The sequence below is a fragment of the Streptomyces sp. NPDC093801 genome (genome assembly GCF_040701585.1).
In the GTDB taxonomy this organism is placed as follows: Bacteria; Actinomycetota; Actinomycetes; order Streptomycetales; family Streptomycetaceae; genus Streptomyces.
The window spans coordinates 56270-170019 of sequence record NZ_JBFBDP010000021.1 but is presented as its reverse complement, the minus strand read 5'-3'; the positions used below and the strand labels follow the sequence as shown (position 1 = coordinate 170019).

111 protein-coding genes and 1 riboswitch (2 of these 112 running past the window's edge) are annotated in these 113750 nt (G+C 72.4%); of the genes, 87 read left to right on the top strand and 24 right to left on the bottom strand.

Annotation, left to right across the window (positions count from 1 at the left end):
• The 4 genes from secD to AB0469_RS24775 form a co-directional block, all read left to right on the top strand.
• Positions 1-1096, top strand: the 3' portion of a protein-coding gene (secD, locus tag AB0469_RS24790; RefSeq protein WP_366453629.1) for a protein translocase subunit SecD. It extends 707 nt beyond the left edge of the window; 1096 of the gene's 1803 nt are visible here — the last part of the coding sequence; its start codon lies beyond the left edge, outside the window; the stop codon is at positions 1094-1096.
• Between the two features lies 1 nt (position 1097).
• Positions 1098-2156: a protein translocase subunit SecF gene (gene secF / locus AB0469_RS24785; RefSeq protein WP_366453628.1), complete on the top strand. Its 1059-nt coding sequence runs from the start codon at positions 1098-1100 to the stop codon at positions 2154-2156.
• The gene (locus AB0469_RS24780; protein ID WP_366453627.1) at positions 2153-2710 is read left to right on the top strand and encodes an adenine phosphoribosyltransferase; all 558 of its coding nucleotides are present in this window, start codon (positions 2153-2155) and stop codon (positions 2708-2710) included. Before secF ends, AB0469_RS24780 begins: the two co-directional genes overlap by 4 nt.
• Positions 2711-2967: 257 nt before the next feature.
• On the top strand, positions 2968-5391 hold the full coding sequence (locus AB0469_RS24775) for a bifunctional (p)ppGpp synthetase/guanosine-3',5'-bis(diphosphate) 3'-pyrophosphohydrolase (RefSeq protein ID WP_366453625.1): 2424 nt from the start codon (positions 2968-2970) through the stop codon (positions 5389-5391).
• Positions 5392-5470: 79 nt separating this feature from the next.
• On the opposite strand, the gene AB0469_RS24770 is transcribed toward AB0469_RS24775, so the two are convergent.
• From AB0469_RS24770 to AB0469_RS24760, 3 genes are all read right to left on the bottom strand, one after another.
• A complete protein-coding gene (locus AB0469_RS24770; RefSeq protein ID WP_366453624.1) occupies positions 5471-6721 on the bottom strand; it encodes a hypothetical protein in 1251 nt (416 codons plus the stop codon).
• Between the two features lie 228 nt (positions 6722-6949).
• Positions 6950-8179: a DUF349 domain-containing protein gene (locus AB0469_RS24765; RefSeq protein WP_366453623.1), complete on the bottom strand. Its 1230-nt coding sequence runs from the start codon at positions 8177-8179 to the stop codon at positions 6950-6952.
• A 189-nt stretch (positions 8180-8368) separates the two neighbouring features.
• Complete coding sequence (locus AB0469_RS24760; RefSeq protein ID WP_366453622.1) at positions 8369-9151, bottom strand: peptidylprolyl isomerase; 783 nt, start codon at positions 9149-9151, stop codon at positions 8369-8371.
• A 152-nt stretch (positions 9152-9303) separates the two neighbouring features.
• On the opposite strand from AB0469_RS24760, the gene AB0469_RS24755 reads away from it, so the two are divergent.
• The 4 genes from AB0469_RS24755 to AB0469_RS24740 all read left to right on the top strand — a co-directional run bounded on the left by AB0469_RS24755 (position 9304) and on the right by AB0469_RS24740 (position 13477).
• Positions 9304-10014, top strand: a complete 711-nt coding sequence (locus AB0469_RS24755; protein WP_042817822.1) for an MBL fold metallo-hydrolase — start codon at positions 9304-9306, stop codon at positions 10012-10014.
• Between the two features lie 8 nt (positions 10015-10022).
• Entirely contained in the window at positions 10023-11282 is a 1260-nt protein-coding gene (hisS, locus tag AB0469_RS24750; RefSeq protein WP_366453620.1) for a histidine--tRNA ligase, read from the top strand.
• Between the two features lie 177 nt (positions 11283-11459).
• On the top strand, positions 11460-12074 hold the full coding sequence (locus AB0469_RS24745; protein WP_366453619.1) for a vitamin K epoxide reductase family protein: 615 nt from the start codon (positions 11460-11462) through the stop codon (positions 12072-12074).
• Positions 12075-12127: 53 nt separating this feature from the next.
• Positions 12128-13477 (top strand): replication-associated recombination protein A, encoded by a 1350-nt coding sequence (locus AB0469_RS24740; RefSeq protein WP_366453618.1) that lies wholly within the window; start codon positions 12128-12130, stop codon positions 13475-13477.
• Positions 13478-13504: 27 nt separating this feature from the next.
• On the opposite strand, the gene AB0469_RS24735 is transcribed toward AB0469_RS24740, so the two are convergent.
• Positions 13505-14425 (bottom strand): DUF2470 domain-containing protein, encoded by a 921-nt coding sequence (locus AB0469_RS24735; RefSeq protein WP_366453617.1) that lies wholly within the window; start codon positions 14423-14425, stop codon positions 13505-13507.
• Positions 14426-14480: 55 nt separating this feature from the next.
• Here AB0469_RS24735 and rpsD point away from each other — a divergent pair, with 55 nt between their 5' ends.
• The 16 genes from rpsD to nusB all read left to right on the top strand — a co-directional run bounded on the left by rpsD (position 14481) and on the right by nusB (position 28479).
• Positions 14481-15092 carry a 30S ribosomal protein S4 gene (gene rpsD, locus AB0469_RS24730; RefSeq protein WP_007263048.1) on the top strand — a complete coding sequence of 204 codons (612 nt, stop codon included), beginning with the start codon at positions 14481-14483 and terminating at the stop codon, positions 15090-15092.
• A gap of 176 nt (positions 15093-15268) precedes the next feature.
• Positions 15269-15697 (top strand): DUF948 domain-containing protein, encoded by a 429-nt coding sequence (locus AB0469_RS24725; RefSeq protein ID WP_366453616.1) that lies wholly within the window; start codon positions 15269-15271, stop codon positions 15695-15697.
• A gap of 8 nt (positions 15698-15705) precedes the next feature.
• A complete protein-coding gene (locus AB0469_RS24720; protein WP_366453614.1) occupies positions 15706-16059 on the top strand; it encodes a DUF6167 family protein in 354 nt (117 codons plus the stop codon).
• Complete coding sequence (gene alaS, locus AB0469_RS24715) at positions 16059-18728, top strand: alanine--tRNA ligase (protein WP_366453613.1); 2670 nt, start codon at positions 16059-16061, stop codon at positions 18726-18728. The genes AB0469_RS24720 and alaS overlap by 1 nt, the downstream gene beginning before the upstream one ends.
• A 2-nt stretch (positions 18729-18730) precedes the next feature.
• Positions 18731-19201 (top strand): Holliday junction resolvase RuvX, encoded by a 471-nt coding sequence (gene ruvX, locus AB0469_RS24710; protein ID WP_366453612.1) that lies wholly within the window; start codon positions 18731-18733, stop codon positions 19199-19201.
• A 128-nt stretch (positions 19202-19329) separates the two neighbouring features.
• Positions 19330-21045 (top strand): endolytic transglycosylase MltG, encoded by a 1716-nt coding sequence (gene mltG, locus AB0469_RS24705; RefSeq protein WP_366453611.1) that lies wholly within the window; start codon positions 19330-19332, stop codon positions 21043-21045.
• Between the two features lie 6 nt (positions 21046-21051).
• The gene (locus tag AB0469_RS24700; protein ID WP_366453610.1) at positions 21052-21876 is read left to right on the top strand and encodes a shikimate dehydrogenase; all 825 of its coding nucleotides are present in this window, start codon (positions 21052-21054) and stop codon (positions 21874-21876) included.
• Positions 21877-21913: 37 nt separating this feature from the next.
• A complete protein-coding gene (locus tag AB0469_RS24695) occupies positions 21914-22105 on the top strand; it encodes a hypothetical protein (protein WP_366453609.1) in 192 nt (63 codons plus the stop codon).
• A gap of 114 nt (positions 22106-22219) precedes the next feature.
• On the top strand, positions 22220-23404 hold the full coding sequence (gene aroC, locus AB0469_RS24690) for a chorismate synthase (RefSeq protein ID WP_042812886.1): 1185 nt from the start codon (positions 22220-22222) through the stop codon (positions 23402-23404).
• Positions 23401-23919: a shikimate kinase gene (locus AB0469_RS24685; RefSeq protein ID WP_042812887.1), complete on the top strand. Its 519-nt coding sequence runs from the start codon at positions 23401-23403 to the stop codon at positions 23917-23919. Before aroC ends, AB0469_RS24685 begins: the two co-directional genes overlap by 4 nt.
• Positions 23916-25007, top strand: coding sequence for a 3-dehydroquinate synthase (gene aroB, locus AB0469_RS24680; RefSeq protein WP_366453608.1), 1092 nt, complete (start codon positions 23916-23918; stop codon positions 25005-25007). The genes AB0469_RS24685 and aroB overlap by 4 nt, the downstream gene beginning before the upstream one ends.
• Positions 25004-25444: a type II 3-dehydroquinate dehydratase gene (aroQ, locus tag AB0469_RS24675; RefSeq protein WP_042812889.1), complete on the top strand. Its 441-nt coding sequence runs from the start codon at positions 25004-25006 to the stop codon at positions 25442-25444. The genes aroB and aroQ overlap by 4 nt, the downstream gene beginning before the upstream one ends.
• A gap of 46 nt (positions 25445-25490) precedes the next feature.
• A complete protein-coding gene (locus tag AB0469_RS24670) occupies positions 25491-26225 on the top strand; it encodes an AAA family ATPase (protein WP_366453607.1) in 735 nt (244 codons plus the stop codon).
• Positions 26226-26309: 84 nt separating this feature from the next.
• A complete protein-coding gene (locus AB0469_RS24665; protein WP_366453606.1) occupies positions 26310-27416 on the top strand; it encodes an aminopeptidase P family protein in 1107 nt (368 codons plus the stop codon).
• 59 nt (positions 27417-27475) lie between these two features.
• Positions 27476-28042 carry an elongation factor P gene (gene efp / locus AB0469_RS24660; protein WP_366453605.1) on the top strand — a complete coding sequence of 189 codons (567 nt, stop codon included), beginning with the start codon at positions 27476-27478 and terminating at the stop codon, positions 28040-28042.
• 2 nt (positions 28043-28044) lie between these two features.
• On the top strand, positions 28045-28479 hold the full coding sequence (gene nusB, locus AB0469_RS24655) for a transcription antitermination factor NusB (RefSeq protein ID WP_366453604.1): 435 nt from the start codon (positions 28045-28047) through the stop codon (positions 28477-28479).
• Between the two features lie 160 nt (positions 28480-28639).
• On the opposite strand, the gene bldD is transcribed toward nusB, so the two are convergent.
• Entirely contained in the window at positions 28640-29140 is a 501-nt protein-coding gene (bldD, locus tag AB0469_RS24650; RefSeq protein WP_007263032.1) for a transcriptional regulator BldD, read from the bottom strand.
• Between the two features lie 229 nt (positions 29141-29369).
• Between bldD and pyrR the strand changes: the two genes are divergently transcribed.
• The 14 genes from pyrR to AB0469_RS24580 all read left to right on the top strand — a co-directional run bounded on the left by pyrR (position 29370) and on the right by AB0469_RS24580 (position 46015).
• The gene (gene pyrR, locus AB0469_RS24645; protein ID WP_366453603.1) at positions 29370-29957 is read left to right on the top strand and encodes a bifunctional pyr operon transcriptional regulator/uracil phosphoribosyltransferase PyrR; all 588 of its coding nucleotides are present in this window, start codon (positions 29370-29372) and stop codon (positions 29955-29957) included.
• 106 nt (positions 29958-30063) lie between these two features.
• Positions 30064-31044, top strand: a complete 981-nt coding sequence (locus tag AB0469_RS24640) for an aspartate carbamoyltransferase catalytic subunit (RefSeq protein WP_366453602.1) — start codon at positions 30064-30066, stop codon at positions 31042-31044.
• 2 nt (positions 31045-31046) lie between these two features.
• Positions 31047-32339: a dihydroorotase gene (locus AB0469_RS24635; RefSeq protein ID WP_366453601.1), complete on the top strand. Its 1293-nt coding sequence runs from the start codon at positions 31047-31049 to the stop codon at positions 32337-32339.
• Complete coding sequence (locus tag AB0469_RS24630; RefSeq protein ID WP_366453600.1) at positions 32336-32917, top strand: hypothetical protein; 582 nt, start codon at positions 32336-32338, stop codon at positions 32915-32917. The genes AB0469_RS24635 and AB0469_RS24630 overlap by 4 nt, the downstream gene beginning before the upstream one ends.
• The gene (gene carA / locus AB0469_RS24625) at positions 32914-34056 is read left to right on the top strand and encodes a glutamine-hydrolyzing carbamoyl-phosphate synthase small subunit (RefSeq protein ID WP_366453599.1); all 1143 of its coding nucleotides are present in this window, start codon (positions 32914-32916) and stop codon (positions 34054-34056) included. The genes AB0469_RS24630 and carA overlap by 4 nt, the downstream gene beginning before the upstream one ends.
• A complete protein-coding gene (gene carB, locus AB0469_RS24620; RefSeq protein ID WP_366453598.1) occupies positions 34049-37357 on the top strand; it encodes a carbamoyl-phosphate synthase large subunit in 3309 nt (1102 codons plus the stop codon). The genes carA and carB overlap by 8 nt, the downstream gene beginning before the upstream one ends.
• Before the next feature lie 100 nt (positions 37358-37457).
• Positions 37458-38567, top strand: coding sequence for a quinone-dependent dihydroorotate dehydrogenase (locus AB0469_RS24615; protein WP_366453597.1), 1110 nt, complete (start codon positions 37458-37460; stop codon positions 38565-38567).
• Entirely contained in the window at positions 38564-39415 is an 852-nt protein-coding gene (gene pyrF, locus AB0469_RS24610; RefSeq protein WP_366453596.1) for an orotidine-5'-phosphate decarboxylase, read from the top strand. The genes AB0469_RS24615 and pyrF overlap by 4 nt, the downstream gene beginning before the upstream one ends.
• A 282-nt stretch (positions 39416-39697) precedes the next feature.
• Positions 39698-40021, top strand: a complete 324-nt coding sequence (locus AB0469_RS24605; RefSeq protein WP_030234009.1) for an integration host factor — start codon at positions 39698-39700, stop codon at positions 40019-40021.
• A gap of 61 nt (positions 40022-40082) precedes the next feature.
• Positions 40083-40646 (top strand): guanylate kinase, encoded by a 564-nt coding sequence (gene gmk / locus AB0469_RS24600; RefSeq protein ID WP_042809918.1) that lies wholly within the window; start codon positions 40083-40085, stop codon positions 40644-40646.
• Positions 40647-40674: 28 nt separating this feature from the next.
• Positions 40675-40947, top strand: a complete 273-nt coding sequence (gene rpoZ, locus AB0469_RS24595) for a DNA-directed RNA polymerase subunit omega (RefSeq protein ID WP_004948662.1) — start codon at positions 40675-40677, stop codon at positions 40945-40947.
• 90 nt (positions 40948-41037) lie between these two features.
• Positions 41038-42264: a bifunctional phosphopantothenoylcysteine decarboxylase/phosphopantothenate--cysteine ligase CoaBC gene (coaBC, locus tag AB0469_RS24590; protein WP_366453595.1), complete on the top strand. Its 1227-nt coding sequence runs from the start codon at positions 41038-41040 to the stop codon at positions 42262-42264.
• A 194-nt stretch (positions 42265-42458) separates the two neighbouring features.
• Positions 42459-43667: a methionine adenosyltransferase gene (gene metK / locus AB0469_RS24585; RefSeq protein WP_362066834.1), complete on the top strand. Its 1209-nt coding sequence runs from the start codon at positions 42459-42461 to the stop codon at positions 43665-43667.
• Between the two features lie 227 nt (positions 43668-43894).
• Positions 43895-46015, top strand: coding sequence for a primosomal protein N' (locus AB0469_RS24580; RefSeq protein WP_366453594.1), 2121 nt, complete (start codon positions 43895-43897; stop codon positions 46013-46015).
• Positions 46016-46269: 254 nt separating this feature from the next.
• Here AB0469_RS24580 and AB0469_RS24575 read toward each other — a convergent pair whose 3' ends face one another.
• Complete coding sequence (locus AB0469_RS24575) at positions 46270-46794, bottom strand: hypothetical protein (protein WP_366453593.1); 525 nt, start codon at positions 46792-46794, stop codon at positions 46270-46272.
• 249 nt (positions 46795-47043) lie between these two features.
• On the opposite strand from AB0469_RS24575, the gene fmt reads away from it, so the two are divergent.
• Positions 47044-47988, top strand: coding sequence for a methionyl-tRNA formyltransferase (fmt, locus tag AB0469_RS24570; RefSeq protein ID WP_366453592.1), 945 nt, complete (start codon positions 47044-47046; stop codon positions 47986-47988).
• Between the two features lie 136 nt (positions 47989-48124).
• Positions 48125-49591 (top strand): transcription antitermination factor NusB, encoded by a 1467-nt coding sequence (locus AB0469_RS24565; protein ID WP_366453591.1) that lies wholly within the window; start codon positions 48125-48127, stop codon positions 49589-49591.
• 6 nt (positions 49592-49597) lie between these two features.
• Here the strand turns inward: AB0469_RS24565 and AB0469_RS24560 are convergent, their stop codons facing one another.
• On the bottom strand, positions 49598-50665 hold the full coding sequence (locus AB0469_RS24560; protein ID WP_366453590.1) for an amidohydrolase family protein: 1068 nt from the start codon (positions 50663-50665) through the stop codon (positions 49598-49600).
• Positions 50666-50876: 211 nt separating this feature from the next.
• Between AB0469_RS24560 and rpe the strand changes: the two genes are divergently transcribed.
• The 5 genes from rpe (at position 50877) to AB0469_RS24535 (ending at position 53875) form a co-directional block, all read left to right on the top strand.
• A complete protein-coding gene (gene rpe, locus AB0469_RS24555; protein ID WP_042809361.1) occupies positions 50877-51563 on the top strand; it encodes a ribulose-phosphate 3-epimerase in 687 nt (228 codons plus the stop codon).
• Positions 51564-51701: 138 nt separating this feature from the next.
• Positions 51702-52718 carry a sugar-binding transcriptional regulator gene (locus AB0469_RS24550; RefSeq protein ID WP_045946176.1) on the top strand — a complete coding sequence of 339 codons (1017 nt, stop codon included), beginning with the start codon at positions 51702-51704 and terminating at the stop codon, positions 52716-52718.
• A gap of 85 nt (positions 52719-52803) precedes the next feature.
• A complete protein-coding gene (locus AB0469_RS24545; RefSeq protein ID WP_366453588.1) occupies positions 52804-53025 on the top strand; it encodes a hypothetical protein in 222 nt (73 codons plus the stop codon).
• Between the two features lie 50 nt (positions 53026-53075).
• On the top strand, positions 53076-53516 hold the full coding sequence (locus tag AB0469_RS24540; RefSeq protein WP_366453587.1) for a ribonuclease domain-containing protein: 441 nt from the start codon (positions 53076-53078) through the stop codon (positions 53514-53516).
• Positions 53513-53875, top strand: coding sequence for a barstar family protein (locus AB0469_RS24535; RefSeq protein WP_366453586.1), 363 nt, complete (start codon positions 53513-53515; stop codon positions 53873-53875). Before AB0469_RS24540 ends, AB0469_RS24535 begins: the two co-directional genes overlap by 4 nt.
• Positions 53876-53935: 60 nt before the next feature.
• Here AB0469_RS24535 and AB0469_RS24530 read toward each other — a convergent pair whose 3' ends face one another.
• From AB0469_RS24530 to AB0469_RS24510, 5 genes are all read right to left on the bottom strand, one after another.
• Entirely contained in the window at positions 53936-54412 is a 477-nt protein-coding gene (locus AB0469_RS24530; RefSeq protein ID WP_366453585.1) for a group II truncated hemoglobin, read from the bottom strand.
• Complete coding sequence (locus AB0469_RS24525; RefSeq protein ID WP_365150113.1) at positions 54409-54738, bottom strand: antibiotic biosynthesis monooxygenase; 330 nt, start codon at positions 54736-54738, stop codon at positions 54409-54411. The genes AB0469_RS24530 and AB0469_RS24525 overlap by 4 nt, the downstream gene beginning before the upstream one ends.
• A 76-nt stretch (positions 54739-54814) precedes the next feature.
• A complete protein-coding gene (locus tag AB0469_RS24520) occupies positions 54815-55306 on the bottom strand; it encodes a hypothetical protein (RefSeq protein ID WP_366453584.1) in 492 nt (163 codons plus the stop codon).
• A 61-nt stretch (positions 55307-55367) separates the two neighbouring features.
• On the bottom strand, positions 55368-57098 hold the full coding sequence (locus tag AB0469_RS24515; RefSeq protein ID WP_366453583.1) for an FAD-dependent oxidoreductase: 1731 nt from the start codon (positions 57096-57098) through the stop codon (positions 55368-55370).
• Positions 57095-57367 carry a UBP-type zinc finger domain-containing protein gene (locus AB0469_RS24510; RefSeq protein ID WP_366453582.1) on the bottom strand — a complete coding sequence of 91 codons (273 nt, stop codon included), beginning with the start codon at positions 57365-57367 and terminating at the stop codon, positions 57095-57097. The genes AB0469_RS24515 and AB0469_RS24510 overlap by 4 nt, the downstream gene beginning before the upstream one ends.
• 276 nt (positions 57368-57643) lie before the next feature.
• Between AB0469_RS24510 and AB0469_RS24505 the strand changes: the two genes are divergently transcribed.
• The 28 genes from AB0469_RS24505 to AB0469_RS24370 all read left to right on the top strand — a co-directional run bounded on the left by AB0469_RS24505 (position 57644) and on the right by AB0469_RS24370 (position 86000).
• Positions 57644-58468: a type 1 glutamine amidotransferase domain-containing protein gene (locus AB0469_RS24505; RefSeq protein WP_366453581.1), complete on the top strand. Its 825-nt coding sequence runs from the start codon at positions 57644-57646 to the stop codon at positions 58466-58468.
• Between the two features lie 19 nt (positions 58469-58487).
• Positions 58488-60134 (top strand): thiamine pyrophosphate-binding protein, encoded by a 1647-nt coding sequence (locus AB0469_RS24500; RefSeq protein ID WP_366453580.1) that lies wholly within the window; start codon positions 58488-58490, stop codon positions 60132-60134.
• Positions 60135-60168: 34 nt separating this feature from the next.
• Positions 60169-60600 (top strand): nuclear transport factor 2 family protein, encoded by a 432-nt coding sequence (locus AB0469_RS24495; RefSeq protein ID WP_366453579.1) that lies wholly within the window; start codon positions 60169-60171, stop codon positions 60598-60600.
• 13 nt (positions 60601-60613) lie between these two features.
• The gene (locus AB0469_RS24490) at positions 60614-61069 is read left to right on the top strand and encodes a nuclear transport factor 2 family protein (protein WP_366453578.1); all 456 of its coding nucleotides are present in this window, start codon (positions 60614-60616) and stop codon (positions 61067-61069) included.
• A gap of 16 nt (positions 61070-61085) precedes the next feature.
• Positions 61086-61457, top strand: coding sequence for a nuclear transport factor 2 family protein (locus AB0469_RS24485; protein WP_366453577.1), 372 nt, complete (start codon positions 61086-61088; stop codon positions 61455-61457).
• Positions 61458-61469: 12 nt separating this feature from the next.
• Complete coding sequence (locus AB0469_RS24480) at positions 61470-63086, top strand: GMC oxidoreductase (RefSeq protein ID WP_366453576.1); 1617 nt, start codon at positions 61470-61472, stop codon at positions 63084-63086.
• The gene (locus AB0469_RS24475; RefSeq protein ID WP_366453575.1) at positions 63079-63690 is read left to right on the top strand and encodes a DJ-1/PfpI family protein; all 612 of its coding nucleotides are present in this window, start codon (positions 63079-63081) and stop codon (positions 63688-63690) included. Before AB0469_RS24480 ends, AB0469_RS24475 begins: the two co-directional genes overlap by 8 nt.
• Positions 63690-64136: a VOC family protein gene (locus tag AB0469_RS24470; RefSeq protein WP_366453574.1), complete on the top strand. Its 447-nt coding sequence runs from the start codon at positions 63690-63692 to the stop codon at positions 64134-64136. The genes AB0469_RS24475 and AB0469_RS24470 overlap by 1 nt, the downstream gene beginning before the upstream one ends.
• Position 64137: 1 nt before the next feature.
• On the top strand, positions 64138-65961 hold the full coding sequence (locus AB0469_RS24465; RefSeq protein ID WP_366453573.1) for an AGE family epimerase/isomerase: 1824 nt from the start codon (positions 64138-64140) through the stop codon (positions 65959-65961).
• A 40-nt stretch (positions 65962-66001) separates the two neighbouring features.
• Positions 66002-66346, top strand: coding sequence for an STAS domain-containing protein (locus AB0469_RS24460; protein WP_366453572.1), 345 nt, complete (start codon positions 66002-66004; stop codon positions 66344-66346).
• Positions 66343-68475 carry a glycogen debranching protein GlgX gene (gene glgX, locus AB0469_RS24455; RefSeq protein ID WP_366453571.1) on the top strand — a complete coding sequence of 711 codons (2133 nt, stop codon included), beginning with the start codon at positions 66343-66345 and terminating at the stop codon, positions 68473-68475. The genes AB0469_RS24460 and glgX overlap by 4 nt, the downstream gene beginning before the upstream one ends.
• A 16-nt stretch (positions 68476-68491) precedes the next feature.
• Positions 68492-68803: an STAS domain-containing protein gene (locus AB0469_RS24450; protein ID WP_366453570.1), complete on the top strand. Its 312-nt coding sequence runs from the start codon at positions 68492-68494 to the stop codon at positions 68801-68803.
• 17 nt (positions 68804-68820) lie between these two features.
• Positions 68821-69285, top strand: coding sequence for an ATP-binding protein (locus tag AB0469_RS24445; RefSeq protein ID WP_366453569.1), 465 nt, complete (start codon positions 68821-68823; stop codon positions 69283-69285).
• Positions 69267-70526 (top strand): PP2C family protein-serine/threonine phosphatase, encoded by a 1260-nt coding sequence (locus AB0469_RS24440; protein ID WP_366453568.1) that lies wholly within the window; start codon positions 69267-69269, stop codon positions 70524-70526. Before AB0469_RS24445 ends, AB0469_RS24440 begins: the two co-directional genes overlap by 19 nt.
• Positions 70526-71272, top strand: a complete 747-nt coding sequence (locus tag AB0469_RS24435) for a MinD/ParA family protein (protein ID WP_366453567.1) — start codon at positions 70526-70528, stop codon at positions 71270-71272. The genes AB0469_RS24440 and AB0469_RS24435 overlap by 1 nt, the downstream gene beginning before the upstream one ends.
• Before the next feature lie 69 nt (positions 71273-71341).
• Complete coding sequence (locus tag AB0469_RS24430; RefSeq protein ID WP_366453566.1) at positions 71342-72082, top strand: type 1 glutamine amidotransferase domain-containing protein; 741 nt, start codon at positions 71342-71344, stop codon at positions 72080-72082.
• Positions 72083-72107: 25 nt separating this feature from the next.
• A complete protein-coding gene (locus AB0469_RS24425) occupies positions 72108-73592 on the top strand; it encodes an aldehyde dehydrogenase family protein (protein ID WP_366453565.1) in 1485 nt (494 codons plus the stop codon).
• Entirely contained in the window at positions 73529-74239 is a 711-nt protein-coding gene (locus AB0469_RS24420) for an NAD(P)-binding domain-containing protein (protein WP_366453564.1), read from the top strand. Before AB0469_RS24425 ends, AB0469_RS24420 begins: the two co-directional genes overlap by 64 nt.
• A complete protein-coding gene (locus AB0469_RS24415; protein ID WP_366453563.1) occupies positions 74230-74778 on the top strand; it encodes a (2Fe-2S)-binding protein in 549 nt (182 codons plus the stop codon). Before AB0469_RS24420 ends, AB0469_RS24415 begins: the two co-directional genes overlap by 10 nt.
• 5 nt (positions 74779-74783) lie before the next feature.
• Complete coding sequence (locus AB0469_RS24410; RefSeq protein WP_366453562.1) at positions 74784-77186, top strand: xanthine dehydrogenase family protein molybdopterin-binding subunit; 2403 nt, start codon at positions 74784-74786, stop codon at positions 77184-77186.
• A complete protein-coding gene (locus AB0469_RS24405; RefSeq protein WP_366453561.1) occupies positions 77183-78010 on the top strand; it encodes an FAD binding domain-containing protein in 828 nt (275 codons plus the stop codon). The genes AB0469_RS24410 and AB0469_RS24405 overlap by 4 nt, the downstream gene beginning before the upstream one ends.
• A 40-nt stretch (positions 78011-78050) precedes the next feature.
• Positions 78051-79310, top strand: a complete 1260-nt coding sequence (locus AB0469_RS24400; protein ID WP_366453560.1) for an MFS transporter — start codon at positions 78051-78053, stop codon at positions 79308-79310.
• Positions 79307-80758 (top strand): ATP-binding protein, encoded by a 1452-nt coding sequence (locus AB0469_RS24395; protein ID WP_366453559.1) that lies wholly within the window; start codon positions 79307-79309, stop codon positions 80756-80758. Before AB0469_RS24400 ends, AB0469_RS24395 begins: the two co-directional genes overlap by 4 nt.
• An 83-nt stretch (positions 80759-80841) precedes the next feature.
• Positions 80842-81183: a nuclear transport factor 2 family protein gene (locus AB0469_RS24390; protein ID WP_042814425.1), complete on the top strand. Its 342-nt coding sequence runs from the start codon at positions 80842-80844 to the stop codon at positions 81181-81183.
• An 83-nt stretch (positions 81184-81266) separates the two neighbouring features.
• Entirely contained in the window at positions 81267-81911 is a 645-nt protein-coding gene (locus AB0469_RS24385) for a TMEM175 family protein (protein ID WP_366453558.1), read from the top strand.
• Between the two features lie 73 nt (positions 81912-81984).
• Positions 81985-83277: a transposase gene (locus AB0469_RS24380; protein ID WP_366453557.1), complete on the top strand. Its 1293-nt coding sequence runs from the start codon at positions 81985-81987 to the stop codon at positions 83275-83277.
• The gene (locus tag AB0469_RS24375) at positions 83277-84419 is read left to right on the top strand and encodes an XdhC/CoxI family protein (protein ID WP_366453556.1); all 1143 of its coding nucleotides are present in this window, start codon (positions 83277-83279) and stop codon (positions 84417-84419) included. The genes AB0469_RS24380 and AB0469_RS24375 overlap by 1 nt, the downstream gene beginning before the upstream one ends.
• A 138-nt stretch (positions 84420-84557) precedes the next feature.
• Positions 84558-86000 carry a GuaB1 family IMP dehydrogenase-related protein gene (locus tag AB0469_RS24370; protein ID WP_366453555.1) on the top strand — a complete coding sequence of 481 codons (1443 nt, stop codon included), beginning with the start codon at positions 84558-84560 and terminating at the stop codon, positions 85998-86000.
• Here AB0469_RS24370 and AB0469_RS24365 read toward each other — a convergent pair.
• The 6 genes from AB0469_RS24365 to AB0469_RS24340 form a co-directional block, all read right to left on the bottom strand.
• Positions 85997-87265: a histidine kinase gene (locus tag AB0469_RS24365; RefSeq protein ID WP_366453653.1), complete on the bottom strand. Its 1269-nt coding sequence runs from the start codon at positions 87263-87265 to the stop codon at positions 85997-85999. The genes AB0469_RS24370 and AB0469_RS24365 overlap by 4 nt on opposite strands.
• Complete coding sequence (locus AB0469_RS24360; protein ID WP_366453554.1) at positions 87262-88998, bottom strand: cation acetate symporter; 1737 nt, start codon at positions 88996-88998, stop codon at positions 87262-87264. The genes AB0469_RS24365 and AB0469_RS24360 overlap by 4 nt, the downstream gene beginning before the upstream one ends.
• Positions 88999-89099: 101 nt before the next feature.
• Positions 89100-89375, bottom strand: a complete 276-nt coding sequence (locus AB0469_RS24355; RefSeq protein ID WP_366453553.1) for a hypothetical protein — start codon at positions 89373-89375, stop codon at positions 89100-89102.
• A gap of 232 nt (positions 89376-89607) precedes the next feature.
• Positions 89608-90426 (bottom strand): LytTR family DNA-binding domain-containing protein, encoded by an 819-nt coding sequence (locus tag AB0469_RS24350; RefSeq protein WP_366453552.1) that lies wholly within the window; start codon positions 90424-90426, stop codon positions 89608-89610.
• Positions 90427-90555: 129 nt separating this feature from the next.
• Positions 90556-91503, bottom strand: coding sequence for an SCO0930 family lipoprotein (locus AB0469_RS24345; protein ID WP_366453652.1), 948 nt, complete (start codon positions 91501-91503; stop codon positions 90556-90558).
• Between the two features lie 127 nt (positions 91504-91630).
• Entirely contained in the window at positions 91631-92644 is a 1014-nt protein-coding gene (locus AB0469_RS24340; RefSeq protein WP_366453551.1) for a GDSL-type esterase/lipase family protein, read from the bottom strand.
• Positions 92645-92954: 310 nt separating this feature from the next.
• On the opposite strand from AB0469_RS24340, the gene AB0469_RS24335 reads away from it, so the two are divergent.
• The 3 genes from AB0469_RS24335 to AB0469_RS24325 all read left to right on the top strand — a co-directional run bounded on the left by AB0469_RS24335 (position 92955) and on the right by AB0469_RS24325 (position 95691).
• A complete protein-coding gene (locus tag AB0469_RS24335; RefSeq protein WP_366453550.1) occupies positions 92955-94424 on the top strand; it encodes an amino acid permease in 1470 nt (489 codons plus the stop codon).
• Between the two features lie 10 nt (positions 94425-94434).
• Entirely contained in the window at positions 94435-94890 is a 456-nt protein-coding gene (locus AB0469_RS24330) for an Lrp/AsnC family transcriptional regulator (protein WP_007262967.1), read from the top strand.
• 93 nt (positions 94891-94983) lie between these two features.
• The gene (locus AB0469_RS24325) at positions 94984-95691 is read left to right on the top strand and encodes a hypothetical protein (RefSeq protein ID WP_366453549.1); all 708 of its coding nucleotides are present in this window, start codon (positions 94984-94986) and stop codon (positions 95689-95691) included.
• 133 nt (positions 95692-95824) lie between these two features.
• Here AB0469_RS24325 and AB0469_RS24320 read toward each other — a convergent pair whose 3' ends face one another.
• Complete coding sequence (locus tag AB0469_RS24320; protein WP_366453548.1) at positions 95825-96535, bottom strand: GNAT family N-acetyltransferase; 711 nt, start codon at positions 96533-96535, stop codon at positions 95825-95827.
• Between the two features lie 295 nt (positions 96536-96830).
• Between AB0469_RS24320 and AB0469_RS24315 the strand changes: the two genes are divergently transcribed.
• Both AB0469_RS24315 and AB0469_RS24310 read left to right on the top strand, forming a co-directional pair.
• Positions 96831-97631: a carbon-nitrogen hydrolase family protein gene (locus AB0469_RS24315; protein WP_366453547.1), complete on the top strand. Its 801-nt coding sequence runs from the start codon at positions 96831-96833 to the stop codon at positions 97629-97631.
• 73 nt (positions 97632-97704) lie between these two features.
• Positions 97705-99402, top strand: coding sequence for an NAD(P)/FAD-dependent oxidoreductase (locus tag AB0469_RS24310; RefSeq protein WP_366453546.1), 1698 nt, complete (start codon positions 97705-97707; stop codon positions 99400-99402).
• Between the two features lie 77 nt (positions 99403-99479).
• On the opposite strand, the gene AB0469_RS24305 is transcribed toward AB0469_RS24310, so the two are convergent.
• The 3 genes from AB0469_RS24305 to AB0469_RS24295 all read right to left on the bottom strand — a co-directional run bounded on the left by AB0469_RS24305 (position 99480) and on the right by AB0469_RS24295 (position 102885).
• Entirely contained in the window at positions 99480-100121 is a 642-nt protein-coding gene (locus AB0469_RS24305; RefSeq protein ID WP_366453545.1) for a DUF5995 family protein, read from the bottom strand.
• Positions 100122-100197: 76 nt separating this feature from the next.
• Positions 100198-101595 (bottom strand): solute carrier family 23 protein, encoded by a 1398-nt coding sequence (locus AB0469_RS24300; RefSeq protein WP_366453651.1) that lies wholly within the window; start codon positions 101593-101595, stop codon positions 100198-100200.
• 63 nt (positions 101596-101658) lie between these two features.
• Positions 101659-102885 carry an MFS transporter gene (locus tag AB0469_RS24295; RefSeq protein ID WP_366453544.1) on the bottom strand — a complete coding sequence of 409 codons (1227 nt, stop codon included), beginning with the start codon at positions 102883-102885 and terminating at the stop codon, positions 101659-101661.
• Positions 102886-102936: 51 nt separating this feature from the next.
• Here AB0469_RS24295 and AB0469_RS24290 point away from each other — a divergent pair, with 51 nt between their 5' ends.
• Positions 102937-104109, top strand: coding sequence for an ROK family transcriptional regulator (locus AB0469_RS24290; RefSeq protein WP_366453543.1), 1173 nt, complete (start codon positions 102937-102939; stop codon positions 104107-104109).
• A 187-nt stretch (positions 104110-104296) separates the two neighbouring features.
• On the opposite strand, the gene AB0469_RS24285 is transcribed toward AB0469_RS24290, so the two are convergent.
• Both AB0469_RS24285 and AB0469_RS24280 read right to left on the bottom strand, forming a co-directional pair.
• Positions 104297-105034: an NAD(P)H-binding protein gene (locus tag AB0469_RS24285; RefSeq protein ID WP_366453542.1), complete on the bottom strand. Its 738-nt coding sequence runs from the start codon at positions 105032-105034 to the stop codon at positions 104297-104299.
• A gap of 153 nt (positions 105035-105187) precedes the next feature.
• Positions 105188-107557 carry a chitinase C-terminal domain-containing protein gene (locus AB0469_RS24280; protein WP_366453541.1) on the bottom strand — a complete coding sequence of 790 codons (2370 nt, stop codon included), beginning with the start codon at positions 107555-107557 and terminating at the stop codon, positions 105188-105190.
• Between the two features lie 296 nt (positions 107558-107853).
• A riboswitch (FMN riboswitch) is annotated at positions 107854-107983 on the top strand.
• Between the two features lie 215 nt (positions 107984-108198).
• Here AB0469_RS24280 and ribD point away from each other — a divergent pair.
• From ribD to AB0469_RS24240, 8 genes are all read left to right on the top strand, one after another.
• Positions 108199-109263, top strand: a complete 1065-nt coding sequence (gene ribD / locus AB0469_RS24275; RefSeq protein WP_366453650.1) for a bifunctional diaminohydroxyphosphoribosylaminopyrimidine deaminase/5-amino-6-(5-phosphoribosylamino)uracil reductase RibD — start codon at positions 108199-108201, stop codon at positions 109261-109263.
• Positions 109264-109887, top strand: coding sequence for a riboflavin synthase (locus AB0469_RS24270; protein ID WP_366453540.1), 624 nt, complete (start codon positions 109264-109266; stop codon positions 109885-109887).
• Positions 109884-110537 (top strand): nicotinamide mononucleotide transporter family protein, encoded by a 654-nt coding sequence (locus AB0469_RS24265; protein ID WP_366453539.1) that lies wholly within the window; start codon positions 109884-109886, stop codon positions 110535-110537. Before AB0469_RS24270 ends, AB0469_RS24265 begins: the two co-directional genes overlap by 4 nt.
• The gene (locus AB0469_RS24260; RefSeq protein ID WP_366453538.1) at positions 110534-111838 is read left to right on the top strand and encodes a bifunctional 3,4-dihydroxy-2-butanone-4-phosphate synthase/GTP cyclohydrolase II; all 1305 of its coding nucleotides are present in this window, start codon (positions 110534-110536) and stop codon (positions 111836-111838) included. Before AB0469_RS24265 ends, AB0469_RS24260 begins: the two co-directional genes overlap by 4 nt.
• A gap of 75 nt (positions 111839-111913) precedes the next feature.
• A complete protein-coding gene (gene ribH, locus AB0469_RS24255) occupies positions 111914-112399 on the top strand; it encodes a 6,7-dimethyl-8-ribityllumazine synthase (RefSeq protein ID WP_366453537.1) in 486 nt (161 codons plus the stop codon).
• Between the two features lie 58 nt (positions 112400-112457).
• On the top strand, positions 112458-112739 hold the full coding sequence (locus AB0469_RS24250; RefSeq protein ID WP_042817366.1) for a phosphoribosyl-ATP diphosphatase: 282 nt from the start codon (positions 112458-112460) through the stop codon (positions 112737-112739).
• A gap of 66 nt (positions 112740-112805) precedes the next feature.
• Positions 112806-113654 (top strand): ATP phosphoribosyltransferase, encoded by an 849-nt coding sequence (hisG, locus tag AB0469_RS24245; protein WP_042817357.1) that lies wholly within the window; start codon positions 112806-112808, stop codon positions 113652-113654.
• Positions 113655-113733: 79 nt separating this feature from the next.
• Positions 113734-113750: the 5' portion of a PH domain-containing protein gene (locus AB0469_RS24240; RefSeq protein ID WP_366453536.1), read on the top strand. Its footprint extends 448 nt past the window's final position; only the first 17 of its 465 coding nucleotides appear in the window; the start codon lies at positions 113734-113736; its stop codon lies beyond the right edge, outside the window.

The following is a 113750-nucleotide window of genomic DNA, read 5'->3' as shown; positions in this document are numbered from 1 at the left end:
GAAGTTCGCCGCGCTGGACTGCACCAAGGAGGACCAGCGCGCCGCCGCCGGCAAGGGTGCCAAGCCCGACGAGCCGACGATCGCCTGTGGCCAGCGCGGCACCACCTGGGGCAAGTGGATCCTCGGTCCGGCCCAGGTCGCCGGCACGGACGTGAAGGACGCCAAGGGCGTCATCGACCAGCAGCGCGGTCAGTGGATCGTGCAGATGCAGTTCACCGACAAGGGCGCCGACAAGTTCGCCAAGATCACCGGTGAGCTGGCCACCAAGACGCCGCCGCAGAACCAGTTCGCGATCGTCCTCGACGGCAAGGTCATCTCCGACCCGTCCGTCAGCCAGGCGCTCACGGGCGGCAACGCCGAGATCTCCGGCGGCTTCACCCAGCAGTCCGCGCAGGACCTGGGCAACATGCTCTCGTACGGCGCCCTGCCCCTGTCCTTCCAGGAGGACAGCGTCACCACCGTCACCGCCGCGCTCGGCGGGGAGCAGCTGAAGGCCGGCCTGATCGCCGGCGCCATCGGCCTGGCCCTCGTCGTGATCTACCTGCTGGTCTACTACCGCGGTCTGGCCTTCATCGCGATCGTCAGCCTCATGGTGTCCGCGATCCTCACGTACACGATCATGGCGCTGCTGGGCAAGGGCATCGGCTTCGCCCTGAACCTTCCCGCGGTCTGCGGCGCGATCGTCGCCATCGGCATCACGGCGGACTCGTTCATCGTGTACTTCGAGCGCATCCGCGACGAGATCCGCGAGGGCCGCACCCTGCGTCCGGCCGTCGAGCGGGCCTGGCCGCGCGCCCGGCGCACGATCCTGGTCTCCGACTTCGTCTCCTTCCTCGCCGCCGCGGTGCTCTTCATCGTCACCGTCGGCAAGGTGCAGGGCTTCGCCTTCACGCTGGGTCTGACCACCCTGCTCGACGTGGTCGTGGTGTTCCTCTTCACCAAGCCCGTCATGACCCTGCTGGCGCGGACGAAGTTCTTCTCCAGCGGCCACCCGTGGTCCGGGCTGGACCCGAAGCGGCTCGGCGCCAAGCCCCCGCTGCGCCGGTCCCGCCGCACCGGCCCCGTCCCCGCCCCCGTCGACGCAAAGGAGGCGTGAGATGTCGAAGCTGGGAGATCTCGGCGCCAAGCTGTACCGCGGTGAGGTCGGCTACGACTTCGTCGGCAAGCGCTTTCTCTGGTACGGCGTCTCCGTCCTGATCACCATCACGGCGATCGTGGCGCTGGCCGTCCAGGGCCTCAACATGGGCATCGAGTTCAAGGGCGGCGCGGTCTTCACCACCCCGAAGACGACCGTGTCCGTCGCACGGGCGACCGAGGCGGCGGACAAGGCCTCGGGGCACCACGCGATCGTCCAGGAGCTGGGCACCGGCGGCCTGCGCATCCAGATCTCCGGTCTGGACACCAACGCGGCCGCCTCCGTGAAGAGGCAGCTCGCCGCCGACCTCAAGGTCGACGCGGGCCAGATCAACGCGGACCTGGTCGGCCCGAGCTGGGGCGAGCAGATCGCGAACAAGGCCTGGACCGGTCTCGCGATCTTCATGGTCCTCGTGGTGATCTACCTCGCCATCGCCTTCGAGTGGCGGATGGCCGTCGCGGCCCTGATCGCCCTGGTCCACGACCTCACCATCACCGTCGGCGTGTACGCGCTCGTCGGCTTCGAGGTGACCCCGGGCACCGTGATCGGTCTGCTGACCATCCTCGGCTACTCCCTCTACGACACCGTCGTCGTCTTCGACGGTCTCAAGGAGGGCGCGAAGGACATCACCAAGCAGACCCGCTACACCTTCAGCGACGTCGCCAACCGCAGCATCAACGGCACGCTGGTCCGCTCGATCAACACCACCGTCGTGGCGCTCCTGCCGGTCGCGGCCCTGCTGTTCATCGGCGGCGGCTTCCTCGGCGCGGGCATGCTCAACGACATCTCGCTGTCGCTGTTCGTCGGTCTCGCGGCCGGTGCGTACTCGTCGATCTTCATCGCCACCCCGCTGGTCGTGGACCTGAAGGAGCGCGAGCCGGCGATGAAGGCGCTGAAGAAGCGCGTGCTCGCCAAGCGGGCCGCCGCGGCCGCCAAGGGCGAGGACCTCGACGGCGGCACCGAAGCGGACGAGGCCCCGCAGGTCGTGGCCCAGAGCGGCCAGGGGAGGCGGCGCCGGTGACCTTCGCCTCCTGCACCCCCGAGGTCCGCGAGCTGCTGCTCAGCCGGATCACGGACGTCACGGACTACCCGAAGCCGGGCGTGGTGTTCAAGGACATCACCCCGCTGCTCGCCGACCCGGCGGCCTTCGGCGCCCTGACCGACACCCTGGTGGAGCTGGCCGACCGCTACGGCGCGACGAAGATCGTCGGGCTGGAGGCGCGCGGGTTCATCCTGGCCGCCCCGGTCGCCGTCAAGGCGGGCATCGGCTTCATCCCCGTGCGCAAGGCCGGAAAGCTGCCGGGCGCCACGCTCGCGCAGGCCTACGAGCTGGAGTACGGGACGGCCGAGATCGAGGTCCACGCCGAGGACCTGTCGACGGGTGACCGGGTCATGGTCATCGACGACGTCCTGGCCACCGGCGGCACCGCCGAGGCCTCGCTGGAGCTGATCCGGCGGGCCGGGGCCGAGGTCGCGGGCGTGGCGGTCCTGATGGAGCTGTCGTTCCTTCCGGGCCGGGCCAAGCTGGCCGGGGCCCTCGCGGGGGCTCCGCTGGACGCCCTGATCGTGGTCTGACCCCTCCCTGTCGCAGCGGCGGGTTCCCGGGACGCCCCGGGGGCCCGCCGTTTCGTCGTGCCGGGGCCGGGGCCGGGGCCGGGGCCGGGATCCGGGCGCGGGCTGAGCCGGGGTGGAACGGGGCTGGGGTCCCGTCCCACCGGGCGGCCGGGGAGAACGGCGTGGCGGAACCCTCGCTACCATGGTTTATCCGGACCTGACCGGGGTCCCGGATCCTCCCCCGGACGCCCTCCGGCGGGACCCCCAGAGGAGCGCTCTTGCCAGACGAGGTCCAGCCACTCTCCGCCGCGCAGCCCGACCCCCAGGCCGATCCGGCCGCGGCGGCCGCAGCCACGCCCCCGCCGGCCCCGCCGGTCAAGCCGCTCCCGGTCAAGCCGGCCGGGTCCTCCAACCGGGTGCGCGCCCGGCTGGCCCGCCTCGGCGTGCAGCGTTCCAACCCGTACAACCCGGTACTGGAACCCCTGCTCCGTATAGTCCGCAGCAACGACCCGAAGATCGAGACGGCGACGCTGCGCCAGATCGAACAGGCCTACCAGGTCGCGGAGCGCTGGCACCGCGGCCAGAAGCGCAAGAGCGGCGACCCGTACATCACCCATCCGCTCGCGGTGACCACGATCCTCGCCGAGCTCGGGATGGACCCCGCCACCCTGATGGCGGGCCTGCTGCACGACACCGTCGAGGACACGGAGTACGGCCTCGACCAGCTCCGCCGCGACTTCGGCGACGCCGTGGCCCTCCTCGTCGACGGCGTCACCAAGCTCGACCGGGTCAAGTTCGGCGAGGCCGCCCAGGCCGAGACCGTGCGCAAGATGGTCGTCGCCATGGCCAAGGACCCCCGGGTCCTGGTCATCAAGCTCGCCGACCGCCTGCACAACATGCGCACGATGCGCTACCTCAAGCGGGAGAAGCAGGAGAAGAAGGCCCGCGAGACCCTCGAGATCTACGCGCCGCTGGCCCACCGCCTCGGCATGAACACGATCAAGTGGGAGCTGGAGGACCTCGCCTTCGCGATCCTCTACCCCAAGATGTACGACGAGATCGTGCGCCTGGTCGCCGAGCGGGCCCCCAAGCGCGACGAGTACCTGGCCATCGTCACCGACGAGGTGCAGACCGACCTCCGGGCCGCCCGGATCAAGGCCACGGTCACCGGCCGCCCCAAGCACTACTACAGCGTCTACCAGAAGATGATCGTCCGCGGCCGTGACTTCGCGGAGATCTACGACCTGGTGGGCATCCGCGTCCTCGTGGACACCGTCCGGGACTGCTACGCGGCCCTCGGCACCGTGCACGCGCGCTGGAACCCGGTCCCCGGCCGGTTCAAGGACTACATCGCGATGCCCAAGTTCAACATGTACCAGTCGCTCCACACGACGGTCATCGGGCCCAACGGCAAGCCGGTCGAACTCCAGATCCGCACCTTCGACATGCACCGCCGCGCCGAGTACGGCATCGCCGCGCACTGGAAGTACAAGCAGCAGACCGTCGCCGGCGCCTCCAAGATCCGCACGGACGTCCCGCAGGCCGCCAAGGGCAGCGCCGGCCAGGACACCGTCAACGACATGGCCTGGCTGCGCCAGCTCCTCGACTGGCAGAAGGAGACGGAGGACCCGGGCGAGTTCCTCGACTCGCTGCGCTTCGACCTCTCGCGCAACGAGGTCTTCGTCTTCACCCCCAAGGGCGACGTCATCGCCCTGCCCGCCGGGGCGACCTCCGTGGACTTCGCGTACGCGGTCCACACCGAGGTCGGCCACCGCACCATAGGGGCGCGGGTCAACGGACGGCTCGTGCCGCTCGAATCGACCCTCGACAACGGCGACCTGGTCGAGGTCTTCACCTCCAAGGCCGAGGGGGCCGGCCCGTCCCGTGACTGGCTGGGCTTCGTCAAGTCCCCGCGGGCCCGCAACAAGATCCGCGCCTGGTTCTCCAAGGAGCGCCGCGACGAGGCCATCGAGCACGGCAAGGACGCCATCGCGCGGGCCATGCGCAAGCAGAACCTGCCGATCCAGCGGATCCTGACCGGCGACTCCCTCGTCACCCTCGCGCACGAGATGCGCTACCCCGACATCTCGTCCCTCTACGCGGCGATCGGCGAGGGCCACGTGGCCGCGCAGGGCGTCGTGCAGAAGCTGGTGCAGGCCCTCGGCGGCGAGGAGGCCGCCAACGAGGACATCGAGGAGAGCGTCCCGCCGTCCCGCGCCCGCACCAAGCGGCGCGGCAACGCAGACCCGGGCGTGGTCGTCAAGGGCGTCGACGACGTGTGGGTGAAGCTGGCCCGCTGCTGCACGCCGGTGCCGGGCGACCCGATCATCGGCTTCGTCACGCGCGGCAGTGGCGTATCGGTTCACCGCGCCGACTGCGTCAACGTCGACTCCCTCTCCCAGCAGCCCGAGCGGATGCTGGAGGTGGAGTGGGCGCCGACCCAGTCCTCCGTCTTCCTGGTCGCCATCCAGGTCGAGGCGCTGGACCGCTCGCGGCTGCTGTCCGACGTCACGCGGGTCCTGTCGGACCAGCACGTCAACATCCTCTCCGCGGCCGTGCAGACCTCGCGCGACCGGGTGGCCACCTCCCGGTTCACCTTCGAGATGGGCGACCCGAAGCACCTGGGGCACGTCCTGAAGGCCGTGCGGAGCGTCGAGGGCGTCTATGACGTCTACCGCGTGACCTCGGCCCGCAGGCCGTAGCCGCGCGGCGGCACACACGACGGTGGGCGCCACCCCCGAGGGGGTGGCGCCCACCGTCACGTCCGGCGCTGCGGCCCGGTCAGGGGCAGCCCCACCAGACGAAGTTGAGGTTGCCGCCGAAGAGCGCGGACACGGCCGTCGCGGACCCGAGGATCCACACCACCGTGCTCCGCCGGGCCCGGGCCAGCGCCAGGGCGAAGGGGAAGAGCAGCGGGAACGCCGGCATGATGAAGCGCATCTTCGAGAAGTAGAAGCCCGCGCCGCCCAGCGCCACCAGCATGATCATGGCCGCGAAGATCCACACCACCATGGGGGGCCGGCGCCGGCGCGTCATCAGCACGAACAGCACCACGGAGGTGACCACCGTCAGCGAGACCACCACGTGGTTGAGGGTGGTGTGCACCTCGGTGAAGGTCTTCTTCAGCTCGTTGAGGGTGTCGAAGCCGCCGTCGTACACCGAACCCCAGCGGCGCTGGAGCTCGAAGTAGCCGTCCCAGCGCCCGAAGTGCCAGCCGACGTAGGCCACGTACCCGAACCAGCCCAGCGGGGCGATCAGCGAGGCGGCGACGATCCGCCCCACCGGGGGCCGCTGCGAGCGGCGCTTGCGCAGCCACTGCACGTACTCCCAGACCCCCGCCAGCACCACGGCCGCGACGATCGCCGAACCCGAGGGCCGGGTCGCCCCGGCGAAGAAGGCCAGCACACCGGCCGTCACCCAGGACTTCGTCATCACCGCGTACATCGCCCACACGGACAGGGCGAGGAACAGCGGCTCGGTGTACGCCATCGACTGGACGAGCGCCGCCGGCACGATCGCGAACAGGGCGCAGGTGAAGAGCGCGACCCGGCGGCCGTAGATCTTGTCGGTGACGGCGAAGATGCCCCACGCGGCGATGACCGACGCGAACATCGCCAGCCCCATCGCCACCCAGTTCATGGGCAGGTGCGTGACGTACGAGGTGTACCGCACCAGCATGGGGTAGACGGGGAAGAACGCCATCTGGCAGCTCGGCCCCGCGAACGCGCAGGGCGACGGCGTCGCCAGCGGGGTCGTCAGACCGTTCTCGGCGATGTGCAGGTAGTAGACGGCGTCCCAGCGCCCGCCCAGGATCTCCAGCGGACGCACGTCCTTGCGCTCGGCCCAGATCGCCATGACGGCGAGACCGGTCGCCCGCAGGGCGAGGTGGACCAGCAGGGCCTTGCGGGCACGCTTCAGGTTCGCGAGTACGCGCCGACCGACACCACGGAGTCCGGAGTCCTTCTTGCCGGCGAGCGGTTCGGCGACGAGAAGTGAGTCGGGGACATCAGCGCGTATCTGGGTATGCGTCACATTCGATCCTGGTCGTCGCCCGGCAGAAGGCCGCCGAGGCGGCACCGTACAACGTTACACAGGCGGAGGGTGCAACCCGCGCGCACCCTGTGTTGAAACCACGTAACGAATCGGACGCACACATACCCGCCCACAACCGGGCCCGTACCCCCGTACACGACGGACGGGCACCACCGGCCGTGACCGGTGGTGCCCGTCCGTCGTGCCCGTCCGAGGACGGCGGCCGCGTCAGCCGCCGAACTCCTCCAGGCCCTTCAGCGCCTGGTCCAGCAGGGCCTGGCGGCCCTCCAGCTCGCGGGACAGCTTGTCGGCCTTGGCGTTGTTGCCGGCCGCGCGCGCGGCGTCGATCTCACCGCGCAGCTTGTCGACGGCCGCCTGGAGCTGACCCGTCAGACCGGCGGCACGCGCCCGCGCCTCCGGGTTGGTTCGCCGCCACTCGCCCTCCTCGGCCTCCTGGATGGCCCGCTCCACGGCGTGCATCCGGCCCTCGACCTTGGGACGGGCGTCGCGCGGCACGTGGCCGATGGCCTCCCAGCGCTCGTTGACGGAGCGGAACGCGGCCCGGGCCGCCTTCAGGTCCGTCACCGGGACGAGCAGCTCCGCCTCGGCGGCCAGCTCCTCCTTCAGCTTCAGGTTCTCCACCTGCTCGGCGTCCCGCTCGGCGAAGACCTCGCCGCGCGCCGCGAAGAACACGTCCTGCGCACCGCGGAAGCGGTTCCACAGGTCGTCCTCGGCCTCGCGCTGCGCCCGGCCCGCCGCCTTCCAGCTGTCCATCAGCTCGCGGTAGCGGGCCGCCGTCGGACCCCAGTCCGTCGACTTCGACAGCGACTCGGCCTCGGCGACCAGCTTCTCCTTGGCCTTGCGGGCCTCCTCGCGCTGGGCGTCCAGCGCGGCGAAGTGCGCCTTGCGGCGCTTGGAGAAGGCGGACCGGGCGTGCGAGAAGCGGTGCCACAGCTCGTCGTCCGACTTGCGGTCGAGCCGGGGCAGGCCCTTCCAGATGTCCACCAGCGCGCGCAGCCGCTCGCCGGCGCTGCGCCACTGGTCGCTCTGCGCCAGCTGCTCGGCCTCGGTCACCAGGGCGTCCTTGGCCGCACGGGCCTCGTCCGCCTGCTTGGCCTTCTGGACCTTGCGCTCCTCGCGCCGCGAGTCCACCGTCGCCACCAGCTTGTCGAGCCGGACGCGCAGCGCGTCGAGGTCGCCGACGGCGTGGTGCTCGTCCACCTGCGTCCGCAGGTGGTCGATGGCCGTCTGGGCGTCCTTGGCGGACAGGTCGGTGGTCCGCACCCGCCGTTCGAGGAGGCCGATCTCGACCACCAGGCCCTCGTACTTGCGCTCGAAGTAGGCCAGGGCCTCCTCGGGGGTGCCCGCCTGCCACGAGCCGACGACCTGCTCGCCCTCGGAAGTACGCACGTACACGGTGCCGGTCTCGTCGACTCGGCCCCACGGGTCGCTGCTCACAGCGCCTCCTCCACCTGATGCCGCGCGGGGTGGTGTCCCCCCGGCATCGTCCACAGTTTCCTGGGGCGGGCAGCGCCCGCCCTGCACAACGCCAACATAGGCGACCGCCGGGCCGGCTGTCCGCATCCCGCACGACGGAATATCGCCGCAGGGGCCGCGGGCCGGCCGGGCCGGGGCCGCCGGCCCCCGTCAGTTCTTGGTGACGGCGGCCTTCTCGATGGTCACGGGGGTCTTCGGAGCGCCGTCCTGCGCCCCGTCGGCGGTCCCGGCCTTGGCGACCTCTTCCAGCACCTTCAGCCCGGCCGCGTCGATCTTCCCGAAGGGGGTGTACGAGGGGGCGAGCGGGCTGTCCTTGTAGACCAGGAAGAACTGGCTGCCGCCGGTGCCGGGCTGCCCCGTGTTGGCCATCGCCACCGTGCCGGCCGGGTAGACCACCTGGCCCTGCTCGTTCGGCTTGCCCAGGGAGTCCAGGTTCTCGTCCGGGATGGTGTACCCCGGTCCGCCCCGGCCGGTGCCCTCGGGGTCGCCGCACTGGAGCACGTAGATCCCGGAGGTCACCAGGCGGTGGCACTTGGTCTTGTCGAAGAAGCCCTTGTCGGCGAGCGACTTGAAGGAGTTGACCGTCTGGGGGGTCTTCGACGCGTCCATCTCGAACTTCACGTCGCCCGCGCTGGTCTTCAGGTCGAAGGTGTACTTCGCCTTGTCGTCGATCGCCATCGCCGGGGACGGCGACTTCTTCGGCTCGGGCAGCGACGGGGAGGCCGAGGGCTCGGCCGACGCGTCGTTCTCGTCCTTGCCGTCGAAGACACCGCCCGCGATCAGGCCGATCAGGGCCACGATCACGGCGGCCGAGGCGGCACCGATGATCGCCAGCCGCTGCCGCGACTTGCGGCGGGCCTCCGCGCGGCGCTTCTGCTGGCGCTCGTACTTCTCCCTGGCGAGCTGTCGCCGACGCTGATCGCTCGTGACCACCGGGTCGTCTCCTTGTGCGTCTCTGGTACCGCTGTCCGGGCTCGGTTAGGCCGTACCGTATATGGGTTCGCTGTGTAATGAGGGGCGCCGGTAGGCTCTGAGCAGCAGATTCCGAACTGCTGCCGCCCGCCGGACGACGATTGAGGACGAACGTGCTGATTGCCGGGTTCCCCGCCGGGGCCTGGGGGACCAACTGCTACCTGGTCGCCCCCGCCGCGGGTGAGGAGTGCGTCATCATCGACCCGGGCCACCAGGCCGCCCAGGGAGTCGAGGAGACGCTGAGGAAGCACCGTCTCAAGCCCGTCGCGGTCGTCCTGACCCACGGCCACATCGATCATGTGGCCTCCGTGGTCCCGGTGTGCGGAGCGCACGACGTTCCCGCCTGGATCCACCCCGAGGACCGCTACATGATGAGCGATCCGGAGAAGGCCCTCGGCCGCTCCATCGGCATGCCGCTCATGGGGGAGCTGACCGTCGGCGAGCCGGACGACGTCCGCGAGCTGACCGACGGCAGCGCCCTGAAGCTGGCCGGGATGGAGTTCTCGGTGGCGCACGCGCCCGGGCATACCAAGGGGTCGGTGACCTTCCGGATGCCCGAGCAGGCCGACGTACCGCCGGTCTTCTTCTCGGGCGACCTGCTCTTCGCCGGCTCCATCGGACGCACCGACCTGCCCGGCGGCTCCCACGCCGAGATGCTCCAGTCGCTGGCCCGCGTGTGCCTGCCGCTGGAGGACTCGACCGTGGTGCTGTCCGGCCACGGTCCCCAGACCACCATCGGCCGCGAGCGCGCGACCAACCCGTACCTGCGGGAGGTCGCCGCCGGCCTGGGAGACGGCACCGCCGCCCCACGACGAGGAATGTGACGAGTTTCGTGAGCACCTTCAAGGCCCCCAAGGGCACCTACGACCTGCTGCCGCCCCGCTCCGCCAGCTTCCTGGCGGTGCGCGAGGCGATCTCCGCACCCCTGAGGAACTCCGGCTACGGATACGTCGAGACCCCCGGGTTCGAGGACGTGAAGCTGTTCTCCCGCGGGGTCGGCGAGTCCACCGACATCGTCAGCAAGGAGATGTACACCCTCACGACGAAGGGCGGCGACGAGCTCGCCCTGCGCCCCGAGGGCACCGCCTCCGTGCTGCGCGCGGCCCTCCAGGGCAACCTGCACAAGCTGGGCAGCCTGCCCGTCAAGCTCTGGTACTCCGGCTCGTACTACCGCTACGAGCGCGCCCAGGCGGGCCGCTACCGGCACTTCTCCCAGGTCGGTGCCGAGGCCATCGGCGCCGAGGACCCCGCGCTGGACGCCGAGCTGATCATCCTCGCCGACCAGGCGTACCGCTCGCTGGGCCTGCGCGACTTCCGCATCCTGCTGAACTCGCTCGGCGACAAGGAGTGCCGCCCGGTGTACCGGGAGGCGCTGCAGGGCTTCCTGCGCGGCCTCGACCTCGACGAGGAGACCGTGCGCCGGGCCGAGATCAACCCGCTGCGGGTCCTCGACGACAAGCGGCCCGACGTGCAGAAGCAGCTGGTCGGCGCCCCCGTGCTGCGCGACTACCTGTGCGACGCGTGCAAGGCGTACCACGAGGAGGTCCGGGCGCTGGTCACGGCCGCCGGGGTCGCCTTCGAGGACGACGAGAAGCTGGTCCGCGGGCTCGACTACTACACCCGCACCACCTTCGAGTTCGTCCACGACGGCCTGGGCTCCCAGTCCGCGGTCGGCGGCGGCGGCCGCTACGACGGCCTGTCCGAGATGATCGGCGGACCGGCCCTGCCGTCGGTCGGCTGGGCGCTGGGCGTGGACCGGACCGTGCTCGCCCTGGAGGCGGAGGGCGTGGAGCTGGACATCCCGGCGGCCACGGCGGTCTTCGCGGTCGCGCTGGGCGAGGCCAAGCCGGCCGTGTTCGGCCTGGTGACCGAGCTGCGCAGGGCGGGGGTCGCGGCCGACATGTCCTACGGCGGAAAGGGCCTCAAGGGCGCCATGAAGGACGCCAACCGCAGCGGGGCGCGCTTCGCGGTCGTCGCGGGCGACCGCGACCTGGCCGAGGGCGTGGTCCAGCTCAAGGACATGGAGTCCGGCGAGCAGAGCGCCGTGGCGGTGTCCGACCTGGTCGCCGAGGTACGGGCCCGCCTGGCCTGAGGTCCGTCCGGTCCGTGACGCGGCTGCGCCGGGGGCGGGGCGGGGAGCACTCCCCGCCCCGCCCCCGGCGTCCGTTCCCGGCCGTCCTTATCCGGATCGAACGGAAGGCGGCGTCCGCCGTACGGCACAATGGCCGTGCTTGATGACCTTGCCGATGTGGGATGTGGAGCGGGCGGGATGACGACTACGGGTGCTGGCGCGGATACCGCTCCGCGGACCTACGGCGGGAGCCGGGCGCTGGCCCTGCTGCTGGTCATCACCGGAGCGGCGGCCCTGCTCGCCGCCTGGGTGATCACCATCGACAAGTTCAAGCTGCTGGAGGACCCGAACTTCACGCCGGGCTGCAGCCTGAACCCGGTCGTCTCCTGCGGCAACATCATGAAGAGCGAGCAGGCGTCGGCGTTCGGCTTCCCGAACCCGATGCTGGGCCTCGTCGCCTACGGGATCGTCGTCTGCGTCGGCATGAGCATCATCGCCGGCGCCCGCTTCCGCCCCTGGTACTGGCTGACCCTGAACGCCGGCATGCTCTTCGGCGTCGGCTTCTGCGCCTGGCTGACCTACCAGTCGCTGTACAACATCAACTCGCTGTGCCTGTGGTGCTGCCTGGCCTGGGTCTGCACGATCCTGATGTTCTGGTACGTCACCTCCTACAACGTCCGCACGGGCCTGCTGCCCGCGCCCGCCTGGCTGCGCGGCTTCCTGGACGAGTTCACCTGGGTCCTGCCCGCCCTGCACATCGGGATCATCGGGATGCTGGTCCTGACCCGCTGGTGGGACTTCTGGACCTCCTGAGCCGGCCCGGCCGTCCGGGCGGCCCTGTCGGTGGCCTCGCATAGGCTCTAGGGGTGGAACCAGACCTCTTCACCGCAGCCGCCGAGGAACGCCGGGAGAAGGATCCGGCCAGCGCCCCGCTGGCCGTCAGGATGCGCCCGCGCACCCTGGACGAGGTGGTCGGCCAGCAGCACCTGCTGAAGCCCGGCTCACCGCTGCGCCGCCTGGTGGGGGAGGGGGCCGGGGGACCGGCCGGAGCCTCGTCGGTGATCCTCTGGGGGCCGCCGGGGATCGGCAAGACCACCCTCGCCTACGTGGTCAGCCAGGCCACCCGGAAGCGGTTCGTCGAACTGTCGGCGATCACGGCGGGGGTCAAGGAGGTCCGGGCCGTCATCGAGGGCGCGAAGCGCGCCGCCGGCGGCTACGGCCAGGAGACCGTCCTCTTCCTCGACGAGATCCACCGCTTCAGCAAGGCGCAGCAGGACTCCCTGCTGCCGGCCGTGGAGAACCGCTGGGTCACCCTGATCGCGGCGACCACGGAGAACCCGTACTTCTCGATCATCTCCCCGCTGCTCTCGCGCTCGCTGCTGCTGACGCTGGAGCCGCTCACCGACGGCGACCTGAGCGGGCTGCTGCGGCGCGCGCTGGAGGAGGAGCGGGGGCTGGGCGGCGCGGTCTCGCTGCCCGCCGACGCCGAGGCGCACCTGCTGCGGATCGCCGGGGGCGACGCCCGCCGGGCGCTGACCGCGCTGGAGGCGGGGGCCGGATCGGCGATCGCCAAGGGCGAGGAGGAGATCACCCTCCAGACCCTGGAGGAGGCCGTCGACCGGGCGGCGGTCCGCTACGACCGGGACGGCGACCAGCACTACGACGTGGCGAGCGCGCTGATCAAGTCCATCCGGGGCTCCGACGTGGACGCGGCGCTGCACTACCTGGCCCGGATGATCGAGGCCGGCGAGGACCCCCGGTTCATCGCGCGGCGGTTGATGATCTCCGCGAGCGAGGACATCGGCCTGGCGGACCCCACCGCGCTGCCGCTGGCGGTGGCGGCGGCCCAGGCGGTGGCGATGATCGGCTTCCCGGAGGCCGCGCTGACCCTGTCGCACGCCACCATCGCCCTGGCGCTGGCCCCGAAGTCCAACACGGCGACCACCGCGATCGGCGCCGCGCTGGCCGACGTACGGGCCGGTCTGGCCGGTACCGTGCCGGCGCACCTGCGCGACGGGCACTACAAGGGCGCGGCCAAGCTGGGGCACGCCGTCCGATACGTCTACCCGCACGACGTCCCGGGAGCCATCGCCGCCCAGCAGTACGCCCCGGACGAGATCCACGGCAAGCGGTACTACGAACCGACCCGCTACGGGGCGGAGGCCCGGTACGCGGACGTGGTGGAGAAGGTCCGCGAGCGGCTGCGCGGGAACTGAACCCGGCCGGGGGCGCGGCGGCGCCCCTCAGCGGGCGGCCGCGGCGAACAGGGAGCGCAGGGCGCGGCGCAGACCGCAGACGTCGGCCACCGGCTCGGGGAAGTCGAAGCGGGCGTCGAAGGCGGCCCGGCCGGGCCCGCCGGTGAAGCGCACGCGCAGCCCGAGGCGGTCCAGGGCGAGGGGAACGGGGGTCAGCCCGGCCGCCTCCCGGGAGCCCAGCAGTCCGCAGAGGCCGGCGAGCCGGTCGGGGTGGACGGAGGCCAGGTGCTGCAGGAGCTCCGCCTCGTGGGCCGTCATCGGGTCCGGCTCGGCCGCCGCCAGCTCCTCCGGGTCCACCCGGGCGGCGCCCCACAGGTCGTCCACGGAGATCTCGCCGACTTCCAGGCGCAGCAGCATCCAGGCCGGACGGCCCGCGTGCGGGGCGTCGAGGGACTCGGTCAGTCCGAGCAGCCCGCCCACCGGGTGGCGCTCGGCCATGAGGGCGGCGCAGACCGCGCGGTCGGCCCCGCGCACCGGCGTCAGCCACCCGGCCAGCCGGGCGCGGCCCCGTATACGATGGGGCACGGACACCGGCGCCACGTCCGTGATCTCGATCACGGCGGGGAGGTCGTCGTCCTGGGCGTGAGCGGCGGCCCTGGCCGCCGCGGATTCCCCTGGCACAAGGAGAATCACGTCCCCGTCCGGGGCGACGGTCCGCGCGGCCGGCGTCCCTGTCCCGCACTCGTGCTGGTCACGGGTCCACACCTGGTCACGAGCACCCGGCAGAGTGAGGGATACTGAGGCGTTGGACTCTACGAGGGTTCGTACGCGTTCGGCTCCGGTGAGCTGCCGAACGCCTTCCCTGGGACGCGGCTGACCTTGCTTATCGTCGGCGCAAGCGGATTCTGTTTCGTCTGAATCCGAACTGCGTTGCGCACTGGGCAGGGGGATCCCATGCGGTCGAGACATTACGTCCTCCTCGATAAGGTAAGCCTCACCTAACTTACATGGAGGTAGGTTCCCCGTGAACCAGAAGCGACCCAAGGTCAAGAAGTCCCGCGCCCTCGGCATCGCCCTGACGCCGAAGGCCGTCAAGTACTTCGAGGCCCGCCCCTACCCGCCGGGCGAGCACGGCCGTGGCCGCAAGCAGAACTCGGACTACAAGGTCCGTCTGCTCGAGAAGCAGCGTCTGCGCGCCCAGTACGACATCTCCGAGCGCCAGATGGCCCGCGCGTACGACCGCGCGAAGAAGGCCGAGGGCAAGACGGGCGAGGCGCTGGTCGTCGAGCTCGAGCGTCGTCTGGACGCCCTGGTCCTGCGTGCCGGCATCGCCCGCACCATCTACCAGGCCCGCCAGATGGTCGTCCACGGCCACATCGAGGTCAACGGCGGCAAGGTCGACAAGCCGTCGTTCCGCGTGCGTCCCGACGACGTCATCACGGTTCGCGAGCGCAGCCGCGAGAAGCACCCCTTCCAGGTCGCCCGCGAGGGTGGCTACGCCGGTGAGGGTGAGACCCCGCGTTACCTGCAGGTCAACCTGAAGGCCCTGGCCTTCCGCCTCGACCGCGACCCGAACCGCAAGGAGATCCCGGTCATCTGCGACGAGCAGCTCGTCGTCGAGTACTACGCCCGCTGATCCAGCGGACGTAGCCGCTCACAGGCTGGTCCGGCCCGCCGTCCCCTCCGGGGGCGGCGGGCTTTGCCGTATCCGGAGGAGCACCACTGGAATCCGGTACTGCGGCGGATCTCCGGCGCGATAGGGTCGGAGCAGACTTAACCCGTAGGTTTTCCAGATTCAGGAAGCGGTGCAACGTGTCCGGTGGAGAGGTGGCCGGGATCATCGTGGCCGTCTTCTGGGCCATCCTGGTCTCCTTCCTCGCAGTGGCGCTGGCCAGGCTCGCCCAGGTGCTCAGGGCCACCACCAAGCTGGTGGCCGACGTCACCGAGCAGGCCGTCCCGCTGCTGGCGGACGCCTCCACGACCGTCCGCTCCGCGCGCACCCAGCTCGACCGGGTCGACGCCATCGCGAGCGACGTCCAGGAGGTCACCTCCAACGCCTCCGCGCTGTCCTCCACCGTCGCCTCCACCTTCGGGGGCCCGCTCGTCAAGGTCGCGGCCTTCGGGTACGGGGTGCGCAGGGCACTGGGCAGGACCGACACGGGACCCGAGCGGACCCCCCGGCGCACCGTGATCGTCGGCCGCACGGTGCCGGAGCCCCGGCGCCGCAAGCAGAAGGGCTGAGACCTCCGATGTTCCGCCGAGCCTTCTGGTTCACCGCCGGCGCCGCCGCCGGCGTCTGGGCCACCACCAAGGTCAACCGCCAGCTCAGGAAGCTGACGCCGGAGAGCCTCGCGGCCCAGGCGGCCGACAAGGCCGTGGAGGCGGGCCACCGCCTCAAGGACTTCGCCCTCGACGTCAAGGCGGGAATGACGCAGCGCGAGGACGAGCTGAACGACGCCCTGGGCCTGACCCAGGACCCCGACCGGCCCGACAACGTCACCGCCCTCCCCGGGCCGCGGCGCCTGCGGGCCATCGCGAACGACACCACCACCCACCGCCGGAACCACTCGGCGATCACGTACAACCGGAATGAGGACCACTGATGGAGTCGGCTGAAATCCGCCGCCGCTGGCTGAGCTTCTTCGAGGAGCGCGGTCACACCGTTGTCCCTTCGGCGTCGCTCATCGCGGACGACCCGACTCTGCTGCTGGTGCCCGCCGGCATGGTCCCCTTCAAGCCCTACTTCCTGGGTGAGACCAAGCCGCCCGCGCCCACGCTGACCAGCGTGCAGAAGTGCGTCCGCACCCCGGACATCGAAGAGGTCGGCAAGACCACCCGCCACGGCACGTTCTTCCAGATGTGCGGCAACTTCTCCTTCGGGGACTACTTCAAGGAAGGCGCCATCAAGTACGCCTGGGAGCTGCTGACCAGCTCCGTGGCGGACGGCGGCTACGGCCTGGAGCCCGAGAAGCTCTGGATCACGGTCTACCTCGACGACGACGAGGCCGAGGCCATCTGGCGGGACAAGATCGGCGTCCCCGCCGAGCGCATCCAGCGCCTGGGCAAGAAGGACAACTTCTGGTCCATGGGCGTCCCCGGCCCCTGCGGCCCCTGCTCCGAGATCAACTACGACCGCGGCCCCGAGTTCGGCGTCGAGGGCGGCCCGGCCGTCAACGACGAGCGGTACGTGGAGATCTGGAACCTCGTCTTCATGCAGTACGAGCGGGGCGCCGGCGACGGCAAGGAGGACTTCCCGATCCTGGGCGACCTGCCGTCGAAGAACATCGACACCGGCCTCGGCCTCGAACGCCTCGCGATGATCCTGCAGGGCGTGCGCAACATGTACGAGACCGACACCCTGCGCGTGGTCATGGACAAGGCCACCGAGCTGACCGGTGTCGCCTACGGCGCCGCCGACCACTCGGACGTCTCCCTGCGCGTGGTCGCCGACCACATCCGCACCTCGACCATGCTCATCGGCGACGGCGTCACCCCCGGCAACGAGGGCCGCGGCTACGTGCTGCGCCGCATCATGCGCCGCGCCATCCGCAACATGCGCCTCATGGGCGCCACCGGCCCCGTGGTCAAGGACCTGATCGACGTCGTCGTCGACACGATGGGCCAGCAGTACCCGGAGCTCGTCACCGACCGCAAGCGCATCGAGACCGTCGCCATCGCCGAGGAAGCCGCCTTCCTCAAGGCCATCAAGGGCGGCACCAACATCCTCGACACCGCCGTGACCGAGACCAAGGCCGCCGGCGGCACGGTCCTCTCCGGCGACAAGGCGTTCCTGCTCCACGACACCTGGGGCTTCCCGATCGACCTCACCCTGGAGATGGCCGCCGAGCAGGGCCTCTCCGTGGACGAGACCGGCTTCCGCCGCCTGATGCAGGAGCAGCGCGACCGCGCCAAGGCCGACGCCAAGGCCAAGAAGACCGGCCACGCCGACGTCTCCGCCTACCGCGAGATCGCCGACGGCTCCGGCGCCACCGAGTTCACCGGCTACGCCACCAACCAGGGCGAGGCCACCATCGTCGGCCTCCTGGTCAACGGCGTCTCCGCGCCCGCCGCCTCCGAGGGCGACGAGGTCGAGGTCGTCCTCGACCGCACCCCCTTCTACGCCGAGGGCGGCGGCCAGCTCGCCGACCAGGGCCGCATCAAGCTCGACACCGGTGCCGTCATCGAGGTCCGCGACGTCCAGCAGCCCGTCCCGGGCGTCTCCGTCCACAAGGGCTCCGTCCAGGTCGGCGAGGTCACGGTCGGCGCCTCCGCGTACGCCGCGATCGACATCAAGCGCCGCCGGGCCATCGCCCGCGCCCACTCGGCCACCCACCTGACCCACCAGGCGCTGCGCGACGCCCTCGGCCCGACGGCCGCCCAGGCCGGCTCCGAGAACAGCCCCGGCCGCTTCCGCTTCGACTTCGGCTCCCCGAACGCCGTCCCCGGCACGGTGCTCACCGACGTGGAGCAGAAGATCAACGACGTGCTCTCCCGCGAGCTCGACGTCACCGCCGAGATCATGAGCATCGACGAGGCGAAGAAGCAGGGCGCCATCGCGGAGTTCGGCGAGAAGTACGGCGAGCGCGTGCGCGTCGTGACCATCGGCGACTTCTCCAAGGAGCTCTGCGGCGGCACGCACGTCGGCAACACCGCCCAGCTGGGTCTGGTGAAGCTGCTCGGCGAGTCCTCCATCGGCTCCGGCGTGCGCCGCGTCGAGGCCCTGGTCGGCGTGGACGCGTACAACTTCCTCGCCAAGGAGCACACGGTCGTCGCCCAGCTCCAGGAGCTGGTCAAGGGCCGTCCGGAGGAGCTCCCGGAGAAGATCGCCTCCATGCTCGGCAAGCTGAAGGACGCCGAGAAGGAGATCGAGAAGTTCCGGGCGGAGAAGGTCCTCCAGGCCGCCGCCGGCCTCGCCGCCGGCGCCCAGGACATCCGCGGCGTCGCCCTCGTCGTCGGCCAGGTGCCGGACGGCACGGGCGCCGACGACCTGCGCAAGCTGGTCCTGGACGTCCGCGGCCGCATTCCCGGCGACCGCCCGGTCGTCGTCGCACTGTTCACCGTGGCGAACGACCGCCCGCTGACCGTCATCGCCACCAACGAGGCGGCCCGCGAGCGCGGCCTCAAGGCCGGCGACCTGGTCCGCACCGCCGCCAAGACCCTCGGCGGCGGCGGTGGCGGCAAGCCGGACGTGGCCCAGGGCGGCGGCCAGAACCCGGGCGCCGTGCCCGAGGCCATCGCCGCGGTCGAACGCCTCGTCGTCGAGACGGCCTGACGATGAGCCTGCGCCGCGGCCGCCGTCTGGCCATCGATGTCGGAGACGCCCGGATCGGGGTCGCCTCGTGCGACCCCGACGGGGTGCTGGCCACGCCGGTGGAGACCGTCCCGGGCCGGGACGTCCCGGCCGCCCACCGGCGGCTGCGGCAGCTCGTCGAGGAGTATGAGCCCCTCGAAGTCGTCGTCGGCCTCCCCCGCTCGCTCAGCGGGCGGGAGGGGCCGGCCGCGGCCAAGGTGCGTGCCTTCGCGAACGAACTGGCCAAGGGCGTCAAACCGGTGACGGTCCGTCTGGTGGACGAGCGGATGACCACGGTCACCGCCGCCCAGGGCCTGCGCGCCTCCGGGAGGAACGCGAAGAAGGGCAGGTCGGTCATCGACCAGGCGGCCGCCGTGGTCATCCTCCAGAACGCTCTTGAGACCGAACGGGTATCAGGCAATCCGCCCGGCGAGTGCGTCGAAGTGGTTGTCTGATCGCAATACGGTAACGTTCCGCGCGATGAGACGGCATTCGAACAGCCGTCGCCCACCACTCAAGAGGCGGAACCGGGTGCCGCGGCCGAAATGAGCCGCGGCCTACGTCTCGCGGCTCTAGGGGACCGATGACTGACTATGGCCGGGGCCACGGCTCCGAACCGTGGAACCCCCAGGACCCCCTCTACGGGGACCAGGGGTGGACCGCGCACCAGACGCAGCAGGGGCAGGTGCCCTACGGCGGTGACCCGCAGCAGCAGTACCAGCACCCTCTGGAGCCGCAGCACCAGGACCTGCAGTACCAGCAGCCCCAGTACCAGCAGGAATACCCGGCGCAGTACCCGCAGCAGCAGCCGCAGTACGCCGAGCAGCAGGCGTACGCGGCGCAGCACGCCCAGGGGCAGCAGCAGCTCCAGCAGCCGCCGTACGAGGGCCAGGGCTGGGACGGCGGCCACGAGCAGCAGTACATGGCCGCCGTCCAGACCGACCCCTACGCGGGCGCCGACCCCTACGCCCAGCAGTCGGCCGGGGCCTACCCCGGCGAGGCGCCCGACCTCTACGCGACGCCCGACGCCTTCCCGCCGCCGCAGCCCCCGAACCAGCGCCACCTGGAACCGGAACCGGCCGAGGCGGAGGAACCGGAGGAGTCCCTCCTGCCCGCGGACGGCGAGGACGACGCCGAGGAGCCCGCGCCCGGCGGCCGCCGGGCGGGCCGCGGCAAGGGCGGCAAGGCCGGCAAGAAGAAGCAGCAGAAGAAGCGCAGCGGCACCGCCTGCCTGATCGCCGCCGTGGTGATCCTCGGCGTCGTCGGCGGTGGCGGCTACTACGGCTACGGCTACCTGAAGGACCGGTTCGGCGCGACCGAGGACTTCGCGGGCGAGGGCACGGACGAGACCGTCGACGTCGAGATCCCCAAGAACGCGGGCCTCGGCCAGATGGGCCGCATCCTGAAGGAAGCCGGCGTGGTCGCCAGCGCCCAGGCCTTCGTGGACGCCGCGAACGCCAACCCCAAGGGCAAGTCGATCCAGCCCGGCATCTACCCGCTGAAGAAGAAGATGTCGGGTACGGCCGCCGTCGCGCTGATGATCGACCCCAGCAAGCTCGCGGTGATCACCGTCCCCGAGGGCATGCGCAACGCCGACGTCTACAAGGCGATCGACAAGAAGCTCGGCAAACCGGACGGCACCACCCGGGAGATCGCCCAGCGCGAGTCCAAGAACCTCGGCCTGCCGGCCTGGGCCGCGAGCAACCCCAAGGTCATGGACCCGCTCGAGGGCTTCCTGTACCCGATGCGGTACGACCTCAAGAAGGACAGCACCCCCGAGTCCCTGCTCAAGCAGATGGTCAAGAACGCCTCCGACAAGTACGCGGAGCTGGGCATCGAGGCCAAGGCCAAGGAGCTCAACCTGGAGAACCCGCTCCAGGTGGTCACCGTCGCGAGCCTCGTCAACGCAGAGGGCAAGAACCACGACGACTTCCGCAAGATGGCCGAGGTGGTCTACAACCGCCTCAAGAAGACCAACGACGTCACGAACCAGAGGCTCCAGTTCGACTCGACGTACAACTACGTCAAGGGCCAGAGCGAGATCAACTTCAACCTGAAGGAAGCCCAGGCCTTCGACCACCCGTACAACACGCACTTCGTCAAGGGCCTCCCGCCCGGCCCCATCGACAATCCCGGCCTGGACGCGCTGACCGCTACGCTCAACCCCGATCACGGCGGCTGGATGTTCTTCGTGTCGGTCGACGGCAACAAGACGACCTTCACCAAGACCTACGACGAGCACCTGAAGCTCGTCGCGGAGTTCCAGGAGCGCCAGGCGCAGAAGAAGAACGGCGGGTAGCAGGACATGTCACGGACGCGGGCCGCGGTGCTGGGTTCTCCCATCGAGCACTCCCTCTCACCGGTACTGCACCGGGCGGCCTACCGGGAGCTCGGCCTCGACGACTGGTCCTACGACCGGTTCGAGATCGACGAGGCCGCGCTCCCCGGGTTCGTGGCGGGCCTGGGGCCCGAGTGGGCCGGGTTCTCCCTGACGATGCCGCTCAAGCGGGCGGTGATCCCCCTGCTGGACGAGATCAGCGACACCGCCGCCTCGGTGGAGGCGGTCAACACCCTCGTCCTCACCGCGGACGGCCGCCGCGTCGGCGACAACACCGACATCCCCGGCATAGTCGCGGCCCTGCACGAACGCGGGGTCGACAAGGTCCCCGCCGCCGCCGTCCTCGGGGCCGGCGCCACCGCCTCCTCGGCGCTGGCCGCCCTCGCACGGATCTGCACCGGCGAGATCACCGCGTACGTCCGCTCGGCCGCCCGCGCCGACGAGATGCGCCGCTGGGGCGAGCGGCTCGGCGTGGACGTCCGCACCGCCGACTGGTCGCGGGCCGCAGAGGCCCTGTCGGCCCCTCTGGTGATCGCCACCACCCCGGCGGGCGCCACCGACGAACTCGCCGCCGCCGTACCCGCGGCCCCGGGAGCACTCTTCGACGTCCTGTACGACCCCTGGCCCACCGCCCTCGCGGCCGCCTGGTCCGGCCGCGGCGGCACCCTGCTCGGCGGCCTCGACCTCCTCGTGCACCAGGCCGTGCTCCAGTTCGAGCTGATGACCGGCCGCACCTGCGGCCCCCTGGCGGCCATGCGGGCCGCGGGAGAGCGGGCGCTCGCCGCGCGTTAGGCTTCCCACCTGCTGTTCTTCGGGGTGAGGGGGGCGCGTGGAGGCGTTCGGGCAGGGTCAGACGCTGGCGTCGAAGTGGGACGCGGCGTACGGCGTCGTGATGTTCGTGAAGGTGATGCTCGGCAGTCTGCCGGCCTGGGCGAAGTGGACCGTCGGCTCCCTCGTGGCCGTCCTGCTCGTCCTGGAGGGCTACCGGTGGTGGCGCCGGCGTGAGACGGCCGTCCGATAGCTGGACCGGAGAGCGGTGGTACCCCCGGGACGTGGGAGGATTCGGGTACCGGCGGTCGCGGTCCGCGCACCGGACACGCCGTGGCAGTGCCAGGCGCGAGCATGAGGAGCATCGTTGAGCAGGTTGCGTTGGCTGACCGCAGGAGAGTCGCACGGACCGGCCCTGGTCGCGACGCTGGAGGGCCTTCCCGCCGGCGTCCCGGTCACCACCGAGCTGGTGGCCGACCACCTGGCGCGGCGCCGCCTCGGCTATGGACGCGGTGCCCGGATGAAGTTCGAGCAGGACGAGGTCACCTTCCTCGGCGGCGTCCGCCACGGGCTGTCCCAGGGCTCCCCGGTCGCCGTGATGGTCGGCAACACCGAGTGGCCCAAGTGGGAGACGGTCATGTCGGCCGACCCCGTGGACCCCTCGCTGCTCAAGGACACCGGCCGCAACGCGCCGCTGACCCGCCCGCGCCCCGGCCACGCCGACCTCGCGGGCATGCAGAAGTACGGCTTCGACGAGGCCCGGCCGATCCTGGAGCGCGCCAGCGCCCGTGAGACCGCCGCCCGCGTCGCCCTCGGCGCCGTCGCCCGCTCCTTCCTCAAGGAGGTCGCGGGGATCGAGATCGTCTCGCACGTGGTGGAACTGGCCTCGGCCAAGGCCCCCTACGGCGTCTACCCGACCCCCGCCGACGTCGAGAAGCTCGACGCCGACCCGGTGCGCTGCCTCGACGCCGACGCGTCGAAGGCGATGGTCGCGGAGATCGACCAGGCCCACAAGGACGGCGACACCCTCGGCGGCGTCGTCGAGGTCCTCGCCTACGGCGTGCCCGTCGGCCTCGGCTCCCACGTCCACTGGGACCGCCGCCTCGACGCCCGCCTCGCCGCGGCGCTCATGGGCATCCAGGCCATCAAGGGCGTCGAGGTCGGCGACGGCTTCGAGCTGGCCCGCGTGCCCGGCTCCCAGGCCCACGACGAGATCGTGTCCACGCCCGAGGGCATCAAGCGCACCTCCGGCCGTTCCGGCGGCACCGAGGGCGGCCTGACCACCGGCGAGCTGCTGCGCGTCCGCGCCGCGATGAAGCCCATCGCGACCGTGCCGCGCGCCCTGGCGACCGTCGACGTGGCCACCGGCGAGGCGGCGGTGGCGCACCACCAGCGCTCCGACGTCTGTGCCGTGCCCGCCGCGGGCATCGTCGCCGAGGCCATGGTCGCGCTCGTGCTGGCCGACGCGGTCGTCGAGAAGTTCGGCGGCGACTCCGTCCCCGAGACCCGGCGCAACGTGCAGTCCTACCTCGACCACCTGCAGATCCGGTGACGGGCGGACCGCTCGTCGTCCTCGTCGGCCCCATGGGGTCCGGCAAGTCCACGGTGGGGACGCTGCTCGCCGAGCGGCTCGGCGTCGCCTACCGGGACACGGACGCGGACATCGTCGCCGCCCAGGGCCGCGAGATCTCCGACATCTTCGTCGACGAGGGCGAGCCGTACTTCCGTGAGCTGGAGCGGCGGGCGGTCGCCACCGCCGTCGCCGAGCACACGGGGGTCCTCGCCCTCGGCGGCGGCGCCGTCCTCGACGCGGACACCCGCGCCCTGCTGGCCGCCCTGCCCGTCGCCTACCTGTCGATGGAGGTCGAGGAGGCCGTGCGCCGCGTCGGCCTCGGCGCGGCCCGCCCGCTGCTGGCCGTCAACCCGCGCCGCCAGTGGCGCGAGCTGATGGACGCGCGGCGCCCCCTGTACACCGAAGTAGCGCGCGTCGTGGTGGCCACGGACGAGCGCACCCCCGAAGAGGTCGCCCAGGCGGTCCTCGACGCACTGGAGTTGAAGGACGTATGACAGACCAGGTGACGCGGATCCAGGTCGGCGGCGGCGCCGGACACGACGCGTACGACGTGCTGGTCGGCCGGCAGCTGCTCGGCGAGCTGGGCGGCCTCATCGGCACCAGGGCCCAGCGGGTGGCCGTGATCCACCCCGAAGCCCTCGCCGAGACCGGCGAGGCGCTGCGCGCCGACCTGGCCGAGCAGGGCTACGAGGCCATCGCCATCCAGGTGCCCAACGCCGAGGAGGCCAAGACCGTCGAGGTGGCGGCCTACTGCTGGAAGGCGCTGGGCCAGTCCCACTTCACCCGCACCGACGTGATCGTCGGCGTGGGCGGCGGCGCCACCACCGACCTGGCCGGCTTCGTCGCGGCCTCCTGGCTGCGCGGGGTGCGCTGGGTCGCGGTCCCGACCACCGTCCTGGCGATGGTGGACGCGGCCGTCGGCGGCAAGACCGGCATCAACACCGCCGAGGGCAAGAACCTCGTCGGCGCCTTCCATCCGCCGGCCGGGGTGCTGTGCGACCTCGCCGCGCTGGACTCGCTGCCGGTCAACGACTACGTCAGCGGCCTCGCCGAGATCATCAAGGCCGGCTTCATCTCCGACCCGGTGATCCTCGACCTGATCGAGGAGGACCCGCAGGCCGCGCGCACGCCCGAGGGCCCGCACACGGCCGAGCTGATCGTCCGCTCCATCCGGGTCAAGGCCGAGGTGGTCTCCAGCGACCTCAAGGAGTCGGGGCTGCGGGAGGTCCTCAACTACGGGCACACCCTCGCGCACGCCATCGAGAAGAACGAGCGCTACAAGTGGCGCCACGGCGCGGCCGTCTCCGTCGGCATGGTCTTCGCCGCCGAGCTGGGCCGCCTCGCGGGCCGCCTCGACGACGCGACGGCCGACCGGCACCGGTCCGTCCTCTCCTCCGTCGGCCTGCCGCTGACCTACCGCGGCGACCAGTGGCCCAAGCTGCTCCAGACCATGCAGGTCGACAAGAAGTCCCGCGGCAACCTGCTGCGCTTCATCGTCCTCGACGGGCTGGCCAAGCCGACCGTCCTGGAGGGGCCCGACCCGGCCCACCTGATCGCCGCGTACGGCGAGGTGTCGGCGTGAGCCGCCCCGTCCTGGTGCTGAACGGCCCGAACCTGGGCCGGCTCGGCTCCCGCGAGCCCGACGTCTACGGGGCCACCTCGTACGCCGGCCTGGTCGAGAGCTGCCGCACCCTGGGCGCCGAGCTCGGCTTCGACGTCGAGGTCCGCGAGACCAACGACGAGGGGGAGCTCGTACGCTGGCTGCACGAGGCGGCGGACGGGAAGATCCCGGTCGTGATCAACCCGGGTGCCTTCACGCACTACTCGTACGCCATGCGCGACGCGGCCGCCCAGCGCACCGCGCCGCTGATCGAGGTGCACATCTCCAACCCGTACGCCCGGGAGGAGTTCCGGCACACCTCGGTCATCGCGGCCGTGGCCACCGGTACCGTCGCCGGCTTCGGACTGGGCTCCTACCGGCTGGCGCTGCGCGCGCTGGCCGAAGAGCTCACGGCCTGAGATAACGTTCTCGCATCAGTCGCCTGAACGAGACGGAGTGGCGAGGATGCAGCACGGAGTGGGGGGCTGGGGTCCGCCGGGACATCCCCCGGCGGCACCCCCGCCACCGCCGATACCCCCCGCACAGGGCTGGCCGGCGCCCCCGGTGCCCGAGGCGACCGGGCACATCCCGCTGCCCCCCGTCGCGCCCGCACCTCCCTCTCCCCCCGCCGGGGGGACGGGCGGCGCCGTGCTCGCCGTCCTGCTCATCGGCCCGGCGGGCGCCGGCAAGACCACCGTGGCCCGGCACTGGGCGGCGACCCGCCCGGTGCCGACCGCGCACATCAGCCTGGACGACGTCCGCGAATGGGTCCGCTCGGGCTTCGCCGACCCGCAGGCCGGCTGGAACGACCACTCCGAGGCCCAGTACCGCCTCGCCCGCCGCACCTGCGGCTTCGCCGCCCGCAACTTCCTGGCCAACGGGATCTCCTGCATCCTCGACGACGCCGTCTTCCCGGACCGGCCCGTGGTCGGGCTCGGCGGCTGGAAGCGCCACGTCGGCCCCGCCCTGCTCCCGGTCGTACTGCTCCCCGGCCTGGAGATCGTCCTGGACCGCAACGCCGCCCGCTCCGGCAACCGGCGCCTGTCCGACGAGGAAGTCGCCCGCATCCACGGCCGGATGGCCGGCTGGTACGGCTCGGGGCTGCCGATCATCGACAACTCCCACCTCGACGTGGAGGCCACCGCCCGGGCCCTGGACGAGGTCCTCGCCCGGGCCCTGGCCAGCCCTCCCCGCTGGTAGGAGCCACGGGGGAGGGGGCCGCCCCGGCCCCGTCCGGACGCGCTCGCCGGGCCGGATGCGCGGGGCGCTCGTAGGCTCGAAGACATGTCAGACGTGTACGCGGCCCGCAGGGGCCTGCTCCGCGAGCGCTGCGCCGCCGCGGGCAACTCCGCCGCCCTGATCACGCGTCCGGCGAACGTCCGCTACCTCGCCGGGGCGTCCCCGCTGGGCGCCGTCCTGCTGGTCGGGCCCGCCGATGACGAGCTCTTCTGCGCCGCCGCCCCCACCGGCGAGGTCGACGAGGGGCGGCTGGACGAGGGGCTGGCGCTCAGTCTGCTGGGCGGCCCCGGCGCCGATCCGGCGGTGGCCGCGGCCGACCGCGCCGCCGCCGTGCGCGCGGACTCCCTCGCCGTCGAGGAACACCACCTCACCGTCGCCCGGCACCGTGCCGTGGGCTCCGTCGCCCCCCGGCTGCGCCTGGCCGACCTGGGCACCGCCGTGGAGCAGCAGCGGCTGGTCAAGGACGAGGAGGAGATCGCCTGCCTGCGCATCGCCGCCGAGATCGCCGACCAGGCCCTCGGCGAGCTGCTGGAGTCGATCCTGGTCGGGCGGACGGAACGCCACCTGGCCCTGGAACTGGAACGCAGGCTCGTCGACCACGGCGCCGACGGCCCGGCCTTCCCGACCTCCGTCGGCACCGGCCCGCACTCCGGCCGCTCCCGGCACCGGCCCTCGGACCGGCGGGTGGAGGAGGGCGACTTCCTGTCCGTCTGCCTCGGCGCGAACTACCGGGGCTACCGCTGCGAGATCGGCCGCACCTTCGTGATCGGCACCACTCCGGCCGACTGGCAGATCGAGCTGTACGACCTGGTCTTCGCCGCCCAGCGGGCCGGCCGGGAGTCGCTGCTGCCCGGGGCCGCGTACCGGGAAGTGGACCACGCGGCGCGGTCCGTACTGGACTCGGCGGGGCACGGCGATGCCCTCGCCGGGTGCATGGGACACGGGGTCGGCCTCGAAATCGACGAGGACCCGCAGCTTGCACCTACGGCAATGGGTAAACTGGACGCTTGCGTGCCGGTCACCGTCGAACCGGGGGTTCACCTCCCGGGCCGGGGAGGTGTCCGGATCGATGACACGCTCGTCGTGCGCCCCGAGGCGGACGGCGGTCCCGAGCTACTCACCATTACGACCAAGGAGCTGCTCGCACTGTAGTCCGCTGTGCCGGGCTGGGTGCGCCTCCCTGGTCTTCCAGTGCAGGAGATTCCGCAACCGTGGCTTCCACGAACGACCTCAAGAACGGCATGGTGCTCAAGCTCGACGGTGACCAGCTCTGGTCCGTCGTCGAGTTCCAGCACGTCAAGCCCGGCAAGGGCCCGGCCTTCGTGCGCACCAAGCTCAAGCACGTGCTCTCCGGCAAGGTCGTCGACAAGACCTTCAACGCCGGCACGAAGGTCGACACCGCCACGATCGACCGCCGTGACATGCAGTTCTCGTACATGGACGGCGACTACTTCGTCTTCATGGACATGCAGACCTACGACCAGCTGATGGTCGACCGCAAGGCCGTCGGCGACGCCGCCAACTTCCTCATCGAGGGCTTCACCGCCTCCGTGGCCCAGCACGAGGGCGAGGTGCTCTACGTCGAGCTCCCGGCCGCCGTCGAGCTGACCATCGAGCACACCGACCCGGGCGTCCAGGGCGACCGCTCCACCGGCGGCACCAAGCCCGCCAAGCTGGAGACCGGCCACGAGATCCAGGTCCCGCTCTTCGTCACCACCGGCGAGAAGATCAAGGTCGACACCCGCACCAGCGCCTACCTCGGCCGGGTGAACGGCTAACCGTGGCTGCCCGGAGCAACGCGCGCAAGCGCGCCTTCCAGATCCTCTTCGAGGCCGACCAGCGCGGCGTTCCCGTGCGCGAGGTCCTCGCGGACTGGATCCGGCACGCGAATGCGGACGTCCGGCAGCCGCCGGTCAACGCCTTCACGATGGACCTCGTCGAGGGGTACTCCGAGAAGGTGAACCGCATCGACGACCTGATCGTCACCTACGCCGTGGACTGGGAGCTCGACCGCATGCCGGTCGCCGACCGGAACATCCTGCGGCTGGGCGCCTACGAGCTGATCTGGGTCGACGAGACCCCGGACGCCGTGGCGATCGACGAGGCGGTGCAGCTGGCGAAGGAGTTCTCCACGGACGACTCGCCCGCGTTCGTCAACGGCCTGCTGGCCCGCTTCAAGGACCTGAAGCCGAGCCTGCGCCGCGGCGAGGACTGACGCGCGCACCGCGCACACACGGAAGGGCCCGCAACGTCCGCGTTGCGGGCCCTTCCGTGTGCGCGCCCCGTGCGGGACACGAAAAACCGGCGGGTGCCGGGACCCTGGGGTCCCGGCACCCGCCGGTACGTTTCTGCTGGTGGCCGGCCCCGGCCGGGGACTAGATGTCCTCGTGGGCCACGGCGCGGCGCGCGTCGGCGTCGAGGACGCCCCAGCTGATCAGCTGCTCGGTCAGGACCGAAGGGGACTGGTCGTAGATGACGGCCAGGGTGCGCAGGTCGTCCTGGCGGATCGACAGCACCTTGCCGTTGTAGTCGCCGCGCTGGCTCTGGATGGTGGCGGCGTAACGCTGGAGCGGGCCGGCCTTCTCGGCGGGCACGCCCGCCAGGCGCTCCAGGTCGAGGCGCAGCTTCGGCGGCGGCTCGGCGGCTCCGCCCGGGGTCGTGCCCGGGAGCAGCTCCTGGACCGGAACCCCGTAGAAGTCCGCCAGCTCGGCCAGGCGCTGGACGGTCACGGCGCGGTCCCCGCGCTCGTACGAACCGACCACCACGGCCTTCCAACGGCCCTGGGACTTCTCCTCGACTCCGTGGAGGGAGAGGCCCTGCTGGGTGCGGATGGCGCGGAGCTTGGCCCCGAGCTGTTTGGCGTATTCGCTGGACATAACGCTCCCGGACGCTGTGACGTGCGGCTCCGCCGCGCGGCTGGTAACTCACTGTGAGGTTACGCAGCGTTACGTGGATGCGTCAAGCCGAATGGTCGTCGACGCCCTCGTACGGGGAGGAGCGCGGGGCCCCGGTGCGCAGGTGGCCGCGGGGTCCTGGTACCGTGGACGGCGTACATCAGACGTCCTTTAAGGTCCGTCCCGTGAGGCGGAGAAGGAGGTCCTCTTCATGGACAGCCAGGTTTCCCAGGTCTCTCCCGATGAAGCGATGCGCCCCGTGCTGGAAGCGCAGGACATCGCCCGGGTCCTGACCCGTATCGCCCACGAGATCGTCGAACGCGCCAAGGGCGCCGACGACGTGGTGCTCCTCGGCATCCCCACCCGCGGTGTCCACCTCGCCCGCCGGCTGGCCGCCAAGCTCGAGGAGATCACCGGGACGAAGGTCCCGGTCGGCTCCCTCGACATCACCATGTACCGCGACGACCTGCGGATGAAGCCCGCGCGGGCCATCGGCCGCACCGAGATCCCCGGTGACGACATCGACGGCCGCCTCGTGGTCCTCGTCGACGACGTGCTCTTCTCCGGCCGCACCATCCGGGCCGCCCTCGACGCGCTCGGCGACCTCGGCCGCCCCCGCGCCGTCCAGCTCGCGGTCCTCGTCGACCGCGGCCACCGTGAACTTCCGATCCGCGCCGACTACGTGGGCAAGAACCTGCCCACGTCGCTGCGGGAGACCGTCAAGGTCCAGCTCCAGGAGGAGGACGGCCGCGACGCCGTACTGCTCGGCCAGCGGACCGTCCAGGCAGCAGCGCAGTAGCCCACCCCGGGTACGGGGCCCCGAGGCGGGGTCCGTGCCCCGGCCTGCCCTGCCCGCACCACCGTCAGCCCCGCCTGCCTGCCCTCCCGACTTACGGAGCACCCAGATGAAGCGCCACCTCATCTCGGCCGCCGACCTCACGCGCGACGACGCCGTCCTCATCCTCGACACCGCCGAGGAGATGGCCCGCGTCGCCGACCGGCCGATAAAGAAGCTGCCCACCCTGCGCGGCCGCACGATCTGCAACCTGTTCTTCGAGGACTCGACCCGTACCCGGATCTCCTTCGAAGCCGCCGAGAAGCGCCTCTCCGCCGACGTCATCAACTTCGCCGCGAAGGGCTCCAGCGTCTCCAAGGGCGAGTCCCTCAAGGACACCGCCCAGACCCTGGAGGCCATGGGCGTCGACGCGGTCGTCATCCGCCACCACGCCTCCGGCGCCCCCTACCGGCTGGCCAACTCCGGCTGGATCGACGCCCCGGTGATCAACGCCGGCGACGGCACCCACCAGCACCCCACCCAGGCCCTGCTCGACGCGTTCACCATGCGCCGCCGCCTGGTCGGCCGCGACGCCGGGCTCGGCAAGGGCCTCGACGGCCGCCGGATCACCATCGTCGGCGACGTCCTGCACAGCCGCGTGGCCCGCTCCAACGTCGACCTGCTGCACACCCTCGGCGCCGAGGTCACGCTGGTGGCCCCGCCCACCCTGGTGCCGGTCGGCGTCGAGAACTGGCCCTGCGAGGTCTCCTACAGCCTGGACGACGTGCTGCCGAAGTCCGACGCGGTCATGATGCTGCGCGTGCAGCGCGAGCGGATGAACGCCGCCTTCTTCCCCACCGAGCGCGAGTACTCCCGCCGCTACGGCCTGGACGCCGCCCGCATGGCGCGGATGCCCGAGCACGCCGTCGTGATGCACCCCGGCCCGATGGTCCGCGGTATGGAGATCACCGCCGAGGTCGCCGACTCCGACCGCTGCACGGTCGTCGAGCAGGTCGCCAACGGCGTCTCGATCCGCATGGCCGTCCTGTACCTGCTGCTCGGAGGCTCCGAGCCCGCCGTCACCACGTCCCGCACCGAGGAGAACAAGTAACCATGAGCAAGATCCTTATCCGCGGTGCGCAGGTCCTCGGCGGCGAGGCGCAGGACGTCCTGATCGACGGCGAGACCATCGCCGAGGTCGGCACCGGACTGTCCGCCGACGGCGTCGACACCGTCATCGAGGCCGCGGGGCAGATCCTCCTCCCCGGCCTCGTCGACCTCCACACCCACCTGCGCGAGCCCGGCCGCGAGGACTCCGAGACCGTCCTGACCGGCACCCGCGCCGCCGCCTCCGGCGGCTACACCGCCGTCTTCGCCATGGCCAACACCTTCCCGGTCGCCGACACCGCCGGCGTCGTCGAGCAGGTCTGGCGCCTGGGCAAGGAGTCCGGCTACTGCGACGTGCAGCCCATCGGCGCCGTCACCGTCGGCCTGGAGGGCAAGAAGCTCTCCGAGCTGGGCGCCATGCACGAGTCCGCCGCCCGCGTCACCGTCTTCTCCGACGACGGCAAGTGCGTGGACGACGCCGTGATCATGCGCCGCGCCCTGGAGTACGTGAAGGCCTTCGGCGGCGTCGTCGCCCAGCACGCCCAGGAGCCCCGCCTCACCGAGGGCGCCCAGATGAACGAGGGCACCGTCTCCGCGGAGCTGGGCCTGGGCGGCTGGCCGGCCGTCGCCGAGGAGTCGGTCATCGCCCGCGACGTCCTCCTCGCCGAGCACGTCGGCTCCCGCGTGCACATCTGCCACCTCTCCACCGCCGGCTCCGTCGAGATCGTCCGCTGGGCCAAGTCCCGCGGCATCGACGTCACCGCCGAGGTCACCCCGCACCACCTGCTCCTCACCGACGAGCTGGTGCGTTCGTACGACCCGGTCTACAAGGTCAACCCGCCGCTGCGCACCGAGCGCGACGTGATGGCCCTGCGCGAGGCGCTCGCCGACGGCACGATCGACATCGTCGCCACCGACCACGCCCCGCACCCGCACGAGGACAAGGACTGCGAGTGGGCCGCCGCCGCCATGGGCATGGTGGGCCTGGAGACCGCGCTCTCCGTCGTCCAGGAGACGATGGTGGAGACCGGCCTGCTCGACTGGGCGGGCGTCGCCGAGCGCATGTCCGTCGCCCCGGCCCGCATCGGCGGCCTGTCCCACCAGCACGGCCGGCCCGTCTCGGCAGGTGAACCCGCGAACCTGACCTTGGTCGATACCTCGTACCGTGGTGTCGTGGACCCCGCACACTTCGCCTCCCGCAGCCGCAACACGCCCTACGAGGGCCGTGAGCTGCCGGGGCGCGTCACTCACACCTTCCTGCGGGGCCGGGCAACGGTCGTGGACGGGAAACTCGCGTGACACCTGCAGTAATCCAACTGGCCGCCGAGGCCGCCGAGCGACACTCGGCGGAGGTGACCGACTGGGGCGCCCGCATCGCGTGGGTGGCCGGTCTGCTCGTCTTCGTCGCGTTCGTGTACTGGCTGATGCGGCAGGGCTGGAAATGGCGCGGCACCCTGCAGAGCGATCTGCCGGAACTGCCCGCCGCCCCCGGCGGTCTCCCCGAGCACCGGCTGGCCCTGACCGGCCGGTACCACGGGTCCACCACCGCCGGGCAGTGGCTCGACCGGATCGTCGCCCACGGTCTGGGGGTGCGCAGCCGCGTGGAGCTCACCCTCACCGACGCGGGCCTCGACGTGGTCCGTCCGGGTGCCACCGACTTCTTCGTACCGGCCTCGCAGCTGCGCGGCGCCCGCCTCGACAAGGGAATCGCGGGCAAGGTACTCACCGAGGGCGGTCTGCTCGTCGTCACCTGGGCGCACGGCGACAAGCTGATCGACTCCGGATTCCGCTCCGACCGTGCGGCCGAGCACGCCGCCTGGGTCGAGGCCATCAACTCCATGAACACATCCATCACGACGGAAGGCGCCGAACGATGACGACCTCCACCAGGGGAGCAGCCAAAGCTCCCGCCGTACTCGTCCTGGAGGACGGCCGGATCTTCCGCGGCCGCGCCTACGGCGCAGTGGGGGAGACCTTCGGCGAGGCCGTGTTCTCCACCGGCATGACCGGCTACCAGGAGACCCTCACCGACCCGTCGTACCACCGGCAGGTCGTCGTGATGACCGCCCCCCACGTGGGCAACACCGGCGTCAACGACGAGGACCCCGAGTCCTCCCGCATCTGGGTCTCCGGCTACGTCGTGCGCGACCCCGCGCGCATCCCGTCCAACTGGCGCTCGCAGCGCTCGCTGGACGAGGAGCTCGTCAAGCAGGGCGTCGTGGGCATCAGCGGCGTCGACACCCGCGCCCTGACCCGCCACCTGCGCGAGCGCGGCGCCATGCGCGTCGGCATCTTCTCCGGTGGGGCGATCGCCGACGACGCGGCCCTGCTGGCGAAGGTCCAGGCACAGCCGCAGATGAAGGGCGCCAACCTCTCCGCCGAGGTCGCCACCAAGGAGGCGTACGTCGTCCCCGCGATCGGCGAGAAGCGCTTCACCGTCGCCGCCGTCGACCTCGGCATCAAGGGCATGACCCCGCACCGGATGGCCGAGCGCGGCATCGAGGTCCACGTGCTGCCCGCCACCGCCACCGTCGAGGACGTGTACGCGGTCGACCCGGACGGCGTCTTCTTCTCCAACGGCCCGGGCGACCCGGCCACCGCCGACGGCCCCGTCGCCGTCATGCAGGGCGTCCTGGAGCGCAAGACCCCGCTCTTCGGCATCTGCTTCGGCAACCAGATCCTGGGCCGCGCGCTCGGCTTCGGCACCTACAAGCTGAAGTACGGCCACCGCGGCATCAACCAGCCGGTCCAGGACCGCACCACCGGCAAGGTCGAGGTCACCGCGCACAACCACGGCTTCGCCGTCGACGCGCCCCTCGACAAGGTGTCCGAGACCCCCTTCGGCCGCGCCGAGGTCTCCCACGTCTGCCTGAACGACAACGTCGTCGAAGGCCTCCAGCTGCTCGACCAGCCGGCCTTCAGCGTCCAGTACCACCCCGAAGCGGCCGCCGGCCCGCACGACGCCGCGTACCTCTTCGACCGCTTCGTTAGCCTGATGGAGGCCGAGCGTGCCTAAGCGCACCGATATCCAGTCCGTCCTGGTCATCGGCTCCGGCCCGATCGTCATCGGCCAGGCCGCCGAGTTCGACTACTCCGGCACCCAGGCCTGCCGCATCCTCAAGGCCGAGGGCCTGCGGGTCATCCTGGTGAACTCCAACCCCGCGACGATCATGACCGACCCGGAGATCGCCGACGCCACGTACGTCGAGCCGATCACCCCCGAGTTCGTCGAGAAGATCATCGCCAAGGAGCGCCCCGACGCGCTCCTGCCCACCCTCGGTGGCCAGACGGCCCTGAACACCGCCATCTCCATGCACGAGCAGGGCGTGCTGGAGAAGTACGGCGTCGAGCTCATCGGCGCCAACGTCGAGGCCATCAACAAGGGCGAGGACCGCGACCTCTTCAAGGGCGTCGTCGAGGCCGTCAAGGCCAAGATCGGCCACGGCGAGTCCGCCCGCTCGGTCATCTGCCACTCCATGGACGACGTCCTGGCGGGCGTGGAGACCCTCGGCGGCTACCCCGTCGTCGTGCGCCCCTCCTTCACCATGGGCGGCGCCGGCTCCGGCTTCGCCCACGACGAGGACGAGCTGCGCCGCATCGCCGGCCAGGGCCTCACGCTCTCCCCGACCACCGAGGTGCTCCTGGAGGAGTCCATCCTCGGCTGGAAGGAGTACGAGCTGGAGCTGATGCGCGACACCAAGGACAACGTGGTCGTCGTCTGCTCCATCGAGAACTTCGACCCGATGGGCGTCCACACCGGCGACTCCATCACCGTCGCCCCGGCGATGACGCTCACCGACCGCGAGTACCAGCGGCTGCGCGACATCGGCATCGCGATCATCCGCGAGGTCGGCGTCGACACCGGCGGCTGCAACATCCAGTTCGCGATCAACCCGGACGACGGCCGCGTCATCGTCATCGAGATGAACCCGCGCGTGTCCCGTTCGTCGGCGCTCGCGTCGAAGGCCACCGGCTTCCCGATCGCCAAGATCGCCGCCAAGCTGGCCATCGGCTACACGCTGGACGAGGTCCCCAACGACATCACCGAGAAGACGCCGGCCTCCTTCGAGCCGACCCTCGACTACGTCGTCGTCAAGGCCCCGCGCTTCGCCTTCGAGAAGTTCCCCGCCGCCGACGCCACCCTCACCACCACCATGAAGTCGGTGGGCGAGGCCATGGCCATCGGCCGCAACTTCACCGAGGCCCTCCAGAAGGCCCTGCGCTCCCTGGAGAAGAAGGGCTCGCAGTTCACCTTCGTCGGCGAGCCCGGCGACAAGGAGGAGCTGCTGCGCGTCGCGGTCCGCCCGACCGACGGCCGCATCAACACCGTCATGCAGGCCATCCGCGCCGGCGCCACCCAGGCGGAGGTGTTCGAGGCCACGAAGATCGACCCGTGGTTCGTCGACCAGCTCTTCCTGATCAAGGAGATCGCGGACGAGCTCGGCTCCGTCGAGAAGCTGGAGCCCGAGATCCTCGCCGAGGCCAAGCGCCACGGCTTCTCCGACGCCCAGATCGCCGAGATCCGCGGTCTGCGCGAGGACGTCGTCCGCGAGGTCCGCCACGCCCTCGGCGTCCGCCCGGTGTACAAGACGGTCGACACCTGCGCCGCCGAGTTCGCCGCGAAGACCCCGTACTTCTACTCGTCCTACGACGAGGAGTCCGAGGTCGCCCCGCGCACCAAGCCCGCGGTGATCATCCTGGGCTCCGGCCCGAACCGCATCGGCCAGGGCATCGAGTTCGACTACTCCTGCGTCCACGCCTCCTTCGCGCTCAGCGAGGCCGGCTACGAGACCGTGATGGTCAACTGCAACCCCGAGACCGTCTCGACGGACTACGACACCTCCGACCGCCTGTACTTCGAGCCGCTGACGCTCGAGGACGTGCTGGAGATCGTCCACGCCGAGTCGCTGGCCGGCCCCATCGCCGGCGTCGTCGTCCAGCTCGGCGGCCAGACCCCGCTGGGTCTCGCCCAGGCGCTCAAGGACAACGGCGTCCCGGTCGTCGGCACCTCGCCCGAGGCCATCCACGCCGCCGAGGACCGCGGTGCCTTCGGCCGGGTCCTGGCCGAGGCCGGTCTGCCCGCCCCCAAGCACGGCACCGCCACCACCTTCGCGGGCGCGAAGGCGATCGCCGACGAGATCGGCTACCCGGTCCTCGTCCGCCCGTCCTACGTGCTCGGCGGCCGCGGCATGGAGATCGTCTACGACGAGACCCGCCTGGAGTCGTACATCGCGGAGTCGACCGAGATCTCCCCGACCCGCCCCGTGCTGGTCGACCGGTTCCTCGACGACGCCATCGAGATCGACGTGGACGCCCTCTACGACGGCGAGGAGCTCTACCTCGGCGGCGTCATGGAGCACATCGAGGAAGCCGGCATCCACTCCGGCGACTCGGCCTGCGCCCTGCCCCCGATCACCCTCGGCGGCTACGACATCAAGCGCCTGCGCGCCTCCACCGAGGCCATCGCCAAGGGCGTCGGCGTCCGCGGCCTGATCAACATCCAGTTCGCGATGGCGGGCGACATCCTCTACGTCCTGGAGGCCAACCCGCGCGCCTCCCGGACCGTGCCCTTCACCTCGAAGGCCACGGCCGTCCCGCTCGCGAAGGCCGCCGCGCGCATCGGGCTCGGCGCCACCATCGCCGAGCTGCGCGCCGAGGGCATGCTCCCCAAGGAGGGCGACGGCGGCACCCTGCCGCTGGACGCGCCGATCTCCGTCAAGGAGGCCGTCATGCCGTGGTCGCGCTTCCGCGACATCCACGGCCGCGGCGTCGACACCGTCCTCGGCCCGGAGATGCGCTCCACCGGCGAGGTCATGGGCATCGACTCGGTCTTCGGCACGGCGTACGCCAAGTCGCAGGCCGGCGCCTACGGCCCGCTGCCGACCAAGGGCCGCGCCTTCATCTCGGTCGCCAACCGCGACAAGCGCTCGATGGTCTTCCCGGCCCGCGAGCTGGTCGCGCACGGCTTCGAGCTGCTGGCCACCTCCGGCACGGCCGAGGTCCTCAAGCGCAACGGCATCAACGCCACCGTCGTGCGCAAGCTCAGCGAGGGCGAGGGCCCGAACGGCGAGAAGACCGTCGTCCAGCTCATCCACGACGGCCAGGTCGACCTGATCGTCAACACCCCGTACGGCACCGGCGGCCGCCTCGACGGCTACGAGATCCGCACGGCGGCCGTGGCGCGCGGCGTCCCGTGCCTGACGACGGTCCAGGCGCTCGCCGCCGCCGTCCAGGGCATCGACGCGCTCGGCCGCGGCGAGGTCGGCGTGCGCTCCCTCCAGGAGCACGCGGAGCACCTGAACGCCTCCCGCGACTAGCAGCCCGTACGAAAGGGGGACACCGGCGACAGCGACCGGTGTCCCCCCTTTCATGAGGTCCTTCCGAGCGCACATAGGGATTCAAGGGATTAATCGGACGATGTACAAACTGTTCTTCAACCTCGTCTTCAAGCGGATGGACCCCGAGCAGGCCCACTACCTGGCCTTCCGCTGGATCCGCCTGGCCGCCCGCACCCCGGTGCTGCGCACCTTCGTCGCCGCGGCCCTGGCCCCGCGCCACGAGGGACTGCGCACGGAGGCCCTGGGCCTGCGCATGCACGGCCCCTTCGGGCTCGCGGCCGGCTTCGACAAGAACGCCGTGGCCATCGACGGCATGGCGATGCTCGGCTTCGACCACGTCGAGATCGGCACCGTCACCGGCCGGGCCCAGCCCGGCAACCCCAAGAAGCGGCTCTTCCGCCTGGTCCCCGACCGCGCGCTGATCAACCGCATGAGCTTCAACAACGAGGGCTCCGAGGCCGTCGCGGCCCGCCTGGCGGCCCGCAACCCGGTCTTCAGGACCGTGGTCGGCGTCAACATCGGCAAGACCAAGGCGGTCCCGGAGGCCGAGGCCGCCGCCGACTACGTGGTCTCCACCGAGCGCCTCGCCCGCCACGCCGACTACCTGGTCGTGAACGTCTCCTCGCCGAACACCCCGGGCCTGCGCAACCTCCAGGCCACCGAGTCCCTGCGGCCGCTGCTGACCGCCGTGCGGGAGGCCGCCGACCGCTCGGTCACCGGCCGCCGCGTCCCGCTGCTGGTCAAGATCGCCCCGGACCTCGCCGACGAGGACGTGGACGCCGTCGCCGACCTCGCCCTGGAGCTGGGCCTGGACGGCATCATCGCCACCAACACCACCATCGCCCGCGAGGGCCTGGGCCTGAAGTCGGACCCCGCCCTGGTCAAGGAGACCGGCGGACTGTCCGGCGCCCCGGTCAAGGAGCGCTCGCTGGAGGTCCTGCGGCGCCTGTACGCCCGCGTGGGCGACCGGATCACCCTGGTCGGCGTCGGCGGCATCGAGAACGCCGAGGACGCCTGGCAGCGCATCCTGGCGGGCGCCACCCTGATCCAGGGCTACAGCGCCTTCATCTACGAGGGCCCGTTCTACGCCCGCGCCATCCACAAGGGCCTGGCCGCGCGCCTGGCCGCCAGCCCGTACGCGACCCTGGCCGAGGCCGTGGGCGCCGAGACCCGAAAGGCCGCCCAGTGACCTCCCAGACCCCTGTGACCCCCTTCGGGGCCCGTCTGCGCGCCGCCATGGACGCACGCGGCCCCCTGTGCGTCGGCATCGACCCGCACGCCGCCCTGCTGGACTCCTGGGGCCTGGCCGACGACATCGCCGGGCTGGAGCGGTTCTCCCGCACCGTCGTCGAGGCGCTGGCCGACTCGGTGGCGGTCTTCAAGCCGCAGGCCGCCTTCTTCGAGCGCTTCGGCTCGCGGGGCGTGGCGGTGCTGGAGCGGACCGTGGCCGACGCGCGGGCCGCCGGGACCCTGGTCGTCATGGACGCCAAGCGGGGCGACATCGGCTCCACGATGGCCGCGTACGCCTCCGCCTTCCTGGACCCCTCGTCCCCGCTGTTCTCGGACGCCCTGACGGTCTCCCCGTACCTGGGCTACGGCTCGCTGAAGCCGGCCGTGGACCTGGCGCGCGAGTCCGGCGCCGGCCTGTTCGTCCTGGCCCTCACCTCCAACCCGGAGGGCGCCGAGGTCCAGCGGGCGGTGCGCGCGGACGGCCGCTCGATCGGGGCGACCATGCTGGCGCACCTGGCGGCCGAGAACGCCGGGGCGGAGCCGATGGGCTCCTTCGGCGCGGTGGTCGGGGCGACCCTGGGCGACCTGTCCTCCTTCGACCTGGACATCAACGGTCCGCTGCTGGCCCCCGGCATCGGCGCCCAGGGCGCGACCGCGGCCGACCTCCCGGCGGTCTTCGGCGCGGCCGTGGGCAACGTGGTCCCGAACGTCTCCCGGGGCGTCCTCAAGCACGGACCGGACACCGATGCCCTGCGGGCCTCCGCGAAGCGGTTCGCGGACGAGATCCGCGAGGCCGTCGCGGCCTGATCGGACGGGTCGCGGACCGGCGCGGAGCACGGGCTGTCGAGAATCGAACGTCTTTCGCCGGACAAAACCGGGGTAGTTTGTCCGTGATGTACGGTTCAGTGGAGGCTGACCAGGACTTTTCGTCCGTTCTCGCTGACTGGAGCGGCCTTGGCCGCTAGTCTCCGACCAGAGTGAACGCGCAGCGAACCAGTTCCACCGCTGTTCGGGAGCTCGCCCGGCGTGGTGCCCGAGGGCTCCCCGCCGGTCCGTATCCGACAGTTCGACATCCGAGGTGACGTAGGCGTGGCTCTTCCGCCCCTTACCCCTGAACAGCGCGCAGCAGCGCTCGAAAAGGCCGCCGCGGCTCGCCGGGAGCGGGCCGAGGTGAAGAATCGACTCAAGCACTCCGGCGCCTCCCTCCACGACGTCATCAAGACGGGCCAGGAGAACGACGTCATCGGCAAGATGAAGGTCTCCGCCCTTCTCGAGTCGCTGCCCGGCGTCGGCAAGGTCCGCGCCAAGCAGATCATGGAGCGCCTCGGCATCTCCGAGTCCCGGCGTGTCCGAGGTCTCGGTTCCAACCAGATCGCCTCCCTGGAGCGTGAGTTCGGCGGTAGCGGCGCCTGAGGCGTCGCCCGAAGTTCTCCCGGCGTTCTCAGGCAGTCCCGAGAACCTGGATAATTGCTCCATGGCAGCAGAGGTTCGTCCGCGGCTGACCGTGCTCTCCGGCCCCTCGGGGGTCGGCAAGAGCACGGTCGTCGCGCATATGCGCAAGGTCCACCCCGAGGTCTGGCTCTCGGTGTCGGCCACCACCCGCAAGCCGCGGCCCGGTGAGCGACACGGAGTCCAGTACTTCTTCGTCAACGACGACGAGTTCGACAAGCTGATCGCCAACGGCGAGCTGCTGGAGTGGGCCGAGTTCGCGGGCAACCGCTACGGCACACCGCGCGGCGCGGTACTGGAACGCCTCGACAACGGCGAACCGGTGCTGCTGGAGATCGACCTCCAGGGCGCCCGGCTCGTCCGCGAGTCGATGCCCGACGCCCAGCTGGTCTTCCTCGCCCCGCCGAGCTGGGACGAGCTGGTCCGCCGGCTCACCGGCCGGGGCACCGAGTCGCCCGAGGTCATCGAGCGGCGGCTCGACACCGCCAAGGTCGAGCTCGCTTCCGAGTCCGAGTTCGACACCACCCTGGTCAACACCTCCGTCGAGGACGTGGCGCGTGAGCTGCTAGCCTTGATGGCAGTTGTCTGATCTTTTATCCATCTTCGGAAGGTAGAGCGTGTCCTCTTCCATCACCGCGCCCGAGGGCATCATCAACCCGCCGATCGACGAGCTGCTCGAGGCCACGGACTCGAAGTACAGCCTCGTGATCTACGCGGCCAAGCGTGCGCGTCAGATCAACGCGTACTACTCGCAGCTCGGTGAGGGCCTGCTGGAGTACGTCGGCCCGCTGGTGGACACCCACGTCCACGAGAAGCCGCTCTCGATCGCCCTGCGCGAGATCAACGCGGGTCTGCTGACCTCCGAGGCCATCGAGGCCCCGGCCCAGTAAGGCACGACATCGTCACCACAGGCCCGGCAGCACGGCTGCCGGGCCTGTGGTGTGTCATAGGTACGGACGCAACCGATCACGGGAGAAGCAGTGGACAAGCCGAAGGTCGTGCTGGGGGTCAGCGGCGGGATCGCCGCGTACAAGGCGTGCGAGCTGCTGCGCCGGCTGACCGAGTCCGGGCACGAGGTGCGGGTGGTGCCCACGGCGGCGTCCCTGAACTTCGTCGGTGAGGCCACCTGGGCCGCGCTCTCCGGCAACCCGGCCTCCACCGAGGTCTGGGAGAGCGTCGACGAGGTGCCCCACGTGCGCATCGGCCAGGGCGCCGACCTCGTCGTCGTCGCCCCCGCCACCGCCGACATGCTGGCCAAGGCCGCCCACGGCCTGGCCGACGACCTCCTCACGAACACGCTGCTCACCGCCCGCTGCCCGGTGGTCTTCGCCCCCGCGATGCACACCGAGATGTGGGAGCACCCCGCCACGCAGGAGAACGTCGCCACCCTGCGCCGCCGCGGGGCCGTGGTGATCGAGCCCGCCGTCGGGCGGCTGACCGGCAAGGACACCGGCAAGGGCCGGCTGCCCGACCCGGAGGAGATCTTCGAGGTCTGCCGCTCCGTCCTCGCCCGCGGCGCGACCGCCCCCGACCTGGCCGGACGGCACGTGGTCGTCAGCGCCGGAGGCACCCGCGAGCCCCTGGACCCGGTCCGCTTCCTCGGCAACCGCTCCTCCGGCAAGCAGGGCTACGCGCTGGCCCGCACCGCAGTGGCGCGCGGGGCCCGGGTCACCCTGGTGTCCGCGAACACCGCGCTGGCCGACCCGGCCGGGGTGGACGTCGTACGGGTCGGCACGGCCCTCCAGCTGCGCGAGGCGGTGCTCAAGGCGGCCGCCGGCGCCGACGCCGTGGTGATGGCCGCCGCCGTGGCGGACTTCCGGCCCGCCGCCTACGCCGACGGCAAGATCAAGAAGCAGGAGGGGCGCGAGCCCGACCCGGTGGCCCTCGTGCGCAACCCCGACGTCCTCGCGGAGATCTCCGCCGAGCGGGCCCGGCCGGGCCAGATCGTCGTCGGATTCGCCGCCGAGACCGATCACGTGCTCGACAACGGCCGGGCCAAGCTCCGCCGCAAGGGGTGCGACCTGCTCGTCGTCAACGAGGTCGGTGAAACCAAGACCTTCGGATCCGAGGAGAACGAAGCTGTGATCCTGTCGTCCGACGGCGGTGAGGTGCAGGTCCCCTATGGTCCGAAGGAAGCTTTGGCGGATGTGATCTGGGACCAGGTCGCGGGCCGCCTCGCGCCCGCGAGCGGGCCGCGACCCGCCTGAGCGTCGCCCTTCTCGATCGGAAATCCGTACGCCAGAATGGAGTGCCGCAGGTCACACGGCTCCCATAGGGCGAGACGGGTGGTCCGGCAAACGGTGGCGACCGATAAACTGCATCTGGAACGTGATCGGGCGCAGCCCCCGGTATCGTTCCGCCAAATGATCAGCCAGCAGCCGCTGCAACCCCAGGGAGCATTGTGTCCCGTCGTCTGTTCACCTCGGAGTCCGTGACCGAGGGTCACCCCGACAAGATCGCTGACCAGATCAGCGACACGATCCTCGACGCCCTCCTCGCCGAGGACCCGACCTCGCGCGTGGCCGTGGAGACCCTCATCACCACCGGCCTGGTGCACATCGCGGGCGAGGTGACGACGAAGGCGTACGCCCCGATCGCCCAGCTCGTCCGCGACAAGATCCTCGAGATCGGCTACGACTCCTCGAAGAAGGGCTTCGACGGCGCCTCCTGCGGCGTGTCGGTGTCCATCGGCGCCCAGTCCCCGGACATCGCCCAGGGTGTCGACACGGCCTACGAGTCCCGGGTCGAGGGCGACGAGGACGAGCTCGACAAGCAGGGCGCGGGCGACCAGGGCCTGATGTTCGGCTACGCCTGCGACGAGACCCCCGAGCTGATGCCGCTGCCGATCCACATCGCGCACCGGCTCTCGCGCCGCCTGTCCGAGGTCCGCAAGAACGGCACCATCCCGTACCTGCGCCCCGACGGCAAGACCCAGGTCACCATCGAGTACGACGGCGACAAGGCGGTCCGCCTGGACACGGTGGTCGTCTCCACGCAGCACGCCGCGGACATCGACCTGGACTCGCTGCTCGCCCCCGACATCCGCGAGTTCGTCGTCGAGCACGTGCTCGCGCAGCTCGTGGAGGACGGCATCAAGCTGGACACCGAGGGCTACCGGCTGCTGGTCAATCCGACGGGCCGCTTCGAGATCGGCGGTCCGATGGGCGACGCCGGCCTGACCGGCCGCAAGATCATCATCGACACGTACGGCGGCATGGCCCGCCACGGCGGCGGCGCCTTCTCCGGCAAGGACCCGTCGAAGGTCGACCGCTCCGCCGCGTACGCGATGCGCTGGGTCGCCAAGAACGTCGTCGCCGCCGGCCTCGCGGCCCGCTGCGAGGTCCAGGTCGCCTACGCGATCGGCAAGGCCGAGCCCGTCGGCCTCTTCGTCGAGACCTTCGGCACCGCCAAGGTCGACGTCCAGAAGATCGAGGACGCCATCGGCGAGGTCTTCGACCTCCGCCCGGCCGCCATCATCCGCGACCTCGACCTCCTGCGCCCGATCTACGCCCAGACCGCCGCCTACGGCCACTTCGGCCGCGAGCTCCCCGACTTCACCTGGGAGCGCACCGACCGCGTCGACGCCCTGCGCGCCGCCGCCGGCCTGTAAGAGCCGCAACGCCGTGCGGCCCCGGACCCTTGAGGTCCGGGGCCGTACGGCGTCCAGGCGGCTGTGGCGTCCGCCCCGCACGGGCTGCCCGGGCCCTCCCGGTGCGAGGGTGACGGCTCCGTCCGGAGCCGGCGTGGGCCCGGTGTCGAAGGACCGCGGTGGCGCCGCCGCCCGCCGAAACCCCGGGAGGGCTCCGACTGTCGGTGCCCTTTGGTAAGAATGCTGCTGTGAGCAGCGAGAACGCACCCGACGCAGACGGCCCCGGCGGCCCGCCGGAACAGCTCGCACTGCTCCGGGACCTGGTCGCCGAGGCGAAGGCCAAGGCGCCCAAGGCCAAGCCGCGGACCTGGCGCGGGGCCGCTCTCGCCGAGGAGCTGCCGGTGGCCCGGGTCCTCGTGAACAAGGGCGTCCTCCACCTCGACCGGCTCTTCGACTACGCCGTCCCCGCCGAGCTCTCCGAGGCCGCCCGGCCCGGGGTCCGGGTCCGGGTCCGCTTCGGGGCGGGTGCCCACCGGGTGCACGGCGGCCGCCGTGAGGGCGGCGGGCTCATCGACGGGTTCATCGTCGAGCGGTGTGCCGAGTCCGACTACGAGGGGGCGCTCGCCGCCCTCGCCCAGGTCGTCTCGCCCGAGGTGGTGCTCGGCCCCCGCATGCTGGCCCTCGCCCGGGCCGTGGCCGACCGGTACGCGGGCAGCCTGGCCGACGTCCTCCAGCTGGCGCTGCCCCCGCGCAACGCCCGTGCCGAGGCGAAGCCCTCCCCGGAGCCGCTGCCCCCGCCCCCCGTGCCCGAGCCGGGCGGCTGGACGCGGTACGGCGCCGGGAGCGCCTTCCTGCGGGCCCTGGCCGGCGGCGGCACCCCGCGCGCGGTGTGGACGGCCCTGCCCGGCCCCGGCTGGGCCGACGAGCTGGCCCGGGCCATGGCGGCCACCCTCGCCTCCGGCCGCGGCGCCCTCGCCGTCGTACCCGACGGGCGCACCGCGGCCCGGGTCGACGCCGCCCTCACCGCCCTGCTGGGCGAGGGCCGGCACGCCCTGCTGACCGCCGACTCCGGGCCCGAGAAGCGCTACCGGGAGTGGCTCGCGGTCAACCGGGGCTCGGTACGGGCCGTGGTCGGCACGCGGGCCGCCATGTTCGCGCCCGTACGGGACCTCGGGCTGGTCGCGGTCTGGGACGACGGCGACTCCAGCCACGGCGACGACCACGCCCCTTTCCCGCACGTCCGCGAGGTGCTGGAGCTGCGCGCGGTGACCGACGGCTGCGGCTTCCTCGTCGGCGGCACCAGCTGCACCGTCGAGGCCGCCCAGCTGGTCGAGTCCGGCTGGGCCCGCCCGCTGGTCGCCGACCGGGAGACGGTGCGCGCCGCCGCCCCGCGCGTCCGGACCGTCGGCGACGAGCTGCTCGCCCGGGACGGGGCCGCCCGCGCGGCGCGGCTGCCGAGCCTGGCCTGGGAGACCGTCCGGGAGGGCCTCAAGAGCGGGCCCGTGCTGGTCCAGGTGCCCCGGCGCGGGTACGTGCCCCGGCTGGCGTGCGAGCGCTGCCGGACCCCCGCCCGCTGCACGGTGTGCGCCGGCCCGCTGGAGGCACCCGACGAACGGGACCTGCACTGCGGCTGGTGCGGGCGGGGCGAGCCGTCCTGGCACTGCGAGGAGTGCGGCTCCTTCCGGCTGCGGGCCCAGGTGGTGGGCGCGCGGCGGACCGCCGAGGAGCTGGGCCGGGCCTTCCCGGCCGTGCCCGTGCGGACGTCGGGGCGCGACCACGTCCTGGACGAGGTGCCGGACCGCCCGGCGCTGGTGGTCTCCACCCCCGGGGCCGAGCCGGTCGCGGCGGGCGCCGGGTACGCGGCGGCGCTGCTGCTGGACGGCTGGGCGATGCTGACCCGCCCCGACCTGCGGGCCGGGGAGGACGCGCTGCGCCGCTGGATCGCCGCCGCCTCGCTGGTCCGCGGGGGCGGGCAGGTCGTGGTCGTCGCCGAGCCGACGCTGCGGCCCGTCCAGGCCCTGGTCCGCTGGGACCCCGTGGGGCACGCGGTGCGGGAGCTCGCGGAGCGGGCCCAGCTGGGGTTCCCGCCCGTGTCGCGGATGGCGGCGGTGGCAGGGCGCCCCGAGGCCCTGGAGGACTTCCTGGGGGCCGCCGCCCTGCCGGCCGACGCGGAGGTGCTGGGTCCCGTGCCGCTGCCCGGCCGGCAGGGGGAGGCCTCGCCGGGGGAGCGGGCCCTGATCCGGGTTCCTCCGGGGAGCGGGGCCGCGCTGGCCGCCGCGCTGAAGTCGGCGCAGGCGGCCCGTACGGCCCGGGGGGTGGCGGTCGCCGACGCGGTCCGGATCCGGATCGATCCGCCGGACATCGGCTGAGTTCCGGGTCGGGGCCGTGGGGCGCGGGTGCGGGTGCCGCTGCGCGGAGCGGGGTCCCCCACCCGCCCTTCCACCGTTCCCCGGGCTCCGCCCGGACCCGTTGCGCTCAAACGCCGCGCGGGCTGGGTCTCGCGCAGCGGGATTCCAGCACCGCGGGCGTTTCGGGCGGGTGGGGACGGACCCGCAGGGCCCCGCCGTCCGGAGGCGGCGGGGCCGGTGCCGTCGGGGGTCGGCGTCCCGGCGGCGGGGCGGCGTCAGCCGTTGCGGGGGCCGGGGAAGGCCGACTGGCGGACGGCCGGAGCGGCCGCGGCCTGGGTGTCCTCGCGGACGGGCTGCGGCGGCACCGAGCGCGCCGCGGGGATGGTGGGCAGCGGGCCCAGCGTCCGGGTCGCGGTGCCCTCGGCCGGCGGCTCCGCGGCCTCGGCGGCCTGCGCGCGCCGGGCGCCGTAGCGGCGGTGAACGGCCTGCTTGGTGACGCCGAGCGCCGAGCCGACCGCGTCCCAGGAGAAGCCGAGGGAACGGTCGAAGTCCACGGCCGCGGTGACGAGCGTCTCGACGCTGTCCCGCAGTTCCTGGGCGAGGCGGACGGTGGGCGCGGGCGCCCTGCCGTAGACGACGAAGCCCGTGGAGGGCCCGGAGCGGCGCGGGCGGTACACGTTGCCGAGCTGGGCGGTGAGCGTGCGGAGTGCGTCCACCTGCCGGCGAACCCGCTCGATGTCCCGCACCAGGAGGTGCAGACTGGCCCGTGCTTGGGCGTCATGGGTGGCGTGGTCGGCCATGGAGAAGCCTCTCGAACCGGTGCTGAAGAGCGGATCGGGCCGCAGACACCGTTCTTGATCGCGGCCCGTTTCGGTCAATCTCTCTTGACCAACGCGCCAACGGGCGACCAGGTCACGCCCAGGGGGCGTGTCGGCATATGCGAGAGGCGCGCGTGTGTGCGTACGCCCCCGGTCCCAGCGGTGGGTGCGGGGGGTCACGCCCCCTAGACTGGACCGCTGCTGACGCCGAGATAGCGAGGTAGGACCCCAGTGAAGCTCGTCTTCGCAGGCACCCCCGAGGTCGCCGTGCCCGCCCTGGACGCCCTGATCGCCTCCGGGCGGCACGAGGTCGCGGCCGTCGTCACCCGGCCCGACGCACCGGCCGGCCGCGGCCGCCGGCTGGTCGCCAGCCCGGTCGCCGAGCGCGCCGAGGAGGCCGGCATCGAGGTCCTGAAGCCGGTCCGCCCGCGCGACCCGGAGTTCCAGGAGCGGCTGCGCGAGATCGCCCCGGACTGCTGCCCGGTCGTCGCGTACGGAGCCCTGCTCCCCAAGAGCGCGCTGGACATCCCCGCCCACGGATGGGTCAACCTGCACTTCTCGCTGCTGCCCGCCTGGCGCGGCGCCGCGCCCGTCCAGCAGTCCATCATGGCCGGCGACCAGGTGACCGGGGCCTCCACCTTCCGCATCGAGGAGGGGCTCGACACCGGCCCGGTCTTCGGGGTCCTCACCGAGGAGATCCGCCCGACCGACACCAGCGGCGACCTGCTGACCCGCCTCGCCTTCGCCGGTGCCGGGCTGCTGACCGCGACCATGGACGGCATCGAGGACGGCACCCTGCGCGCCGTCGAGCAGCCCGCCGAGGGGGTGTCCCTCGCGCCGAAGATCACCGTCGAGGACGCCCGCGTCGACTGGAACGCCCCCGCGCTGCGCGCCGACCGCGTCGTGCGCGGCTGCACCCCGGCGCCGGGCGCGTGGACCGTCTTCCGCGGCGAGCGCCTGAAGCTGGTCTCCGTCGGGCTCGTCCCCGACCGCACCGACCTCGCGCCCGGCGTCCTGGCCCCGGCCAAGAACAACGTGTACGTCGGCACCGGCTCGCACGCCGTCGAGCTGCTCTGGGTGCAGCCGCAGGGCAAGAAGCCGATGAAGGGCGCCGACTGGGCCCGCGGGGTGCGCATCGCGCCCGGCGAGCGCCTGGGCGGGGCCGACGTAGGCTGATTCCATCGGCAGCCCCCGCCCGGCCGGGGGCGCCCGCCGCACCCGCGCCACCGCGGCACCGCCGCACCCGCACCACCGCGGCATCCGCACCACCGCAGTACCCCGAAGCACCTCGTACCTCCGGAGCACCTTTCACGTGAGCGAAAAGTCCCCCCAGCCCCGTCGCAGCCCCGCCCCGGGCGGCCGGCCGGCCAAGCCCTACCGCCGGCCCCAGAAGGACCCCGTCCGGATGCTGGCCTTCGAGGTGCTGCGGGCGGTGGACGAGCGCGACGCGTACGCGAACCTCGTCCTGCCCCCGCTGCTGAAGAAGGCCCGCCAGGACGAGCGGTTCCAGGCGCGCGACGCCGCCCTCGCCACCGAGCTGGTCTACGGGACCCTGCGCCGCCAGGGCACCTACGACGCGATCATCTCCGCCTGCGTCGACCGGCCGCTGCGCGAGGTGGACCCGCCGGTCCTGGACGTGCTGTCGCTCGGCGCGCACCAGCTCCTGGGCACCCGCATCCCCACGCACGCCGCGGTCTCGGCCAGCGTGGAGCTGGCCCGGGTGGTGCTCGGCGACGGGCGGGCGAAGTTCGTGAACGCCGTCCTGCGCAAGATCGCGGCCCATGACCTCGACGCCTGGCTGGAGCGGGTGGCGCCGCCGTACGAGGACGACGCCGAGGAGCACCTCGCGGTCTACCACTCCCACCCCCGCTGGGTGGTCAGCGCCCTGTGGGACGCCCTGGGCGGCGGGCGCGCCGGGATCGAGGACCTGCTGGAGGCCGACAACGAGCGGCCCGAGGTCACCCTCGTGGCGCGGCCGGGCCGGTCCACGCCCGAGGAGCTGGTGGAGGCGCTCGGCGAGGAGTCGGCGCTGCCCGGCCGCTGGTCGCCGTACGCCGTCCGGATGGCCGAGGGCGGCGAGCCGGGCGCGCTGGAGGCGGTCCGGGAGGGGCGCGCCGGCGTCCAGGACGAGGGCAGCCAGCTGGTGGCCATGGCCCTGGCGGCGGCCCCGGTCGAGGGCCGCGACGAGCGCTGGCTGGACGGCTGCGCGGGCCCGGGCGGCAAGGCGTCGCTGCTGGGCGCGCTGGCCGCGGAGCGCGGGGCCTTCCTGCTGGCCTCCGAGAAGCAGCCGCACCGGGCCCGCCTCGTGGAGCGGTCGCTGTCCGGCAACCCGGGCCCGTACCAGGTGATCGCCGCCGACGGCACCCGCCCGCCGTGGCGCCCGGGTTCCTTCGACCGGGTGCTGATGGACGTCCCCTGCTCCGGTCTGGGCGCGCTCCGGCGCCGCCCGGAGGCCCGCTGGCGGCGCCGCCCGCAGGACCTGGAGGGCTTCGCGCCGCTCCAGCGGGCCCTGCTGCGCGAGGCGCTGTCGGCGGTGCGGATCGGCGGCGTCGTGGGCTACGCGACCTGCTCCCCGCACCTGGCGGAGACCCGGGTGGTGGTGGACGACGTCCTCAAGGGCCGGGGCGCCGGCAACGCCCCCGTGTCGGCCGAACTCATCGACGCCCGCCCGTACATGGAGGGCGTCCCGGCCCTCGGCGACGGCCCGGACGTCCAGCTGTGGCCGCACCTGCACGGCACGGACGCCATGTACCTGGCCCTCCTGCGCCGCACCGCGTAGCGGCGCTCAGCCGGCGGCGGCGTGCTCCACGCCCGCGCACCAGACGCGCAGGACGCGGCGGGTGGCGCGGACGTCGGTGAGGGGGTCGCCGTCGAGGAGGACGAGGTCGGCGCGGCGGCCGGGTCGGATCGCGCCGCGGTCGGTGAGGCCGAAGCGGCGGGCGGGCAGGACGGTGGCGGCGCGCACGGCGTCCAGGGGTGTCAGGCCGGCGTCCACGAGCAGTTCCAGCTCGTGGTGCAGGCTGCTGCCGTGGGACGGGGTGAAGGGCACGCCGGGGGTGGCGTTGGCGTCCGTACCGGCGAGGACCGGCACCCCGGCCCCGTGCAGGGCGGCGACGCTCGCCCGGGCCGGTGCGTACTCCACGCCCGGCAGCCCGGCCGCGGCGAGGCCCTCCATCATCGTCAGGGTCGGTACGGCGGTCCGCCCGGCGGCGCGCATCCGGGCGGCGGCGGCCGCGTCGAGGGGCCGGTCCCCGGGGACGTGGGTGAGTACGTCGGCCCCGGCCTCCTGGGCCATGGCGTACGCCTCGACGGCCGCCGCGTGGGCGACGACGAGCCGGCCGTGCGCGTGCGCGGCGGCGACCAGGGCGTCGAGCGTGGGCCGGTCGAGGGCCCCGGGGCCGGGCCGCTCGGCGACGACCTTGATGTAGTCCGCGCCCTCGGCCACCCGGGCCGCCACGAAGCGCTCCGCGTCCTCGGGGCCGGTGACGAAGCTGTCCGCCGGCATTCCGGGCATCCGGGAGTGCAGGCCGCCCGCCGCGATGGCGAGGGCGCCGGGACTGCGGATGTCCGTGAGCCCGGGGACGGCGCGCAGGGAGTCGACCAGGGCCGGGGGCCAGGTGGCCATGTCGAGGGCGGTGGTGACGCCGTGGTCGCGCAGCTGCCGCAGGTTCTCGGGGCCGTGCAGGTGGACGTGGGAGTCGATCAGCCCGGGGAGGAGCACGGCGCCCCCGGCGTCGACCACCCGGGCCCCGCCGGGGTCGGTGGCGATCAGCCCGCCGTCGACGACGACGGTGGCGGGTTCGAGGAGCCGCCGGCCGTCGAAGACCCGGGCGTTGGTCAGGGCCGTCTTCACGCAGTCCTCCAGGGGCCGTGGGCGGTCATTGTCCCGCGGACCGCCCGCCGCGCACGGGGGACACCGGCACCGGGCGGACACGTGTGCGCGGTCCCGCCCGACCGGGAAGGACGGGCGTGCATCGACGCGGTGATCACTTAAGCAGTGCTACGGAAACCGCGAGTTCCGGGGCCGTGGCCGGAAGTGCCCCAGGGCATGGCAGGCTTGGGGCATGGCCGTTCAGATCAATCCCAGCATCCTGTCCGCCGACTTCGCCCGTCTCGCCGAGGAGGCGAAGGCCGTCGAGGGGGCCGACTGGCTGCACGTCGACGTCATGGACAACCACTTCGTCCCGAACCTCACCCTCGGCGTCCCGGTCGTGGAGTCCCTGAGCCGTGCCACGGAGACCCCGCTCGACCTGCACCTGATGATCGAGGACCCCGACCGCTGGGCGCCGCAGTACGTGGAGGCCGGCGCCGGCTCGGTGACCTTCCACGCCGAGGCCGCCGCGGCCCCGGTGCGCCTCGCGCGGGAGATCCGGGCCCTGGGCGCCCGGGCGGCGATGGCGCTGAAGCCCGGCACCCCGATCGAGCAGTACGAGGACATCCTCCCCGAGCTCGACATGGTGCTGATCATGACGGTCGAGCCCGGCTTCGGCGGCCAGTCCTTCCTCGACATCATGCTGCCCAAGGTCCGCCGGACCCGGGAGCTGATCGCGAAGCACGGACTGGACCTGTGGCTCCAGGTCGACGGCGGGGTCTCGGCCACGACGATCGAGCGGGTCGCGGAGGCCGGCGCCGACGTGTTCGTGGCCGGGAGCGCGGTCTACGGGGCGGTGGATCCGGCCGCCGCGGTGCGGACTCTGCGTGACCAGGCGGGTGCGGCCATCGCGGCGGCGCCCTGGGCCTGCGACCACTGAGACAAGCGTTGGTGAACGGCTCGGTGAACGGAAGCCGTCCAGGCTGATCAATGGCCGTTGGATCTGACAGGATGAACGGCGAGTCGAGAGTGTGAACACGACAGTGTGAACAGCAGTGAGGAGAGCGCGGTGTCTGCAATGTCGGCGGGACGGTCAGCCCTGCGGATGGGACCCGCGGAGCTGGTGCAGGCGGCGGCCATGGCGCGCCGCTTCTACCTGGAGGGCAAGTCCAAGATCCAGATCGCCGAGGAGTTCGGCGTGAGCCGCTTCAAGGTGGCCCGGGTCCTGGAGACCGCCCTCGAACGCGACCTCGTCCGCATCGAGATCCGGGTCCCCGCGGAACTGGACGCGGAGCGCTCGGACGCGCTCCGCGCCCGGTACGGGCTGCGGCACGCCGTCGTGGTCGAGTCCCCGGCCGACGCGAGCGAGGACGCGCCCGATCCGGAGAACCTCGGCGCGGTCGCGGCCGACCTGCTGGGCGAGCTCGTCAACGAGGGCGACGTCCTGGGACTGGCGTGGGGCCGGTCGACCATCCACATGGCCGCCTCCCTGCACCGGCTCCCGCCGTGCACCGTCGTCCAGCTGACCGGCGTGTACGACGCCGGGACGGCCGAGCGCGGGTCCGTGGAGGCCGTGCGGCGCGCCGCGCAGGTCTCCGGCGGGGACGCGCACCCCATCTACGCGCCGATGCTGCTGCCGGACCCGGCGACGGCTGCGGCGCTGCGCAACCAGACGGGCATCGCGCGGGCCTTCGAGTACTTCGACAAGGTCACCGTGGCGGCCGTGTCCATCGGCTCCTGGGAGCCGGGCATCTCGACCGTGCACGACATGCTCACGGACGAGGAGCGGGCGCACTACGCCTCGCTGGGCGTGGCGGCCGAGATGTCGGCCCACCTGTTCGACGCGGAGGGCCGCCGGGTCGGCCGGGACCTCGGCGAGCGGTGCATCACCGTCGAGGCCGACCGGCTGCGCCGGATCCCGGAGGTCGTGGCGATCGCGGGCGGGCTGCGCAAGGCCGCCGCGATCGGTGCGGTGCTCAGATCCGGGCTGGTGACCAGCCTGGTGACGGACACGGCGGTGGCGGACTACCTGCTGACCGAGTCCGCCCCGGGGCTGCGGCCGGCGCTGGAGCGGGCAGACCCCGACGAGCTCTGACGGGCCCTGGCCGCGGGCGGAGGGTGTCGCAATCGAGACCCGCTCCCCGGGCCGGAACGCCGCCCGGCCGCGCATACTGGCTTCAATGACCAGGCCCGCGGCGTCCCGCCGCCACTTGCCGTCCAGTCCCTTCAAAGCCCCCGTCGAGCCGCCCGTACGGGGGTTCGGCGTGGGAGACCGGGTGAACCACGATCAGTACGGTCTCGGCCGGGTCGTCGGCGTCGAGGAGGGCGTGGCCGTCGTCGTCGACTTCGGCGCCACGCGCAGACGCGTCCTGAGCCCGTATTCCAGGATGGCGGTGCTGTGAGGTCACTGCCGCAGTTCGCGTAAATATCGGATATTTGGCACGATCGGCGCATGATCCTTCGGAGCGTGCCCCGGTCGTTGTCACGCGTGCTGGGGGCCCTGTTCCTGTGCGCCGTCCTCGTGGGCGCGGCGGGCTGCGGCGGCGGCTCCGCCCCGGCCGCGCCGGCGCCCGCCACCGCCGGGGCCGGTGCCACCGCCCCCGGGTGGGCGAAGGGGATGGCCACCGTACGGGCCGACGCGCTGCCCCCGCAGGCGCGCGAGGTGCTCGCGCTGATCGACAAGGGCGGCCCGTACGCGTACCGGCAGGACGGGACCGTCTTCGGGAACTTCGAGAAGGCCCTGCCGCAGAGGAAGCGCGGCTACTACCACGAGTACACGGTCAGGACCCCCGGGGAGCGCGACCGCGGGGCCCGTCGCATCGTCACGGGCGAGGGCGGCGAGTTCTACTACACGGACGACCACTACGAGACCTTCAGGGCGGTTCTCCGATGACCCTCGACCCGCAGCCCCTCGCCCCGGCCCTCGCCGCGGCCGAGGGGGCCGGCTGGACGACCGTACGGCTCGACCTGGACGGCGTGCGCAGCAAGGCGGCGCTGATGCGGCGCTGCGGGGCGGCCCTGGCCGTGCCGGAGTGGTTCGGCGCGAACTGGGACGCGCTGGCCGACGCGCTGATCGACCTGTCCTGGCTGCCGGACGCGCCGGGGCGGCTGCTGGCGGTGACCTCCTGGCGCGGGTACGCCGCCGAGCGGGCCGAGGACTGGGAGACGCTCGCAGAGGTCCTGGAGGAGGCCGTGGACTTCTGGCGCGGTCAGCAGGGGGCCCCGCCGCTCACGGTGGTCCTGGCCGGCTGAGCGGGGGCCGCGGGAGGCGCAGCAGGCCCCGCGCCCTTCCGGGCCGCGGGGCCTGCTCGTTCACTCGTCCTTCGCCTTCGGGATCCACGGCGGGGTCTGGCCCCAGGACCAGACCGGGACCTTGGCCGCGTCCACCGGCGGCGGGTTGGGGCCCGAGTAGATCAGGGCCATCCGGGTGCCCCACTCGATGTAGTAGACGAACACCGCCCGGAACTCGGGGTCCGTCGGGAGGCCGACCTCGTCGGCCGTGTCCAGCAGCAGGTCCACCCAGCGGCGGCGCTGCTGCTCGGTGATGCCGCGTCCCAGGTGCTTGGTGGCCATGTGCATGTGGCCGCCGTGGTGCGCCGAGTAGTCGGCCGGGCCGCCGAAGACCTCCGACAGCCAGACCGCGACGTGCTGCGGGTGCTCCGCGTCCATGCCCGCGAAGACCGGGGCCAGGACCTCGTCCTGCAGCGCGTGGGCGTAGAAGGCGTCGGTGAGCCGCCGCATGGCCTCCGCCCCGCCCATCCACTCGTAGATCGTGGGCGTGGTGCTCATGACTGTCCGGCGGCCTTTCCCGGGCCGACCACGTCGGTGACGGTGTAGTGCTGCATCTCCTCGATGTTCGTCACGTACGGGCGGATCGCCTGGAAGAACGCCGGGAAGTGCTCGCCCTTGCGGAAGCCGTTCAGGTGGGCGTCGACCGAGGTCCAGCGGATGCGCAGGATGTACCGCTCGGTGTCCTCGGTGTTGTGCGCCAGCTCGTAGTCGATGCACTCGGGCGAGGCGGCCAGGGCCTCGGCCGCGCGGGCGTACGACTCCTCGAAGGCCTGCTGGTCCTGCGAGGCGATCCGGTAGCGGATGTACTCGACGGTGGTGGTCATGGTGTGCGTGCCTCTCCCTGGGATCAGGTCGTCCCGGATACTTTCCGGGATCATCAGTGCCCGGTGGGGATTTCCGTCACTCCGGCCGAGACTTCTGGATGTCGGGGCCCTGCGCACGGACCTGGTGCACCTTGTCGAGGGACTCCCGCAGCTCGCGGAGCCACTCGTCCGCGTTCTCCCCGACCAGGCGCACGCACCACGCCAGGGCGTCCGCCCGGCTGCGCGCCACGCCGCCGGCGACCAGGGTGTCGAGCACCTGGCGCTCGGACTGGCGCAGCCGGGTCATGACCGGCACCGCGAGGTGGGTGAAGAGCACGGTCTCCCCACCCGACCTCACGCCCCAGGCGACCTTGCGGCGGTAGAGCTCCTCGGCCTCGCGGGCCACCTCCACGCGCTGCTCGCGGGTGCGCTCGCGGAACTCCTTGACCGACTCGGACGCCGGGACGGCGCCGACGACGGTGATCTCCTCCCGGTCGACGGTGACCGAGACGAGGGACTCGTAGACGTCCACCGGCAGGCGCTCGGCGAACCACGCGCGGAGCTTCTCGCTCTGTTCGGCTGTAATCATGTAATCAACGTTGCATCCGCTCTCCTCGTGATCGCAAGGGCCCGGCCGTTCGCTCTCGGCGTCAGCCCATCGAGCGGTAGCGGTGGATCAGGGAGACCGCCATCGCCCCCTCGCCCACGCCCGAGGCGACCCGCTTGACCGAGTGGGCCCGTACGTCGCCCGCCGCGAAGACCCCGGGGACGCTGGTCTCCAGCGGGTAGGGGGCGCGCTCCAGGCTCCATTCCGCCGGGAGCTCCCCGCCGTTGGCGATCAGGTCGGAGCCGGTGAGCACGAAGCCGTACTCGTCCCGCTCCACCACCCCCGACAGCCAGTCCGTGTGCGGGCGGGCCCCGATGAACGTGAACATGAACCGGGCCGGGACCTCCCGGTCCTCGCCGGTGTCCGCGTCGTGCAGGGTGATCCGCTCCAGGTGCTCGCCGCCGTCCAGGGCGGTGACCGTCGTGCGGACCTTGACCTCGATGTTCGGGGTGCGCCCGATCTCGTCGATCAGGTAGCGGGACATGCTCGCGTCGAGGGAGGCCGCCCGGACCAGGATGGTCACCCGGGCCGCGTACTTGGCGAAGTGCACCGCCGCCTGGCCGGCCGAGTTGGCGCCGCCCACGATGAACACGTGCTGCGAGATGCAGGCCGAGCTCTCCGTGGTCGCCGCCCCGTAGTACAGGCCCGCGCCCTCGAAGCGGTCCGCGCCGGGGGCCTCCAGGCGGTTGTACGAGACCCCGGTCGCCAGGAGCACCGTCTCCGCGCTGATCTCCGTCCCGTCCGCCAGGGTCAGGATCTTCGCCGGGTCGTCCCGGGTGAGGGAGACCACCTCCACCGGGTGCAGGATCTCGGCCCCGAACCGGGAGGCCTGGATGGTGGCCCGGCGGGTCAGGTCGCCGCCGGAGAGGCCCGAGGGGAAGCCGAGGTAGTTCTCGATCAGGCTGGAGGTGCCGGCCTGGCCGCCCGGGGCGCGGGAGTCCAGCATCAGCGTGGACAGGCCCTCGGAGGCCGCGTACACGCCGGCGGCGAGCCCCGCCGGGCCGGCGCCGACGATCACGCACTCGTAGTGCGGGCGGGAGGCCGTGGTGGACAGGCCCAGCCGCCGGGCGAGTTCCGTGTCGGTCGGGGCCGAGAGCACCGAGCCGTCCGGGAAGCGCACCAGCGGCAGCGCCGCCCCGGCCCGCGCGTCGGCGATCACCGTCAGCGCCTCGGGGTCCCGCTCGACGTTCAGGAAGCGGAACGGCTGCCCGTTGCGGGTGAAGAAGTCCCGGACGGCGTGGGTGCCGGGGGAGACCAGGTGGCCCGCGACGATGATCCCGTCGTAGGCCGGCCGGTAGGTGGCGAGCCAGTCCGAGAGCAGGTCGTCCAGCACCGGGAAGAGCCGCTCGTGCGGCGGGTCCCAGGGCTTGAGCAGGTAGTAGTCCAGCCGGACCCGGTTGATGGCGGTGATGGCCGCGTCCGTCTCCGCGTACGCCGTCAGCAGCACCCTGCGGGCGTCCGGGAACCGGCTCACCGCCTCCAGCAGGAACTCCACGCCGGTGACGTCGGGCATCCGCTGGTCGACGAGGAACAGCGCGGGGTCGTGGCCGCGCTCGTCGAGGGAGTCCAGGATCTTCAGGGCGTCGGCGGCCGAGGAGGCGCCCAGCACCCGGTAGCGGTCCCCGTAGGCGCTGCGCAGGTCGCGGCGGACGGCCCGCAGCACCTGCGGGTCGTCGTCGACGGCCAGGATCACCGGCTTGCGGCTCTCCGCCCGCTCGGGAGCGGCGGCCGTGCTCGTGGCGGGGGAGGCGGGGCTCCCCTGGGCCGCGCTCACGCCGGCTCCAGCATCAGCTGGTCGGCGTAGCACCAGGCCCAGTCCTCACCGGGCTCGTGCGAGGCCGCGATCGGGTGGGAGGTCGCCCGGTAGTGCCGGGTGGCGTGACGGTTCTTCGAGGAGTCGCAGCATCCGACGTGCCCGCAGCTCAGGCACATCCGCAGGTGCACCCAGGCGTCCCCCAGGCGCAGGCACTCCTCGCAGCCCTCGGCTGATGGCTTCACCGGACGTATCTGGTCGATGTGTGTGCACAACAGGTCCTTCGTCATCGTCCCCGTCCCTCTCCTCACGCACTCCTGACCCGGCGCGCCCCGCGCATCACGGCGCGTCCAGACCATAAGTCGGGGATCTTGAATTGGTTCAGCGATCCGGCCGAGGTCAGGAAGTCCGGCACGTACTTCCTGACCTCGCCGGACTACTAGGTGAGGTGTCGTCACCACCTTGCCCGCTACCTCACGAAGTCGCATTCCGGCCCTTTGACGCGGGCTCCGGGCGCACGCAGTGTGGTGAACGCAAACGACAACAGGCCGCGCCTGGAGGAATCCGTGAGCAGAAAGATTCTGGTCATTGTCTCCGAACACGGTTACTGGTCCGAGGAACTGATCGGTCCCGTTTCCAAGTTCGACGAGCAGGGCTACGAGATCACATTCGCCACGCCGACCGGAAAGCGCGCCCACGCGCTTCCGCCGAGCCTCGACCCGGACTTCGTCGACCCTCCGCTCGGCCGCTCGGTCACCTCGGAGGAGAACGCCCGCCTGGGCCGGGAGTTCGAGCAGTCGAACCGCCTCGACACGCCCCTCGACATCGAGGCGTGGGTGCCGGAGCGCCCGTACACGAGCGACGGCGCGTACCTGCGCAAGCTGGAGCAGTACCACCGGGACCTGGAGAAGCTCGAGGCGGACATCGCCGGCTACGACGCGGTCCTCATCGTCGGCGGCAGCGGTCCCATCGTCGACCTCGCCAACAACGAGCGGGTCCACGCCCTGATCCTGGCCTTCAAGAACGCCGGCAAGGTCGTGGCCGCCGAGTGCTACGGCGTCGCCTGCCTGGCCTTCGCCCGCGACTGGGGCGACCGCAAGAGCATCATCTGGGGCAAGCACGTCACCGGCCACTGCAAGGAGTACGACTACAAGGACGGCACCGGATTCCTCGGCACCGACTTCAACATGGGCCCGCCGCCGTACCCGCTGGAGTACATCCTGCGCGACGCGACGGGGCCGCGCGGCGCCTATCACGGTAATTTCGGCCACCCGCTGTCGGTGATAGTCGACTACCCCTTCGTCACCGGCCGCTCCACCCCCGACTCGTATCTCACGGGGCAGAAGATCGTGGAAGTCCTGGAGAACGGCCTCACCCGTTACGGGTGGTAGGGGAATGAGGGGGAGTCCGATGAATTCCGAAGCCACTCCCGGACGGGAAAGGCTGATCGAGCAGTTCAAGGCCGACGGCCTGACGGTGATGTTCGGAAATCCGGGAACGGTGGAACAGGGATTCCTCGACGCGGTCGACGCGGCGGCGGACTTCCAGTACGTCCTGGCCCTCCAGGAGACCGTGGCCGCCGGCATCGCCGACGGCTACGCCCGGGCCACCGGCGGTGCGGCCCTGCTCCAGCTGCACTCGGGCGTGGGGCTGGGCAACGGCATCGGCATGCTCTACCAGTCGCTGCGCGGCCACACCCCGCTGGTCGTGGTCGCCGGCGACGCCGGGGTGCGCTACGACGCCATGGACGCCCAGATGGCCTCCGACCTGGTGGCCATGGCCAGGCCCGTCACCAAGTACGCGACCCGGGTCACCGACCCCCGTTCCGTCCTGCGCACGATCCGGCGGGCCGTGAAGATCGCCCTCACCCCGCCGCGCGGTCCGGTGTTCGTGGCCCTGCCCATGGACGTGCTGGACGAGCCGAACTCCGAGCCCGTCCTGCCCGCCACGGTCCCGCTCACCGACGTGGCGCCCTCGCCCGCCTCGGTGGGCCGGGCGGCCGAGCTGCTCGCCGCCGCCGAACGCCCGGTGGTCCTCGTCGGGGACGGGGTCTCGCTCTCCGGGGCGCAGGCCGAACTCGCCGCCGTCGCCGAGCTGCTCGGCGCCGACGTGTACGAGGTCGACTCCTCCGAGGTGAACATCGCCGCCTCGCACCCGCTGCGCCGCGGCCAGACGGGCCACATGTTCGGCCCGCACAGCAAGGAGCTGGTCGGGGAGGCGGACGGGGTGCTGATCGTCGGCACCTACGTCTTCCCCGAGGTGTTCCCCGAACTGGAGAGCCCCTTCCGGCCCGGCGCCAAGGTCGTGCACATCGACCTGAACGCCTACGAGATCGCCAAGAACCACCCCGTCGACCTCGGGCTGGCCGCCGACCCGCGCCAGGCGCTGCGCGCGCTGGCCGGCGTACTGGAACGGCGGCTGACCCCGGCCCGGCGGGCGGCCGCGGCCGCGCGGCTGGAGGCGCGGACCCGGGAGCGGGCCGACGCCGCCGGGCAGGCGTCGCCGGACGACGACACGCCGATGGGCGTCTTCCTGCGGACCCTGGCCGAACGCACCCGCGGGGACCTGATCGTCTTCGACGAGGCGCTCACCACCTCCCCGCTGGTCACCCGCCACCTGCCGCCCGAGCGCCCCGGCGACTACCACCTCACCCGGGGCGGATCGCTCGGCGTGGGCTTCCCGGGGGCGGTCGGCGCCAAGCTGGCCCGCCCGGACCGGCTCGTCGTCGGCTTCGCGGGCGACGGCGGGTCGATGTACACCTACCAGGCGCTGTGGACGGCGGTCCGGCACGGGATCGACGCCAAGTTCGTGGTCTGCAACAACCGCAAGTACCGGCTGCTCGACGACAACATCGCCCAGTACTGGCGGGAACGGGACATCGCCGAGCACCCCTTCCCGGGTTCCTTCGACCTCTCCCGCCCCGAGATCGACTTCGCGGGGCTGGCCCGGGCGCTGGGCGCTGACGGGACGCGGGTGGAGAAGCCGGACGAGGCGGCGGCCGCCGTGGACCGGATGCTGGCCCACCCCGGCCCGTTCCTCGTCGACGTCCAGATCTGAACCGACCGGACCCCACCGAACAGGAGGAGACCGCATGCCCGCCGAGCGGCTGACCGAGGACGCGATCCGCACCTTCGCCGAGAACTGGTACGTGGCCCTGGACCGCCACCTCCCGCCGGAGCAGGTCCTCGCCCTCATCACCGAGGACCTGGAGTTCCAGGTCCCCGAGGACACCTTCCTCGGCCACCAGGGCTTCGGCCGCTGGTACGAGGCCGTCACCCACCGGTTCTTCGACGAGGTGCACACGGTCACCAAGGTGGAGCCGGTCATCGAGGGCGACCGGGCGATCGTCCGGGTCCTCGTCAACTGGCAGGCCAAGATCTGGGACCCGCCGGCCGCCCGCAGCCAGTGGCTCGGCTTCGACGCCGACCAGACCTGGACCGTGGTGGCCGGCCCGGATGGACCGCTGATCAAGCAGTACACCGTGAACGAACTGGCGCCGATGCCCGGTTCGGGCTCGCTCTGAGAGGGACGCGGCGATGACCGAAGTGACCCGCGAGCGGGTCGAGGCCGCCTACCGCGCCCTCGGCTCCGGAGACCGCGCGCGCATCCTGGAGTACTACGCCGAGGACCTGCGCTGGCTGGTGCCCGGAAACCACCCGCTGGCCGGCTGGTACGAGAGCCTGGACGCCTTCCTGGAGCTGATGGGCCAGACCCACAAGCTCACCGGCGGCACCTTCCGCATGGAGCTGGAGGCGGTCCTGACCGGTCCGGACTGCAGCGCCGACGTCTGCCGCAACACCGCCCTGCGGGACGGCGCGGACCCGGCCGGAGCCTCCCCGTACGAGCGGATGGACTACCCGGTCTTCCACTTCATGAAGTGGCGGGACGGGCGGATCGTCGAGGGCCGCGACGGGCTCTTCGGCGACACGGCCAGTGCCTTCAGCCAGTTCTGGGCGCCCTTCGCGCCGGACGGCACCCGCAGGGACCGATAGGGGGATGAGAGACGCGATGGACGCCCGAACGATCCTGAACAGGTACTACGAGTACGCCAACGCCGGCGACTGGGACCGCTGGTGCGACCTGTTCGCCGAGGACCAGGTCATGGACGAGCAGCTCGCCGGACACATCGAGGGCCTGGAGACCCTGCGCTCGATGATGAAGGGCATGGGGAGCATGTACCGGGTCTTCCGCAACGAGCCGGTGCACTTCCTGGTCGACGGGGAGAAGGCCGCGGCCGTCTCCCACATCACCGCCGTCAGCCCCTCCGGCCGGGCCATCGAGGCCGAGGTGATGAACTTCTTCCGGATCGTGGACGGCCGGATCGTCTACATGGCGAACTACCACGACACCGTCCCCTTCCAGGTGCTGAGCCAGGACTGAGGGGACCGGACCGTGGCCACAGAGCAGTACGACTACGTGATCGTCGGCTCCGGCACCGCCGGCAGCGTCCTCGCCGACCGCCTCTCCGCCGATCCGGACGTCTCCGTCCTGGTCCTGGAGGCCGGCGGCCACCGCATCCCGCCCGAGGTGGACGACCCGTCCTCCTGGTACAAGCTGCTCGGCGGGCCCGTCGACTGGGGCTACACCAGCGTCCCGCAGCCGGGCCTGGGCGGGCGCCGCACCTACGAACCGCGCGGCAAGGCCCCCGGCGGCAGCAGCAACCTCTACATCATGATGCACATCCGGGGCCACGCCTCGGACTTCGACAACTGGGCCTACCAGGGCGCGGCCGGCTGGGCGTACGAGGACGTGCTGCCGTACTTCGCCCTCCTGGAGGACCAGGAGGACGTCACCGCCCCCACCACGGGCACCGGCGGCCCCCAGCGCGTCACCAACGCCGGGCGCCACGACCCCAACCCGGTCTCCCGCGCCTTCATCGACGCCGCCGTCGAACTCGGCCACCGGGAGATCGCCGACTTCAACACCGACGGTCCCCGCGGCGGCCTCTTCGGCACCGGCTGGCACCACATCGACGTGGCCGACGGCCGCCGCCAGGGCACCCTGGCCGCCTACCTGGAGCCGGCCCTCGCCCGCCCCAACCTGACCCTGCGCACCAGCGCCCAGACCACCCGGCTGCTCATCGACGGGGACACCTGCACGGGCGTCGAGTACGTCCAGAGCCGGCCCCCGGCCGAGATCCCGGGCCGCACGGTCCGGGACGGCCACAGCACCGCCGCCGCCCCGGGGCTGCACACCGTACGGGCCCGCCGGGAGGTGATCGTGGCGGCCGGGGCGATCGAGTCCCCGAAGCTGCTGCTGCTCTCCGGCATCGGCCACCCCGAGCGGCTGCGCGAGCACGGGATCGAGGTCACCGCGGCCCTGCCCGGGGTCGGCGAGAACTTCCACAACCACGTCCTGACCGGGCTGATGGCCGAGGTCACCCAGGAGCTCCCGGCGCCGGCGCAGAACCTGTCGGAGAGCGCGCTGTTCCTGTCCTCCCGGCCCGGACTGCCCGCCCCGGACCTCCAGATCGCCTTCGTCCACGTCCCGTTCGACGTGATCGTCGGCCAGGACCACCCGAACACGGTGTCCATCCTGCCCGGCGTCGTCCGCCCGGTCTCGCGCGGCTGGATCCGGCTCGCGAGCGCCGACCCGCTCGCCCACCCGCTGATCCACCCGAACTACCTGGGCGACCGCTGGGACCTGGAGCGGATGGTGCAGGGCGTCCGGCTCGCCCGGGAGATCTTCGCCACCTCCGCCTTCTCGCCCTGGTACAAGCAGGAGCTCCAGCCGGGGCCCGGCGCCGTCACCGACGAGGACCTGCGGACCTTCGTCCGGCAGAAGGCCGAGAGCTACCACCACCAGGCGGGCTCCTGCCGCATGGGCATCGACGACCTCGCCGTCGTCGACCCCGAGCTGCGGGTGCACGGCGTACGGAACCTGCGCGTCGCCGACGCCAGCGTGATGCCGGCCGTCCCGTCGGGCAACTGCCACACCGCCATCGCGATGATCGCCGAGCGCGCGGCGGACTTCCTCACCGGCCGGAACAGGGGGGCCCGACGTGCCTGACGCCGTACTGCGCGAAGGCGCGCTGAGCGGGACGCGGATCGCGGTCCTGGTCGAGAGCGACTTCTACGAGCCGGAGATCTTCTACTACCAGCGCCGGTTCGCGGAGGAGGGCGCCGAGGTCCACTTCCTGACCCGCCTGTGGGGCAACGACTCCATCACCTTCACCGGGCACGAGTACCGGGCGCCGTTCACCGCCGACCGCTCCCTGGAGGCACTGGACGACGAGGAACTGCGCGGCTACGCGGCCGTCATCGTGCCCTCCGGCATGGTGGCCGACCGGCTGCGCTACACCGAGGACGTGGACGTGCTGGCGCCCGCGACCGAGTTCCTGCGCCGGGCCTTCGAGGAGCCGACCGTCCTCAAGGGGATCATCTGCCACGGCATGTGGCTGGCCTCCTCCATCCCCGACAAGGTGCGCGGCCGCAAGGTCGTCTGCCACAACAACCTCGTCGGCGACGTCCGCAACATGGGCGCCGAGTACGTCGACGAGGACGTGGTGGTCGACGGGGACCTGGTCACCGGCCGCACCGGCGCCCACCACCACCTGTTCGCCCGCCGGATCATCGAGCTCCTCGCGGCGCGCCGGGGCCGGGGGAGCGCCTGATGCCCGGCGCCGGCGGGCGCCCGATGGTCTGGTCGCACGTGGGCCTCAACTGCGCGGACCAGAAGAGCACCGAGGAGTTCTACTCCCGGTACTTCGGCTTCACCCGGGCCCGGGTGGTCGACCTCGGGGAGAGCCGGATCGTGTTCCTGCGCAAGGGGGACGCGTACCTGGAGCTCTTCGAGGCCGCCGCCGAGCCGGCCCGTACCGCGCACGACGACGGCCCGCCGGCCCCGGGCCGGATACGCCACCTGGCCTTCCAGACCGACAGCGTCGACGCCTTCCTCGCGGAACTGGGCGACGCCGCCGACGTGACCCTGGGGCCGCTGGACTTCGACGACTTCCTCTGCGGCTGGCGGACCGTGTGGGTCCGCGACCCCGACGGGGTGATCGTCGAGGTCAGCCAGGGATTCGAGGACGACCGCTCACACGACAAGGACGGTGCATGACATGGCGGGCTCGCCCGGCTTCTCCTTCTCCGACACGATCGCGGGCTACGTCGTCCGCTTCGACTCCGCGTCGCGGCTGCTGCGGCTGAGGACCGCCGACGACCGGGAGTTCGACGTCTCGCTCGCCTCGGGCCCCAGCGCCGAGCTGGTGCGCAACCTCGACGAGCCGTACATCGACGCCTCGGGACACATCGACGAGATGCTCTCGGCCGGCCGGTTCCTGTTCGCCTACGGGGTCCACTACCCCGAGCAGGGCGGCCGCTTCGACGCCAAGAGGCTGGTGTTCCTGGGCCGCAGTGCCGAGGACTACCGCTTCGAGGAGGCCGGCTGGTGGGTGAAGCAGATCGAGTCCCTCGCCGACTTCTACAAGCGGGCGCAGTTCGGCGACGGACCGGTGGACTTCACCCAGTACCGCACCGAGATCCGGCTCGGCGGCGACAAGACCGCCAGCCACGTCCAGGAGACCGACACCATCTCCCGCCTGGTCTACGGCATGGCCTCGGCCTACCTGCTGACCGGCAAGGACGAGTACCTGGAGGTCGCCGAGCGCGGCACCGAGTACCTGCGCAAGCACATGCGGGTCGTGGACACCGAGGAAGACGTCGTCTACTGGTACCACGGCATCAGCGTCGACGCGGACAGCGAGCGCAAGCTGTTCACCTCGGAGTTCTCCGACGACTACGACGCCATCCCGATGTACGAGCAGATCTACGCCCTGGCCGGCCCCATCCAGACCTACCGGATCACCGGCGACGTCCGGATCAAGAACGACGCCGACGCCACCATCCGGCTGTTCGACAAGTTCTTCCTCGACCGCGAACAGGGCGGCTACTACTCGCACGTCGACCCGATCCTCTTCAGCCCCGACCACGAGTCCCTCGGCGAGAACGCCGAGCGCAAGAACTGGAACTCGGTCGGCGACCACGCGCCCGCGTACCTGATCAACCTGTACCTGGCGACCGGCGAGCAGAAGTACGCCGACTTCCTCGAGTACACCTTCGACACCATCGCGGACAAGTTCCCGGACTACAAGAACAGCCCCTTCGTCCAGGAGCGCTTCTTCCGCGACTGGTCGCACGACACCGCGCACAGCTGGCAGCAGAACCGCGCGGTCGTCGGGCACAACCTGAAGATCGCCTGGAACCTGATGCGGATGAACTCGCTGAAGGCCAAGCCCGCCTACGAGGAGCTCGCCCGGAAGATCGGCGAGATCATGCCGGCCGTCGGCAGCGACCTCCAGCGCGGCGGCTGGTACGACGTCGTGGAGCGGGTGAAGGAGGGGGACCAGGAGACGTATCGTTTCGCCTGGCACGACCGCAAGGCCTGGTGGCAGCAGGAGCAGGCGATCCTCGCCTACCTCATCCTCCAGGGCACCGTCGGCGGCGACGCGAGCCTGCGCGAGGCGCGCCAGGCGCAGGCCTTCTACAACACCTTCTTCCTCGACCACGACGAGGGAGCCGTGTACTTCAACGTGCTCGCCAGCGGCACGCCGTACCTGCTCGGCACCGAGCGGCTCAAGGGCAGCCACTCGATGTCCATGTACCACTCGGCGGAGCTCTGCTACCTCGCCGCCGTCTACAACAACCTGCTCATCAACGGCCGGGAGATGGACTTCCACTTCCAGCCCGACCCGACCGACCTGCCCGGCCGGACGCTGCGCGTCTCGCCCGACCTGCTGCCCGCGGGCTCGGTGCGGATCGCCTCCGTGGAGATCGACGAGAAGCCGTACGAGGAGTTCGACGCGGACGAGCTGACCGTCCACCTCCCCGACGTCCAGGGGCGGGTCAAGGTCAAGGTCCGGCTCCGGCCGGTGGCCCAGAAGTAGTGCCCAACGGGGGGCGCCCCAACCAGAGGGGAAGCACGACATGAGTCTGAACGTGAAGGAACGCCGCAACAAGACGGGTACCGTCCTCGTCGCCACCGGCGAGATCAACAGCGAGACCTCCGGCACCCTGCTGGAGACCCTGCTGCCGCTCGTCCGCGAGGGCCGGCCGCTGCGCATCGACCTGACCGCCGTCACCTACGTCTCCAGCGCCGGCCTGCGCACCCTGCTGGTCGTCTACCGCGAGGCCCAGCACGCCGGCGTCGCCGTCACCCTGTACGGGGTGAGCGAGGAGGTCCGGTTCGTCATGTCGGCCACCGGCTTCCTCGACTTCTTCGAGACCGGCGAGGCCGCGGCCGCCGCCGGCCGGGCCAAGGCCGTGCGATGAGCGAGGCCCGCTCCGAACGAGTGCTGCGCGTGGACGCGTACCCGACCCACGAAGTGGGCGGGTACCGCGTCCGCGCGGGCAAGCCGTTCCCCTTCGGGGCCAACGTGGTCCCCGGCGGGGTCAGCTTCTCCGTCTTCTCCGACCAGGCCACCTCCATGACCCTGGTCATCTACAAGCGCGGAGAGCCCGAGCCGATGGCCGAGCTGGAATTCCCCGAGGAGTTCCGCACCGGCAGCGTCTTCTCCATGACGGTCTTCGGCCTCGACCACGAGAACATCGAGTACGGGTACCGGGCCGACGGCCCCTACGACCCGGTCACCGGCCACCGCTTCGACGCCCGGCAGGTGCTCTCCGACCCCTACGCCCGGCTGATCGCCGGCCGCGACGTGTGGGGCGTGGAACCCGACCGCAGCCGCGGCTACCAGTACCGCTCGCGGGTCTGCCTCCAGGACTTCGACTGGGGCGACGACACCCCGCTGGGGATCCCCGCCGAGGACCTCGTCGTGTACGAGGCCCACGTGCGCGGCTTCACCCGGCACCCCTCCTCGCAGGTCACCGCCCCCGGCACCTTCGCGGGGCTGCGGGAGAAGATCCCGTACCTGAAGGAGCTCGGGGTCAACTGCATCGAGCTGCTCCCCGTCTTCGAGTTCGACGAGAGCGACAACCCGCGCAGCAACCCGGAGACCGGCGAGAAGCTCTACGACTACTGGGGCTACAACACCGTCTCCTTCTTCGCGCCGAAGGCCGGCTACGCGGCCACCGGACGCTACGGGATGCAGGGCGACGAGTTCCGCACCCTGATCAAGGACCTGCACGCGGCCGGCATCGAGGTCATCCTCGACGTCGTCTTCAACCACACCGCCGAGGGCAACGAGCAGGGCCCGACCATCTCCTTCAAGGGCCTGGACAACGCCACGTACTACATGCTCACGCCCGAGGGGTACTACTTCAACTTCAGCGGCACCGGCAACACGGTCAACTGCAACCACCCGGTGGTGCGCAACTACGTGCTCGACTGCCTGCGCCACTGGGTCGCCGACTACCACGTCGACGGCTTCCGCTTCGACCTCGCGGCCATCCTCGGCCGGGACCTGGACGGCACCCCGCTGCCCAACCCGCCGCTGCTGGAGATGCTCGCCTTCGACCCCGTCCTGCGGCACACCAAGCTCATCGCCGAGGCCTGGGACGCGGGAGGCCTCTACGAGGTCGGCAACTTCCCGGCGTACGGCCGCTGGGCCGAGTGGAACGGCAAGTACCGCGACACCGTGCGCCGCTTCCTCAAGGGCGACCCCGGGGTCACGGGGGAGCTGGCGACCCGGATCGCCGGCTCGCCCGACCTCTACTCCAGCCGCGGGACCACCGCCTCCGTCAACTTCCTGACGGCCCACGACGGTTTCACCCTGGCCGACCTGGTCGCGTACGACGGCAAGCACAACGAGGCCAACGGCGAGGGCAACAACGACGGGGCCAACGACAACAACAGCTGGAACTGCGGGGCCGAGGGCCCCACGGACGACCCCGAGGTCAACGCCCTGCGGCTGCGCCAGATGAAGAACGCCCTGGCCATCCTGCTCACCAGCCAGGGCATCCCGATGCTGCTGTCCGGGGACGAGGTCGCCCGCACCCAGCAGGGCAACAACAACACCTACTGCCAGGACAACGAGCTGTCCTGGTTCGACTGGGACCAGGTCGACGAGAACGCCGAACTGCTCCGGTTCACGCGCGAGATGATCGCCTTCCGGGGCCGCCACCGCGAGCTGCGCTCCACCACCCACCCCACCGGCCGGCTCCGCGACAGCCTCGGGCTGCCGGACATCAGCTGGCACGGGGAGCGGGCCTGGCAGCCCGACTGGTCGCCCGAGAGCCGCCTGATCGCGGTGGCCCGCTGCGGCACCGCCGACGAGGACGTGGTGTACGTCGCCATGAACTCCCACTGGGAGGCGCACGACCTGGAACTGCCCGCCCTGCCCCACGGGCGCAGCTGGCACCTGTTCGCCGACACCGGCGCCGAGGCCCCGTACGACATCCGCACGCCGGGCACGGAACAGGAGCTCGACAACGCCGGCAAGTACCTGATCGGCCCGCGCTCGGTCGTGATCCTGGTCGGCCGTGCCAACGACCCCGAGTGACCGAAGGAGACCTGACATGCCGCTTTCCGTGTCCTTGAGCATCGAGGGCGACACCACCGTGATCGAACTGACGGGCGAGCTGGACGCCAAGACCGCGCCGGAGTTCCACCAGACCATCGAGAAGGCCGCCGGTCACGGCACCAGCACCGTCGAGATCCGGATGGCGGGCGTCGGCTACATGGCCAGCGCCGGGCTGCGCTCGCTGGTCTTCGCCCAGCAGAAGGTCGCCGACCACGTCACCATCAAGGTGGTCGGCGCCATCGAGCCCGTCTCGCGGACCATCCGCACGGCCGGACTCGACCGCAGCATCCTGCTCTCCGATGACTGAGCACGCGGCCCGGGCCGGTGAGTGACGTGGTCGAACTGGCGAGGAAGCCCGCAGTACTGGAGGTGCCCGCGACCGTCGGGGCACTGGGCGAGATCGCCGCGTTCGTCCTGCGGCTCGCCGGCCGGGCCCGGCTCGGCACCGGCGCGACCTACCGGATCCGGCTGGCCGTGGACGAACTGGCCACCAACATCGTGATGCACGGGTACCGGGGCGGCGAGGGGCGGATCACCGTCCTGGGCCGCTCCGGTCCCGACGGGGTGCGGATCACCATCGAGGACTCCGCCCCCGCGTTCGACCCCGTCGCAGGCCGCCTGCCCCCCGCCCCCGGGATCCCCCCGGAACGGCGGCGGGTCGGCGGCCTCGGCATCCACCTGGCCCTGACCAGCGTGGATTCGTACACCTATGCCCACAGGGACGGTCGCAACGTCAGCACGCTGACCGTCAAGGCTGAGGGGACGGACGCATGCCCTCCACGACCGTGATCATCCTGGACGTGCACCCGCTGCCGCCGGCCGAACTGCTCGAAGCGCTCCGGCTGATGGACGCGGAACTCGTCACCCCCTCCCTCGCGCACCTGCTGCGCGACCGCCCGGACGCGCTGCCCTCCGCGGACGTGCTGCTCGTCCCCGCCGAAGCCGACGGGGACACCGTGCGCACGGTCGTCCGCCGGCTGCGCCGCTGGGCCGGGGCGCCGATCGTGGTGGCCTGGACCGTGGCGGACTTCGCCGCTCTGGAGCGGCACGTCCGCCTCGGCCACGACTTCCTCGTCCCGCCCTTCCTGCCCGCCCTGGTCGGGGCCCGGCTGCGCAGCTGCACCGAACGGGCCGGGCTGGGCCGCACCGTGCAGGAGGCCGACGCGCGGGCCGAACTCATGGGCTACGAGAAGGAACTGGAGATCGGCCGGGAGATCCAGGCCGGCTTCCTGCCCGAATCGCTGCCCGTTCCCGCCGGCTGGGAGATCGACGTGCGCTTCCGGCCGGCCCGGCAGGTCGCCGGGGACTTCTACGACGTCTTCGAGATCTCCCGGGGCCGCAGACTGGCCCTCGTGGTCGCCGACGTCTGCGACAAGGGAGTGGGAGCCGCCCTCTTCATGGCCCTCATCCGCTCCCTGCTGCGGCACACCGCGGAGAACAGCGGCCTCCAGCACCTGATGGCCGCCGGCCGCACGGGCGGCAGCCGGCGCACCCCGGTGGTCGGCGCCACCCCGCTGCTCAACGCGGTCACCGCCACCAACGGCTACCTCACCCGCAACCACCTCAGACAGGGATACTTCGCCACCCTCTTCTTCGGTGTCCTGGACCCCCACACCGGCAGCCTCGTCTACATCAACGGCGGCCACAACCCGCCGCTGCTGCTCTCCGGCGACGGCTCCGGCACCCGGGCGCTGGAGGTCACCGGGCCCGCGGTCGGGGTCCTGCCCGACTGCGTCTACACCCTCGGCTACGCCCAGCTCGACCCGGGCGACACCCTTTTCGTGTTCACCGACGGAGTGCCCGAGGCGCGCTGCCCCGAAGGCTACTTCCTCGGTGACGACAGGATGCTCGAACTGCTCGCCGGCCCCCCGGCGAGCGGCCGGGACGTGGTCGACCTGATGGACCGGGCGGTGCGCGAGCACACCGGCGCCGCCGAACAGCACGACGACGTCACCATGCTGGCCCTGCACCGGCCACGTGCGGCGCGGGGGCCGCATGCGGACGGCACGGGCTACCGGGTGGTGGCGTGATGACCCGGACCATCGTGGTGCACTCGCACCGCGGCGGCACCGGGAAGTCCTCGGTGCTGGCCAACCTGGCACTGCTGCTCGCGGCCGCCGGACGGCGGGTCGGGGTGGTCGACACGGACCTCCAGTCGCCCACCCTGGACCTGCTGTTCGGGGTGGCGCCCGGAGCCGGCTCGCTGGCCGACTACCTGCTCGGCCGCTGCGAGATCGAGACCGCGGCCCGGCGGACGGCGGTCCCCGGACTGTACGTCGTACCGGCCCGGACCGGGACGGCGGCCCTGCGGGAGCTGATGGCGACCGGGTACGACGTCGGACTGCTCCCGGAAGGCTTCGAGCGGCTGGCGCGCAGCCACGCGCTGGACGTCCTGCTGCTCGACACGCACGCCGGGCTCAACAACGAGTCGGTGACCGCCATGGGCAGCGCCGACATCGTCCTGATCATGACGAGGGCGGACCGGATCGACCTCTCCGGGGTCGAGGAGACCATCGCCCTCGCCGGGCGGCTGGCCTGCCGGCGCGCCCTGGTCCTCAGCATGGCGCCCGAGGGCGTCGACCACGACGCCGTCCGCCGGCGCGCCGAGGAGGTATACGGCACCCCCCTGGCCGGAATCCTCCCGTACGTGCCGGAAATGGCGGCCCTCTACGGCGAACGCATATTCGCCGAAGCCTTCCCCGACCACCCCCTGGTCGGTGAATTCCGCTCGATCCTCACGGCGTTGGACGCACGTGACGAAGTATCGCGGGCCTGACGTCACCCCCTTACGCCCCTCAAGAGGGGCGTGTTGAATCGGCAGCGAATCCAGAACAAGGAGAGAATCATGAGGATTCTCGTCGTCTTGACGGCAAAGGCCACCCTCCATCTCCTGGACGGGGAGCAGCACCCCTCGGGCTTCTGGGCCGAGGAATTCGTGGTTCCCTACACCCTCTTCCGGGACGCCGGCCACACCGTCGACGTGGCGACGATCGGGGGCGCCGCCCCCACGGTCGACCGGACCAGCATCGACCCCCAGTTCCTGCGCTACGTCCGCCCGGAGGGCTCGCCCGACGAGGACGCGGCCAACGCGGCCGAGTACGTGCGGGTCATCGAGCAGGCCCCCCAGCTCCGCAGCCCGCTCGCGATCGAGTCCCTCGGCGAGAAGGACGTCGCCGGGTACGACGCCCTCTACATCAGCGGCGGCCACGGGGCCATCGGCGACCTGCCCAAGTCCGACGAGCTGGCGCAGGTGCTGCGCTGGGCCATCGCGCAGGACAAGCCCATCGCCACCGTCTGCCACGGCCACACCGCCCTGCTCTCCCTGCGCGACGGAGAGGGCCGCTGGCCGTTCGAGGGCTACCGGATGACGGCGTTCTCGCACGAGGAGGAGCTGGTCACCAACATGGCCGGCCGGCTCCCGCTGATCCTGGAGGCCGAGCTGACCCGGCTCGGCGCCCGCTACGAGAAGGCCGACGCGATCTGGGACTCGCACGTCGTCGTCGACCGCAAGCTCACCACCGGACAGAACCCCTACTCCTCCAGGGCCCTTGCCGAGACGTTCCTGCGCCGGCTCGAAGAGGCCTAGCCCCGCGACACCGGAAGGTGCAGCCATGACCAAGCGCGAGCTCAACGGCCACCCCCTGGCCCATCCCGGGAAGCTGTTCATCGGCGGCCAGTGGGTCCCGGCCCGGGACGGCCGTACGGAACCGGACATCAGCCCGATCGACGGGCAGGAGATCGTACCGGTGGCCCAGGCTGCCGCGACCGACGCGGACGCCGCCGTCGCGGCCGCCCGCACGGCGTACGAGGAGGGTCCGTGGAGCAGGCTGTCGGCCCAGGAGCGCGCGCTGCGGCTGAACCGCGTCGGTGAGCTGATCGAACGGGACCTGGAGGAGATCGCCCTGCTGGAGACGGTGGACATGGGCAAGCCGTTCGCCTTCTCCAGCACCGTCGACGCCCCCATGGCCGCCCAGCTCATGCACTACTACGCGGGCGCGGTCACCCGGGTCGACGGTTCCTCCAGGGCTCCCGCCGGCGGTCAGCTCGCCTACACCCTGCGCGAGCCGCTGGGCGTGGTCTGCGCCATCACCCCGTTCAACTTCCCGCTGCTGCTGTCGATGACCAAGATCGCCCCGGCCCTCGCGGCCGGGAACACGGTCGTCCACAAGCCCTCACCGGCCACCCCGCTCACCGCCCTGAAGATCGCCGAGCTGTTCCAGGAGGCGGAGATCCCCGACGGGGTGCTGAACGTCGTCACCGGACCCGGGGTGGAGCTGGGGGAGACCCTCACCGGCCACCCCGGCATCGACAAGATCGCCTTCACCGGCTCCACCGCCGTCGGACAGTCGATCATCCGCAAGTCGGCCGGCACCCTGAAGAAGGTGACGATGGAACTCGGCGGCAAGTCCGCCAACATCGTCTTCGCCGACGCCGACCTCGACGCCGCCGAGGAACTCGCCTTCTTCGGCATCTACTACAACAAGGGCGAGATCTGCACGGCCGGCTCCCGGCTGCTGCTCCAGCGCCCCATCCACGACGAGCTGGTCGAACGCCTGGTCCGCCGGGCCGCCGCCCTCAAGCCCGGAGACCCGCGCGACCCGGAGACCCTCTTCGGCCCGCTCGCCCACCGCGCCCAGTTCGACAAGGTCAGCTCGTACATCGAGGTGGGTGAGAAGGAAGGCGCGGTGCTGCGCACCGGCGGCACCGGCTGGACCCCCGAGGGGGCCTCCAGCCAGGGCCTCTACTTCCTGCCCACCGTCTTCACCGGCGTGGACAACGGGATGCGGATCGCCCAGGAGGAGATCTTCGGGCCCGTCCTGTCGGTCATCCCCTTCGACACGGAGGAGGACGCCGTGCGCATCGCCAACGACAGCGCGTACGGCCTCGCCGCCGGGGTCCACACCAAGGACCTGCGGCGGGCCCACCGGGTCGCCTCCCAGATCAAGGCCGGCACGGTCTGGGTCAACTGCTACAACCAGTACGACCCCTCCGTCCCCTACGGCGGCTACAAGGCCTCCGGCTACGGCCGCGAGTGCGGCCCGGAGTCCCTGGAGAGCTACACCCAGACCAAGTCGGTCTGGATCGGCATGGACTGACGTCCGGCACCGCCGGACCGAGCGATCGAGGAGCCTCAATGCGGACAGGCGTCATCGGCACCGGGCGGATCGGCTCGACCCTCGCGAGGATCCTGGTGGCGGCAGGCCACGAGGTGGTCCTCGCCAACGCCACCGGGCCCCGCTCGCTCGCCCCGCTGCTCGCCGAACTGGGGCCCGCCGCGACCGCGGCGGACCCCGTCGGAGCGGCCGGCCGGGCCGACCTCCTGGTGCTGATGGTGCCCTACGCGAGCGTGCGCGGGCTGCTGCCCCCGCACGTCGTGCAGGACAAGGTGCTGGTGGACGCCACCAATGCCTTCGCCGGCCCCGGCACCCCCGCCGACCTGGGCGGGCGCGCGTCCAGCGAGCTGGTCGCCGAGTGGTATCCCGGCGCCCGGGTCGTGAAGTCCCTGAACACCATGCATTACGAAACCCTCGCCGTCGCCGGTAATGCCGGAGGTGAGCGCCTCGCGCACTACACGGCGGGCGACGAGCCGAAGGCGAAGGAAATCGTCGCGGGAATCCTGACCGATCTCGGATTCGCCGCCGTCGACACCGGACCGCTGCATTCCGGAGGAATTCTCCAGCAGCCCGGCGGCCCCCTCTTCAACCGGTCGCTCACGGAAGCGCAGGCGCTCGCATGGATCTGACACCCGCCCCCACGCTGACCCTCCACGTGAACGGAAGACCCGAGGAGTTCGCGGCGCGGCCGAGCGAACTCCTCGTGGAACGGCTCCGCGACGGACTCGGGCTGACCGGCACCAAGGTCGGCTGCGACACCGGCCAGTGCGGCACCTGCGTGGTCCGCCTCGACGGCAGGTCCGTCAAGAGCTGCCTGGTGCTCACCGCCTCCGCCGCCGGCTCCGAGGTCACCACCATCGAGGGGGTGTCCGCCCGGGGCGGGGAGCTGACCGGCCTCCAGGAGGCCCTGCGCCAGGAGCACGGCACCCAGTGCGGGTTCTGCACCCCCGGCATGGTCATGGCCCTCGGCGAGCTCGTCGAGAACACCGCTCCCGGAGCGGCGCCCACCGAGCCCGAGATCCGCGAGTGGCTCACCGGCAACCTGTGCCGCTGCACCGGCTACCACAGCGTGGTCCGGGGCGTGCAGCGCGCCTGCGCCGCGGCCGCCGGGTCCGCGGAGGGAACCGGCACCGCTGACACCGCCGTGCCCGCGGCCGAGGGGCGGTGAGCGCGATGACCACCGTGACGGGGGAGAGCACCACCGGGGGCGGGGTCCTCGGACAGCCGCTGGACAGCCGCGAGGACCCGCAACTGCTGCGCGGCGAGGCCGTGTACGTGGCGGACATCGACCTGCCGGGCACCGCGCACATGGCCATCCTGGGCAGCCCGGTGGCCCACGCGAGGATCCTCTCCATCGAGACCAAGGCGGCGGAGCAGCTGCCGGGCGTCCTGAAGGTGGCCACCGCCGCCGACTTCACCGACGTCATGCCGCTGCCCTGCATCTGGATACCCGGCGGGGTCGAGAGCCACTTCCCGCCCCACCCCTACGGACTGCCCGGCGCCCGCCCGGTCCTCACCGGCGACACCGTCCGCCACGTCGGCGACCCGATCGCCGTGGTCGTCGCCGAGACCCCGCGCCAGGCCGCCGCCGCGCTCGCCGCGATCGCCGTGGAGTACGAGCCGCTGCCCGTGGTCACCCGGGCCGACGAGGCCCTCGCCGAGGGTGCGCCGCAGCTCCACGAGGCCGTCCCCGGCAACCTGAACGCGTACTGGACCTGCGGCGACCAGGACCGCACCGACGCGGCCATCGCCCGCGCCGAGGTCACCGTGGAGCTGGACCTCGTCAACCAGCGCACCATCAACAGCCCCATCGAACCGCGCGGGGCCGTCGGCGACTACAACGCCGCCACCGGCGAGTACACCCTCTACGCCTCCACCCAGGGCCCGCACAACCACCGCTTCCTGCTCTCCGCGCTGGTCCTCGGCGTCCCCTTCAACAAGCTCAGGGTGATCGCCCCGACCGTCGGCGGCAGCTTCGGCACCAAGGGCTACCTCTACCCCGACATGGCGCTGGTCCTGCTGCTCTCCAAGGCCCTCGGCCGGCCCGTGAAATGGGTCGACACCCGCACCGGGCTGATGAACTCCACCGTCCAGGGCCGCGACCACCGCCAGCACGTCACCCTGGCCGGCACCCGCGACGGCCGCATCACCGCCGTGCGCTGCACCAGCTACGCCAACCTCGGCGCCTACCCCTCCACCATCGGCCCCGGCGTCGCCACCGCCCTGATGGGCCGCTCCATCACCGGCATGTACGAGGTCGACGCCGCCTTCTGCGAGGTGTACGCGGCCTTCACCAACACGGTCTCCCTCGGGGCCCAGCGCGGCAGCGGCCGCGCCGAGGCCGCCTTCCTGATGGAGCGCCTCGTCGACCGGTACGCCTCCGAGATCGGCATGGACCCGGCGGAGGTCCGCCGCAGGAACCTGGTGCCCGAGGAGAAGTTCCCGTACGACAACGGCCTCGGCTGGACCTACGACTCCGGGAACTACGCGCCCAACTTCGAGCGCGCCCTGGAGCTGGCGGGCTACGCCGACATGCCCGCCCGCAAGGCGGCGGCCCGCGCCCGCGGCAGGCGCCTGGGCGTCGGCATCGCCACCTACGTCGCCATCTGCGGGGTCGGCCCCTCCACCCGGATGTCCAAGGAGGGCATGCTCGGCGGCACCTGGGAGAGCGCCAACATCCGCGTCCACCCCACCGGCGAGGTCACCGTCACCGTCGGCTCCGCCTCCACCGGCCAGAGCCACGGCACCGTGTTCGCGCAGGTGGCCGCCGACGAGCTCGGCATCGACCCGGCCCAGGTCCAGGTGTACGAGGGGGACACGCTCAAGGCCCCGTACGGGCAGGGCACCTACGGCTCCCGCTCCTACAGCATGGCGGCCCCCGCCATCGCCCTCACCGCCCGCAAGATCAAGGCCAAACTGGTGCGGGCCGGGGCCGTCTTCCTCGGCGTCCCCGAGGACGAGGTGGTCTACGCGAACGGCGGCGTCCACGAGGCCGGCAACCCCGGGAACGCCAAGACCTTCTCCGAGCTGGCGATGGCCATGTGGTACGGCTGGGGGCTGCCCGCCGAGATCGAGCCGGCCCTCGACGAGACCACCCACTTCGACCCGCCGGACTTCAACTACCCCTTCGGCACGCACGTCGCGGTCGTCGAGATCGACGAACTCACCGGCGAGACCGAGGTGGTGGGCTACACGGCCGTCGACGACGCCGGGAACGTCGGCAACCCGAAGATCGTGCACGGCCAGATCGAGGGGAGCATCGTGCACGGCCTGGGCCAGGCCCTGATGGAGGCCGCCGAGTACGACGAGAACGGCGTCCTCGTCAGCTCCGACCTGACCCGCTACGCCCTGCCGCGCGCCGCCGACGTGCCCTTCTTCACCCTCGACCGGACCGTCACCCCCTCGCCGCACAACCCGCTCGGCGCCAAGGGGGCCGGTGAGATCGCCACCGTGCCGCCCGCCGCCGCCGTCGTCAACGCGGTCGTCGACGCCCTCGCCGACCTGGGCGTCCGGCACATCGACATGCCGCTGACCCCCGAGAAGGTCTGGCGCGTACTGGAAGGGGGAGACCGGTGATCCTCACCGAGTTCGACTACGCCCGGCCGGCCTCCCTCGACGAGGCCCTCGCCCTCCTGGCCGGCCCCCCGGGAGCCCGGGTCCTGGCCGGCGGCCAGAGCCTGCTGCCCGACCTGCGCAGCGGAGCCGACCGGGCCCGCCTGCTGGTCGACGTACGGCACCTCGCGCAGCTGCGGGGGGTCGGACAGGACGGCGCGGAGCTGCGGATCGGGGCCCTGACCACGCTCGCCGAGCTCGCCGCGCACCCGCTGGTGCTCGCCGGGGCGCCGGAGCTGGCCGCCGCGGCCCGCGCCAACGGCGACCCCCAGGTCCGCAACCTCGGCACCGCCGGCGGCAACCTGGCCGCCGGCGGGCGCCCCACCGACCTGCCCGTCGCCGCCGTCGCCGCCGGCGCCCGGGCCGAACTGGCCGGACCCGGCGGGACCCGTACGGTCCCGGCCGAGGAACTGGCCGCCTCCGGGGTGCCCGCCGGGGAGGTGCTGACCGCCCTGCTGGTGCCCGCCGCCGGAGGGGCGGCGGCCTTCGAGAAGACCGCCGACCGGGCCACCCGCTACCCGCTGTGCGCCGCCGCCGTGCGGATCACCCCCGACGGGCCGCGGATCGCGGTCACCGGAGCCACCCCCCGCGCCCTGCGCCTGCGCGGGGTCGAGGACCGGCTGCGCGGGGGCCCGTACTCGACGGGGGCGGTGCTCGCGGCGTTCCGCGCCGAGCCCAGGGAGCTGTTCGTCCCCGGGCGCGGTACCTCGGCCGAGTACCTCGGCCACCTCGCGGGCGTGCTCACCGCCCGCGCGCTGGCGAGGGCGGCGGCCCACAGCAGCGCCTGACGGCCCGCCGGGGCAGGGCGGGGGAGTGGAGTTGACCAGCGTGCCCGAACCGACCGACACGACGACCACGGGAGACACCCCGCACCCAGGCGGCCGCGCGGCGGCCGCGCCGAGACCGTCCGGCTTCTGGGTGGTGGGCGCGGTCCTCGTCCTGCTGATGCTCTCCTCCTCCGTCCCCTCCGCCCTCTACGTGCTCTACCAGCAGCGCTGGGGCCTGTCCTCCGGCGTCGTCACGGTGGTCTTCGCCGTGTACGCCGTCACCGTGCTCGCCGGACTGCTGCTGTTCGGGTCCCTCTCCGACACCCTGGGGCGCCGGCCCGTCCTCGGTGCCGGGCTGGTCCTGGCGATCGTCTCCATGGGCCTGTTCGCCGGGGCCGGCGGGCTCGGCCTGCTGCTCGCCGCCCGCGCCGTCCAGGGGCTCGCGGTGGGCCTGGCCACCGGGGCCATGGGCGCGGCCCTGCTGGAACTCAGCCCGCGCTCGCGGCCCGCCCTCGGGGCCCAGGTCAACAGCGCGGGACCGACCGTCGGCATCGGCCTGGGCGGGCTCGGGGCGGGACTGCTCGTCCAGTACGCGCCCGCCCCGACCGTGCTGAGCTACCTGCTGCTGGGCGGGGCCTTCGCGGTCACGCTGGTCGGGGTGGTCCGGATGGGCGAGAGCGCGCCCGGGGCGGGCGGCCGGCCCCGGGTGGCGCCGCACCGGATCCGGGTGCCGGCCGCCGTGCGGCGCCGGTTCGCCGTGCTGGTGCTGACGGTGGTGGCCGTCTGGACCGTCGGCGGCTTCTACCTCTCGCTCGGGCCGCACCTGGCCCTGTCCCTGCTCCACACCACCAACTACCTGGCCGGAGGGGCCACCGTGGCCCTGCTCGCGGGCTCCGCCACCTGCGCCCAGCTCCTGCTGGGCCGTACGGAGCCGCTGCGCACCGCGGTCCTCGGGCTGCTCGGCCTGCTGGCCGGGCTGGCCCTGGTGCTGCTGGCCCTGGGCACCGGCTCGGCGCCGCTGTTCCTCGCCGCCACCGCCGTCCTCGGCAGCGGCTGGGGAGCGGCGTTCCTCGGCTCCTTCCGCGCGATCAGCACCCTCGCCGAACCCGCGCACCGCGGCGAACTGACCGCCGCCGTCTACGTCTTCGCCTACCTCGCCATGAGCGTCCCGGCGGTCCTCGCCGGACTCCTGACCAACATCCACGGCCTGCAGCGCACCGCGGTCGGCTTCATGGCGGCCGTCGCCGCGGTGTGCGCGCTGGCCCTGTTCACGACCCTGCGGCTGGCGGCACGCACCAGGGCCGAGGGGAGCACCCTGTGACCACCGTGAGCACCAAGGAGCTGCGGACCGCCCTCCAGGGGCTGGAGATCTTCGCGGCGATCACCGAGGACCAGCTGGACTGGCTGGTCTCGGTCTCCGTACCGCGCGTCCTCGCCGACGGGGAGGTCCTCTTCCGCGACGGGGAGGAGGCCACCTGCTTCCACGTGCTGGTCTCCGGCGGGCTGGTCGTCACCAAGGTCGTCGACGGCCGGGAGGAGGTGCTGACCCGGCACTCCACCGAGGAGGAGGGCGCCGCCGCCGAGGAGCACGACGGGAAGCCCGCCGCCGCGCACCGGTTCACCGGGGAGCTGCCGCTGCTGACGGACGGGTCCTACGTGGCCACCGCCTCGGCCAGCGGGCCCGCGACCACCGTCGTGGCCTACCCGAAGCCGGTGTTCTTCGAGATGCTGACCCGCTGCGACGGGGTGGCCGCCGTCCTGATCCCCGTGCTGGCCTGGCGGATCAAGTCCTCCGAGGTCCAGGCCCGCAAGCGGGCCACCGTCGAGGCCCTCGGCACCCTCGCCGCCGGCCTCGCGCACGAGCTGAACAACCCGGCCGCCGCCGTGGCCCGCGCCGCGCAGGAGCTGGTGCCCGCGCTGGAGCGGCTCACCGCCACCGCGTACGGCTGGGGCGCGGCCGCCACGGACGCGGAGCGCGGCGTACTGGAGCGCCTGGCCGGGGAGCTGGACCGGCTCCCGCCGCCGCAGACCTCCGACCCGCTGGCCCAGGCCGACGCGGAGGAGGAGATCACCGACTGGGCCGAGGAGGCCGGCGCGGCGCGGCCCGGGCTGCTCGGCTCCGGGGCCTCCGACCTCGGACTGGAACTCGGCCGGCTGCGGGAGTGGCTGGAGGGGATCGGCGAGGGTGCCCTGCCGGCCGCCCTCGACCACCTGGCGGCGCTGCTGGAGGCCCGCTCACTGGCCGCCGAGCTGCGTGCGGCCGGCCCCCGCATCTCCCAGCTGGTCGCGGCCACCCGGGACTACGCCAACCTCGACCGGGCCCCCGAGCAGCGGTTCGCGGTGACCGACGGGCTGGAGAACACCCTGGTCGTGCTCCGCTCCAAGCTCACCGGGATCACCGTCGTCCGCGCCTACGCACCGGACCTGCCGGAGCTGACCGGCTACCCCGGCGAGCTCAACCAGGTGTGGACCAACCTGGTCGACAACGCCGCCGAGGCCATGGAGGGCGCGGGCACGCTGACGCTGCGCTGCCACGCCGAGGGCGTCTGCATGGTCGTGGAGATCACCGACACCGGGCGGGGCATCCCCGAGGACGTCCTGCCGCGCATCTTCGAGCCCTTCTACACGACCAAGGACGTGGGCAAGGGCACGGGCCTGGGGCTGCACCTCAGCTACCGGATCGTGACCCAGCGCCACCACGGGTCGATCTCGGCCCGCTCCCGCCCGGGTGAGACCCGGATGCTCGTCCGCCTGCCCCTCGCGGGCTGAGCCGCCGGGCCGCCGCCCCGGGGCCCACCCGCGATCCGTCACCCCGCGAGCCGTCACCCACTCCCACCGAAAGGAAGTCGAACATGGCCAAGTACGACATCTCCGCGCTGCACCCGGTCTTCGTCCGCCAGATGGACGCCCTGGCCGCCCTGGACATCGAGGCGGTGATGAAGAACTACACCGAGGACGCCGTCCTGCTCCGTTTCGAGGGGGCGTCGGTGGGCATCGAGGCCGTTCGGGAGACGTTCACCGGATATCTCACCCTGAAGCCCGCGCTCGTCGAACTCCAGGAGTACATCGAGACCGAGGACACCATCTTCTACCGGGCGATCATGAACCTGAACGGCGCTCCGGAGCACGCGTTCGGGACGCTCGTCGTCCGCGATGGCCGGATCTGGCGCCAGACGGCCGGCTTCGGCAGCTGACCGCCCTTTCGTGGGTAGCGTGCACGGGGAGGGCGGAGGCGGCGCCCTCCCCGTGCACGTGAGGGAATCGTGAAGGGGAGGCCATGGAGCAGGAAACCAACCGGGTGGAGGCGTTCAGCGACGGCGTATTCGCCATCGTGATCACCATTCTGGTGCTGGAGTTAAAGGTTCCGGAAGAGCAGGGGTCGGCCCTGTGGCACGGACTCTGGGAGCAATGGCCGCACTATGCCGCGTATCTGGTGAGTTTCCTCATCATCGGCGTGATGTGGGTGAACCACCACACGATCTTCAGTCATCTCAAGCGGGTCGACCGGCCCCTGTTGTTCCTGAATCTCATGGTGCTGATGGTGGTTTCGGTGATTCCCTACACCACCAACATCCTCGCCGAGCACCTCACGGACGGGGATTCGGCCAATGTCGCGGCGATCCTGTACAGCATGTGGACCGTCGTGTACGCCCTCGCCTTCCTGGCCTTCTGGTGGTACGTGACCAAGGTCGGCCACCTCTTCCACGAGGCGGTGGACAAGGACGGTGCGCGGGCCACCCGTGTCCGATTCGGACTGGGGGCCGTCGCGTACCCCTTGACGGTGATTCTGTCCTTCTTCTCCGCACCTCTCACACTCGTCGCACACTTCCTGATCGCCCTCTACTACGCCGCGAACCAGATCCCCATCCCGCTCGTGGTAGAAGAAGAGCGGCTCGAATCTGGCAGCGACCTCAGGAAGTAGCCGCAGGGCCCTACGGCCGTTCTCGGCGGTCAAGTAGGGTCAAGGTCTGGTCTGGTCGCGGGGGAGGCTCCAGATGGTTCGCGCAGTACTGCCGGAAGATTCCGCAACGGAAATCTCCGAATTGATCGACGAATTGATCTCGCTATTCTTCGAGTCTTTACCGCGGCGGGACCAGCGAAACTGGGCCCGCGTTTATCTCAATGGTCTGGTGCGGACCAGCGGGAAGAAAACGATCCGCAACATCGCCGGAACGGGGGCCAGTTCCGTCGAACAGAGCCTCCAGCAGTTCATCAGCAAGTCCCCGTGGGACTGGACCCCGGTACGGCGGTCCCTCGCCCAGCACCTCGAACGCACGGCGCAGCGCCCGCTGGCCTGGGTGGTCCAGCCCATGGTCATCGAGAAGGCCGGTGACCGCTCCGTCGGTGTCGGCCGGCAGTTCGTGCCCCAGCTCGGCCGCACCGCCAACTGCCAGCAGGCCGGGGGGATCTGGCTCGCCTCCAGCGAGGCCAGCTTCCCCGTCGAGTGGACCCTCACCCTGCCCGGCCCCTGGACCAGCGAACTGCTGCGCCGCCGCCGGGCCGGCATCCCCGACACGGCCCGCTCGCAGACGCCCGCGCTGGACGCCGTGCACGCCGTCCAGCGCATGGCCGCGAGCTGGCAGCTCCAGCGCCGCCCGGTCGTCATGGAGGTCTCCAACTCCGACCTCCCCCAGGTCCTGGAGGCCTTCGCCCTCCAGGACATCCCCTTCGTCCTCAAGGTCGACGGCTCCCTGCCCGTCTCCTTCGGCGGTGCGGGCCGCCACAAGCCCGGCCCGTACACCGCGCCGGCCCGCGAGCTGATCGACTCGCTCCGCTCCCAGCGCCGCGTCGTCGAATGGACCCGGCACGGCCGTTCCGAGGGAGCGGTCACCCTGCTCACCTCGGCCCACATCCTCGCCACCCCCGCCGAGGACCGGCCCGCCGCCGCCCCACCCGCCCCCCTGCTCCTGATGGGCGCCTGGACCGAGGCCTCCCTGCTGCCCTCCGAGTTCTGGATCACCAACATCGGGGACCGGCCGCTCGCCCAGCTCTTCCTGCTCGCCAAGCTCACCGACCGGGTCGCCCTGGACTTCACCGAGACCTGCGAACCCGTCGGCATCCGCGACTTCGAGGGCCGCTCCTTCCGCGGCTGGCACCACCACGCCACCCTCGCCAGCGTCGCCCACGCGGCCCGGCTCCTCGGCACCGGCGGGCGGACCCCCGACCCGGTGTCCCTCGCCTCGCCCGCCCGCTACCCGGGCGGCCACGCCACCGGCCGGCCCCCCGCCGTCCTGCCGCCGCGCCCCCTGATCCCCGGCCAGTCCGCGCGCCGCGCGTACATCCGCTGATGCTCGACATCGCCGGACCGCTGCGCGGCTGGTGCGCAGAACGCCGCGAGTTCGCGCTGGCCACCGTGGTCGCCGTCAGCGGCAGCGCGCCGCGGGGGCCGGGCGCCTCCCTGGCCGTGGACGCCGGCGGCACCGCGCTCGGCTCCCTCTCCGGGGGCTGCGTGGAGTCCGCCGTCCACGAGCTCTGCCTGGACGCCATCGCCTCGGGCCGCGGCGGCGTCCACCGCTTCGGCTACAGCGACGACGACGCCTTCGCGGTGGGTCTGACCTGCGGCGGGGTCCTGGACGTGCTGGTCACCCCGGTGCGCGACCAGGACCCCGTCCGGCCCGTCCTCGGCTCGGTGCTCGACGCCGCCGCCGGCGGGGGCCGGGCCGCGCTGGCCCGGGTGGTCTGCGGACCGCCCCGCCAGCTCGGCCGGGCCCTGGCCGTCCACGCCGACGGCTCCTGGGAGGGCGGGCTCAGCGGCGGCGCAGCGCTCGACCGGGCCGCCGCCGACCGGGTCCGGGCCCTGCTGCTCGCCGGGCGCACCGGCACCGCGGAGCTGGGCACCGCCGGCGGGCTGTGCGGCGAGCCCCTCACCCTGCTGGTGGAATCCGCCGCCACACCGCCCCGGATGATCGTCTACGGGGCCGTCGACTTCGCCTCCGCCCTGGTCCGGATGGGAGCCTTCCTGGGGCACCGGGTCACCGTCTGTGACGCCCGGCCCGTCTTCGCGACCCCCGAGCGCTTCCCCGGAGCCGACGAGGTGGTCGTGGACTGGCCGCACCGGCACCTGGCCGCGGAACGCGACGCCGGGCGCCTGGACGGCCGCACGGCCGTGTGCGTCCTGACCCACGACGCCAGGTTCGACGTACCCGTCCTCACCCTGGCGCTGCGGCTCCCGCTCGCCTACGTCGGGGCCATGGGCTCGCGCCGCACCCACGCCGAGCGGACCGAACGGCTGCGGGCCGAGGGGGTGACCGAGGCCGAGCTGGCCCGGCTCAGATCGCCCATCGGCCTCGACCTGGGAGGACGCACTCCCGAGGAGACGGCCGTCGCCATCGCCGCCGAGCTCACCGCCGTCCGCCACGGGGCCACCGCGGCACCGCTGACCGGCGGCCTGAGCCCCCTGCACCGCCCCTTCGGGACCATCGGCTCGTAGGAAACGACCACACGGCTCGGAATGTCCTGGACGATCGGCCCGGGCCGTGTGAACGGCGGGCCGTGGGAGAATGAAGTACGTGCGTTTCCTCGGCTGCCTTCTGTCGAGGTACCTCCGATCGACTGGGATGTTCAGCACGTGCGTTTCCTCAATGACCTGAAGCCGCCGTACGACCTGACGTACGACGATGTGTTCATGGTGCCGAGCCGCTCCGCGGTCGGCTCCCGCCAGGGCGTGGACCTCTCCTCGCCCGACGGCACCGGCACCACCATTCCGCTCGTGGTGGCCAACATGACCGCCATCGCGGGCCGGCGCATGGCCGAGACCGTCGCCCGCCGCGGTGGAATCGTCGTCATCCCGCAGGACATCCCGATCGAGGTCGTCACCGACGTCATCTCCTGGGTCAAGACCCGCCACCTCGTGCTCGACACCCCGATCACGCTGGCGCCCACCCAGACCGTCGCCGACGCGCTGTCCCTGCTGCCCAAGCGCGCCCACGGCGCCGGCGTCGTCGTCGACGCCGACCACCGCCCCGTCGGCGTGGTCACCGACCACGACCTCACCGGCGTGGACCGCTTCACCCAGCTCTCCGAGGTCATGTCGAAGGAGCTGCTGCTCATCGACGCCGACATCGACCCCCGCGAGGCCTTCAACCAGCTCGACGCCGGCCACCGCAAGCTGGCCCCGGCCGTCGACGAGGACGGCAGGCTCGTCGGCATCCTGACCCGCAAGGGCGCCCTGCGCGCGACCCTGTACAGCCCGGCCACCGACGCCGACGGCAAGCTGCGCATCGCCGCCGCCGTCGGCATCAACGGCGACTTCGTGGGCAAGGCCAAGCAGCTCCTCGACGCCGGCGTGGACACGCTCGTCATCGACACGGCCCACGGCCACCAGGAGTCGATGATCAACGCGATCAAGGCCGTCCGCGCGCTGGACCCGAAGGTCCCGATCGTGGCCGGCAACATCGTCGCCGCCGAGGGCGTCAAGGACCTCATCGACGCCGGTGCCGACATCATCAAGGTCGGCGTGGGCCCCGGCGCCATGTGTACCACCCGCATGATGACCGGCGTCGGCCGCCCGCAGTTCTCCGCGGTGCTGGAGTGCGCCGCCGAGGCGAAGAAGTACGGCAAGCACGTCTGGGCCGACGGCGGCGTCCGCCACCCGCGCGACGTGGCCATGGCCCTCGCCGCCGGCGCCTCCAACGTGATGATCGGCTCCTGGTTCGCCGGCACGTACGAGTCCCCGGGCGACCTCCAGCAGTCGGCCGAGGGCCGCCTGTACAAGGAGTCCTTCGGCATGGCCTCCGCCCGCGCCGTGCGCAACCGCACCTCGGAGGAGTCGGCCTACGACCGCGCCCGCAAGGCGCTGTTCGAGGAGGGCATCTCCACCTCCCGCATGTTCCTCGACCCGCAGCGCCCGGGCGTCGAGGACCTGATCGACTCGATCATCGCCGGTGTCCGCTCCTCCTGCACCTACGCGGGCGCGGCCTCCCTGGCCGAGTTCGAGGAGAAGGCCGTCGTCGGCATCCAGTCCGCCGCCGGCTACGCCGAGGGCAAGCCGCTCCACGCCAGCTGGAGCTAGTCCTCCCGCACCTGTGACGACGCCCCGCCCCCCGCCGGACCGGCAGGGGGGCGGGGCGCCGCCGTGTGGACGCCCGCCCGGTACTTGGGGATCCGGACCGTGATCTTCATGCCGGCGCCCACGCCCGTCTCGACGACCAGGCCGTAGTCGTCCCCGTACACCTGCCGCATCCGCTCGTCCACGTTCGGCAGCCCGATGCCCGGGGAGGAGCCCGCCCGGTCCCCGGCCAGGATCCGGCGCAGCCGGGCCGGGTCCATGCCCACCCCGTTGTCCTCGATCGTCAGCACCGCCTCCGCGCCCGCGTCCCGGGCCGCGATGGTGATCCGGCACTCCCCGGCGGAGTCCTCCACCCCGTGCTTGACGGCGTTCTCCACCAGTGGCTGGAGGCACAGGAACGGCAGCGCCACCGGCAGCACCTCCGGCGCCACCTGCAGGGTCACCTTCAGCCGGTCCCCGAACCGGGCCCCGGCCAGGGCCAGATAGCGTTCGATCGAACGCAGCTCCTCCGCCAGCGTGGTGAACTCCCCGTGCCGGCGGAAGGAGTAGCGGGTGAAGTCCGCGAACTCCAGCAGCAGCTCCCGCGCCCGCTCCGGATCGGTCCGCACGAACGAGGCGATCGCCGCGAGGGAGTTGAAGATGAAGTGCGGGGAGATCTGCGCCCGCAGCGCCTTGATCTCCGCCTCCATCAGCCGGGTCCGCGCCCGGTCCAGCTCCGACAGCTCCAGCTGGACGGAGACCCAGCGCGCCACCTCCGTCGCCGCCCGCACCAGCACCGCCGACTCCCGCGACCCGTAGGCGACCAGCGCCCCCAGCAGCCCGTCCTCACCGGTCAGCGGGGCGAACACCGCCCACTTCAGGGGGCAGCCCGGCCGCTGGCACTCCGTCCGCACGCTCTGGCTGCGCCCCGACTCCAGCATCACCGCCACCCGGGCCATCGCCCGCCGCTGGTGGTGGTCGGCGCCCGGCCCGTCCCAGGCCAGCACCGCCTCGCGGTCCGTCAGGCACAGCGCCTCCGTGCCCAGCAGCGAACGCAGCCGCCGGGCGGCCTTGCGGGCCGCGTCCGGGGTCAGCCCGGCGCGCAGCGGGGGAGCGGCCAGCGAGGCGGTGTGCAGGGTGTGGAACGTCGCCCGCTCCACCGGGGTCCCCAGGTCCAGCCCCGCGGCGCGCTCCCCGCGCCGGGCGTGCCGGTGGCCGCCCGCCCAGCCCAGGGCGAGCAGCAGGAGCGCCCCCGTCACCACGAGCACCCCGAGCGCCGCCCCGGTCACCACGCGCCCCGCCCGGCGGCCCGTGCCCCGGCCACGTCCTCGGGCAGGTGCAGCCGCGCCAGCGCCGCCGCCGTCCCGGCCGGCACCCGCGACCGGGTGGCCAGCGACACCAGCACCATCGTCAGGAACCCCAGCGGCACGGACCACACGGCCGGCCAGGCCAGCAGCGCGTGCGCCCACCCCGCCGGAACCCGCCCGCTGCGCGTGGCCACCACCGCGCCCAGCGCCGCCCCGCCGCCGGTGAGCAGCCCGGCCACCGCACCCGGCGGAGTCAGCCCGCGCCACCAGATGCCGAGCACCAGCAGCGGGCAGAAGGAGGACGCCGACACCGCGAAGGCCAGCCCGACCGCGTCCGCGACCGGCACCCTCGCGGTGACGAACCCGCCCGCCAGCGGCACCGCCATGGCCACCGCCACGGCGAGCCGGAAGCTGCCCACCCCGCGCCGGGGCAGCACGTCCTGGTGCAGCACCCCGGCCACCGCCATGGTCAGCCCCGAGGCGGTCGACAGGAACGCCGCGAAGGCGCCCCCGGCCAGCAGCGCCCCCAGCAGGTCGCCGAGCAGCCCGCCCAGCATCCGTTCCGGCAGCACCAGCACCGCCGCGTCCGCGTCCCCGGTCAGCGCCAGCTCGGGCGCGTAGATCCGGCCCAGCGCCCCGTACACCTGCGGCAGCAGGTAGAAGACCCCGAGCAGGCCCAGGACCACCAGGGTGGTGCGGCGGGCGGCCCGGCCGTCGGGGCTGGTGTAGAAGCGCACCGCGACGTGCGGCAGCCCCATGGTCCCGAGGAAGGTGGCCAGGATCAGCCCGTACGTGGCGTACAGCCGGTGCCCGCCGTCGCCCCCGGACAGCGGCTGCGACCAGCCCGGCGTGTCCGTGACGGTCCCGGCACGGGAGTCCGGGACGGCCGAGCCGGCGGTGAACTCCAGCCGGGTGCGGGCCTGGACGGAATGCCGGCCGGCCGTCAGCGTCAGCGGCGCCTCCCGGTAGGCGCGCCCGTCCACCCGGCCCGTCACCTTCAGCTCCAGCGGCTCGCGCACGGACAGCCGGACGTCCTTCGCGACGGTGACGGCGGTGTGCTCGCGGAAGACGGCCGGGGCGTCGAAGGAGGCCCGGGGCGCGCCGTCGGCCGTCCAGGCGGCGATCAGGAAGAAGGCCGGCACCAGCAGGGCGGTGAGTTTGAGCCAGTACTGGAAGGCCTGCACGAAGGTGATGCTGCGCATCCCGCCCGCCGCCACGGCCGCCGTGACCACGCCGGCGACGACCAGGCCGCCCACCCACTGCGGGGCCCCGGTCAGCACCTCCAGCGTCAGCCCGGCCCCCTGGAGCTGCGGCAGCAGGTACAGCCAGCCGACGCCGAGCACGAACAGCACCGCGATCCGCCGCACCGCCCGGGACCGGAGCCGGTCCTCGGCGAAGTCCGGCAGCGTGTAGGCGCCCGAGCGGCGCAGCGGCGCCGCGACGAACACCAGCAGGACCAGGTACCCGGCGGTGTACCCCACGGGGTACCAGAGCATCTCGGGCCCCTGGAGCAGCACCAGCCCGGCGACCCCGAGGAAGGAGGCGGCGGAGAGGTACTCCCCGCCGATGGCGGCCGCGTTCAGCCGCGGGCCGACCGTGCGCGAGGCGACGTAGAAGTCGGAGGTGGTCCGCGATATCCGCAGCCCGAGCGCGCCGACCAGCACCGTGACCAGGACGACGACGGTGACCGCGGTCAGCGCGTACGTCTGGTTCAACAGGGGTCCTTCGGCCGGGGCGGGGGTCTTGGGAGTCTACGCAGCGCCCGCCCCCCGGAACAGGCGTGTTCCGGCCCCCCGACCTGGCCGGGGACGCGGCGTCAGAACGCCGGGTCGCGGTGTTCCGTGCAGTCGCGCAGGGCGATCTCCAGCTCCACGTACGACTCCTCGGCCCGGCGGAAGGCCAGGGTCAGGGCCGCCTCCGCGCTCGGGGACAGCTGCTCGCGGGTGCCCTCGCGGGCCTCGTACAGCACGTCCGCCCAGCGGGCGGCCGCGCTCCGCAGCCGGGCGAGCAGCGCCTCGGCCTCCGCGGGCCCGGAGGCCCGGGTGCGGGGCAGTCCGGTCAGCGCCTCCAGCAGCGTCTCGATCTCGGACATCTCGTTCCTCCCGGAGCCGGAAGATCACACGATAAGGCCGCCCCGGAGGCGGCGGGCCGCCGTGTCCCGCCCCTGCGGCCGACGGGCCCGGCGGATCGCCGTACGCCCCTCCCCGAGCGACGAACGGCGCTCCGGCACGCCGGACGGTCGCCCGGGAGCGGGCGCACGAGCCGGTCGCACGGACGGGCGCACGGACGGGTCCACGGCCGCGGGCACAGGCCTGGCGGGAGGGTCAGCCGGTGGCCTGGCGCATCAGGAGGTCGCGGAGCTGGCGGGCGTGACGCCGGCTCACCTGGAGTTCGGCCGAGCCGACCCGGACGCTCGTGGTGCCCGCGTCCACACGGAGTTCGTCGATCCGGCCCAGCGCCACCAGATGGCGCCGGTGGATGCGGACGAATCCGCGGGCCGCCCAGCGCTCCTCCAGGGTGGACAGCGGGATCCGCACCAGGTGGCTGCCCCCGTCGGTGTGCAGCCGGGCGTAGTCGCCCTGGGCCTCGACGTACGCGATGTCCGCGATGGCCACGAACCGGGTGACCCCGCCCAGTTCGACGGCGATCTGCTCGGGCGCCCGCTCGGCGCCGGCCGCCCCGGGGGCGTCCCGCCGGGCGGGGACGGCCGGGGGCGGCGCGGGGGGTGCGGGCTCCCCCGGCCCGTCCGGGCCGCCGAGCAGGGCCCGGGCCCGGCGCACCGCCTCGGCCAGCCGCTCCGGCCGCACGGGCTTGAGCACGTAGTCCACCGCCTTGAGGTCGAAGGCCTGGACGGCGAAGCCCTCGTGCGCGGTGACGAACACGATCAGCGGGGGCCGCGCGAACCCGGCCAGCAGCCGGGCGATGTCCAGCCCGGTCAGGCCGGCCATCTGGATGTCCAGGAAGACCACGTCGATGGCGTCGGGCCCGTCGGGTCCGCTCTCCACCGCCCGCGTGATCCGGCGCAGCGCCTCGGTGGCGTCCGAGGCGCCCTCCGCGCTGAGCACCCGGTCGTCGGAGCGCAGCAGGTAGAGGAGTTCCTCCAGCAGGGGCTTCTCGTCGTCGACGGCCAGTACGCGCAGCATGGGCCGAGTCTAGGCAAGGCACCGGCGCCGGAAAACGGTGCGCGACCCCCGCCCGGGGGGAGGAGGGCGGGGGCCGCGCGGCCGGTGCGTGGGGGAGGTGAGGGACCGGCGGCCGGTCCCGCCGGGGGGCTACGGGGCGGTGGTGATGAGCTTGCCGTCGGGGGCGACGGCGTACCAGGTGCCGCCCGCGCCCTGCCCGTTGGTGTCGCCGGGCTTCTTGTCGCCGGTGAAGGTGTAGACGGGCCAGCAGTTGACGGTCTGCTGCTTCTTGCCGTCGGGGCGGTCGAGGACCAGGTAGTTCTTCTCGACGATCCCTTCGCCGCGCTCCGCCGGCGGGACGACGGGCCACTTGGCCAGGCACTCGCCGGTGCACTTGGAGACCATCGGCCAGGCGGTGTCGGGCTTGAAGCGGTAGACGGTCATGCCGTTGCCGTCGACGACGTGGTCGCCCAGCTTGGCGTCCTTGGCCACCGTCAGGCCCCCGGCGGCCTGCCCGGCTCCGGCGGGGGCGGGGGAGGCGGCGGGGGCGGCGGCCTTCGCGGCCTTCTTGCCGTCGGGGGCGAGGGCGAACCAGGTGCCTCCCACGCCCTGGCCGTTCAGGTCGCCGGCCTTGGTGTCCTTGGCGTAGCGGTAGGCGGGCCAGCCGGCCACCGTCAGCTGCTTGCTGCCGTCCTTGCGGACCACCTCGCCCAGCAGGGCCGGGTCCATGCCGGCCGCGGCGCTCGCGTCGCCGGCCGGGACCACCGGCCAGGCCTTGGCGCAGTCCCCGTCGCAGTTGGAGGCCGGCGGCTTGGCGGTGTCCTTGTCGAAGCGGTACAGGGTGAAGCCGGCGGCGTCGGTCAGCACCGGCCCGAGCCGGTCGGTGGTCGAGACCGTGAGCGCGCCCCCGGGCTTGGCGCCCGCGTCCCCGGCGGCCTTGTCGCCGGCGTAGGGGTCGGCGGCGGGAGCTGCGGCGGCGGCCCCTGCCGGCTTCGCCGCGTCGGCCTTGTAGGCCTTGTCGTCCCCGTTGCAGGCGGTCGCCGCCAGCACGACGACGACCGCGACCGCGGCCAGGGTGGTTCCGCGCTTGATGCCCATGCTGTTCTCTCCCACGTGTGGTGTCCGCCGGGTCCGGGTCCTGCTCGTCGCCGGAACCCGTCAACTCGTGCGGAACACGGCGCCGGGGGAGCGTCCTGTTCAGCGGGAGCGGTGTGGGGTGTTTCACTCACCGGCCGTCGAACCCGGCCCGGCGCAGGGCCGTGACCACAGCGAGGCCCAGGGCCCGGTGTCCGGCGTCGTCGGGGTGCAGTCCGTCCGCGAGGTGCTCGGGCCCCAGCAGGTCCCGGCCCGGCAGCAGGGCGAGCCGCCCGTCCCCGGCGGCGATCCGGTCCCGGGCGGCCCGCTCCATGGCGTCGCGCAGGGCGCCCAGGGTGGCGCCGAGCCGGTTCGGGGTGCGCTCGGCGTCCGGGCGCAGCACGGGGGAGACCAGCAGCAGCGGGGTCCGGGGGTGGCCCTGGCGGACCAGGTCGAGGAAGACGCGGGTGGTCTCGTACAGCAGGGAGGCGGTGTAGGGGACGCGGGTCCAGCAGTTGGTGCCGAAGGCGAGGGTGAGGACGTCCGCGGGGAGGGCGGCGAGCTGCTCGGCGGTGGCCAGCTCCCCGCGCGCGGCGCCCGCGTACCCGAGGTTCACGGTGTCCCAGCCGAGCGCCCGCCCGGCGACCGCGGGCCAGCCGTGGGCGGGCCGGGTGGACCACCAGCCCTCGGTGATCGAGTCGCCGTGCACCACCCAGCGCGGGGCGGGCGGGGCGGGTGCGAGGGTTCCGCCGACCCCGCGCAGCCCCAGGACCAGCGGGGACTGCGCTTCGGGCGGGTGGACGGTGTAGGGCCCGGGCCCGCCCGGCAGGCCGATGCGCACGACGGCCTCCGCGGCGGGGTCGGTGAAGACCTCGCGGACCATCCCGTGGCGGTCCCAGAGGGAGAAGCCGTGCGCGAGGTCGCGCAGGGCGTCGGTGGGGCCGGGGACGGCGGCCCGGTAGCGGACCTCCACCGCGTGCGCCCCGCGGGCGAGGAACTCCAGGCGGACCCCTATCGGCAGGGTGGCCCGCTCGCCGGTGTCCCACGGCAGGCGCTCGGTGTCGGCCGGGTCGGCCCGTACGGGCCGGTCCCCGTCCACCCAGGCGACCCCGCGCAGGAAGGGGCCCGGGTCGAGCCAGGCCGTGGCCGTGCGGTCTGCGTCCATGGCGGCACGCTGCGGCAATTCTGACGGACTGTCAAGAACGGAGATCGGGGGAGGCCGCGCACTGATCGATCATCCGCATGCAACAAAGGACCATCCAGGACAGATCCGCGCAACGATCGTGCGCCAATGTGCAAGGATGGTGCATTACGGGCGGTATCACTCAGCTCGTAGGCTCACCCCCTGTACGTGGAGTGGCGCGGACCGCCTGCTCGGCGGTCCCCCCATGCCCAGACTCCCGTCTGTGTCCTGCCCGGACCGCTGCGGTCGACGCCCGAACCGTCCCCATCCGCAGTGTCAAAGGAGTCCCCTCGTGCTCGATCAGGGCCAGGCACCCCCGCTCTCCCCGGAGACGCGCAAGCCCGTGAACCCGCTGCTGCGCCGCAAGCCCGTCGAGCGACTCGTCGCCGAGGGCGGCCAGGGCGAGGGCGGCACGCTGCGCCGCTCGCTCACCATGTGGCAGCTGACCATGATCAGCATCGGTGCCACGCTGGGCACCGGCATCTTCGTCGTCCTCGGCACCGCCGCCCCCAAGGCCGGCCCCGCCGTGACGATCTCCTTCATCATCGCGGGCCTGACCGCGCTCTTCTCGGCCCTCTCCTACGCCGAGCTCGCCGGCTCCGTCCCGGTCTCCGGCTCCTCGTACTCGTACGCCTACGCCACCATGGGCGAGTTCATAGCCTGGATCTGCGGCTGGTGCCTGGTCCTGGAGTACGCCGTCTCCGTCGCGGCCGTCGCCGTCGGCTGGGGCCAGTACCTCAACGAGCTCCTCGACGGGACCATCGGGGTCACCATCCCCGAGTCGGTCTCCGCGCCGCTGGGCGAGGGCGGGTTCATCAACCTGCCGGCGCTGGTCGTCGTCCTGCTCTCCATGGTCTTCCTGATGCGCGGCGCCAAGGAGAGCGCCACGGTCAACTCGATCATGGTCGGCGTGAAGATCGTCACGCTGCTGCTCTTCATCGGCATCGGCGTCATGGGCATCAAGTCCGGGAACTACACCCCGCTCGCCCCGCTCGGCGTCACCGGCATCAGCGCCGCCGCCTCCACGCTCTTCTTCTCGTACATCGGCTTCGACGCCGCCTCCACCGCCGGTGAAGAGGCCAAGAACCCGAAGAAGGACCTGCCGCGCGCGATCATGCTCTCGCTGGGCATCGTCACCGTCCTCTACGTCCTCGTCGCCTTCGTCGCCGTCGGCGCCATGCCGTGGAAGGACTTCGAGGGCACCGAGGCCGCGCTCGCCCAGATCATGACCGACGTCACCGGCACCAGCGTCTGGGGCGTCGTCCTCGCCGCCGGCGCCGTGATCGCGATCTTCTCCGTCGTCTTCGCCGTCCTCTACGGCCAGACCCGCATCCTCTTCGCGATGTCCCGCGACGGCCTCGTCCCCAAGGTCTTCGCCAAGGTCGACGAGAAGACCGGCGCCCCCCGCGCCAACGTCGTCCTCGTCTCCGTCTTCTGCGGCCTCCTCGCGGCCTTCATCCCGCTGGGCAAGCTCGCCGACGCCACCAGCATCGGCACCCTCTTCGCCTTCGGCCTGGTCAACGTCGCCGTGATCATCCTGCGCCGCACCAAGCCCGACATGCCCCGCACCTTCAAGGTGGCGCTCTTCCCGGTCACGCCGATCCTGGGCTTCCTCGCCTGCGGCTACATGATGTTCAGCCTCGATACGGCCACGTGGATGGTCTTCGGTGGCTGGATGGCGGTCGGCCTCGTGGTGTACTTCAGCTACGGCATCCGCCGCTCCCGCCTGGCCACGGAAGAAGTGGCCACAGCAGAAAAGTGATCCATCCGCAGTGCGACTGAACGATCTCGACGAACGCATCGTGCACGCCCTCGCCGAGGACGCCCGCCGCTCCTACGCCGACATCGGCTCCGAGGTCGGCCTCTCCGCACCCGCCGTCAAGCGGCGCGTGGACCGGCTGCGCGCCGAAGGCGCCATCACCGGGTTCACCGTCCGCGTCGACCCGGCGGCCATGGGCTGGGAGACCGAGGGCTTCATCGAGATCTACTGCCGCCACAACACCTCGCCGGACGACATCCGGCGGGGGCTGGAGCGGTACCCCGAGGTGGTGTCCGCGTCGACCGTCACCGGCGACGCGGACGCCCTCGTCCAGGTCTTCGCCTCCGACATGCGCCACTTCGAGCGGGTCCTGGAGCGCATCGCGGGCGAGCCCTTCGTGGAGCGGACCAAATCCGTCCTCGTGCTGTCGCCCCTGCTGCGCCGCTTCACCTCCGGCGCGCCCGCGTAGGACGTCCCGCGCCCCCGCCCACCCGGCGGGGGCGTCCTCGTATCCGGGGACAGGACGGCGGCGCTGTCACCGGCGCGTGCCACCATCGCCCGCATGAAGATCCAGCCCTGCCCGCAGCCCGCGTGGGAGGGCGCCCCCGGCCCCTCCACCGCCCTCGACGACGGGCTGTTCGTGGTCGCCGTGCCCGGCGGGGACCTCTTCCTGCGCCCGTCCGCCCTCGCCGACCCGCGGCGGACGGAGCGGGCCGAGCGGATCGCCGCCACGGTCCGGGAGGGCTACCTGCTGACCGTCCTGCGCCGCCGGCGCGAACTCCTGGACGGTCTGGCCCGCCTCGCCGCCCGCGCCGCCGCCACCCCGGTGCCCGTGGGCGGCTACGAGGCCGACCCGGCGCTGAGCGCCCCGGAGCTGGTCGCCGAGGTCGCCGCGGTCCTCGGGACGGGTGCGGACGCGGCGGCCCTGCACCTCCAGCTCCTGGCCCTCGCCCGCCCCACCGACCGGGCCGTACGCCGCTGGAACGGCTGGACGGCCGCCCGGCACAAGGCGGCCCAGGCGGAGCTCCTGGCGACCGGCGCCGTGGTGACCGCGAAGCGGCCCCGCGCGGGCCGGACGCTGTTCGCCCCGGGGGAGTGGACGCAGGCCAAGGCCCCGCACCTCCCCGTGGAGACGGCGAAACTGGCCGCACACGTGGCGTCCGCCTCGGGCACGACCCTCCACCTGCCCCTGCTCCGCCTGCTCGCGCCGGTCCCCCCGCACGAGCTGTTCGCCCGCGCCTGGGCGGAGCGGGGCGCGGCCAGGGCCTGACGGACACGGGGACGGGAGCCGGGCGGAGGGTCGGACAGCCGCTGATCCGCGTGTTCATGCCGGCCGGCCCCCGGCCCCCGCCGACGCTACGGGAGGCCCGGGCGGGACTCAATGAACCCCGTGTCGAGCCGCGCTACGGCCGGCCGTCCCCCGCCCCGGGGGTGCGCAGCCCGATGAACACCGGCTCCCGCCGCAAGGCGAAGCCCATCGACTCGTAGAGCCGGACCGCGTTCGTGTTGTCGGCGGCCGCGTGCAGGAACGGGACGTCCCCGCGCTCGCGGATCCCGGCCGCCACCGCCCGGATGAGCAGCGCGGCCAGGCCCTGGCCGCGGTGGTCCGGGTGGGTGCACACCGCGCTGATCTCCGTCCAGCCCGGCGGCCGCATCCGCTCCCCGGCCATCGCCACCAGCCGGCCCCCGCGGCGGACGCCCAGATAGGCGCCCAGCTCGATGGTCCGGGGCAGGAAGGGGCCCGGCTCGGTCAGCCGCACCAGCGCCGTCATCTCCGCCACGTCGGCCGGCCCCAGCCGGACCGCCTCCGGCGAGGCCTCGGCCCGTACCGCACGCCCGTCCAGCTGCACGCCCGGAATGCAGCGCACGGTCTCCCAGCCGGGCGGCGGGGTCGGCAGGCCGGTCAGCCACACCTCCCGGTCCGGCCCGACCAGCGCGGCCAGGTCCGCCCAGGCGGCCGGGTCGGCCGGGTCGGCGACCGCCGCGAACGGGTTCGCCTCCGGGAGGTAGCGGGCGGCCCCGCGGCCGGAGTACTCGGCGAAGGCGCGGTGCGGGCCGGTCAGCGCGGCCCACACCGGGTTGTCGAGCGGAGCGGCGGGGTTCTCGGTGGACATGCGGTGCGGCACCCTTCCCTGGGGGCGGCCGCCCCCGGGATGCCCCGCGCGGCGGCACGCGACAGCGGCGACGGCGGCAGGCTATGCCCCCGCAGCCCCCGGGAACAGCGAATTCCGGCGTGCGCCCTCCGCTCCGCTCCGCCCGCCGAACCGGGCCCGCGCAACGATTCGCCGCACAGTGGGCAGAACGCGCAACGAATCGATGAGGCCAGCGCAACGCTGACGGCTTGTCCGGATCGAACGCCCGAACGTACCGTTTTACGACCCCCACCCCATCTGCCACAGAGGTTCGCCCATGCCCCCGCTGCGCACCGCACTCCTCCAGAGCTCCGGACGGCTCGGCGACACCGCCGAGAACCTGAAGCGGCTCGACGAGGCCGCGGCGCGCGCCGCACAGGGCGGGGCCGGGCTCCTCGTGACCTCGGAGATGTTCCTGACCGGCTACGCGCTGGAGGTCGGGGACATCGCGGGCCTGGCCGAGCCGGCCGACGGCGAGTCCGCCCACGCCATCGGGGGCATCGCCCGCCGCCACGGGGTCGCCGTCCTGTACGGCTACCCCGAGCGCGACGGCGACACCGTCTACAACTCGGCCCAGCTGATCGGCCCCGACGGGACCCGGCTGGCGAACTACCGCAAGACCCACCTGTTCGGCTGCTTCGAGCAGGAGGCCTTCACCCCCGGCGACACCCCCGTCGTCCAGGCCGATCTGAACGGCCTCCGCGTCGGCATCATGATCTGCTACGACGTGGAGTTCCCCGAGAACGTGCGCGCCCACGCGCTGGCCGGGACCGACCTCCTCCTGGTCCCGACCGCGCAGATGCACCCGTTCCAGTTCGTCGCCGAACAGCTGGTACCGGTACGGGCCTTCGAGAACCAGATGTACATCGCGTACGTCAACCGGACCGGCCCCGAGGGCGAGTTCGAGTTCGTCGGCCTCAGCTGCCTGGCCAGCCCGGACGGGGTCACCCGCACCCGCGCCGGCCGCGGCGAGGAGATGGTCCTCGGCGAGGTCGACCCCGAGCTCCTCACGGCCTCGCGCGAGACCAACCCGTACCTGCGCGACCGCCGCCCCGGGCTCTACGCCTCCCTCGTCTGAGGTCCGTCCGGCCCCTTTCCACCCCCCCGCCCGCCCCAGCCCTGCCTGCTCTGCCGCAAGGAGACGTACCCCCATGACGTCCACGGTGCCCACCACCGCCGTCCCGCACAGCGACGGACAGCTGCCGATCACCATGTTCGGCCCGGACTTCCCGTACGCCTACGACGACTTCCTCGCCCACCCGGCGGGTCTGGGCCAGATACCGGCGACCGAGCACGGCACCGAGGTCGCCGTCATCGGCGGCGGCCTGTCCGGCATCATCTCCGCCTACGAGCTGATGAAGATGGGCCTCAAGCCCGTCGTCTACGAGGCCGACCAGATCGGCGGCCGCCTGCGCACCGTCGGTTTCGAGGGCCCGGGCACCGAGGGCCTCACGGCGGAGATGGGCGCCATGCGCTTCCCGCCCTCCTCCACGGCGCTCCAGCACTACATCGACCTGGTGGGCCTGCAGACCCAGCCCTTCCCGAACCCGCTCGCCGAGGCCACCCCCTCGACGGTCGTGGACCTCAAGGGCGAGACCCACTACGCCGAGACCATCGCCGACCTCCCGCAGATCTACCGCGACGTCGCCGCCGCGTGGAACGCCTGCCTCGACGAGGGCGCCGACTTCTCCGACATGAACCAGGCGATGCGCGAGCGGGACGTCCCGCGCATCCGCGAGATCTGGGCCAAGCTCGTCGAGAAGCTCGACAACCAGACCTTCTACGGCTTCCTGTGCGAGTCGGAGGCCTTCCAGTCCTTCCGCAAGCGCGAGATCTTCGGCCAGGTCGGCTTCGGCACCGGCGGCTGGGACACCGACTTCCCGAACTCCATCCTGGAGATCCTGCGCGTCGTCTACACCGAGGCCGACGACCACCACCGCGGCATCGTCGGCGGCTCGCAGCAGCTGCCGATGCGCCTGTGGGAGCGCGAGCCCGAGAAGATCGTCCACTGGGCGCAGGGCACCTCGCTGTCCTCCCTGCACGAGGGCGCCCCGCGCCCGGCCGTGACCCGTCTGCACCGCACCGCGGGCAACCGCATCACGGTCACCGACGCCAACGGCGACATCCGCACCTACCGCGCCGCGATCTTCACCGCGCAGTCCTGGATGCTGCTGTCCAAGATCGCCTGTGACGACACGCTGTTCCCGATCGACCACTGGACGGCGATCGAGCGCACCCACTACATGGAGTCCAGCAAGCTCTTCATCCCCGTCGACCGGCCGTTCTGGCTGGACAAGGACGAGGAGACGGGCCGCGACGTCATGTCGATGACCCTGACCGACCGCATGACCCGCGGTACCTACCTGCTGGACGACGGCCCGGACCAGCCGGCCGTCATCTGCCTGTCGTACACCTGGTGCGACGACAGCCTGAAGTGGCTGCCGCTGTCCGCGAACGAGCGGATGGAGGTCATGCTGAAGTCCCTCGGCGAGATCTACCCCAAGGTCGACATCCGCCGCCACATCATCGGCAACCCGGTGACCGTCAGCTGGGAGAACGAGCCCTACTTCATGGGCGCGTTCAAGGCCAACCTGCCGGGCCACTACCGCTACCAGCGCCGCCTGTTCACCCACTTCATGCAGGACAGCCTCCCCGAGGACAAGCGCGGCATCTTCCTCGCGGGCGACGACATCTCCTGGACCGCGGGCTGGGCCGAGGGCGCCGTCCAGACCGCCCTGAACGCGGTCTGGGGCGTCATGCACCACCTCGGCGGCTCCACGGACGCCACCAACCCCGGCCCGGGCGACGTCTACGACGAGATCGCCCCGGTCGAACTCCCCGAGGACTAGTACCCGACCGGTACCCCCGGGTCCACGGCCACGGGCCGCCCCCGCGTCGATCACGCGGCGGCGGCCCGTCCCCTGTTTCATCCCGTCGGCGTCAGCAGGCAGCGGCCCACCAGGCCCACGCCCGCGTCGAGGGACTCCTCGAACTCCTGCGCCAGGTCGGGGGAGCGGCGCAGGGTCCACAGGAGCCGGGCCGCCGCCCAGGCTCCCGCGCGGGCGCGCTCCAGGCTCCAGGAGCCCAGCAGGTGCGTCAGCGGGTCGGCGATCTCCAGCAGGTCCGGGCCCGGCATCAGGTCCTCCCGGATGCGCTCCTCCAGGGAGACCAGGGTGTCGCCGACGCGGTGGAAGTCGGCCTCCAGGGCCGCCGGGGCGCAGTCCAGGACCCGGCAGGTGGACACCACCGCCAGGGCCAGGTCGTGCCCGATGTGGGCGTTGATCCCGGCCAGAGCGTGCTGGAGCGGCCGCACCCCCGGGTGGCGGCGGTACTGGAGCAGCGGGCGCCAGCAGGCCGGCGCCCGGTCCGATTCCACCGCCGTCAGGTACCGCTCGGCGAACCGCACGCTGAGCGTCTCGGCCCGCCGGGGCTCGGGGAAGCCCCCGCGCCCGATCCGCTCGTGCAGGCTCTGCGTCACGGTCAGGTACACCCGGTTGAAGACGGCGACGCCGTCCTGCGCGGGCAGCCGCTCGTCGAGGACGCGCATCCGCGCGAGTACCGCTTCCATGACAGGCAGCGTCCCAGCCGGGGCGGCCGGCGCGGGGAACTTGGCCGCGGGCTTCCCCGGTTCGGGCGAAGCGCCGTCAACCCCGCTTGTCCCGGGGCTCCTCGGAGCCGTCGTAGGCCGAGGTGCCCGAGTCCAGCAGCGGCTCCTGCCGCTTGAGGTGCTCCGGCGCGAAGTGGCGCAGCGCGTGGTAGCCGGTGATCACCACGATCGTGCCGAGCGCGATGCCGCCCAGCTCGAAGGTGTCGCTGAAGCGCAGCCTGACGCCGCCGACGCCGATGATGATGCCCGCCGCGGCCGGCACCAGGTTCAGCGGATTGCTCAGGTCCACCCGCGCGTTCAGCCAGATCTGCGCGCCGAGCAGGCCGATCATGCCGTAGAGGATCACGGTGATCCCGCCCAGCACCCCGCCGGGGATCGCGGCGACGACCGCGCCGAACTTCGGGCACAGGCCGAAGAGCAGCGCGAACCCGGCCGCCGCCCAGTAGGCCGCCGTGGAGTAGACCCGGGTGGCGGCCATGACGCCGATGTTCTCGGAGTACGTGGTGTTCGGCGGGCCGCCGACCGCCGTGGACAGCATGGACGCCGCGCCGTCGGCGGCGATGGCCGTGCCGAGCTCGTCGTCCAGCGGGTCGCCCGTCATCTCGCCGACGGCCTTGATGTGCCCCGTGTTCTCGGCGATCAGCGCGATCACCACCGGCAGCGCGATCAGGATCGCCGACCACTCGAAGGCCGGCGCGTGGAACGCCGGCAGCCCGATCCAGTCGGCCTTGCCCACGCCGGAGAGGTCGAGCCGCCAGTGGTCCACGGCCTCGGTCCCGCCCGCCGGGGAGTGGATCTTCCCGAAGACCAGGTCGAGGACCCACGAGAGCGCGTACCCGAAGACCAGGCCCAGGAAGATCGCGATCCGCGACCAGAAGCCGCGCAGGCACACCACGGCCAGCCCGGTGAACAGCATGGTCAGCAGCGCCGTCCACTGGTCCTGCGGCCAGTACGTCGACGCCGTCACCGGAGCCAGGTTGAACCCGATCAGCATCACGACCGCGCCCGTCACCACCGGCGGCATCGCCGCGTGGATGATCCGCGCGCCGAACCGCCGCACGGCCAGACCCGCAAGGAACAGCACCGCGCCGACCACGAACACCGCGCCCGTGACCACCGCGCTGTCCCCGCCGCCGGCCCGGATCGCCGCCGCGACGCCGACGAAGGCGAGCGAGCAGCCCAGGTACGAGGGGACCCGCCCGCGCGTGGCGAGCAGGAAGACGGCGGTGGCGACGCCCGACATCATGATGGCCAGGTTCGGGTCCAGGCCCATGAGGACCGGGGCGACGAAGCTCGCCCCGAACATCGCGACGACGTGCTGGGCGCCGAGCCCGGCGGTGCGCGGCCACGACAGCCGCTCGTCCGGCCGCACCACCGCGCCGGGGGCAGGGGTCCGCCCGTCTCCGTGCAGGGTCCAGCGCAGGCCGAAGCCCATGTTCCACCACTTCCGTTCCGCCGAGAGGTCAAGGATCATGACCGCAGGGCGGTCCGCCATATATTACGGCCGGATAGCAGCGGGTTCGTCCCGATTGGCGGTGTCCGCGGCGCCCGGTACGGGCCCCGGCCGCAGCACCGCCGCCCCCGCGACCAGCGCGCACGCGAGCAGCGTCACCAGGCCGAACGACCACACCAGCGAGGTCGCGTCCGCCACCGTACCGATCGCCGACGGGGCGATCAGCCCCGAGGTGTACGTGATCGTCGCGACCCCGGCGATGGCCTGCGCGGGGGCCGGCCCGCTGCGCGCCGCCGCCGCGAAGGCCAGCGGCACCACCACCGCGATGCCCAGCCCGATCATCCCGAACCCGGCCATGGCCGCCGCCGGCTGGCGGACGGCCACCACCAGCAGCCCGCCCGCGGTGGCCAGCACGCCGCCCGCACGCACGGTGCGCACCGCCCCGAACCGGTCCACGACCCGGTCCCCGGCCAGCCGGGCCACGGCCATGGTCAGCGCGAACGCCGTGGTGGAGGCGGCGGCCGCTCCGGCCTCGGTACCGAGCACGTCCCGCAGGAAGACCGCCGACCAGTCCAGGCTCGCGCCCTCGGCGAAGACCGCGCAGAACCCCACGGCCCCGATCAGCACGGCGGCCTTCGGCGGCCGGGCGAAACGGGGCGGGGCCTGCGCCTCCGGCTCGCTGCGCAGGTCCAGCACCCCGCGGACGGCGGCCAGCCCGGCCGCGGTCAGGACGAGGGCGGCGATCAGGTGGTGCAGCCGGGCGTCGGTCCCGGCGTGCGCGGCGACCGTGCCGGCGGCCGAGCCGAGCAGGGCGCCCACGCTCCACATCCCGTGCAGCGAGGACATGATCGAGCGGCCGAGCCGGTTCTCCGTCTCCACCCCGAGCGCGTTCATGGCCACGTCCGACATGCCGGCGGCGGCCCCGTAGAAGAAGAGGGCGCAGCACAGGGCGGCCAGGTTCGGGGCGAGGCCCGGCAGGACCAGGGACAGGGTCCACAGCGCCAGGAGCCCGCGCAGCGCTGCGCGGGCTCCGAAGCGGTGGTTGAACCGCCCGGCCAGCGGCATCGCGACGGCCGCGCCGAGGGCGGGGAAGGCGAGGGCCAGGCCCAGGGTGCCGGCGTCGATCCGGGCGTGCTCCTGGATCCAGGGGATGCGGGTGGCGAAGGAGCCGGTCACCGCGCCGTGGGCGCAGAAGACGGCGGCTATCGCGAAGCGGGCGCGGCGCAGCCGCGCCGGGCCGGTGCCGGGTTCCCCGGCCGTCACGGTCGTCATGGAATGAAACTATCAGGCAGCCTGCCTGATAATTGAAGTCCTTTCCCTAGGATGGGTCTCGTGACCCCTGTGAAGGCGATGTCCCCCGCCGCTCCCGCCCCGGCCCCCTCGCCCGCCTCCCCGAGCACGGCCCGGGCCATGAACGACCGGCTCGCGCTCGAACTCCTCCAGGCGGAGGGGGCGCTGACGGCGACCCGGCTCAAGGAGCTGACCGGACTCTCCCGCCCCTCCGTCGCCGACCTGCTGGAACGGCTCGGCGCGGCCGGGCTGGTCGAGGTCGTGGGGGAGTCCGGAGCGGAGCGCCGTGGCCCCAACGCCCGCCTCTACGGGATCGTCGCCCGGCGGGCCCACCTGGCCGCCCTGGACGTCCGCACCGACAGCGCGACGGCGGTGGTCACGGACCTGCTGGGCAACCCGCTGGCCCGCGCGGAGCTCCCCGTCGACGCCGTCGGGGAGGCCGTGGACCGGCTGGAGGCACTGGCCCGGCAGGCCGGGGCGCAAGCGCTGCACACGGTGGTCGTCGGCGCGCCGGGCCTGGTCGCCCCGGCCACCGGCGAGCTGCGCGACAGCGGCGGCCTGCCCGCCTGGCACCGGGACCTGGCGGCCGCGCTCCAGCGGCGGCTGCCCGCCACGGTGGTGGTGGAGAACGAGACCAACCTCGCGGCCCTGGCCGAACAGCGCGTCGGCGCAGCCCGGGACGTGGACTCCTTCGTGCTGCTGTGGCTCGGCGACGGAGTCGGGGCCGCGGTGGTGCTCGACGGGCGCCTGCGCCGGGGCGCCTCCGGAGGGGCGGGGGAGATCGGCTTCCTGCCGGTGCCCGGGACCGCCGCGCTGCCCTCCGCCACCGACTGCGGCGGCGGCTTCCACGCCCTGGCCGGCCGTGCGGCGCTGGCCGCCCTGGCGGCGGGGCACGGCTTCGGCGGTCCCGTGGAGGAGGCCCTCGCGGGCGCCGCCGGGGAGGCCTTCCTGGAGGCGGTCGCCGAGCGGCTCGCCCTCGGGGCGGCGGCCGTCGCCGCGGTCCTGGACCCGGGCTGCGTGGTCCTCGGCGGGGCGCTCGGGCGCGCGGGCGGCGAGGACCTGGCCGCCCGCGTCGCCCGCCGGCTCGCCGCGCTGAGCCCCGTGCCGACCGCGGTCCGGGCCACGGCCCTGGGCGACCCGGCGGTTCTGGAGGGCGCCAGGCTCGCGGCCCGCGAGGCCGCCCAGTCCGTCCTCTTCGCCGGCTGACCGCCCCGGGTGCCGCTGCGCGGAATCCAGCCCGCGCGGCGTTCGAGCGCACCCGGCGCGGCGGCGCACCGGACGGTGTCCGGGGCGGAGCCCCCGGGGGGCACCTCCCGGCGGTAGCCGGGGGAGGAGCGGAGAAGGGGCGCGGCGGGGCGACGGCTCCGCGCAGCGGCCCCGTACCGCCGGACGGCTACCCGCGCCGCGCCAGGAACTCCTCGAAGGTGATCCGCCCGACCGCCCGCTCCGGCGCCAGGATCCCCCCGCGCCGGAACCCGGCGTACGCCCGCCCCGCCAGCGGCACCCCCACCACCCGCCGCCGGCTGCCCTTCGCCGCGAGGAAGACCCGGCCCCACTCCTCCAGCGTGCGGACCTGGGGCCCGCCCATGTCCGGCACCCGGCCCGACGGAGCCTCCCCGGCCAGCTCCGCGAGCCGGTCCGCGACCTCCTCGACGGCGATCGGCTGCACCCGTACGCCCTTGGGCACCGCCACCACCGGCAGCTTCGCCAGCGAGGCCGTCACCCGGGCCACCAGGTCGTGGAACTGGGTGGTCCGCAGGATCGTCACCCCCAGCCCGGACCCCTCCAGCATTCGCTCCACCCGCAGCTTCGTCCGGTAGTAGCCGAACGGCACCACGTCCACCCCGACGATCGAGATGTAGACGAGGTTCGTGACGGTCCCGGCGCGCCGGACCGCGTCGATCAGGTGCCCGGCGGCCGCGTCGTCGCCCCCGCGCGGCGAGCTGGCGCAGTGGACCACCACCTGTACCCCCGCCAGTGCCGCGTCCAGCCCGCTGCCGTCGCGCAGGTCGACCGGGTACGCGGCGGAGGACCGGCTCAGCGCCCGGACCTCGTGGCCCTGGTCGCGCAGCATGGTGACGACCAGGGCGCCGAGATTGCCGGTGCCGCCGGTCACGAGGATCGTGCTCATCGTGGGGTGTCCTTCCGCGGGGGAGTGCCTTCCCCCACAGGACAGCCGGGGCCGCCGGAATGTGACACCGGCGCGCGGGAGGGCGCGCGGACGTGCGGGGACCCGGTGGCCGCCGGGCCACCGGGTCCCCACGTGCGGTTCACCCGCCGGGTGTCAGCAGGCGCCCAGGTCCTGCCAGACGCCCCACTGGCCGGTGGTGCCGGGCTCCTCGTTCTGCGTCCACCACTGGGCCTTCCAGTTGCGGCCCTTGTGCGAGACGACCGTCCCGCCGTTGTAGACCGTGCCCGCCGCGTACGCCGGGTTGGTGCAGGTCCCGCCCGGGGGCGTGGTCGGCGGCGTCGTCGGGGGCGTGGTCGGCGGGGTGGTGGGGGGAGTGGTCGGCGGGGTGGTCGGGGGAGCGGTGGTGCCCGGTTCCACGACCGTCGTGCCGCGCGCCAGGTCGCCGGCGAGGGCGTACGTCGTGCCGGAGACGTTCACCGTCCAGTTGGAGGGCGTGGACACCGGCAGGTAGTAGTTGAACGCCAGGTCGACCGTGGCGCCGGGAGCCAGGGACTGCCAGGCCGGCAGCTTCAGCGAGACCCGCTGGAAGTCGCCCTTCAGGCCGCCGACGTTGCTGCCGGTGTGCCCGCTGCCGATCACCTTGGTGCCGAAGCCGGACTGGTCGGAGGCGTTGTTCGGGGCCGAGGTGCCGTAGTCGAACTGGAACTCGGTGCCGCCGGGCAGGGTGGTCTTCGTGTTGTTGGTGATCTTCAGCTTCGGGGTGATCGGGTAGTTGGAGTCACCCAGCTTGAAGTCGGTGAACTCCGTCTTGACGTCGACCGCCCGGGCGGGCAGCGCGCTCCCGGCCTTCTTGGCGCCGTAGGGGGAGGCCGCCTTGAACTTGTCGTACATCAGCGAGGTGAGGGTGTCGCCCATCTCGTACTGGCCCTTGGCCGCGTTGTACGCGTAGTCGCCCGCCAGCTCCCAGACCATCGTGCCGCCGATGCCCTTGTCCACGACGTAGTCGGCCTTGGCGGCGACGGACTGCTCGTCCTCCGTCGACAGGAAGACCTTCTTCTGGGCGTTCCACAGCCACGGCGCCACCAGCGTGGAGTCGTACTTGCGGGCATAGGTGCCGGTCAGCGTGGTGTTCGCGGGGAAGCCGTAGGTGGTGACGTAGTCGCCGACGACGCCCTTCTCCAGGTTCTTGGCGTGCCACATCGGGTTCGAGCCCGCCGGGGACTCGACTCCGTTGGCGTCGAGGTCGTGCCAGAGATTGTCGATGCCGACCGCGCCGTCACCGCACTTGGTCAGACCGGCGCCCGCCGGGCAGCCGGTGGCCGGGGCCCTGCCCCACAGGCCGTCGGTGCCGCCCTGCACGTTCTTGAAGCCGCGGGTGTAGTACGGCAGGCCGATGTTGATCCGGCCCGACGGCATCGAACCGCGGAAGTAGTGGTAGGCCCAGTCGGTGTTGAGGTAGCCGACGCCGCCGTACTGGGAGGTGGAGTAGACGCCCGCGGCCGCCAGCTCGGCGTCCTTGCCGTCGTCGAAGAGGGAGGCGTTGGGGCCGACGTACTCGTTCCAGGCGCCGTGCAGGTCGTAGGACATGATGTTGACGTAGTCCAGGTACTTCTGCATCTGGAACGTCTCCATGCCCCGCAGCAGGTAGCCGGAGGAGGGGGCGGCGACGGAGAGCAGGTAGTGCTTGCCGTCGGCGGCGCCCGCGCGGTCGAGCTTCTCGCGCAGCGACTTCATCAGGGCCGCGTAGCCCTGGACCAGACCGGCCCGGCGGGCGTTGGACAGCTGCCAGTCCAGCGGGTTGCCCGCGTCCTTCATGGTCGTCGGGTACTCGTAGTCGATGTCGACGCCGTTGAAGCCGTACGTGCGGATGAACGCGACGGAGGAGTCCGCGAAGGTGTCGATGCCCGCCTGGTTGACGGAGCCGTCGGCGTTGGTGGCCATCGAGTAGAAGCCGCCGGAGGCCACGCGGTTGCCGTCGTCGCCGAAGTAGCCGCCGGTCTCGGCCCAGCCGCCGACCGAGATCAGCGTCTTCACGTTCGGGTACTGCTTCTTGAACTTGTTGAGCAGGTTGAAGTGGCCCTTGTAGGGGAGGGCCGGGTCCATCTCGGCGCCGGCGACCCCCGGCCAGGTCATCCCGGTGGCGGCGTTGTTCGGGCCGTCCGAGCCCACCGAGATCCTGTTGTCCGGGCCGACGTGGGCGAAGGCGTAGTTCAGGTGGGTGACCTTGGACCACGGGACGTTGTTGGCGAGGTAGGCGGGGGTGCCGTCCTTGCCCGTGCGCCAGCCGGTGAAGTAGCCGATGACGCGGCGCTGGTGGTCCGCGCCCATCTTCTCGCGGCCCTCGGAGTCGTAGACGGAGCAGTAGGGGACGTCCGCTCCGGGGGTCTTGTACAGCCCGTCGGGGCGGCAGCTCTCGTTGTCGGCTGCGTGTGAGACGCCCGCGGAGAGCCCGCCGACCAGCAGGCCGGCGATCGCGGCGCCGGATGCCAGGAGCATCGCTCTCGTACGTGTGGGGGACGGCATGGTGCCTCCTGGGGAGGGGAGGATGGCAGGGCCAAGTGCGGCAACAGGCGGATACGTGACGCTGGTTGGCCCATGACGTGCGCACGTCGGCAGGCCGGCTCCCGGGAAGATGAAGGGAACGTTAAGAGGACTAGACCAACCCGTCAATAGGTCTGGACCAACCTCGGATCCGACGGGTTCCGGACACCGCCGCCGCCACAGGGGCGCTCGAGGACGGCTTCCTTGTGAGCCAGGCCACAGCGCTTCACCCGCATGGCCGCCGATCCCCCGTGGCACACTGACCCTAGTACCAGTAGCAGCGCACTCCGGGGTCGGTGTAATTCCGAACCGGCGGTATAGTCCGCGACCCGTCCGCAGCCAGCGGCCGGTTGACCAGGTGAAATTCCTGGACCGACGGTTAAAGTCCGGATGGGAGGCAGTGCGCGGCGGGCAGTCACCGGTACGCCGCCGTCGGCGGTCCACCGACGTATCCCAGGGATACGTGTCGGACGGGCCGTGCTTCCGGCCCCGGCGTTCCCGCGTGCGCTTTCCCGCTTCATCTGTCGTATCCCGACAGGCCCCGGAGTCCGTGCCCGATGAGGCAGGAGGACCCGGTGGCGACACACGCCGCGCAGGCAGCACCCGACCCGAGCACCACCACGATGCGCCGGGCCATCGAGCTGGCCTCCCGCGGACTCGGCTCCACCAGCCCCAACCCCGTCGTCGGCTGCGTCATCACCGACCCCGCGGGCGCCGTCGTCGGCGAGGGCTGGCACCAGCGCGCCGGCGGTCCGCACGCCGAGGTCCACGCCCTGCGCGCGGCCGGAGACGCCGCCCGCGGCGCCACCGCCTACGTCACCCTCGAACCCTGCAACCACACCGGCCGCACCGGCCCCTGCGCGCAGGCGCTCATCGACGCCGGGATCGCCCGCGTGGTCTACGCCGTCTCCGACCCGAACCCGCAGGCCAGCGGCGGCGGTGCCACCCTGCGCGCCGCCGGGGTCCCGGCCGAGGCGGGCCTGCTCGCCGACGAGGCCGAGCAGGGCAACGCCGCCTGGCTCACCTCCGTCCGCCTGGGCCGCCCCCACGTCACCTGGAAGTACGCCGCCACCCTCGACGGCCGCAGCGCCGCCGAGGACGGCAGCAGCCGCTGGATCACCTCCGCCGCTTCCCGCGCCGACGTCCACCGGCTGCGCGCCGAGGCCGACGCCGTCCTCGTGGGCGGCGGCACCCTGCGCACCGACGACCCCCACCTCGCCGTCCGCGGGGTCGACGGGGCCGTCCAGCCGCTGCGCGTCGCCCTCGACACCCGCGCCGGCCTGCCCCCCACCGCCCGCATCCTCGACGACGCGGCCCCCACCCTGATCGTCACCGGCGAGGACGCCGACACCCGCCACCTGAGCGGCACCGACATCCTGCGGCTGCCCCTGCACGACGGCCGCGTCCCCGTCCCGCGCCTGCTCGCCGAGCTGTACGCCCGCGGGGTGCGCTCCGTCCTCCTCGAAGGCGGACCCGCCCTCGCCGGAGCCTTCCTGGAGGCCGGCGCAGTCGACCGCGTCGTCGGCTACATCGCCCCGGCCCTCCTCGGCGCCGGCCCCGCGGCCCTCGCCGGCGCCGGCATCACGAACATCGCCCACGCCGTACGCCTCGACATCACCGAGGCCGTCCGCGTCGGCACCGATCTGCGCATCACCGCCGTCCCCTCCAACGCCCCCAAGGAGCACTGAGTGTTCACCGGAATCGTCGAAGAACTGGGCGAGGTCACCGCCGTCGAGCAGCTCGCCGAGGCCTCCCGCTTCCGCCTGCGCGGCCCGGTCGTCACCGAGGGCGCCAAGCACGGCGACTCGATCGCCGTCAACGGCGTCTGCCTGACCGTCGTGGAGACCGCCGACGGCGAGTTCACCGCCGACGTCATGCAGGAGACCCTCAACCGCTCCAGCCTCGGCGCCCTGGGCGAGGGCTCCCGGGTCAACCTGGAGCGCCCCATGGCCCTCGGCGGCCGCCTCGGCGGGCACCTGGTCCAGGGACACGTCGACGGCACCGGCGAGATCCTCTCCCGCACCCCCTCCGAGCACTGGGAGCTCGTCAAGGTCGCGCTCCCCGCGCACCTCGCCCGGTACGTCGTGGAGAAGGGCTCCATCACGGTGGACGGCGTGAGCCTCACCGTCGTCGAGGCCGCCGCCGACCACTTCACCATCAGCCTCATCCCCACCACCCTCGCGCTGACCACCCTGGGCATCAAGCAGCCCGGCGACCCGGTCAACCTCGAGGTCGACGTCCTCGCCAAGTACGTCGAGCGCCTGCTCGCCGCCGGCGTGAACCCGCTGCACGCCGGGGAGGGGCAGAAGTGAGCGCCCTGACCTGGCTGAACTCCGAAGCCTTCACCGCCTTCGGCCAGAAGATCATCTGGTCCGACGCCCTCGGCAACACCATGGGCCTGGCCGCCCTCGCCCTCGGCTGGCGGCGCTCCATCTGGACCTGGCCGACCCAGTTCCTCTCCGGGGCCGTCCTCTTCGTCGCCTTCGCCGCCGGCCACCTCTCCGGCAACGCCGGCAAGCAGGTCGTCGTCATGCTCGTCGCCCTGTGGGGCTGGGCCCAGTGGACCCGCGGCAAGCGGCAGGCCCAGGACGCCTCCCTCGCCGTCCGCTTCGCCACCTGGCGCGAGCGCGGCCTGCTGCTCGGCGCCGCCGCCGTCGGCACCCTCGCCGTCACCGGCCTCTTCACCCTCTACCCGTGGATGTCCTGGAACCCGCTCCCGGACGCCTACATCTTCGTCGGCACCATCGTCGCCATGTACGCCCAGGCCAAGGGCCTGGTCGAGTTCTGGTTCGCCTGGCTGCTCGTCGACGCCGTCGGCGTCCCCCTCGCCTTCACCAGCGGCTACGCCTTCTCCGCGTTCGTCTACGTGATCTACGGAGCCCTCGTGCTCTGGGGTGCCCACGACTGGTACCAGCGCTCGCGCACCACCCCCGCCCCGGCCCTCGAAGGAGCAACGGCATGACCCCCGCCCTCAAGCCCGTGCCCGACCCGGCCGACTCCTACGCCGAGGAGTCCTTCCGCCTCGACCCCGTCGAGCAGGCCATCCGCGACATCGCCGCCGGCCGCCCCGTCGTCGTCGTCGACGACGAGGACCGCGAGAACGAGGGCGACCTCGTCATCGCCGCCGAGAAGGCCACCCCCGAGATCATCGCGTTCATGATGAGCGAGTGCCGGGGCCTGATCTGCGCGCCGATGGAGGGCCCCGAGCTGGAGCGCCTGGAGCTCCCGCAGATGGTCCGCGACAACACCGAGTCGATGAAGACCGCCTTCACCGTCTCCGTCGACGCGAGCGCCGCCCACGGCGTCACCACCGGCATCTCCGCCGCCGACCGCGCCACCACCCTGCGCCTCCTGGCCAACGGCGCCTCCGAGGCCGGCGACTTCGTCCGCCCCGGCCACGTCTTCCCGCTGCGCGCCAAGCCCGGCGGGGTCCTGGTCCGCAACGGCCACACCGAGGCCGCCGTCGACCTCGCCCGCCTCGCGGGCCTGCGCCCCGCCGGCGCCATCGTGGAGATCGCCGGCGAGGACGGGGTCATGCTGCGGCTGCCCGAGCTGATCCCCTTCGCCCGAAAGCACGGGCTGACGATCATCTCCATCGAGGACCTGATCGCCTACCGCCGCTCCGCCGAGCCCACCGTCCGCCGCGAGGCCGAGGTCAGCCTGCCGACCGCCGCCGGCGAGTTCACGGCGTACGGCTACCGCTCCACCGTCGACGGCGTCGAGCACGTCGCCCTCGTCCACGGGGAGATCGGCGACGGCCGCGACGTCCTCGTCCGGATGCACTCCGAATGCCTGACCGGCGACATCTTCCAGTCCCAGCGCTGCGACTGCGGCCCCCAGCTCCAGGCCGCCATGGCCCGGGTCCAGGCCGAGGGCCGCGGGGTCATCGTCTACCTGCGCGGGCACGAGGGCCGCGGCATCGGACTGCTGTCCAAGATGCGCGCCTACGAGCTCCAGGAGCGCGGACGCGACACCCTGGACGCCAACCTGGAGCTGGGCCTGCCCGCCGACGCCCGCGACTACGGAGCCGGCGCCCAGATCCTCGCCGACCTGGGCGTGCGCACCGTACGGCTGCTGACCAACAACCCCGACAAGGCCGACGCCCTGGAGAGCCACGGCATCTCCGTCGCCGGCCGGGAGGCCATGCCGGTCGGCGCCGGCGAGCACAACCTGCGCTACCTGCGCACCAAGCGCGACCGGATGGGCCACGACCTCCCCTGGCTGGAGGGGGCCGTGCCCACCTCCGCCTGCGGGAACCAGTAGTCACCCCGCACCACCCCACCCCAACCCCACACCCGTCAACCCCGGTACCCACCGGCCCCCCTGAGGAGCAGAGCTGTGAGCGGCAAGGGCGCACCCGTACTGAGCGTGAAGAACTGCGGCGACCTCCGGGTGGCCGTGATCGCGGCCCAGTGGCACGAGAAGGTCATGGACGGCCTGGTGGACGGCGCCCTGCGGGCCCTGCACGAGCTGGGCATCGACGAGCCCACCCTGCTGCGCGTCCCGGGCAGCTTCGAGCTCCCGGTCGTCGCCAAGGTCCTCGCCGGCCGCGGCTACGACGCCGTCGTCGCCCTCGGCGTGGTCATCCGCGGCGGCACCCCGCACTTCGACTACGTCTGCCAGGGCGTCACCCAGGGCCTGGTCCAGGTGTCGATCGACACTGGGGTCCCCGTCGGCTTCGGCGTCCTGACCTGCGACAACGACGAGCAGGCGCTGGACCGTGCCGGCCTGGAGGGCTCGAACGAGGACAAGGGGCACGAAGCGGTCACCGCCGCCGTCTCCACCGCCATGACCCTGCGGACCGTCAGCGAGCCCTGGCGGTAGTCCACGGAGTGAACCCCGGCACCGGGGGGCCCGGGTGAACCCGTACCCTAAGGGCATCATGGCGAACACACCCGTTAAGACCTTCGAAGAGCTCTTCGCCGAGCTCCAGCTCAAGGCCGCCGACGGCGACCCCAGCACCTCCCGCACCGCCGAGCTCGTCGGCAAGGGCGTCCATGCCATCGGCAAGAAGATCGTCGAGGAGGCCGCCGAGGTCTGGATGGCCGCCGAGTACGAGGGCAAGGACGCCGCCGCCGAGGAGATCTCCCAGCTGCTCTACCACGTCCAGGTGATGATGGTCGCGCGCGGGATCTCCCTCGACGACGTCTACGCCCACCTCTAGGCCGGAGCTCTCCACCCCGGGCCCCCCGCCCCCACCCCTTACGCACCTACGCACGAAGGAAGCCCCATGCTGCGCATCGCCGTCCCCAACAAGGGTTCGCTCTCCGGACCGGCGTCGGAGATGCTCCATGAGGCCGGCTACCGCCAGCGCAAGGAGTCCAAGGAACTCGTCACGGTCGACCCCGACAACGAGGTCGAGTTCTTCTACCTCCGCCCGAAGGACATCGCGATCTACGTCGCGTCGGGCAAGCTCGACATCGGCATCACCGGCCGCGACCTGCTGCTGGACTCCGGGGCCAACGCCGAGGAGATCCTGCCGCTGAACTTCGGCCGCTCCACCTTCCGCTACGCCACCAAGCCCGGCACCGCGAAGGGCCCCGAGGACTTCGGCGGGATGACGATCGCCACCTCCTACGAGGGCATCGTCGCCAAGCACCTCGCCGACCTCGGCGTCGACGCCTCCGTCGTCCACCTGGACGGCGCCGTCGAGACCGCCATCGAGCTCGGCGTCGCACAGGTCATCGCCGACGTCGTCGAGACCGGCACGAGCCTGCGCAATGCCGGCCTGGAAGTCATCGGCGAGCCCATCCTCAAGTCCGAGGCGACCGTCATCCGCCGCACCGGCGCCGGCGACGACGACCCGAAGGTCGGGCAGTTCCTGCGCCGCCTCCAGGGCGTCCTCGTGGCCCGCAGCTACGTGATGATGGACTACGACTGCCGCGCCGAGCACCTGGAGCGCGCGGTCGCCCTCACCCCGGGCCTGGAGTCGCCGACCATCTCGCCCCTCCACAACGAGGGCTGGGTCGCGGTCCGCGCCATGGTCCCCGCCAAGGAGGCCCAGCGGATCATGGACGACCTGTACGAGCTCGGCGCGCGCGCGATCCTCACCACCTCGATCCACGCCTGCCGCCTCTAGGCCGTTCGGCCCGGCCCGGTCACCCGGCCGGGCCGCCCGCCGCCTCCCGTACGCCATCCCCAGAAGGCTTCACCGCACCATGAGCGAGTCCGCCGC

Excerpts from the sequence above, each read along its gene's own strand:
- secF (WP_366453628.1), top strand. The coding sequence starts at position 1,098 with ATGTCGAAGCTGGGAGATCTCGGCGCCAAGCTGTACCGCGGTGAGGTC.
- AB0469_RS24745 (WP_366453619.1), top strand. The coding sequence starts at position 11,460 with ATGACGACTACGGGTGCTGGCGCGGATACCGCTCCGCGGACCTACGGC.
- AB0469_RS24735 (WP_366453617.1), bottom strand. The coding sequence starts at position 14,425 with ATGTCTCGACCGCATGGGATCCCCCTGCCCAGTGCGCAACGCAGTTCG.
- AB0469_RS24720 (WP_366453614.1), top strand. The coding sequence starts at position 15,706 with ATGTTCCGCCGAGCCTTCTGGTTCACCGCCGGCGCCGCCGCCGGCGTC.
- alaS (WP_366453613.1), top strand. The coding sequence starts at position 16,059 with ATGGAGTCGGCTGAAATCCGCCGCCGCTGGCTGAGCTTCTTCGAGGAG.
- ruvX (WP_366453612.1), top strand. The coding sequence starts at position 18,731 with ATGAGCCTGCGCCGCGGCCGCCGTCTGGCCATCGATGTCGGAGACGCC.
- mltG (WP_366453611.1), top strand. The coding sequence starts at position 19,330 with ATGACTGACTATGGCCGGGGCCACGGCTCCGAACCGTGGAACCCCCAG.
- AB0469_RS24700 (WP_366453610.1), top strand. The coding sequence starts at position 21,052 with ATGTCACGGACGCGGGCCGCGGTGCTGGGTTCTCCCATCGAGCACTCC.
- aroB (WP_366453608.1), top strand. The coding sequence starts at position 23,916 with ATGACAGACCAGGTGACGCGGATCCAGGTCGGCGGCGGCGCCGGACAC.
- AB0469_RS24670 (WP_366453607.1), top strand. The coding sequence starts at position 25,491 with ATGCAGCACGGAGTGGGGGGCTGGGGTCCGCCGGGACATCCCCCGGCG.
- AB0469_RS24665 (WP_366453606.1), top strand. The coding sequence starts at position 26,310 with ATGTCAGACGTGTACGCGGCCCGCAGGGGCCTGCTCCGCGAGCGCTGC.
- bldD (WP_007263032.1), bottom strand. The coding sequence starts at position 29,140 with ATGTCCAGCGAATACGCCAAACAGCTCGGGGCCAAGCTCCGCGCCATC.
- pyrR (WP_366453603.1), top strand. The coding sequence starts at position 29,370 with ATGGACAGCCAGGTTTCCCAGGTCTCTCCCGATGAAGCGATGCGCCCC.
- AB0469_RS24640 (WP_366453602.1), top strand. The coding sequence starts at position 30,064 with ATGAAGCGCCACCTCATCTCGGCCGCCGACCTCACGCGCGACGACGCC.
- AB0469_RS24635 (WP_366453601.1), top strand. The coding sequence starts at position 31,047 with ATGAGCAAGATCCTTATCCGCGGTGCGCAGGTCCTCGGCGGCGAGGCG.
- carA (WP_366453599.1), top strand. The coding sequence starts at position 32,914 with ATGACGACCTCCACCAGGGGAGCAGCCAAAGCTCCCGCCGTACTCGTC.
- AB0469_RS24615 (WP_366453597.1), top strand. The coding sequence starts at position 37,458 with ATGTACAAACTGTTCTTCAACCTCGTCTTCAAGCGGATGGACCCCGAG.
- gmk (WP_042809918.1), top strand. The coding sequence starts at position 40,083 with ATGGCAGCAGAGGTTCGTCCGCGGCTGACCGTGCTCTCCGGCCCCTCG.
- AB0469_RS24575 (WP_366453593.1), bottom strand. The coding sequence starts at position 46,794 with ATGGCCGACCACGCCACCCATGACGCCCAAGCACGGGCCAGTCTGCAC.
- rpe (WP_042809361.1), top strand. The coding sequence starts at position 50,877 with ATGGCCGTTCAGATCAATCCCAGCATCCTGTCCGCCGACTTCGCCCGT.
- AB0469_RS24550 (WP_045946176.1), top strand. The coding sequence starts at position 51,702 with ATGTCGGCGGGACGGTCAGCCCTGCGGATGGGACCCGCGGAGCTGGTG.
- AB0469_RS24545 (WP_366453588.1), top strand. The coding sequence starts at position 52,804 with ATGACCAGGCCCGCGGCGTCCCGCCGCCACTTGCCGTCCAGTCCCTTC.
- AB0469_RS24540 (WP_366453587.1), top strand. The coding sequence starts at position 53,076 with ATGATCCTTCGGAGCGTGCCCCGGTCGTTGTCACGCGTGCTGGGGGCC.
- AB0469_RS24535 (WP_366453586.1), top strand. The coding sequence starts at position 53,513 with ATGACCCTCGACCCGCAGCCCCTCGCCCCGGCCCTCGCCGCGGCCGAG.
- AB0469_RS24530 (WP_366453585.1), bottom strand. The coding sequence starts at position 54,412 with ATGAGCACCACGCCCACGATCTACGAGTGGATGGGCGGGGCGGAGGCC.
- AB0469_RS24525 (WP_365150113.1), bottom strand. The coding sequence starts at position 54,738 with ATGACCACCACCGTCGAGTACATCCGCTACCGGATCGCCTCGCAGGAC.
- AB0469_RS24520 (WP_366453584.1), bottom strand. The coding sequence starts at position 55,306 with ATGATTACAGCCGAACAGAGCGAGAAGCTCCGCGCGTGGTTCGCCGAG.
- AB0469_RS24510 (WP_366453582.1), bottom strand. The coding sequence starts at position 57,367 with ATGACGAAGGACCTGTTGTGCACACACATCGACCAGATACGTCCGGTG.
- AB0469_RS24500 (WP_366453580.1), top strand. The coding sequence starts at position 58,488 with ATGAATTCCGAAGCCACTCCCGGACGGGAAAGGCTGATCGAGCAGTTC.
- AB0469_RS24495 (WP_366453579.1), top strand. The coding sequence starts at position 60,169 with ATGCCCGCCGAGCGGCTGACCGAGGACGCGATCCGCACCTTCGCCGAG.
- AB0469_RS24490 (WP_366453578.1), top strand. The coding sequence starts at position 60,614 with ATGACCGAAGTGACCCGCGAGCGGGTCGAGGCCGCCTACCGCGCCCTC.
- AB0469_RS24485 (WP_366453577.1), top strand. The coding sequence starts at position 61,086 with ATGGACGCCCGAACGATCCTGAACAGGTACTACGAGTACGCCAACGCC.
- AB0469_RS24470 (WP_366453574.1), top strand. The coding sequence starts at position 63,690 with ATGCCCGGCGCCGGCGGGCGCCCGATGGTCTGGTCGCACGTGGGCCTC.
- AB0469_RS24465 (WP_366453573.1), top strand. The coding sequence starts at position 64,138 with ATGGCGGGCTCGCCCGGCTTCTCCTTCTCCGACACGATCGCGGGCTAC.
- AB0469_RS24460 (WP_366453572.1), top strand. The coding sequence starts at position 66,002 with ATGAGTCTGAACGTGAAGGAACGCCGCAACAAGACGGGTACCGTCCTC.
- glgX (WP_366453571.1), top strand. The coding sequence starts at position 66,343 with ATGAGCGAGGCCCGCTCCGAACGAGTGCTGCGCGTGGACGCGTACCCG.
- AB0469_RS24450 (WP_366453570.1), top strand. The coding sequence starts at position 68,492 with ATGCCGCTTTCCGTGTCCTTGAGCATCGAGGGCGACACCACCGTGATC.
- AB0469_RS24440 (WP_366453568.1), top strand. The coding sequence starts at position 69,267 with ATGCCCTCCACGACCGTGATCATCCTGGACGTGCACCCGCTGCCGCCG.
- AB0469_RS24435 (WP_366453567.1), top strand. The coding sequence starts at position 70,526 with ATGACCCGGACCATCGTGGTGCACTCGCACCGCGGCGGCACCGGGAAG.
- AB0469_RS24430 (WP_366453566.1), top strand. The coding sequence starts at position 71,342 with ATGAGGATTCTCGTCGTCTTGACGGCAAAGGCCACCCTCCATCTCCTG.
- AB0469_RS24425 (WP_366453565.1), top strand. The coding sequence starts at position 72,108 with ATGACCAAGCGCGAGCTCAACGGCCACCCCCTGGCCCATCCCGGGAAG.
- AB0469_RS24415 (WP_366453563.1), top strand. The coding sequence starts at position 74,230 with ATGGATCTGACACCCGCCCCCACGCTGACCCTCCACGTGAACGGAAGA.
- AB0469_RS24410 (WP_366453562.1), top strand. The coding sequence starts at position 74,784 with ATGACCACCGTGACGGGGGAGAGCACCACCGGGGGCGGGGTCCTCGGA.
- AB0469_RS24390 (WP_042814425.1), top strand. The coding sequence starts at position 80,842 with ATGGCCAAGTACGACATCTCCGCGCTGCACCCGGTCTTCGTCCGCCAG.
- AB0469_RS24385 (WP_366453558.1), top strand. The coding sequence starts at position 81,267 with ATGGAGCAGGAAACCAACCGGGTGGAGGCGTTCAGCGACGGCGTATTC.
- AB0469_RS24380 (WP_366453557.1), top strand. The coding sequence starts at position 81,985 with ATGGTTCGCGCAGTACTGCCGGAAGATTCCGCAACGGAAATCTCCGAA.
- AB0469_RS24375 (WP_366453556.1), top strand. The coding sequence starts at position 83,277 with ATGCTCGACATCGCCGGACCGCTGCGCGGCTGGTGCGCAGAACGCCGC.
- AB0469_RS24355 (WP_366453553.1), bottom strand. The coding sequence starts at position 89,375 with ATGTCCGAGATCGAGACGCTGCTGGAGGCGCTGACCGGACTGCCCCGC.
- AB0469_RS24350 (WP_366453552.1), bottom strand. The coding sequence starts at position 90,426 with ATGCTGCGCGTACTGGCCGTCGACGACGAGAAGCCCCTGCTGGAGGAA.
- AB0469_RS24345 (WP_366453652.1), bottom strand. The coding sequence starts at position 91,503 with ATGGGCATCAAGCGCGGAACCACCCTGGCCGCGGTCGCGGTCGTCGTC.
- AB0469_RS24340 (WP_366453551.1), bottom strand. The coding sequence starts at position 92,644 with ATGGACGCAGACCGCACGGCCACGGCCTGGCTCGACCCGGGCCCCTTC.
- AB0469_RS24325 (WP_366453549.1), top strand. The coding sequence starts at position 94,984 with ATGAAGATCCAGCCCTGCCCGCAGCCCGCGTGGGAGGGCGCCCCCGGC.
- AB0469_RS24320 (WP_366453548.1), bottom strand. The coding sequence starts at position 96,535 with ATGTCCACCGAGAACCCCGCCGCTCCGCTCGACAACCCGGTGTGGGCC.
- AB0469_RS24315 (WP_366453547.1), top strand. The coding sequence starts at position 96,831 with ATGCCCCCGCTGCGCACCGCACTCCTCCAGAGCTCCGGACGGCTCGGC.
- AB0469_RS24310 (WP_366453546.1), top strand. The coding sequence starts at position 97,705 with ATGACGTCCACGGTGCCCACCACCGCCGTCCCGCACAGCGACGGACAG.
- AB0469_RS24305 (WP_366453545.1), bottom strand. The coding sequence starts at position 100,121 with ATGGAAGCGGTACTCGCGCGGATGCGCGTCCTCGACGAGCGGCTGCCC.
- AB0469_RS24300 (WP_366453651.1), bottom strand. The coding sequence starts at position 101,595 with ATGGGCTTCGGCCTGCGCTGGACCCTGCACGGAGACGGGCGGACCCCT.
- AB0469_RS24295 (WP_366453544.1), bottom strand. The coding sequence starts at position 102,885 with ATGACGACCGTGACGGCCGGGGAACCCGGCACCGGCCCGGCGCGGCTG.
- AB0469_RS24290 (WP_366453543.1), top strand. The coding sequence starts at position 102,937 with ATGGGTCTCGTGACCCCTGTGAAGGCGATGTCCCCCGCCGCTCCCGCC.
- AB0469_RS24285 (WP_366453542.1), bottom strand. The coding sequence starts at position 105,034 with ATGAGCACGATCCTCGTGACCGGCGGCACCGGCAATCTCGGCGCCCTG.
- AB0469_RS24280 (WP_366453541.1), bottom strand. The coding sequence starts at position 107,557 with ATGCCGTCCCCCACACGTACGAGAGCGATGCTCCTGGCATCCGGCGCC.
- ribD (WP_366453650.1), top strand. The coding sequence starts at position 108,199 with ATGCGCCGGGCCATCGAGCTGGCCTCCCGCGGACTCGGCTCCACCAGC.
- AB0469_RS24260 (WP_366453538.1), top strand. The coding sequence starts at position 110,534 with ATGACCCCCGCCCTCAAGCCCGTGCCCGACCCGGCCGACTCCTACGCC.
- AB0469_RS24250 (WP_042817366.1), top strand. The coding sequence starts at position 112,458 with ATGGCGAACACACCCGTTAAGACCTTCGAAGAGCTCTTCGCCGAGCTC.
- hisG (WP_042817357.1), top strand. The coding sequence starts at position 112,806 with ATGCTGCGCATCGCCGTCCCCAACAAGGGTTCGCTCTCCGGACCGGCG.